The sequence below is a fragment of the Kocuria massiliensis genome (assembly GCF_900169715.1).
In the GTDB taxonomy this organism is placed as follows: domain Bacteria; phylum Actinomycetota; class Actinomycetes; order Actinomycetales; family Micrococcaceae; genus Rothia; species Rothia massiliensis.
In genome coordinates this window covers 1,392,933-1,484,501 of sequence record NZ_LT835161.1, presented here as the reverse complement: position 1 = coordinate 1,484,501, position 91,569 = coordinate 1,392,933, and the positions used below count along the sequence as shown (strand labels likewise).

78 protein-coding genes, 1 tRNA gene and 1 rRNA gene (1 of these 80 cut by a window edge) are annotated in these 91,569 nt (G+C 60.7%); 50 read left to right on the top strand and 30 right to left on the bottom strand.

The features are described from left to right. From rrf to B9Y51_RS10905, 9 genes are all read left to right on the top strand, one after another. Positions 1-118, top strand: a 5S ribosomal RNA gene (gene rrf, locus B9Y51_RS10945). 313 nt (positions 119-431) lie between these two features. Next, the gene (locus B9Y51_RS10940; protein ID WP_085529667.1) at positions 432-788 is read left to right on the top strand and encodes a hypothetical protein; all 357 of its coding nucleotides are present in this window, start codon (positions 432-434) and stop codon (positions 786-788) included. After that, positions 782-1,639, top strand: coding sequence for an Ntn hydrolase family protein (locus B9Y51_RS10935; protein WP_085529666.1), 858 nt, complete (start codon positions 782-784; stop codon positions 1,637-1,639). Before B9Y51_RS10940 ends, B9Y51_RS10935 begins: the two co-directional genes overlap by 7 nt. A 7-nt stretch (positions 1,640-1,646) precedes the next feature. Next, on the top strand, positions 1,647-2,645 hold the full coding sequence (locus tag B9Y51_RS10930; RefSeq protein WP_085529665.1) for an HAD-IIA family hydrolase: 999 nt from the start codon (positions 1,647-1,649) through the stop codon (positions 2,643-2,645). Continuing rightward, positions 2,642-2,926: a hypothetical protein gene (locus B9Y51_RS10925; protein WP_085529664.1), complete on the top strand. Its 285-nt coding sequence runs from the start codon at positions 2,642-2,644 to the stop codon at positions 2,924-2,926. The genes B9Y51_RS10930 and B9Y51_RS10925 overlap by 4 nt, the downstream gene beginning before the upstream one ends. Then, on the top strand, positions 2,923-3,678 hold the full coding sequence (locus B9Y51_RS10920; RefSeq protein WP_085529663.1) for a TlyA family RNA methyltransferase: 756 nt from the start codon (positions 2,923-2,925) through the stop codon (positions 3,676-3,678). Before B9Y51_RS10925 ends, B9Y51_RS10920 begins: the two co-directional genes overlap by 4 nt. A 119-nt stretch (positions 3,679-3,797) precedes the next feature. Further along, positions 3,798-4,754, top strand: a complete 957-nt coding sequence (locus tag B9Y51_RS10915; RefSeq protein ID WP_048678972.1) for an NAD kinase — start codon at positions 3,798-3,800, stop codon at positions 4,752-4,754. Next, positions 4,751-6,475, top strand: coding sequence for a DNA repair protein RecN (gene recN / locus B9Y51_RS10910; protein WP_085529662.1), 1,725 nt, complete (start codon positions 4,751-4,753; stop codon positions 6,473-6,475). The genes B9Y51_RS10915 and recN overlap by 4 nt, the downstream gene beginning before the upstream one ends. A gap of 54 nt (positions 6,476-6,529) precedes the next feature. Further along, positions 6,530-8,227 (top strand): CTP synthase, encoded by a 1,698-nt coding sequence (locus tag B9Y51_RS10905; RefSeq protein ID WP_048678966.1) that lies wholly within the window; start codon positions 6,530-6,532, stop codon positions 8,225-8,227. 93 nt (positions 8,228-8,320) lie between these two features. On the opposite strand, the gene B9Y51_RS10900 is transcribed toward B9Y51_RS10905, so the two are convergent. Further along, the gene (locus B9Y51_RS10900) at positions 8,321-8,980 is read right to left on the bottom strand and encodes an ABC transporter ATP-binding protein (RefSeq protein ID WP_218189213.1); all 660 of its coding nucleotides are present in this window, start codon (positions 8,978-8,980) and stop codon (positions 8,321-8,323) included. After that, entirely contained in the window at positions 8,977-11,022 is a 2,046-nt protein-coding gene (locus B9Y51_RS10895) for a hypothetical protein (RefSeq protein WP_085529661.1), read from the bottom strand. Before B9Y51_RS10895 ends, B9Y51_RS10900 begins: the two co-directional genes overlap by 4 nt. A gap of 519 nt (positions 11,023-11,541) precedes the next feature. Here B9Y51_RS10895 and B9Y51_RS10890 point away from each other — a divergent pair. Together B9Y51_RS10890 and B9Y51_RS10885 are read left to right on the top strand one after the other, a co-directional pair. Further along, the gene (locus B9Y51_RS10890) at positions 11,542-12,240 is read left to right on the top strand and encodes an NUDIX domain-containing protein (protein ID WP_085529660.1); all 699 of its coding nucleotides are present in this window, start codon (positions 11,542-11,544) and stop codon (positions 12,238-12,240) included. Further along, positions 12,233-13,219 carry a site-specific tyrosine recombinase XerD gene (locus B9Y51_RS10885; protein ID WP_085529659.1) on the top strand — a complete coding sequence of 329 codons (987 nt, stop codon included), beginning with the start codon at positions 12,233-12,235 and terminating at the stop codon, positions 13,217-13,219. The genes B9Y51_RS10890 and B9Y51_RS10885 overlap by 8 nt, the downstream gene beginning before the upstream one ends. Positions 13,220-13,232: 13 nt before the next feature. Here B9Y51_RS10885 and B9Y51_RS10880 read toward each other — a convergent pair whose 3' ends face one another. The 6 genes from B9Y51_RS10880 to B9Y51_RS10855 all read right to left on the bottom strand — a co-directional run bounded on the left by B9Y51_RS10880 (position 13,233) and on the right by B9Y51_RS10855 (position 19,591). After that, entirely contained in the window at positions 13,233-14,042 is an 810-nt protein-coding gene (locus B9Y51_RS10880) for a family 1 encapsulin nanocompartment shell protein (RefSeq protein ID WP_085529658.1), read from the bottom strand. A gap of 72 nt (positions 14,043-14,114) precedes the next feature. Continuing rightward, positions 14,115-15,152 carry a Dyp-type peroxidase gene (locus B9Y51_RS10875; protein WP_065424218.1) on the bottom strand — a complete coding sequence of 346 codons (1,038 nt, stop codon included), beginning with the start codon at positions 15,150-15,152 and terminating at the stop codon, positions 14,115-14,117. A 97-nt stretch (positions 15,153-15,249) separates the two neighbouring features. Continuing rightward, positions 15,250-16,395, bottom strand: coding sequence for a bifunctional 2-methylcitrate synthase/citrate synthase (locus B9Y51_RS10870; RefSeq protein WP_085529657.1), 1,146 nt, complete (start codon positions 16,393-16,395; stop codon positions 15,250-15,252). 40 nt (positions 16,396-16,435) lie between these two features. Continuing rightward, positions 16,436-17,359, bottom strand: coding sequence for a methylisocitrate lyase (gene prpB, locus B9Y51_RS10865; protein WP_048678954.1), 924 nt, complete (start codon positions 17,357-17,359; stop codon positions 16,436-16,438). Beyond that, positions 17,360-18,880 carry an MmgE/PrpD family protein gene (locus B9Y51_RS10860; RefSeq protein WP_085529656.1) on the bottom strand — a complete coding sequence of 507 codons (1,521 nt, stop codon included), beginning with the start codon at positions 18,878-18,880 and terminating at the stop codon, positions 17,360-17,362. 45 nt (positions 18,881-18,925) lie between these two features. Beyond that, the gene (locus tag B9Y51_RS10855) at positions 18,926-19,591 is read right to left on the bottom strand and encodes a GntR family transcriptional regulator (RefSeq protein WP_085529655.1); all 666 of its coding nucleotides are present in this window, start codon (positions 19,589-19,591) and stop codon (positions 18,926-18,928) included. A gap of 247 nt (positions 19,592-19,838) precedes the next feature. Between B9Y51_RS10855 and B9Y51_RS10850 the strand changes: the two genes are divergently transcribed. Continuing rightward, positions 19,839-21,755: an AMP-binding protein gene (locus B9Y51_RS10850; protein WP_085529654.1), complete on the top strand. Its 1,917-nt coding sequence runs from the start codon at positions 19,839-19,841 to the stop codon at positions 21,753-21,755. 13 nt (positions 21,756-21,768) lie between these two features. Here the strand turns inward: B9Y51_RS10850 and B9Y51_RS10845 are convergent, their stop codons facing one another. Further along, the gene (locus B9Y51_RS10845; RefSeq protein ID WP_085529653.1) at positions 21,769-22,458 is read right to left on the bottom strand and encodes a response regulator; all 690 of its coding nucleotides are present in this window, start codon (positions 22,456-22,458) and stop codon (positions 21,769-21,771) included. Further along, positions 22,455-23,894, bottom strand: coding sequence for a sensor histidine kinase (locus tag B9Y51_RS10840; protein WP_085529652.1), 1,440 nt, complete (start codon positions 23,892-23,894; stop codon positions 22,455-22,457). Before B9Y51_RS10840 ends, B9Y51_RS10845 begins: the two co-directional genes overlap by 4 nt. Positions 23,895-23,917: 23 nt before the next feature. Between B9Y51_RS10840 and B9Y51_RS10835 the strand changes: the two genes are divergently transcribed. The 10 genes from B9Y51_RS10835 (at position 23,918) to B9Y51_RS10790 (ending at position 34,906) form a co-directional block, all read left to right on the top strand. Beyond that, complete coding sequence (locus B9Y51_RS10835; RefSeq protein WP_085529651.1) at positions 23,918-25,288, top strand: cation:dicarboxylate symporter family transporter; 1,371 nt, start codon at positions 23,918-23,920, stop codon at positions 25,286-25,288. A 171-nt stretch (positions 25,289-25,459) separates the two neighbouring features. Next, entirely contained in the window at positions 25,460-26,323 is an 864-nt protein-coding gene (locus B9Y51_RS10830) for a ParA family protein (RefSeq protein ID WP_238651248.1), read from the top strand. Between the two features lie 131 nt (positions 26,324-26,454). Continuing rightward, positions 26,455-27,204: a segregation/condensation protein A gene (locus tag B9Y51_RS10825; protein ID WP_085529650.1), complete on the top strand. Its 750-nt coding sequence runs from the start codon at positions 26,455-26,457 to the stop codon at positions 27,202-27,204. Continuing rightward, a complete protein-coding gene (gene scpB / locus B9Y51_RS10820) occupies positions 27,201-27,911 on the top strand; it encodes an SMC-Scp complex subunit ScpB (protein ID WP_085529649.1) in 711 nt (236 codons plus the stop codon). The genes B9Y51_RS10825 and scpB overlap by 4 nt, the downstream gene beginning before the upstream one ends. A 75-nt stretch (positions 27,912-27,986) precedes the next feature. Continuing rightward, positions 27,987-29,063, top strand: coding sequence for a pseudouridine synthase (locus tag B9Y51_RS10815; RefSeq protein WP_053089945.1), 1,077 nt, complete (start codon positions 27,987-27,989; stop codon positions 29,061-29,063). 2 nt (positions 29,064-29,065) lie between these two features. Next, entirely contained in the window at positions 29,066-30,196 is a 1,131-nt protein-coding gene (locus tag B9Y51_RS10810) for a prephenate dehydrogenase (protein ID WP_085529648.1), read from the top strand. Positions 30,197-30,350: 154 nt separating this feature from the next. Then, positions 30,351-31,049: a (d)CMP kinase gene (cmk, locus tag B9Y51_RS10805; RefSeq protein ID WP_245826192.1), complete on the top strand. Its 699-nt coding sequence runs from the start codon at positions 30,351-30,353 to the stop codon at positions 31,047-31,049. Then, on the top strand, positions 31,042-32,598 hold the full coding sequence (gene der / locus B9Y51_RS10800; RefSeq protein ID WP_085529647.1) for a ribosome biogenesis GTPase Der: 1,557 nt from the start codon (positions 31,042-31,044) through the stop codon (positions 32,596-32,598). Before cmk ends, der begins: the two co-directional genes overlap by 8 nt. Before the next feature lie 145 nt (positions 32,599-32,743). Further along, a tRNA-Pro gene (locus B9Y51_RS10795) sits at positions 32,744-32,817 on the top strand. Positions 32,818-33,550: 733 nt separating this feature from the next. Beyond that, positions 33,551-34,906, top strand: coding sequence for an NtaA/DmoA family FMN-dependent monooxygenase (locus B9Y51_RS10790; protein ID WP_158088293.1), 1,356 nt, complete (start codon positions 33,551-33,553; stop codon positions 34,904-34,906). Positions 34,907-34,943: 37 nt separating this feature from the next. On the opposite strand, the gene B9Y51_RS10785 is transcribed toward B9Y51_RS10790, so the two are convergent. Beyond that, on the bottom strand, positions 34,944-35,468 hold the full coding sequence (locus B9Y51_RS10785; protein ID WP_085529645.1) for a hypothetical protein: 525 nt from the start codon (positions 35,466-35,468) through the stop codon (positions 34,944-34,946). Between the two features lie 178 nt (positions 35,469-35,646). Between B9Y51_RS10785 and recQ the strand changes: the two genes are divergently transcribed. After that, positions 35,647-37,488, top strand: coding sequence for a DNA helicase RecQ (gene recQ / locus B9Y51_RS10780; protein WP_085529644.1), 1,842 nt, complete (start codon positions 35,647-35,649; stop codon positions 37,486-37,488). On the opposite strand, the gene B9Y51_RS10775 is transcribed toward recQ, so the two are convergent. The 3 genes from B9Y51_RS10775 to B9Y51_RS10765 are packed head-to-tail and all read right to left on the bottom strand — an operon-like array spanning position 37,465 to position 39,592. Then, positions 37,465-38,415: a dihydrodipicolinate synthase family protein gene (locus B9Y51_RS10775; protein ID WP_085529643.1), complete on the bottom strand. Its 951-nt coding sequence runs from the start codon at positions 38,413-38,415 to the stop codon at positions 37,465-37,467. The genes recQ and B9Y51_RS10775 overlap by 24 nt on opposite strands. Next, positions 38,415-38,969, bottom strand: coding sequence for a methylated-DNA--[protein]-cysteine S-methyltransferase (locus tag B9Y51_RS10770; RefSeq protein ID WP_085529759.1), 555 nt, complete (start codon positions 38,967-38,969; stop codon positions 38,415-38,417). Before B9Y51_RS10770 ends, B9Y51_RS10775 begins: the two co-directional genes overlap by 1 nt. A 50-nt stretch (positions 38,970-39,019) precedes the next feature. After that, the gene (locus B9Y51_RS10765; RefSeq protein ID WP_245826161.1) at positions 39,020-39,592 is read right to left on the bottom strand and encodes an RNA polymerase sigma factor; all 573 of its coding nucleotides are present in this window, start codon (positions 39,590-39,592) and stop codon (positions 39,020-39,022) included. A gap of 156 nt (positions 39,593-39,748) precedes the next feature. On the opposite strand from B9Y51_RS10765, the gene B9Y51_RS10760 reads away from it, so the two are divergent. Then, entirely contained in the window at positions 39,749-41,158 is a 1,410-nt protein-coding gene (locus B9Y51_RS10760; protein WP_085529642.1) for an MFS transporter, read from the top strand. On the opposite strand, the gene B9Y51_RS10755 is transcribed toward B9Y51_RS10760, so the two are convergent. Further along, the gene (locus tag B9Y51_RS10755; protein ID WP_048678907.1) at positions 41,155-42,174 is read right to left on the bottom strand and encodes an arsenic resistance protein; all 1,020 of its coding nucleotides are present in this window, start codon (positions 42,172-42,174) and stop codon (positions 41,155-41,157) included. The genes B9Y51_RS10760 and B9Y51_RS10755 overlap by 4 nt on opposite strands. Next, positions 42,167-42,763, bottom strand: a complete 597-nt coding sequence (locus tag B9Y51_RS10750; RefSeq protein ID WP_085529641.1) for a helix-turn-helix domain-containing protein — start codon at positions 42,761-42,763, stop codon at positions 42,167-42,169. The genes B9Y51_RS10755 and B9Y51_RS10750 overlap by 8 nt, the downstream gene beginning before the upstream one ends. Positions 42,764-42,834: 71 nt before the next feature. On the opposite strand from B9Y51_RS10750, the gene B9Y51_RS10745 reads away from it, so the two are divergent. Beyond that, entirely contained in the window at positions 42,835-43,491 is a 657-nt protein-coding gene (locus B9Y51_RS10745; RefSeq protein WP_085529640.1) for a class I SAM-dependent methyltransferase, read from the top strand. On the opposite strand, the gene B9Y51_RS10740 is transcribed toward B9Y51_RS10745, so the two are convergent. Both B9Y51_RS10740 and B9Y51_RS10735 read right to left on the bottom strand, forming a co-directional pair. Next, positions 43,488-43,673: a PspC domain-containing protein gene (locus B9Y51_RS10740; protein ID WP_048678898.1), complete on the bottom strand. Its 186-nt coding sequence runs from the start codon at positions 43,671-43,673 to the stop codon at positions 43,488-43,490. The genes B9Y51_RS10745 and B9Y51_RS10740 overlap by 4 nt on opposite strands. Positions 43,674-43,741: 68 nt before the next feature. Then, positions 43,742-45,430: an ABC-ATPase domain-containing protein gene (locus tag B9Y51_RS10735; protein ID WP_085529639.1), complete on the bottom strand. Its 1,689-nt coding sequence runs from the start codon at positions 45,428-45,430 to the stop codon at positions 43,742-43,744. 78 nt (positions 45,431-45,508) lie between these two features. Between B9Y51_RS10735 and B9Y51_RS10730 the strand changes: the two genes are divergently transcribed. Continuing rightward, positions 45,509-46,534: an NADP-dependent oxidoreductase gene (locus B9Y51_RS10730; RefSeq protein ID WP_085529638.1), complete on the top strand. Its 1,026-nt coding sequence runs from the start codon at positions 45,509-45,511 to the stop codon at positions 46,532-46,534. Between the two features lie 126 nt (positions 46,535-46,660). On the opposite strand, the gene B9Y51_RS10725 is transcribed toward B9Y51_RS10730, so the two are convergent. Next, entirely contained in the window at positions 46,661-47,503 is an 843-nt protein-coding gene (locus B9Y51_RS10725) for a PhzF family phenazine biosynthesis protein (RefSeq protein ID WP_048678892.1), read from the bottom strand. A 139-nt stretch (positions 47,504-47,642) separates the two neighbouring features. Between B9Y51_RS10725 and B9Y51_RS10720 the strand changes: the two genes are divergently transcribed. From B9Y51_RS10720 to B9Y51_RS10710, 3 genes are all read left to right on the top strand, one after another. Further along, positions 47,643-48,548 (top strand): alpha/beta hydrolase family protein, encoded by a 906-nt coding sequence (locus tag B9Y51_RS10720; RefSeq protein ID WP_085529637.1) that lies wholly within the window; start codon positions 47,643-47,645, stop codon positions 48,546-48,548. A gap of 33 nt (positions 48,549-48,581) precedes the next feature. Further along, a complete protein-coding gene (locus B9Y51_RS10715; RefSeq protein ID WP_085529636.1) occupies positions 48,582-49,067 on the top strand; it encodes a MarR family winged helix-turn-helix transcriptional regulator in 486 nt (161 codons plus the stop codon). A 151-nt stretch (positions 49,068-49,218) separates the two neighbouring features. Further along, on the top strand, positions 49,219-50,544 hold the full coding sequence (locus B9Y51_RS10710) for an MFS transporter (RefSeq protein ID WP_085529635.1): 1,326 nt from the start codon (positions 49,219-49,221) through the stop codon (positions 50,542-50,544). Here the strand turns inward: B9Y51_RS10710 and B9Y51_RS10705 are convergent. The 5 genes from B9Y51_RS10705 to B9Y51_RS10685 all read right to left on the bottom strand — a co-directional run bounded on the left by B9Y51_RS10705 (position 50,541) and on the right by B9Y51_RS10685 (position 56,433). Further along, positions 50,541-51,254: a DNA-3-methyladenine glycosylase I gene (locus B9Y51_RS10705; RefSeq protein ID WP_085529634.1), complete on the bottom strand. Its 714-nt coding sequence runs from the start codon at positions 51,252-51,254 to the stop codon at positions 50,541-50,543. The genes B9Y51_RS10710 and B9Y51_RS10705 overlap by 4 nt on opposite strands. Beyond that, a complete protein-coding gene (locus B9Y51_RS10700) occupies positions 51,251-52,039 on the bottom strand; it encodes an alpha-ketoglutarate-dependent dioxygenase AlkB (protein ID WP_245826159.1) in 789 nt (262 codons plus the stop codon). The genes B9Y51_RS10705 and B9Y51_RS10700 overlap by 4 nt, the downstream gene beginning before the upstream one ends. Positions 52,040-52,127: 88 nt before the next feature. Beyond that, positions 52,128-53,654 carry a glycerol kinase GlpK gene (gene glpK, locus B9Y51_RS10695; protein ID WP_082156644.1) on the bottom strand — a complete coding sequence of 509 codons (1,527 nt, stop codon included), beginning with the start codon at positions 53,652-53,654 and terminating at the stop codon, positions 52,128-52,130. A 96-nt stretch (positions 53,655-53,750) separates the two neighbouring features. Next, positions 53,751-54,557 (bottom strand): MIP/aquaporin family protein, encoded by an 807-nt coding sequence (locus B9Y51_RS10690; RefSeq protein WP_065424217.1) that lies wholly within the window; start codon positions 54,555-54,557, stop codon positions 53,751-53,753. Between the two features lie 124 nt (positions 54,558-54,681). Next, on the bottom strand, positions 54,682-56,433 hold the full coding sequence (locus B9Y51_RS10685) for a glycerol-3-phosphate dehydrogenase/oxidase (protein WP_085529633.1): 1,752 nt from the start codon (positions 56,431-56,433) through the stop codon (positions 54,682-54,684). 140 nt (positions 56,434-56,573) lie between these two features. Here B9Y51_RS10685 and B9Y51_RS10680 point away from each other — a divergent pair, with 140 nt between their 5' ends. Beyond that, positions 56,574-57,539, top strand: coding sequence for a sugar-binding transcriptional regulator (locus tag B9Y51_RS10680; RefSeq protein ID WP_048679035.1), 966 nt, complete (start codon positions 56,574-56,576; stop codon positions 57,537-57,539). 4 nt (positions 57,540-57,543) lie between these two features. Here B9Y51_RS10680 and B9Y51_RS10675 read toward each other — a convergent pair whose 3' ends face one another. Continuing rightward, complete coding sequence (locus tag B9Y51_RS10675) at positions 57,544-58,437, bottom strand: LysR substrate-binding domain-containing protein (protein ID WP_048678873.1); 894 nt, start codon at positions 58,435-58,437, stop codon at positions 57,544-57,546. Between the two features lie 207 nt (positions 58,438-58,644). On the opposite strand from B9Y51_RS10675, the gene B9Y51_RS10670 reads away from it, so the two are divergent. The 5 genes from B9Y51_RS10670 to B9Y51_RS10650 all read left to right on the top strand — a co-directional run bounded on the left by B9Y51_RS10670 (position 58,645) and on the right by B9Y51_RS10650 (position 64,860). After that, positions 58,645-62,091 (top strand): bifunctional proline dehydrogenase/L-glutamate gamma-semialdehyde dehydrogenase, encoded by a 3,447-nt coding sequence (locus tag B9Y51_RS10670; RefSeq protein WP_048678870.1) that lies wholly within the window; start codon positions 58,645-58,647, stop codon positions 62,089-62,091. Positions 62,092-62,196: 105 nt separating this feature from the next. Beyond that, on the top strand, positions 62,197-62,583 hold the full coding sequence (gcvH, locus tag B9Y51_RS10665; protein WP_085529632.1) for a glycine cleavage system protein GcvH: 387 nt from the start codon (positions 62,197-62,199) through the stop codon (positions 62,581-62,583). Positions 62,584-62,818: 235 nt separating this feature from the next. Then, positions 62,819-63,271 (top strand): FHA domain-containing protein, encoded by a 453-nt coding sequence (locus B9Y51_RS10660; RefSeq protein WP_048678866.1) that lies wholly within the window; start codon positions 62,819-62,821, stop codon positions 63,269-63,271. Continuing rightward, positions 63,268-64,011 carry a transcriptional regulator FtsR gene (gene ftsR, locus B9Y51_RS10655; protein WP_053089942.1) on the top strand — a complete coding sequence of 248 codons (744 nt, stop codon included), beginning with the start codon at positions 63,268-63,270 and terminating at the stop codon, positions 64,009-64,011. The genes B9Y51_RS10660 and ftsR overlap by 4 nt, the downstream gene beginning before the upstream one ends. 249 nt (positions 64,012-64,260) lie before the next feature. Next, positions 64,261-64,860 (top strand): MerR family transcriptional regulator, encoded by a 600-nt coding sequence (locus tag B9Y51_RS10650; RefSeq protein ID WP_048679028.1) that lies wholly within the window; start codon positions 64,261-64,263, stop codon positions 64,858-64,860. A 99-nt stretch (positions 64,861-64,959) separates the two neighbouring features. Here B9Y51_RS10650 and B9Y51_RS10645 read toward each other — a convergent pair whose 3' ends face one another. Continuing rightward, positions 64,960-65,757 (bottom strand): ParA family protein, encoded by a 798-nt coding sequence (locus B9Y51_RS10645; protein WP_425432073.1) that lies wholly within the window; start codon positions 65,755-65,757, stop codon positions 64,960-64,962. Positions 65,758-66,030: 273 nt separating this feature from the next. On the opposite strand from B9Y51_RS10645, the gene B9Y51_RS10640 reads away from it, so the two are divergent. Beyond that, positions 66,031-69,477, top strand: a complete 3,447-nt coding sequence (locus tag B9Y51_RS10640) for a pyruvate carboxylase (RefSeq protein ID WP_085529631.1) — start codon at positions 66,031-66,033, stop codon at positions 69,475-69,477. Between the two features lie 148 nt (positions 69,478-69,625). Beyond that, positions 69,626-71,050, top strand: a complete 1,425-nt coding sequence (locus tag B9Y51_RS10635; protein WP_048678857.1) for a mycothione reductase — start codon at positions 69,626-69,628, stop codon at positions 71,048-71,050. 78 nt (positions 71,051-71,128) lie between these two features. Here the strand turns inward: B9Y51_RS10635 and B9Y51_RS10630 are convergent, their stop codons facing one another. Continuing rightward, positions 71,129-72,967, bottom strand: a complete 1,839-nt coding sequence (locus B9Y51_RS10630) for an AMP-dependent synthetase/ligase (RefSeq protein ID WP_085529630.1) — start codon at positions 72,965-72,967, stop codon at positions 71,129-71,131. Further along, positions 72,964-73,815 (bottom strand): alpha/beta hydrolase, encoded by an 852-nt coding sequence (locus B9Y51_RS10625; RefSeq protein ID WP_085529629.1) that lies wholly within the window; start codon positions 73,813-73,815, stop codon positions 72,964-72,966. The genes B9Y51_RS10630 and B9Y51_RS10625 overlap by 4 nt, the downstream gene beginning before the upstream one ends. 146 nt (positions 73,816-73,961) lie before the next feature. Between B9Y51_RS10625 and B9Y51_RS10620 the strand changes: the two genes are divergently transcribed. Next, positions 73,962-74,939 carry a lysophospholipid acyltransferase family protein gene (locus B9Y51_RS10620; RefSeq protein ID WP_321174086.1) on the top strand — a complete coding sequence of 326 codons (978 nt, stop codon included), beginning with the start codon at positions 73,962-73,964 and terminating at the stop codon, positions 74,937-74,939. 91 nt (positions 74,940-75,030) lie between these two features. Continuing rightward, entirely contained in the window at positions 75,031-76,422 is a 1,392-nt protein-coding gene (locus B9Y51_RS10615) for a class II 3-deoxy-7-phosphoheptulonate synthase (RefSeq protein ID WP_085529628.1), read from the top strand. 109 nt (positions 76,423-76,531) lie between these two features. Here B9Y51_RS10615 and B9Y51_RS10610 read toward each other — a convergent pair whose 3' ends face one another. Beyond that, positions 76,532-77,917 (bottom strand): protein kinase domain-containing protein, encoded by a 1,386-nt coding sequence (locus tag B9Y51_RS10610; RefSeq protein ID WP_158088292.1) that lies wholly within the window; start codon positions 77,915-77,917, stop codon positions 76,532-76,534. Positions 77,918-77,983: 66 nt separating this feature from the next. Here B9Y51_RS10610 and B9Y51_RS10605 point away from each other — a divergent pair, with 66 nt between their 5' ends. Continuing rightward, positions 77,984-78,352, top strand: a complete 369-nt coding sequence (locus tag B9Y51_RS10605) for an Rv2175c family DNA-binding protein (protein ID WP_048678845.1) — start codon at positions 77,984-77,986, stop codon at positions 78,350-78,352. 46 nt (positions 78,353-78,398) lie between these two features. Here B9Y51_RS10605 and B9Y51_RS10600 read toward each other — a convergent pair whose 3' ends face one another. Then, positions 78,399-79,508 (bottom strand): polyprenyl synthetase family protein, encoded by a 1,110-nt coding sequence (locus tag B9Y51_RS10600; protein ID WP_048678843.1) that lies wholly within the window; start codon positions 79,506-79,508, stop codon positions 78,399-78,401. Between the two features lie 113 nt (positions 79,509-79,621). On the opposite strand from B9Y51_RS10600, the gene dinB reads away from it, so the two are divergent. The 10 genes from dinB to murD form a co-directional block, all read left to right on the top strand. Continuing rightward, the gene (dinB, locus tag B9Y51_RS10595) at positions 79,622-80,911 is read left to right on the top strand and encodes a DNA polymerase IV (RefSeq protein WP_245826157.1); all 1,290 of its coding nucleotides are present in this window, start codon (positions 79,622-79,624) and stop codon (positions 80,909-80,911) included. Positions 80,912-81,004: 93 nt separating this feature from the next. Beyond that, the gene (locus B9Y51_RS10590; RefSeq protein WP_085529625.1) at positions 81,005-81,400 is read left to right on the top strand and encodes a DUF3040 domain-containing protein; all 396 of its coding nucleotides are present in this window, start codon (positions 81,005-81,007) and stop codon (positions 81,398-81,400) included. 328 nt (positions 81,401-81,728) lie between these two features. Then, complete coding sequence (gene mraZ / locus B9Y51_RS10585; RefSeq protein ID WP_048678836.1) at positions 81,729-82,160, top strand: division/cell wall cluster transcriptional repressor MraZ; 432 nt, start codon at positions 81,729-81,731, stop codon at positions 82,158-82,160. A gap of 184 nt (positions 82,161-82,344) precedes the next feature. Beyond that, on the top strand, positions 82,345-83,337 hold the full coding sequence (gene rsmH / locus B9Y51_RS10580) for a 16S rRNA (cytosine(1402)-N(4))-methyltransferase RsmH (protein WP_085529624.1): 993 nt from the start codon (positions 82,345-82,347) through the stop codon (positions 83,335-83,337). Continuing rightward, positions 83,334-84,035: a cell division protein FtsL gene (ftsL, locus tag B9Y51_RS10575; RefSeq protein WP_085529623.1), complete on the top strand. Its 702-nt coding sequence runs from the start codon at positions 83,334-83,336 to the stop codon at positions 84,033-84,035. Before rsmH ends, ftsL begins: the two co-directional genes overlap by 4 nt. A 228-nt stretch (positions 84,036-84,263) precedes the next feature. Next, positions 84,264-86,111, top strand: coding sequence for a peptidoglycan D,D-transpeptidase FtsI family protein (locus B9Y51_RS10570; protein WP_245826155.1), 1,848 nt, complete (start codon positions 84,264-84,266; stop codon positions 86,109-86,111). A gap of 107 nt (positions 86,112-86,218) precedes the next feature. Continuing rightward, the gene (locus tag B9Y51_RS10565; RefSeq protein ID WP_048678832.1) at positions 86,219-87,919 is read left to right on the top strand and encodes a UDP-N-acetylmuramoyl-L-alanyl-D-glutamate--2,6-diaminopimelate ligase; all 1,701 of its coding nucleotides are present in this window, start codon (positions 86,219-86,221) and stop codon (positions 87,917-87,919) included. Then, entirely contained in the window at positions 87,916-89,421 is a 1,506-nt protein-coding gene (locus B9Y51_RS10560) for a UDP-N-acetylmuramoyl-tripeptide--D-alanyl-D-alanine ligase (RefSeq protein ID WP_085529621.1), read from the top strand. Before B9Y51_RS10565 ends, B9Y51_RS10560 begins: the two co-directional genes overlap by 4 nt. Continuing rightward, complete coding sequence (mraY, locus tag B9Y51_RS10555; RefSeq protein ID WP_048678825.1) at positions 89,418-90,539, top strand: phospho-N-acetylmuramoyl-pentapeptide-transferase; 1,122 nt, start codon at positions 89,418-89,420, stop codon at positions 90,537-90,539. Before B9Y51_RS10560 ends, mraY begins: the two co-directional genes overlap by 4 nt. After that, positions 90,539-91,569 carry the 5' portion of a UDP-N-acetylmuramoyl-L-alanine--D-glutamate ligase gene (murD, locus tag B9Y51_RS10550; protein ID WP_085529620.1) on the top strand. The gene runs 523 nt beyond the window's last position, so 1,031 of the gene's 1,554 nt are visible here — the first part of the coding sequence; it begins with the start codon at positions 90,539-90,541; its stop codon lies beyond the right edge, outside the window. The genes mraY and murD overlap by 1 nt, the downstream gene beginning before the upstream one ends.

The following is a 91,569-nucleotide window of genomic DNA, read 5'->3' as shown; positions in this document are numbered from 1 at the left end:
TTCGGTGGTTATGGCAAGAGGGGTACACCCGGTCTCATTCCGAACCCGGTAGTTAAGGCTCTTAGCGCTGATGGTACTGCACCCGGTAGGTGTGTGGGAGAGTAGGTCGCCGCCGAAAATATTTTTGTGGAGGAGAAGTGTTTGTGCCCCGTGTTGGGGTGTGGACGCTTCTCCTCCTTTTTCATTTAACACCCGTTCCGATTAATGCCGACGAACGCCATGGTCTCGTTTGTGGACGCTCCGACCTGAGACGCATGACGAGTCGTACATCATGAGCCAACTCTGAACCGCGATATGCCGAACAGGCCCCAAGGTGCGTAAACTTTCCAGGAGAACCACGTGGGCTCTCGGGAATACCAGAGATCACGTACTACGTACATAGAGGAGAAGCAGCTTGGCTGACGACGATCGTAGGCATTCGGAGCGCGGGAATGACCGCCAGCAGTACCGCCGTTCGGGCCAGGAAGGGCGTGGTCGGGGGAGTAACTCTGACCGTAACGGTGGATACGGACGCAGCGGCGGATACGACCGGAGCGGTGGCCAACGGCGTCGGGATGACCGCGGGGCTGGGAGCAGAAGCGGGGACCGTGATCGTCGCTTCAACGATCGGCAACCTTATGACAGGTCAGACCGTGACCCGCGCCGGAAGGATCAGGATCCGGCGGGTCGCTTTGATCGTGGTCAGCGCGACCAGCGCTCGAATCGTGACGGCTATCGCCCGTCGCGCCCAAAGGCTCCGGAAATCGATGAGGAGGTTACCGGTCGGGAACTCGACCGCTCCGTGCTGAGCGAGTTGCGCGTCCTGGAGAAGGACAACGCCGACGTCGTCGCCAAGCACCTGGTCATGGCAAGCCAGTACCTTGAGGTCGATCCCGAATTTGCTCTCGAGCATGCGCAGGCAGCGGTCCGTCGAGGTGGGCGCGTTGCCGCAGTGCGTGAAGGAGCCGCCATCGCAGCGTATGTTGCGGAACGTTTTGACGTTGCGCTCCGTGAGCTGCGCACGCATCGCCGGATGACGGGTTCGCACGAGCACATCGCTTTGATCGTCGACTGCGAGCGTGCTTTGGGGCGGATCGACAAGGCCCTCGAGACCGCGAGTGACCCTGAACTCTCGGATCTTCGCGGCGCGGAAAAGGTCGAGTTGGCCATGGTCGTCGCGGGAATTCATCGTGATCGTGGCGACCTTGCCACGGCCAAGAAGGCCTTGGAAATTCCTGAATTGAACCGTCAGAAAGCATTTTCTTACAGCCCGCGACTCTTCAGCGCCTACGCGGACTTGCTCGAGGAAATGGGGGAGACGAAGGATGCGGCGTCTTGGGCCCGACTCGCCGTCGTCGCCGAAGCCGCTCTGGGGCAGGGGCAGTTTGAAGACCCGGAAATTTACGAAATCGATGTTCTGCCAGATGAGGAGTCGGTCGATACCGCAACGGGAGAGCAGGGCGTAGATCTTGACGAGGCCATGATCGAGCAGCGCCAGACTCGAGAGCCGCAACCCACGGATGACCTCTCCGAGACTGACCACGAAGAATTCACGCCTTCGGAGTCCGCCGTCGCCGACGGGGTCGCCTCGGTAGAGGACGAGACCGGGAAGGATCCCGAATCCGAGCCGGTCCAGGAACCCGAACGGAAAGACGACTAAACCCTCCATGCCTTCGCTGATTTCTGCATTTGATGCGATTCTCTCGGACCTCGACGGCGTCGTATACGCGGGCCCTCACCCGATCGACGGTGCGGTGGACTCACTAAACACAGCGTCTGAGCAGGGTATTGAAGTCGCGTACGTGACGAATAATGCCTCGAGGTCCGTGGAAACCGTTGCAGAGCATCTTCGCTCTCTCGGGTTGTCCGTCGATGCGGACCATGTCATCAGCGCGGCACAGTCGGCGGCCAGCTTGGCGGTCGGGCAGCTGGGCGAAGGGACGCCCGTCGCCATCTGCGGATCCTCTGCTCTGGCAGATTGCGCCCGAGAGGTAGGTCTTGAGGTCGTGGGGTTCGGCGACCAGCCGCGTGCTGTCCTTCAAGGATTCGAACCAACACTGGGATGGCAGGACCTTGCGGAAGCGTCGTACCTCCTGGCGAACCGTGACGTTCTCTGGATCGTGTCTAACACCGATATGACGATCCCCAAGGAACGCGGTATTGCACCCGGCAATGGAACTCTGGTTCATGCGGTCGCCGCAGCCACCGGTCGTACGCCACGTGTTGCCGGTAAGCCCGGCTCCACCATTTTCTCAACGATCACGGACCGGCTCGGCGTGAGCTCTCCCGTGGTAATAGGGGATCGTTTGGATACCGATATCCTCGGTGCACAACAGGCCGGCCTGCCCAGCATTGCCGTCATGACCGGGGTGCAGACTGGGGACGACATCGTGAATGCTCGTGTTGCCGAGCGTCCCACCTACGTGGTCGGAACGCTCCGGGAACTCTTTACCGAGTACGACGAACCACACGTGGACTATTCCGGTGACGCCATCGTGGCTCGCCTCGGTGACCAGGTCTCCGCGACCGTGCAAGATGACTCCGTGAACGTCGTAGCGCACGATTCCGTCCCCGAGGTCAAAATAGTTCGGACGGCCGCTGCCGCGTGGTGGGCTGCCCGCCCAGAGGCCGAGACCGCGACGTCGGCACGGGTGATTCGTGCATGAGCGAGACTCCGCGCGACGACGCCGGACCCGACGTCGAAGGACGCAACGAGCACTCCGACGCGCTACATGACTTTGCGCAGCTAGGTACGGAAGACAGCTTGGACCGTCTCCTCGACCGCTTGGAAGAAACACCCGTTGATGAGCACGTAGCGGTTTACGAACAACTACATGCTCAGATTCGGAAGATGCTCGACCGGGATCCGAGTTCCTTGCCCGAGGGCCTGATACCGCGCGCCAACCGACAGACTGAAAGCGCAGAGTCTCAATCGAGGGAATCGTGAGGCTGGACCAGTGGCTCGTCGCCCGCGGCCATGTAGCGTCCAGGACTTTAGCCGCTAAGGCCATAGCTGCCGGCCGTGTCGAGGTGAACGGTCGCACCGTGAGCAAGCCTTCGCGCCCTGTGGGAGAGCACGACAGCGTCGTCGTGCAGGAACCTGCCACACGAGAATATGTCAGCCGCGCCGGGCATAAGCTGGCCGGGGCCCTTCGAGCATTCCCCCAGGTGGCGGTACGGGGCTGTCGATGCCTCGATGCTGGAGCTTCAACGGGTGGCTTTACCCAGGTTCTTTTAGAGGCTGGTGCCGAGCAGGTCGCGGCGGTCGACGTCGGGCACGGGCAACTTGACCCGCGTGTCAGGGCCGATCCGCGAGTCGTCTCGATGGAAGGCCTCAACGTTCGTTCTCTGACGATCGACGACATCGGGGGAACGGTGGACCTTGTCGTGGGAGACCTCTCCTTCATCTCCCTGACGCTGGTGATCGAGCCCCTCGCCCGCGTCACCCGCCCGGGAGGCGCACTGATTCTCATGGTTAAACCCCAATTTGAGGTCGGACGGTCGAAACTGGGTAAGGGCGGCTTGGTGAAAAACGACGCCGATCGTGAAGCCGGCATCGAGTCTGTTCGACGAGCAGCGCGGAACATCGGACTCGTCATCGAAGACGAACGACCCTCCGAGTTACCTGGTCAGAACGGAAACCGCGAACACTTTCTGCTCTTACGTCAGCCGGGCGCCCTCTCGGAAGCAGAGTCATGACGACGCCATGGAAATCACCCCGGCGCGAAGGAACCTTAAAGTGTCAGTCCTCTCGCCTAGGGTAGGACTACGGAACTGACCGGGAGTTCCCATCGCCCCACATCGGAAGGCAAAAGAGCATGAGCCGCAAGATACTTCTGTTCGCGCATACGGGTCGCCCCGAGGCAACCGCTGCGGCGACTCAAGCGTGTGTGCGCCTTCATGAGGCGGGCCTCACCCCGGTCATGAGCCGCACGGACCTCCAAATCTTGCGTGGAACCGAAGCTGAAGCCGTCGGCGTCCAAGTCATCAACGACAACGTTCCGCTGGACGATATCGAACTCGGCGTCGTTCTCGGAGGCGACGGGTCCATCTTGCGCGCCGCCGAAATCATCCGGCACACCAACATTCCTCTCATCGGTGTCAACCTCGGCCACGTTGGCTTTCTCGCCGAATCGGAACGAAGCGACCTGGACGAGACCGTAGACCACATCGTCAATCGCTCATACACGGTCGAAGAGCGTATGGCGATCGACATTCTGGTCTGGAATTCCGGTCAGATTCTGAATCACACCTGGGCGCTGAACGAGGCTTCCGTGGAAAAGGGGAACCGGGAGAAAATGGTCGAGGTCGTGATTGAGGTAGACGGCCGGCCCCTCAGCACGTTCGGATGCGACGGCGTCGTCATGGCCACACCCACGGGGTCCACCGCATATGCCTTTTCCGGTGGTGGGCCAATCGTGTGGCCCGAGGTCGAGGCCATGCTCATGGTTCCCCTCAGCGCCCATGCTTTGTTCTCTCGTCCCATGGTGACGGCACCGACCTCAACCATGGCGGTGGAGATCTTGCCGACGAACGGTCACTTCGGTGTTCTTTGGTGCGACGGTCGCCGCACCACCGAATTGCCGCCAGGTTCCAGAATCGAAGTCAGAAGGTCCGATAAGCCGGTTCGGCTCGCTCGAATTCACCCCGCGCCGTTCTCAGAGCGGCTGGTGCGAAAATTCGACCTACCAACCCGAGGCTGGCGCGGACCCGTGGACCGCATGGACGTCGCCGAACGGAACCTGCCCGACACTGAGGGAACGGAGCAACCATGATCGAAGAAATCCACATTCGCGATCTCGGTGTCATCACCGACGCGACCCTTCCCCTCGGCCCGGGGCTGTCCGTGCTGACGGGGGAGACGGGTGCCGGTAAAACGATGGTCGTGACCGCACTGGGGATGCTTCTTGGCGCGCGGTCCGATGCCGCGGCCGTTCGCTCCGGCGCGCGTTCGGCACTTTCCCAGGCCGTAGTGCGCCTTCCTGAGGGGCACGCCGCCCTGGCCCTTACGGAGGAGGCCGGTGGAGAGGCCCACACCATCGAATCCGACGAGTACTCGGAACGCCTACCACAAGAACTCATCGTCTCCAGAACCGTCAACGCCACCGGACGCTCACGGGCCACCGTCGGCGGGGCCGCTGCTCCCATCGGCGTGTTATCTCGGGTGGGCGAAACCCTCGTGGCCGTCCACGGCCAATCCGACCAACTCCGGTTGCGCTCCGCGGAGGCCCAACGGTCCGCGCTCGACGCCTATGCTGGCAACAAACTCGCCAAGAAGCTCGACGAATATCAAAAGAACTATGAGGAGTACCGTGCCTCTGCACGGGAATTGCGGGAAGTTCGGGAGAACGCGCGCGCTCGCGCTTTCGAAGCCCAAAGCCTGAGCCAGGCGCTCAAAGAAATTGATGCCGTCAAGCCGCAACCGGGCGAGGAAGAAAGCCTGGATGCCGAATCCGCCCGATTGACCAACGTCGAACAGCTCCGAACCGCAGCCGGGGTGGCCCAGTCCGCTTTGGTCGGTGGGGGCGACTCGGATGTGGAAGCTACCACCGTGTCGGTGCTCTTGGACTCCGCTCATCGGGCACTCGCGCAGGAGGCCGACGACGACGCCGCGCTCGCCGCTCTAGCCCAGCGGGTCCGCGAACTCATGATTCAGGCCACCGACATCGGTGAAGAACTTTCGGGGTACCTTTCCGACCTCAATGCCGAATCATCCGGGCGGTTGACCGAAGTCGAAGCGCGGCGTGCGGCTCTGAAGAAGTTGACCCGAAAATACGGGGCGGACATCCCCGAGGTCCTCGAGTGGGCAGAAACGAACCGGGCCCGGCTCGAACAGCTCACGGACGATCCTGCCCGCTCTGAAGCGTTGGAGGAGAAGCTTCGGACGCTGCGCAAAAATATGCAGGCCCAATCTCTCGAACTGATGGAAATGCGTACCGCGGCCGCAAAGAAGCTCTCTGGCGCTGTGTCTACAGAGTTGAAGGCTCTCGCGATGCCCAACGCCTCCCTCGTCGTTGAGATTGCGGAAGCTGAAAAATTTGGACCAGATGGCAAGGACACGGTGTCTTTCAAGCTGGCTCCTCACGAAGGAGCTCAGCCCCGACCCCTCGGCAAGGGGGCGTCGGGTGGCGAATTGTCCCGAGTCATGCTGGCCCTCGAAGTTGTCTTGGCCGAAGTGGACCCGGTGCCCACCTTCATTTTCGATGAGGTTGACTCCGGTGTCGGCGGCAAGGCAGCGGTAGAAATAGGAAAACGCCTCGCTCACTTGGCTCAGCATGTTCAGGTACTCGTGGTGACTCACCTTCCGCAGGTTGCCGCCTACGCTGACCGACACGTTTTGGTGCTCAAATCGAGTGACTCGACGGTGAGTGACGTCAACGTCCTCGATGCCGAAGGCCGAATCGTCGAACTCGCGCGCATGCTAGCGGGACACGCCGATTCCGAGGCCGCCAGGGCCCACGCCAAAGAACTTCTCCAATCCGCCGGTCAGCTGTGATTGGCACTCGTCAGCCGTCTGCCCGGTCCACGACCGGTGCGATGGAAACCCCTCGTGATAGGCTTGAATTCCGTGGTGAACGATAAGCAGACATCCTCGGCAACTTCTCAACGCGACGAAAAAGTGACTCGTCAGATCTTCGTGACGGGCGGTGTCGCATCCTCTCTTGGTAAAGGCCTGACGGCGTCAAGCTTGGGCCGCCTCCTTCGCTCGCGCGGACTCTCCGTGACGATGCAAAAGCTCGATCCGTATCTCAACGTCGATCCGGGCACAATGAACCCCTTCCAACACGGCGAAGTGTTCGTCACGGACGACGGCGCAGAAACCGATCTCGACATCGGTCACTACGAACGTTTTCTCGACGAAAACCTCGACGCTTCCGCCAACGTAACGACCGGCCAGGTGTACTCGACCGTGATCGCCAAGGAGCGTCGAGGCGAGTATTTGGGCGATACGGTTCAGGTCATCCCGCACATCACCGACGAAATCAAGGCACGAATGCGCCGTCGGGCGACCGGCGACGCTGATGCCCCGGACATCATCATCACCGAAATCGGTGGAACCGTCGGAGATATCGAGTCCCAGCCATTCCTTGAAGCAGCTCGTCAGGTTCGCCGTGACGTTGGGCGCAAAAACGTCTTCTTCCTTCACGTCTCGCTGATTCCATACATCGGCCCCTCGGGTGAGCTGAAGACCAAGCCCACCCAGCACTCCGTTGCGGCGCTGCGTGGCTTGGGGATCATCCCCGATGCGCTCGTCTTGCGGTGCGTGCAAGATATCCCGGAGTCCCTCAAGGCCAAGGTCGGGGGAGCGTGCGACGTCGACACCGAGGCCGTCATCTCCTGCCCCGACGCCCCGAGCATCTACGACATCCCGAAAACCTTGTTCCACCAAGACTTGGACACCTACGTTTTGGATTACCTCGGGTTGGATTATCAGGAGGCCGACTTTGAGGAGTGGGACAAGCTCCTCAAAGTGGTCCACGAGCCGACGCACGAAGTCACGGTCGGTTTGGTGGGTAAGTACATCGACCTGCCCGACGCCTACCTCTCGGTTTCTGAGGCACTACGCGCGGGTGGTTTCGCTAACGATGCGAAGGTCAAGCTCAAGTGGATCGCCTCGGATCTGTGCGCCCAGCCAGAAGGCGCGGCACACCAACTCGCTGACGTGGACGCCATCTGCGTCCCCGGAGGCTTCGGAATCCGTGGCCTCGAGGGCAAACTTGGCGCGCTTCGCTACGCCCGGGAGAACGGGATTCCCGCTCTCGGCCTGTGCTTGGGACTTCAATGCATGGTGATTGAATACGCGCGCAACGTCGTCGGACTCGAGGACGCATCGTCCACGGAGTTTGAGCCCGAGACGTCGACCCCGTTGATCGCGACGATGGAAGAACAGAAGCAGTTCGTTGAGGGAGCGGGGGATCTTGGCGGAACCATGCGTCTTGGCCTGTACCCGGCCACGTTGGCCGAAGGTTCCGTGACTGCGGCGGCGTATGGCGCAACCGAGGTCGAGGAGCGGCACCGCCACCGCTACGAGGTCAACAACGCCTACCGGGACGACCTCGAAAAAGCGGGCTTGGTGATTTCCGGGACCAGCCCCGACGGCCGATTGGTAGAGTTCGTGGAATTGCCGGCCTCGGAGCATCCCTACTATGTGGCGACTCAGGCGCACCCCGAATTGCTTTCGCGGCCCACGCGCTCCCACCCGCTGTTCAGCGGTCTGGTGGCGGCGGCGCTCGATCGTCTCAAATAAGCCACAACCAGTAGGGTTTTCCCCCGAAGATTGAAGGACCGCTGTCTCCCCGGGAACGGGTTGACGGCGGTCCTTCATTTTAGCTTTTCAGCATCACGCCGACACCGTGAACTTTTGGAGATTTACGACCCGATCGCAGGATCGAGCGACATCGTGATCATGGGTAGCGATCACGGCACAGGCTCCCTGATCGGTGAGACGCCGCACGGATGCGATGATGACCCGTGCATTCGCGTCGTCGAGAGACCCCGTCGGTTCATCCGCCAGGATCAACGAGGGCTTCTTGACGAGAACGGCAGCAAGCGCCACCCTCTGTTGTTCGCCGCCGGAGAGCCCGCAGACCTTATCCTTTTCCCTGCCCACCAGGCCGAGACTACTCAGGGCTTGCGAGATGTCCGAGGCGCTTGGGCGGCGCCTTCGGGGCATGATCCGCAGCGGATCAACGATATTCTTCTCCACGGATTCCGACTCGACTAGAGCGAAATTCTGGAACAGATATCCGACGTGGTCGCGTCGAAATTTACGTCTCACGGCGCTCGAGGCCGGATGCACCTCGACGCCACCGACCGTGAGTGATCCGGTGGACGGACGGGTTAGTGCACCCAAGCAGTTGAGGAGCGTCGTCTTACCTGACCCCGAAGGACCCATGAGGGCTACCATCTCACCGGGTTCGGCCGATATCTCGAGGGAACTCCATAGAGTCCGACCCCCGAGTTCCATGTACTCAGAGGCGAAATGAAGGTAGGGCGTCAATGAATTCGTCCTTTCTCTAGAACGGCCCGTCGGGAGAAAACAAGGATCCCCGTTCCTGCTAGGAGGAGGACGACGGCGCCTACGCACAGCCCTGCGACGAAGAGGAACCTGATGTACCCCATGACTTCCAGTGAGGACTGAGAGATCAGGGCCATGGGATCTTGGGCTTGATGTATCAGATGCCCGATGACAGCCGGGAATGATAACCACACCGCGCCAATTCCTGCGAAAGCTGGGCCGGCAGCGAGCATCGGGTTCCAACCGAAGAGGTGCCTTCGGAATAGCTGGTCCTTACGGGCCGCCGCATAGGTAGCCGCGAAAGCTAGACACGAGAACACGACGAGTAACGCATAGACCACGATTGCGGATCCAGTGGCTTGAAGATCGGCTATGGTCAATTTGAGGGCATGTGCCTGGTACGTCGAGCCGGGCGTTGGAGGATTGAAGTAGCGTTCCGCGGTGGACTCACGGAGACGGTTCGATGCGGCCTCTGCGTCTCTCACCAAAAGGCCGCCATCTGTCACCCATGCAGAGATCGCCCTGGGGTTTTCGATGAGGACGTGATCGGGCAAGACCACCACTAGGGGGTTCTCGACGAATTCCTTCTTCTCGTGAGTCAAATCTCCATGGGTGAAGACGTCGCCCGTCGTATCCGTGTCCACGACCTTAAGAGCAGGTAGCTCCATGCCGGGGATGAGATCGTCCACAGTGAGATTTTCGGCTGGTGCACCATAGGGTTTGAAGGCCAGGGCGGTCTTTGAACGTTCCATCTCCTCGAGCGCGACGTGATCCGAGACTCCGTGGATTCTGTGGTGTCTCAGGTATTCGGGATTTACGTAGACGGCGGGGTAACTGGACTCGATGACGGCGTCGTCGTTCGGAACGTGCTGACGGACTTGCGAATGGCTGATGATCACATTCCCATGCCGAAGTTCAGAGACGAGCCAGTCCGTGATGAGCTGATCTTCCGCTTGACTCCAGGTGGGACCGTTGACCGGCAAAAATGCGGCCTCGGGTGTTTCTTTCCATTGTTCGAAGGCCCGGAGATGCGAAGTTGCCAGACCAAATTGGCCGTACCAAGCACCGAGCGAGACCAGAAGAAGCGTGACACAGGTGAGTTTCAGTAGGCAGAGCAACCCATACAACGATTTCACCGGCCTCTTGCCCGTCAACGTTGCGGGCACCGGAACGAGGCACAGCAACCCCAAAGCAAGAAACCGGGACACAATGACCGCGGCCATGAATACTGTGGCGAAAGATCCAAAGACGGCAAGATAAATGCCGAATGAGGCGAGCCCATTGTAGAAGGACAAAAATAAGGCAGTAATCCCGGTGGTCACCAGGAGTCCGGCAAGGTATGGGACAGCCCCGCTGCAGAAATCGTGACCCAGAATTCGCCCGACGGACCAACCAGCGAGCCGCAGCCGTGCGACCTTCTTGGCGCTCACCAAAGTCATGGCACAAGAGAAACAAGACGCCGCCACGAGGCTGGCTATCAAGGCAAAGGACAAGGGAGAGCCAATATTTTGCCCCAAAACTTCATCGAACGAGTAGCGATCAAACTGTCGTACCGTGTATCCCTGTGCAGCAAGCGCATCGTCCAGACCTTCCATCGCCTGGGCATCTCCGAAAAGGAGATAGAACGCACGGGGATCCTGTTGCGAAGAATCCCATGGTTTCACCACGACGTCGTATCCCGCGTTAAAGGGCGAATATCCCTTGGTCAGAAGGTGATACGAGGGATCGTCTGGTTGCGTGATCAGGACCTGCAGCTCCGCCCCGCTGACAGGCGACTCGGCGTTATCCGAGAGCCGAGCGATGTTAAGGTGCCGGTTTTTCACCTCAGTCTCTAGCGTGCGTAGGAACTCCGGACTGGAGGTCGGAGTGTCAGCTCGGGGACTCGTGATGTCGGAGGATATGGAAAGCACATTCCTCCCCACCAGTGGAGCATCGGTCTCGGAAAGCCAGAGCGAAGCAAAGGAAAAGACGGCCGCCGCCAGCGGAACGAAAAGCAAAGTGAAGAATCTTTTCGTAAATTCCATGTTCCTATTAAAGTTAATTGCGTGCTGGGGTGAGATTAGCAGTAGTCCCAGTAAGCCTTATTTCGTGTCCAAGCTCGTGGGGCAGAGTCATTGTCATAAGCCTGCGCATGTAAAGGATTCAGGGGTGGCAAGTGCGACTACTCCAAAGGGCAATATTGTTCGCTTCACAATTATTTACCTCTCGTATGTTGATCCAGCTGGGTGAAAAAAGTTTAATACAAGACGCAATGTGATCGGTATTGTTTTGTGGAGTGGATGGTTAATCTCTGCGTGTAAGTAATTAGTTAGACTGTCTATTTCTGAAGAATCCCCAAGTGGGGCAGCAGTTTTCTCGTGATGGGTCTCGAAAGCCACACTTACTCGATGGCCTGCAGATTGAGGCTCTTCGTCGCGAGACATACCGTCCAGGGGCGGCAGGCCCGGCGCGGTCACTCGCCGTCGTCGCGCGGCGGAGTTTGCCGGGTGCCGCCCCTGCCAAAGACCAACGCTCAACCGTGTACTCCTGTGTACCCTGGGGGCATGACGGATAACGACGCAGCTACCCCGGAACCTCGAGTCGACGACGGAGACGTGCTCCAAGACCATGTCAATCCGCGGGAGCTGGTCGCCAGCGAAACCCTTGTTGAGGGTGCGATATTCGACGTCGTGCGGGACAGCATTCGTCTCCGTCCGGAGAAGTCTGCAGAGATTCTCAACCGTGACTACCTGCGTCATCCCGGTGCCGTGGCCGTCGCGGCGCTCAATGACCGGAACGAAATCCTCTTGATCAACCAGTATCGGCAGCCGGTCGGCATGAACCTCTGGGAAATTCCTGCGGGCCTTCTCGATATCGAAGGGGAAGAGCCGCTGGCGGCCGCTCAACGGGAACTAGCCGAAGAAACCGATCTCACCGCGGACACGTGGCATACTCTCGCGGAATTCAATAATTCACCGGGTTGCTCGACCGAAGCCAATAGGATCTTTTTGGCTCGGGGCATCGGGGAAGTGGCTCCCGAGGACCGCACGGAACGGGAAGGCGAAGAAGCCGAAATTGTCACCCGTTGGGTACCTCTGGAGGAAGCTGTCACCGCGGTGCTAACCTCCCGGTTGCACTCGCCGTCGGCGAATATTGCGATCCTGGCCGCTTACGCGAGCCTTCAACGCGGCCATCAAGACCTTCGTGCACCCAACGAACCATGGCCTGCGCATCCGAACCTCCGCACATCCTCAGATGCCTAAGCTCGACGTACCGGCAGGGTTTGAACGTCCCGTCCAGCGATATCTCCAGCACCTCACGGTCGAACGCGGCCTCTCGGCCAATACTCTGGCCTCGTACCGGAGAGATCTCGGCCGATACCTCGACTTCCTGACCGAACAACGTTCCGTCCAGAGCCCCCAGGACATCACGACCGACGACGTGCGGGACTACGTCCTACACATGGCACGGCCCGCCTCCGAGGGCGGATGTGGCTTGTCGACCCGCAGTGTGGCCCGAGGTGTCGTTTCAGCGCGGGGGCTTCACAAATTTTGGGTTCTCGAAGGAATCACCGAGGATGATCCCGCGGCGGCGGTCAACCCGCCGAGTGCGGGGGAGCGCCTACCGAAGGCCCTGCCCGTGGATACCGTGGCGCGCATCTTGGAGGCTCCTGATCGGGAGACCCCAGCGGGGCTTCGAGATGCTGCGCTCCTCGAATTCCTTTATTCCACCGGTGCGCGAATCTCCGAGGCCGTCGGAATTGACCGAGACGATCTCTCTTCCGAATTCGCGGGTGAAGCGGGAGGAACGGAAGACCCCAACGGGCTGGGCGGCGCAGCCCGCCTCGAAGGCAAGGGTGGTAAACAGCGGCTAGTCCCGGTGGGCTCCTACGCCGTCGACGCAGTGAGCGCGTACCTGGTGCGTGCCCGTCCGCTTTTCGCAGCCAAAGGGTCGGCTACGCCCGCACTCTTCCTGAACGCCCGGGGCGGTCGTCTCACACGGCAAGGGGCGTGGCTGATTTTGAAAAAGGCGGCCGCCAGGGCGAACGTCACCGAAGAGCTTTCACCACATACATTGCGGCATTCTTTTGCAACCCACCTGATTGAAGGCGGAGCGGATATTCGCGTTGTGCAAGAACTGCTCGGACACTCCTCGCTGACGACCACACAGATCTACACGCGGGTGACTGCGGACACTCTCCGGGAGGTGTTCCTCACGAGCCACCCGCGCGCGGTCGGCTAATAAGACCGCTGACCTAGGCGGTCAGCGGAACTGAGGCCTCGTCCGAGGCGACCCGGAAGGCGAAGGACTCCTGGAGGTAAAGGTGCACGTTCTGCGCGTCATGGGAGTCGTACCCGATGGAAAGGTCAACGCCCAGGTGCAACTCGAAATCGCCGCCGCGAGTCGTGACGACCAGCGCGCCGTTGAGCGCGGGCGCCCAGATGATTTTCCCGTCCTCCTTGAGCACTCGTTGAAGGTGTTCGAGGATCGGGTAACCGTGATCCGTGGTTTCGGAGATGGCGGTGTACAGGTCCGCGGACACCACGAGGGTGTACGGCCCCTCGACTCCGGCGAGACGAAGCCGTGTCAGGGCTTGGGCGACGGATCGCGGCAAGTCGCGGACGTCCTCAGGGATTGCGATCGGTTCGTTGGAGCTGGCATCGACCATTCCCGTCATGCCGAGCTGGTCGTAGCCGTGGAATACCACGGTGTCCTCGGCGGCCGCGATGGTTGTGGCCGCGTCCTTGACCGGTTGCCAGTCGGAGTCCACGGAACCGCGCAATACGTCGTCGACGGCCTGGCGCGTCACGGTAAACGGGACCTTGACTTCGAGGACTGGAATGACATCGCGGCTACGGGTCTGTGCGCCGTGGACGATCTCTCGCCCGTCGGTCACGTGTCCCGCCGCAAGCGATGAGAAGGCGGTTCCCTGTGGCTCGGGCATGTCGACGACGCGTCGGCCGGCGATGTTTCGGCTAAAGGTTCGAATGGCTTCTTCCTCGATCTCGGCCCATGCGGCCTGAGAGACGGGGGCAAGTTCGCGGTGAAGATTGCTGCTGGTCATGTCTTCTCCTTTGCGCGCCGGTGATATCCGGCCGGAAGTCCCGCGACAGGTCGCGGGACGATGGGTTGTGGTTCAGGCTTGGAGGCGTCCGACGGTGAACCCCTCGGGGGGATGGTCGCCGGATTCGGTATCGGTTGGGAGCGGCGTCGAAGGTGCTGGTTCGTTGGTGGAGGCTGGGGAGCCTTCTGTGAGGGCATCGATATCGTCGAGGAGATCGATGCTCGGCACGAAGAATAGGGCCCCCGTCTGGGCGGTCGAGAAGTCCAGGATACGGTCGTAGTTTCCCGGTGGATCTCCGAGGAACATGTTCTCCAGCATCTGCTCGGTCACGCCTGGATCTTTGGCGTAGCCGATGAAATACGTGCCCATGTCACCGCTGCTGAAATCTCCGAAGGCCATGTTGTAGCGAAGAATATCGAGGTCGTTGCCCTCATCATCGCTCACGTCATTGAGCGCCAGATGTGAATTGGAGGGTTTTTCATCATCGGGAAATTCGAGGTCGTCAGACTTGGTCCGTCCGATCACCCGTTCTTGCTCTTCGACGGTGATGGAATCCCAAGCGGCTAAGTCATGGACGTATTTTTGGACATGCACGTAGCTCCCTCCGTCGAATTCCGGATCATCATCGATGAGCACGGCGTCGTAAGCTTCGTCATTTTCTGGATTTTCGGTTCCATCCACGAAACCGAGGAGGTCACGTTCATCAAAATATTTGAAGGCGTGGACCTCGTCTTCTACGGAAGTGTAGGGACCAAATTTCTCCATGAGAACCCGTGCGAGTTCGAAGCACATGTCTGGCGTTCGCCCACGGATGTGGAAGAGCAGGTCGCCGGGCGTGGAAGGGGCGTGATGAGGGTGACCGGTCAGCTCACGAAATGGATGGAGGTGCTGAGGACGGTGCGCATTTGGTAGCAGGCGGTCCCATGCCTCGGAACCGATTCCGACGACGTTGAGGAGTTCTGCATCGGGGTGTCGGAAGCCGACAGAGCGTGTGAGTCCGGACACCGCAGGTAAAAGCCCGAGGACCGAGGATTCGGAACCGGGGTGAATAGTTAATGTCAGAAAAATGGATGATTTGGGCGGCGTTGCGACAACCTTTTGAGTCACCATAGATTTCACATCCTTTTCGTGAACTATTGATCACTGTACGCCGCAAACGGGCCCGGCCGCGTTTTTGCGCCCAGGCCCGTCGTCAGACGCCACAGTTCTACTGGACGTGGCGTTCGTCCGGACCGTCATATTCCGAAAGCGGGCGAATCAAGGAGTTATTCGCGAGCTGTTCCATGATGTGAGCGGTCCATCCCGTCATGCGTGCCGCGACGAAGAGCGGAGTGAAGGTCTGGGTATCAAAGCCCATCAAGTGATAAGTCGGCCCGGCGGGGTAATCGAGATTTGGCTTGATCCCCTTGGCTTCGTCCATCGACCGGGCAAGTCCGTTGTACAGGCCCAGCATTTCTCCACGGTCGTAGTAACGGATCATGTCGAATAGTGCCGACTGCATCGTGGGAACGCGGGAATCACCGTTCTTATACACTCGGTGACCGAATCCCATGACCTTCTTCTTCTGAGCCAGCGCCTCGTCCATCCATTCCTTGGAGCGAGCTTCGGCGTCGTCTTCGGATTCATCCTTACGGATACCGATCTCGTCGAACGTCTCCATGACGGCCTCATTGGCACCACCGTGGAGGGGTCCCTTGAGAGCGCCGATGGCACCTGTCACGGCTGAATGCATGTCCGCCAAGGAGGACGCGATAGTCCGAGCGGTAAAGGTCGAACAATTGAAGGAGTGCTCGGCGTACAGAACCATCGACACCTGGAACGCCGTTTTGACCTCGGGAGCCGCAACGTCGCCAAAAGTCATGTACAGGAAGTTGTCGCAGTAGTCGAGATCCTCACGGGGAGCGATCAGGGGTTCGCCATGACGACGTCGTTGGTCGTATGCGACGACGGCGGGCATGGCCGCAAACAGTTTCTTGGCCTTGACCAGGTTGGTTTCCGCGGACTGCTCTTCGGAGTCAGGGTCCTGCGCACCCAAGACAGAAACCGCCGTGCGGCAGACATCCATCGGGTGACAATCGGTGGGTAAAGCGTCGATGACGGCCTTGAGCTCTGGGGTGAGCTCACGGTGCGAGCGCTCGAAGTCCTGAAAATCGCGCAGTTCTTCCTCCGACGGAAGATCGCCGTTCCAGAGCAAAAGAGCTACTTCTTCAAAGGAGCAGTTCGCGGCGAGTTCCTGAACGGGGTAGCCGCGATACAGCAACGAATTGGTTTCGGGATTGACCTTGGAAATGGCGGTCGTGTCGGCGACGACGCCGGCCAGGCCTTTTTTGATGTCGTTGTGCTGAGTCGTCATGTGATTCTCCTTCGAATCCTTGATCGGATGATGGGAAGACTTAGCGGAACCGTTCCGGAACCTCGAAATTGAAAATGCCGGTGTCGAAGGTGTTGTACGACTCGTAATCCACGAGCTCGTACAGGCGTGCCCTCGTCAGCATGTCATCAACGGCGGCCTCTTGGGTGCCGTCGGCCTCAATGCGTTCCAAAACGCGTTCCATGGCGCCGAGTGAACTGCGAAGCAATGTCACGGGGTAAATCACCATGTCCACACCGGCTCCGGAGAGCTCGGTCGTCGTATAGAGCTTGGATTTGCCGAACTCGGTCATGTTGGCCAGCACCGGGACGTCCACTGCCTGGCGCACGGCCTCGAACTCGCCGAGATCCTTCATGGCCTCGGGGAAAATGGCATCGGCTCCCGCTTTGACCAGGGCCTTCATCCGGTCGATGGCCGCTTCCAATCCTTCCGCCCCGCGAAGATCGGTCCGGGCCATGATGAGGAAATTCTCATCTCGGCGGGCTTCTGCCGCGGCGCGGATCCGCTTAATGGCGGTGTCCTCGTCCACGATGTTCTTGTTGTCCAGGTGTCCGCAGCGTTTGGGATTGAACTGATCTTCGATATGGCAACCAGCCAGCCCGGCGTCTTCCAGCTCTTGAACGGTCCGGGCGACGTTCATGGGTTCGCCAAAGCCGGTGTCGGCGTCCACAATGGCCGGTAGGTTGGTCATTCGGGCAATCTGTCCGGCGCGCTGCGCAACTTCACTGAGCGTCGTCAATCCAATGTCGGGGAAGCCCAGCTCGTTAGCCAACACCGCGCCCGAAATATAGACGCCGTCGAACCCCTTCTCTTCGATCAAGCGGGCCGAAATTGGCGTATATGCCCCTGGAAATTGTTTGATGGTTCCGCCGCGGCGAGGCCCATCGCTCAAAAGGCTCCGCAATGCTTCGCGCTTCTGAGCCGGAGAGGTCTTCGGGTACAACATTTAGAACAATCCTTTCGAGCCGGTAGCGAGGTCGATGGAGGCCGTCACGTTGAGGGCATCCAGCTCGCCCGCTCCCAAGGAGGAAAGATTTTCGGCCGCCTCAATGAAGCGGTTGAGCTCGGAATCGGCCACGGAGCCGTCCGCCAGAGCCCGCAGTTTCCGGATGTACTGTTCGCGAGCAAAGGGCCGAGCCCCAAGCGGGTGGGCGTCGGCAACGGCAATCTCTTCCGTCAGGACGGTGCCGTCACGGAGGGTGATTTCTGCCCGACCGCCAAAGGCCTTTTCTTGCGGGTCCACCGAGTGGTAGCGCCGGGTCCACTCGGGATCTTCCGACGTCGTGACCTTGTGCCACAGAGCAACGGTGTCGCGACGGCTTGCGCGCGAGGGGGCATAGGAACGATTGTGGTCCCATTCTCCGTCCTGCAACGCGACCGTGAAAATGTACGGAATCGAGTGGTCCAGCGTCTCGCGGGAGGCGGTGGGCTCGTATTTCTGCGGATCGTTGGCTCCGGAACCGATCACGAAGTGCGTATGGTGCGATGTGTGCAGCACGATCGAGTCAACCTTCTCGGGATCGGCGATCTCGGGGTGTTCACGGTGGAGCTTGCGGGCCATGTCGATCCAAGCCTGCGCCTGATATTCGGCCGAATGCTCCTTCGTGTAGGAGTCCAAGATTCCTCGTTTGGCTTCGCCAGGCTCAGGCAACGGAACGTCGTAGGAAGCGTCCGGCCCATCGAGCATCCAGGCGATGACGCCGTCTTCACCCTCGTAGATCGGCACCGGTGAGGTCTGGCCGCGCATCGCACGATCCACAGCCTCAACCGCCAGCTTCCCGGCAAGTGCCGGCGCATGGGACTTCCACGTGGAAATTTCGCCCTTGCGGGATTGGCGTGTGGCCGTGGTGGTGTGGAGAGCCTGCCCGACCGCTTGGAAGATGGTTTCGGTGTTGAGCCCCAAGAGGGTACCGATTCCCGCTGCGGCGGATGGTCCCAAGTGGGCGACATGGTCGATCTTGTGTTTGTGAAGGCAAATGGCCTTGGTCAGGTCGATCTGGATCTCGTAGCCGGTGGCGATACCACGAATGAGATCGGCACCCGTGCGGCCACTGTGCTGAGCCACGGCCAGGATCGGGGGAATGTTGTCACCCGGGTGGGAATATTCCGCCGCCAAGAACGTGTCGTGATAATCCAGTTCCCGCACGGCGACGCCGTTGGCCCACGCCGCCCATTCGGGGGAGACCTTGGCCAACGACGCATCGACTCCATACAGGGCGGAGCCGTTGCCGTTGGAGGTCGGTTTGTGCGTCAGTGCCTGGTCTCTTGCGGAAATAATGGGTCCGCGATTGAGGGAAGCGATCGCCACCGAGGCGTTATCGAGAATGCGGTTAATGACCATCTCCTCGACCTCGGGCTCGATCGCCACAGGATCGGTGGCCACGCTGGCGATTTTGTGGGCCAGCTGATCTTCACGGGCGAGGTTTTCTTCACTGCGGTAAACGCGAACGTTATGGGTAGTCGTCACGAGGCGTCCTCTCTCACTACTGGGCAACTTGATGTTTATTGGGATTTAGGCGGCGTAGGCTTGCTCGCCATCGGTCTTCGGCACCGCATTGAGGATGGCCTGCAATGCGTGGGATAGATGGATTCGCGTCGCGGCTTGTGCGAGTTCGACGTCGCCGGATGCGATGGCGCGTGCGATATCGGCGTGTTCGTGGGCGGCCCGGACCAAACGACGGTCGTCGTCCTTGGACAATTTGCGGACTCGTCCAAGGTGAACTCGTAGCTGGCGTTGAGCCACCGCGAGGTACGAATTTTGGGCGGCCTCATCGATGGACGCATCCATCTCCTCGATGAGGGCGTAGTAGCCGCTTCGGTCGGCGTCGTCCTCGCTCAGGTTAAGTACGGCGTCGTCGAGGCGATGCGCTAAATTCTCGAAGGTCTTCGGCTGACCCTTGAGCGCGGCGAGGGCTGCCGCCTGGGAATCCAGGGCAACACGGAGTTCAAACATGGCGCGTACTTTGTCCACCGAGACGGGGGAGACCACGACGCCGCGGCCTCGACCCGGTTCGACGAGCCCTTCCGCCATCAAACGGGAAAAGGCCTCGCGCACGGGCGTGCGGGAGAATCCAAGACGTTCGGCCTGTTCCACCTCACTCAGCGTTGTGCCAGGGCCCAATCGCCATTCGATGATGTCGGTGCGCAACTGCTCATATGCACGATCCGAAGCCTTCATCGTCGCCTCCTCGAATGCCGGTGAGCCCACAATGTGGTGGACGTCTCTTCCCCTCCATGTATACAGAAAAGCGTGATGAGGCGCAATGGTCTGGCATTTCGCGTGGTATTTCCTCAGTAATTGCACATTTTGTATACATAAGTCTTGTGTGCTGTGAGCCAAGACACTATGTTGGGTGCCACGCCAACCGGCTATCGGCCGTGGCGTGCCAAGAAATCCCACCCGGCCCATGTGAGGACGAGACGAGATGACATCGACGTACCGCGAAACCTTTGATCGAAGCATTCATCATCCCGAACAGTTCTGGCTAGAAGCAGCTCAGGGGATCGACTGGGTAAAACCGCCGAGCGTCGCCCTGGACGACTCCAAGGCGCCGATTTATCGGTGGTTCCCGGACGGGGAATTAAACACGTGCTTCAACGCCGTCGATCGACACGTCGAGGCAGGCCGCGGAAACCAGGTGGCTATCCGCTACGACTCCCCAGTCACGGATACTCAGGCCGATATCACCTACGGCGACTTGCTCGAGCGCGTCAGGAAATTCGCCGGTGCGCTCGCGAGCAAGGGCGTGACCCACGGCGACCGGGTTCTCCTTTATCTTCCGATGATTCCGGAGGCCATCGTGGCGATGCTGGCGTGCGCGCGGCTCGGCGCCGTGCACTCGGTGGTCTTCGGCGGATTTGCGCCGAGTGAACTTGCTGCGCGCATCGATGATTGCACGCCGAAGGTGGTCGTGACGGCCAGCGGCGGTGTCGAACCCAAACGTCGGATCGAATACCTTCCTGCGGTGGCCGAGGCACTGGGCCTCTCCGACCATCACGTGGACGCGGTCTTCGTCCGGCAACGAGACGGCTTCGAAGGAAACTGCGCGGAATCCGAAGCCAGTACCGCAGCCAGCGGGCTGAAGACCACATGGATCGACTGGGAGTCCGCAACGGCCGAAGCCAGCCCGTCCGACTGCGTGACCGTACGGGCAACGGATCCCCTCTACATTCTGTACACCTCGGGTACCACGGGAGCGCCGAAAGGCGTGGTGCGGGATAACGGCTCCCATGCGGTCGCGCTCCGCTGGTCGATGGACAATATTTACGATGTCGGGCCGGGGCAAGTGATGTTCACTGCCTCCGACGTCGGCTGGGTGGTCGGACATTCCTACATCGTCTATGCACCCTTGCTGACCGGGGCGACCACTGTGCTGTACGAGGGTAAACCGGTGGGGACTCCCGATGCGGGTGCGCTGTGGCGAGTCATCGAAGAATCCGGTGCCAAAGTCCTTTTCACCGCTCCGACCGCGCTTCGGGCGATCCGAAAATCCGATCCGGAGGGGGAGCTGAGCCGCGACTACGATCTCTCCTCCCTGGAGACGTTATTTGTTGCAGGAGAACGCCTTGATCCGGAAACCTTCCGATGGGCCGGCGACCTCCTCGGCGTACCCGTTGCAGACAATTGGTGGCAAACCGAAACGGGTTGGCCCATCGCTGCCAACCCGCGGGGGCTCGAACCCCTCGACATTAAATCTGGCTCGCCTAGTGTTCCGGTGCCTGGCTATGACGTCGTCGTGCTGGACCCCACCGGCACTCCCGTGGCATCCGGTGAGGAAGGCAATATTGCGCTGCGTCTTCCACTACCGCCCGGGACCCTCCCGACGCTCTGGGGCAACGACGAGCGGTTCATCGCCTCGTATCTTTCGGCTTTCGACGGCTATTACGCGACCGGCGACTCTGGCTATGTGGACGAGGACGGCTACGTATACGTGATGGGCCGGACGGACGACGTCATTAATGTCTCCGGTCACCGGCTGTCAACGGGTGCGATGGAGCAGGTGATCGCGGCCCATCCCGCGGTCGCCGAGAGCGCGGTGATCGGCGTCGCCGACGATCTCAAGGGCCAGCGCCCCTCAGGTTACGTGGTGCTTAAAGAAGGGGTCGAGATCACCGAGGAAGAACTCGCCCGTGAGCTGGTGGGAATGGTCCGTTCCACGATCGGAGCTGTGGCCGACTTCAAGGAGGTCCGTGTGGTCGAGGGATTACCCAAGACACGTTCCGGCAAGATCTTGCGCAAGACGATGCGTCAGATGGCCGACGGCGAAGAATACCGTGTGCCGTCGACGATCGAAGACCCGAGCGTTCTCGAGGGAATCCGCCAGATCGTGCAGAAAAGGTAATCACAGGAAGTATTTAGGAGAGCCAGGAATACTCCAGCTCGGGACGTCCCGGTGTGCCGTGGCGCGAACGGCGATCCACGCGGCCTGATTCGTGCAGGTACTCGAGATACCTTCGGGCGGTCACCCGGGATAACCCGAGTTGTTCCGAAATCTCACGTGCCGAAAGGCCATCCTTCGCCCTGCTCAAGAGGTCCGACAAATCGTCCAAAGTGTCTTCGGACAGACCTTTGGGTAAGTCGAGGGTAGAGGTGGTGCTTTGGCGCTGGAAGAGACGGTCGATGGAGGCCTGGTCCCATTCGCCGCTCGTCCCGGCTCGCTGCCGATACTGCGCATACTCCTGGAGTTTCCGACCCAGATCCTCCAGGCGAAACGGTTTGACGAGATAACCAAATGCTCCGTGGAGGGTTGCGGTGCGAAGGCTTGCGGCTCGACGGTCCGCGGTGACCATCAGGAGGTCCACGGGCAACCCTTCCGCTCGGAGAAACTTCGCGACCTCGTGCCCCGAACGATCCGGCAGATTGATATCGAGCAACACCAGGTCTACGGGCTCGTGGCGTGTGAATGAGGTTCGGATCGCTTCGATGGCACCCCGGGCATTAAAGGCGGTTCCGATCACGCTGAATCCTGACCGTGACCGGATGTATTCCGCGTGCGCCGAGGCTGTCACGCTTTCGTCGTCGACGACGATGACGCGCAGTGTCATCGGCTCATCCTCTCCTCGCTCCGGGGAATGACAACGGTAAATACGGCCCCGGCGTCGTTAAAGACATCGATGCTTGCCCCGTGCTGGGCCAGCGTGTCGCGTACGAGGGCTAGTCCGAGACCGCGCCCCTCAGGGCCCGTGGGTTTAGTCGAGTAGCCCCACGAGAAAATCCGTGCGCGGTCATGGTCGCTGACACCCGGGCCGTTATCCGCCACGACGATGTCCCACCCGGCATCGGTTTCGCTAAGCTCCACCTCCACCGTGCCAGATTCCGTGGAACCGGCGACGGCATCGACGGCGTTATCCACGAGATTGCTGACCACGGTGACCAATTCGATTTCACTCAAGGGTATGGCGTCCCAATGTCCGTCGACCCGTACCGTGAGTTCGATGCCGCGTTCCTTGGCCTCACGAGCCTTACCGGATAGCAAAGCGGCAACGGCCGGCAGCTGCTCGTAGCTTCCCCACGATGGCATGTGTCTGCCGGTCGATTCGAGGTCTTCGCGAGCGAACTGGCGTGCCTCAGTTGTCCGGCCGAGGTCGAGCAGAGACACGACGGTGTGCATTCGATTGCGATGCTCATGGTTTTGGATCCGGAGCATTTGCGCCATGGACCGGGTGGCCTCGGAATTCAGTATGTCCTGCTGGCTATAACCCAGGGTTGCACGGTGCAGATATCGGTATAGCAGCACGGTCGTCAATGTGGTGGTCACCAGCAGAATTCCAGCGAAGAGTCCGATGGCGGGAAGGCCGTCCCGGACGGTCGCGGAAATCTCCGTCACGGTTACTCCCGTCGACACGAGGCCGACGACGGTTCCATGGTCGTCGCGGATCGGCATGATCGTGCGCATGGACATCCCCAACGTGCCACGTTCCTTGACCGTCATGGTTTCCCCGCGTTGGGCTCGCGATATATCGCCGAGGTAGTGCTGACCGATATTGCTTTCGTCTGGGTGGGTGTACCGGATTCCTTCGGGGGACATGATCGTCACAAAGCTGACCGACGAACCGTTGACGACCTTCGAAACATAGGGCTGAAGCCCGACGCTTGGATCGGCGGAGGTGACCTGCTGGATGACGAACGGGTCCTGGGCCAGAGTCGCGCTTTCGGCTTTCGTGATATCCGTGGCGCGTTGTTCCGCGGCGGACTGTGCACGCCACAACATGAGAAGACCGACGGTGCAGCACACGACCACCACAATCACCATCTGCAAGAGCAAGAAGATACGGGCGATGGCCCAGGAGGAGAGCCCCCGGGCACTGGCGCCGCGACCGAACGGCGATGTACGGGTCGCGGCGGCTACTTCACTCGACCGCACGTGGCGCTCCTCACGAACTTTATGAACACAAATACCGGAAAAGTGGTCCAGACCACCATACTTCTTGAATACCCGCGACGGCGTCGGCCTCACCGGCACGCCGTCGCAATCATCCATCACACACCTGAAAGGGGAGCGTCATGGCCCAGTCCACAGCGAAGAAGCCGTGGTACAAAGACGGCACGCACATGTTGTACGTCTCCGTCATCCTTGCGGTCATCGCCGGCGTGCTCGTCGGTTTGATAGCGCCCAGCGTCGGCCAGGCTTTCAAGCCTTTGGGCGACGGATTCATCGCCCTCATCAAGATGATGATCTCACCGGTGATCTTCTGCACCATCGTCCTCGGTGTCGGCTCGGTCGCGCGTGCCGCCACCGTCGGTAAAGTCGGCGGTCTGGCGATCATCTACTTTCTCATCATGTCGACGTTCGCGCTGTTCATCGGGCTGGTCGTGGGCAATGTCCTGCACCCCGGTGACGGTCTGAATTATCACCCCACCGGCTACAAACTTCCCGATGACGCCGAAGGTAGTTCCGAAGGCGGAACCACGGGATTCCTGCTCGGAATCATTCCTAAGTCTCTGCTCTCCTCGTTGACGTCCGGCAATATCTTGCAGACGTTGCTGGTGGCATTGCTCGTTGGCTTTGCGTTGCAGCGCATGGGGGATTCCGGTAAGCCGATCCTGAAGTTCATCACATACATGCAGGCTCTCGTCTTCCGACTGCTCGGGATGATCATGTGGATCGCACCGTTGGGTGCCTTTGGTGCAATCGCCGCCGTCGTGGGAGCCACCGGCATCAAGGCCGTCGGGCAAATGGCGATCCTCATGGTCGGCTTCTACATCACCTGTATTTTGTTCATCGTGATCGTGTTGGGCGCGATGCTGAAGATTTTCACCGGCGTCAACATTCTCAAGCTCATGAAGTACTTGGCCCGTGAATACCTGTTGATCTTCTCCACGTCCTCCTCGGAGGCGGCGCTGCCCCGATTGATCGCCAAGATGGAACACGTCGGCGTCTCCAAACCGGTGGTCGGCATCGTAGTTCCCACCGGGTATTCCTTCAACCTCGACGGCACCGCTATCTATTTGACGATGGCTTCGATCTTCGTTTCGGATGCCATGGGCAAGCCCTTGGAACTGGGCGAGCAGATTTCACTGCTGATCTTCATGATTATCGCCTCGAAGGGTGCGGCGGGTGTTTCCGGTGCGGGCATCGCGACCTTGGCCGGTGGGCTCCAGTCGCACCGCCCCGACCTCGTCGACGGCGTAGGGTTGATCGTCGGCATCGACCGCTTCATGTCCGAGGCACGTGCCTTGACCAACTTCACCGGCAACGCCGTGGCGGCGCTCTTGCTGGGCAAGTGGTCACACGAGGTGGATCTGAACCGCGTGCACAAGGTCCTTGACGGCGAGATTAAGTTCGACGAAGCGACCATGGGTGGAGAAGCCGCCATTGACAACGATGACGGCGCTCAACCTGAAAAGGCCGAGCCATCCACAGCTCGCCATTAGGTGACGTTTCTGGTGACGTGACCGCTCACGCCCGCCCCTGCAATTCATGCACGGGCGGGCGCGGTGCATCCGGCGGAAAGTGCACAGATCACCGAACGCCTCTGCCCGAAAGGCATGTCGCTGTAAGGTTAAGGGCAGTCCATATCCGCCCCCAATGTGAAAAAGGTGCGCGTGAGTACACAGAACTCCGAAGCAGAACTCGGTCCCACCGGACGTCCCGTTCGCCGGTTTCCGGAACCGGAACTCCTGGACTCCCACGGTCCCGCCCGCGTGATTGCCATGGTCAATCAGAAGGGTGGCGTCGGAAAGACGACGTCGACCATCAACCTGGGTGCCGCCCTGGCCGAACTGGGCCGGCGCGTACTCATGGTGGACTTCGACCCGCAAGGTGCGCTCTCCGCCGGGTTCGGAGTGAACCCCCACGAGCTGGAGACGACGATCTATAACGTCATGATGGATCGCAAGGTCGACGTGCACAGCGCGGTGCGGCGGACCGAATTCGACAACATGGACCTGTTGCCGGCGAATATCGATCTCTCCGCGGCGGAAGTCCAACTCGTCAACGAGGTGGCGCGTGAACAGGTCCTCGCGAGCTCGCTCAAGAAGGTCAAGGATGAGTACGACGTCATCCTGATCGACTGCCAACCCTCGCTCGGCCTCCTGACCGTCAACGCTCTGACCGCGGCCGACGGCGTGATTATCCCGCTGATCTGCGAATTCTTCGCCCTGCGCGCGGTGGCCCTGCTGGTCGATTCGATCGAAAAGGTCCAGGACCGTCTGAATCCGGACCTCACCGTGGACGGCGTGCTGGCGACGATGTTCGATTCCCGGACGTTGCACTCGAAGGAAGTTCTGGCCCGAATCATTGACGCTTTTGGCGACAAGGTCTTCGACACGGTGATCAAGAGAACCGTGAAGTTCCCCGACGCAACGGTATCCGCCGAGCCGATCCTGAGCTACGCGCCGACGCATACCGGTTCGGTGGCATATCGCGAACTGGCCAAGGAGCTCATTGACCGCGGAGGCTCCCGCTGAAAACCGCTCCGTCAAGGGTTCCCACGGACCCCGAGCCCGGACCCGCCGCCGCAGAATCGGAACGGGTAGAAGGCTCGGGGTTCGCGGTATCCCTGGAGAATTTTGCGGGACCTTTCGAGGTCTTGCTCTCGATGATCTCCCAACGGGAGATGGACATCACCGAAGTTGCGCTCGCGGCCGTCACCGACGAGTTCATCGCCTACGTACGAGCCCTTCGAGACACCGGCCTAGAAAAGGCGCTGGATGAAGCCAGCGAGTTCTTGGTCATTGCCGCAACCTTGCTTGATCTCAAAGCGGCACGCTTGCTTCCGGCAGGTGAGGTCGAGGACGAAGACGACATCGCGATGCTCGAAGCTCGCGATCTTCTCTTCGCACGGTTGTTGCAGTACAAGGCCTTTAAGGACGTCGCCCAGGTCATGGACGACACCATGAAAGCCGAAGCGAGCCGGCATCCTCGGCCCGGCGGGTTACAACCCGAATTTGCCCACCTGTTGCCCGAGCTGATCATGACCACGACGCCTGAACAGCTCGCCGCGATCGCGGAGAAAGCCATGAGGCCCAAGGAGGAATCTCCCGATGAGGTGGGTCTGGACCACCTTCATGGGGCTCGAGTGACGGTTCGCGATGAAGCTGAGAACATCGCGGCGGCTCTCATGGACGGCCCACCTGCCACCTTCACGAGACTCATCGCCGATGCCGAAGACATGCTGGTCATCGTGGTGAGATTCCTCGCTCTTCTGGAGATGTATCGAGACCACGTCGTCGGCTTCGCGCAGGAAGGACCGCTCGAGGAATTGACCATTAGCTGGATCGGGGAGGACCCATCCTGGAGTGCCGAACGCCTCGCCAGCGACGACTACACCGGAGAAGATGACTCATGAGCGACCGGCCGGAATCGCCCCATGACGGCGTAGCTGCCCCGGACGCACCCCCTCCCGCCACGGTGGACCTGGTGCCCGGCGGCGTGAAGGCCGCGGTCGAGGCGATCTTGATGGTCGCGGAATCCGCGGTCAATGAGTTCGAACTCGCCGAAGCCCTCATGGTGCCCGTTGTCACCATAGAGAAAGCCGTGGACTCCCTGCGACGCGACTACGACGGGTATACTGAGGATTTCGCGACGAACGTCGACCAGGAATCTTTAGCAGATGTCCCAGAGTCAACCCCCGGCGGACAACGTGTCCCCAGGGAACCTCGCGGCATGGAATTGCGGCGGGTCGCCGGGGGCTGGCGCCTCTACGCCCGCACGGAATTCTCGCCGTGGGTCTCGCGTTTCATCCTGGAGGGTCAAACCGCCAAGCTTTCGCAGGCGGCCTTGGAAACCCTCGCAGTGATCGCATACCGCCAACCCGTTTCCCGCGCTCGGGTCTCTTCGATCCGAGGCGTCAACGTCGACGGCGTCGTGCGCACACTGAAAACCAGGGGTTTGGTCACCGAAGACGACGAACCGGGCGAATCCGGTTCCACTTTGTACGTGACGACGCCACTTTTTCTCGAGAAGATGGGGCTAGAAACCCTGGGGGATCTGCCGAAGATTTCGCCGTATCTACCCGACGTGGAAGATATCGGCGAATACGAGCAGCGGCTCTAGGGATGGAAGGAAACGGGTTGTCAGCCGACAACCGTGCCGAATCCACAACCGCATAACCACCGAAAGTACAGGAACATGGCCAATCGATCGACGGGACGTCAGAACACCGGCAACAGCAATTCTCGCGGAGGCTCGCGAGGAGCGCAGGGGAAACCCGCTGCGCGCGGTGGTGCGTCCAAAAATTTCAAGAACCCTAACGCCAAGGGCCCGTCTCGCCCAGGAGCCGACTCTCGCGGCAAGAAGCCAGTCGTCAAGTCGGGCGCGAATAAATCCGACGCCAAGAAATTCAAGCCGAAAAAGGGCCAGGCAGGAAAGATCTTCGCGCGGGAACGCGGCGAATACCGTCCCGACCACGAATACCGCGGCCCCCACCGTCCGCGCCGTCCCCGGGCAGCTCCGGTAGACCACCTGGACGTGTACGACCGCGACGGCGTGCGCCTGCAGAAGCTCATGGCCCAGGCTGGTGTCGCCTCACGTCGCGTCTGCGAAATGATGATTCGCGAAGGCCGAGTGGTCGTTGACGACGAGATCATCACCGAACTTGGCGTCCGCGTGGATCCTCGAACCTCACACATTCAGGTCGATGGCGTGACCATCCAGACCGACGATTCCAAGGTTTACTACGCGTTCAACAAGCCCGAAGGCGTTATCGCCACGATGGAGGACCCCGAAGGGCGCCCCTGCATTTCGGACTACCTCAACCCTCAGAAGAAGGAACGGATCTTTCACGTGGGGCGCCTCGACGTCGCCACGGAAGGCTTGCTTCTGCTGACCAACGACGGCGAGCTCGCCAACCGACTCACGCATCCTTCCTACGAGGTGCCCAAGAAGTACCTGGTGCAGGTTCGTGGGCCTATGGAGCACGGCGTTGGACACGAGATGAAGAAGGGCATCCGCCTGGAAGACGGTGTCGCACGCGTGGACGATTTCCGTTTGGTCGATTCCACGCCCGGTCACTTGCTCGTCGAGGTCACGATTCACTCCGGTAAGAACCGCATCGTGCGTCGTCTCTTTGACGCCGTCGGCCACCCCGTGGAGAAGCTCGTGCGCATCGAGATGGGGCCCGTGCGTATCGGATCCCAAAAGCAAGGAACCGTGCGGAACCTGTCCAAAGTCGAGATCGGATCGCTGCTCGCTTCGGTGGGGATGTAACCGTGGCCGAAACTTCCAGCGCTACCGTCTCCGGGCCGGTCTTGGTGATTGGAGCGGGTCTTTTAGGCTCCTCCATCGGTCTCGGGCTGGCCGCTCAAGGTGTGGAAACCTGGGTTTCGGATATCTCACCGACCACCGAGGCCGTATCTGCGGATATCGGAGCGGGACGTTCTCTCGCGCTCTTGACTGAGCGGATGGGGGAGCAGGCAGCCCGCGCGGACATTGACCCGCAGCTCGTGATTGTCGCCACTCCGCCGGATGTCACGGCTCGTACGGTCGTCGACGCGCTCAAGGATTATCCGGGCGCCGTCGTCGTGGACATAGCTTCGGTCAAGGAACCGATTCTCGACGCCGTTCGCGCAGGCGGTGCGGATTTGAGCCGTTATGTGGGGACCCACCCCATGTCTGGCCGGGAGAAGTCCGGGCCGGTCGCGGCGCGAGGCGAACTGTTCATGTCCCGGCCGTGGGTGATTTGCGAGCACGACGACGTCGCCGGCGAAACGGTGCGACTGGCGCGGGGGCTCGCCACGGATCTTGGCTCCAACGTTGCGTACATGAATGCTCGAGAGCACGACGAAACGGTTGCGCTGGTGTCTCACGTTCCCCAGGTGATGTCGTCCTTGCTGGCTTCTCGATTGCGGGATACGCCGCTCGAGTCGCTGAGCCTGGCGGGCCAAGGACTGAGAGATACCACCCGTATCGCCGCTTCCGACGCGGGGCTGTGGGTGCAGATTTTGTCCTCGAATGCGCGACCGGTGGTCGAAACGCTGTACGAAGTCCGGCGCGACATCAATCGACTCATAGCGACGCTCGAAAATCCGACCGCCGATGGTGCTCGCCTGGATATCGCCGAGTTGATGACTCAAGGTAACGACGGCGTCGCGCGGATTCCGGGCAAGCACGGCGGTTCCCCCAAGGCTTTCGCCACGCTCACCGTGCTCGTGGACGATACCCCGGGCCAGGTGGCCAAGCTGCTCGCCGAGATCGAAGAAATCGGCGTCAACTTGGAGGACATGCGAATGGAACACTCTCAGGGCCAACCGGTGGGTATGGTCGAGGTATCCGTGATCCCGAATGCACGCGAGGAGCTCGTCAGCGAGCTCACCGATCGTGGCTGGAAGATTGCCGAATGACGAGGGGCTCTGCCAACCGGCGTGCCGATGACAACCGATGGAGGACACCGTGAGTCAAGATAATCAGGATCGCTTGGAGCAAGCGGCAGTGCCCGCTGAGCCTGCGGCGTCGCAGTTTAAGGACGGCGACCAGACCGAGGCGTGGAAATCCGAACTGGTCGTCGCGATCGACGGTCCCTCCGGCTCGGGGAAGTCCTCCGTGTCCCGTGAGGTGGCCATACGGCTTGGCCTGGCCTACCTGGACACGGGCGCGATGTACCGGTCGCTGGCCTGGTGGTGCCTCGAGGCCGGTGTGGACCTTGAGGACGATCAGGCCGTCGCCGACGCCGCAGCAAACTTCCAGCTGCAGATTGGTACGGACCCGATTGTGGAGACCATCATGGTCGGCGGGATCGATATCAAGAATGCGATTCGGGAGTCTCGAGTGACCGAGAAGGTTTCTGCGGTCGCCAGAAACCAAAAGGCTCGCGATGCCTTGATCGCTCGTCAGCGCATGGAAATCGTGGCGAACGGGCGCAGGATCGTCGCGGAAGGGCGCGACATCACGACCGTCGTCGCCCCCGATGCCTCGGTTCGGATCCTCCTCACGGCGAGCGAGGAAGCCCGCATGGAACGCCGCGGACGGCAGATCGGTAGCGAAGCCTCGGACGACCGCCTCAAGCTTGAGGTGGCGCAACGAGACGCCGCAGATTCCAAAGTTACCAATTTCACCGAGGCCGCGGACGGGGTCACCTTGGTGGATTCGACCGACCTGGACTTTGACCAGACCGTGCGCGCCGTGATCGACGTGATTCGTCAGACCGCGGCAGCGCACCACGACGAAGAGAACGACAAGAGCTCACACGATGACTGAGATGAACGAATACGAGGAGAAGTACCTCGGTGGTGCCGAAGAGGACCATGTCGAGGAGTACCTCGCCAACCTGGACGACGAGGAGGCCGAAAAGCGCGCACAAGCGCTACGGGCCGGACTCGACGACTACGAGCTGGAGGACGAAGACCGGGCACTCCTGGTCGATTGGGGCTTCGAAGTGGGCGAAGAGCCTACCGTCGAGCCCGACCCTGTGGTCGCCATCGTCGGACGGCCGAACGTCGGCAAGTCCACGATCATTAACCGGATCCTCGGGCGGCGAGAAGCCGTCGTCGAGGATACCCCGGGTGTGACGCGCGACCGCGTGGCGTATAAGGCCGAGTGGAACGGTAAGACGTTCACCCTCGTGGATACCGGCGGTTGGGAATCCGATGCCAAGGGGATCGACGCGCAGGTGGCCGCCCAGGCGGAGATCGCCGTGGCACATGCCGACGTCGTGATCCTGGTGGTCGATGCGCTCGTGGGCATCACGAACATGGACGAGGCGATCGTTCAAATGTTGCGCCGGGTCAAGAAGCCTTTGTTGCTGGCCGCCAACAAGATCGACGATTCATACCAAGAACCGGAGGCCGCCGCGCTGTGGTCCCTGGGTATGGGGGAGCCACACCCGATTTCCGGCGTCCACGGCCGGGGCATCGCGGACATGTTGGATGCGTTGCTTGAGGTCATGCCGGAGCACTCGCAGTATGCCGAACCGGATCAGTACGAGGGGCCGCGGCGCGTGGCAATCATTGGTCGTCCGAACGTCGGCAAGTCCTCGCTGCTCAATAAGCTCGCGGGGGAGGACCGGGCGGTGGTGAACGATATTGCCGGAACGACTCGTGACCCCGTGGACGAACTGATCGAATTGAACGGACACCCGTTCCGATTTGTGGACACCGCCGGTATTCGACGTCGGCAGCATATGGCCAAGGGCGCGGAATTCTACGCTTCATTGCGTACCCAAACCGCGTTGGAGCGTTCCGAAGTCGCCCTGATCATGCTCGATGTGTCCGAGCCGCTGTCCGAGCAGGACGTGCGCATCTTGCAACTTGCGATCGATTCCGGGCGCGCCATGGTGCTGGTCTTCAACAAGTGGGACACCCTCGACGAAGACCGCCGCGACGAGCTGGAACGCGAAATTGACCGCGACTTGGCGCACGTGGCCTGGGCGCCGAGGGTCAATATTTCGGCGAAGACCGGATGGCACAAGGACAAGATGGTTCCCGCGCTGCTCCATTCCCTCGAGGCTTGGGATTCGCGGATTCCGACCGGCCGTTTGAACGCATTCCTCGGCGAGATCGTCGCGGCCCACCCGCACCCACTGCGTGGCGGAAAGCAACCGCGGATCCTCTTCGGAACGCAAGTATCCTCGCGGCCGCCGAAGTTTGTGCTCTTCACCACGGGCTTCCTCGATCCGGGGTACCGCAGGTTCATCATTCGCCGCCTTCGCGAAACCTTCGATTTCGAAGGAACACCGTTGGAAATCTCCATGCGAGTTCGCGAACGCCGCTCCCTGACACGGGATTCCAAGGGCGGACGACGCCGCTAACGCGGCTGGATCCGTTCCGGCGTCGGACCATCGGCGCTCTTTCCGAAGGCCACGTGGTCCCGGAAAGAGCGCCTTGGCCGATGTGCGTTCGTCGGGGTGATCCTGTATGATGATTCGAGTGCCCGGCGATGACCGGGCATAAATTCGGGTTGTGGCGCAGCTTGGTAGCGCACTTGACTGGGGGTCAAGGGGTCGCAGGTTCAAATCCTGTCAACCCGACGGACATCCCCGGAATATCAGCGAAGTAACGTTGGTGTTCCGGGGATTTTTTCGTTTAAGGGTCGTTGGTGTCCACTTACTGTCCACTTTCACCGTTCCCTGTCATCCGGGTCGGCGGGCAATGGCTATCAAGTGGCGGTTGCCCGGCTGGTGGGGCGTTTACCGTTGCCGGTAGGTGGCGGAATCCGGCTATCAAGGGGCGGTTGCCCGGCTTATGTGACGTATACCGGTGCCGGCCGGGTGGCGGGATCCGGCTATCTAGTGGCGGATGCCTGGCTTATGCGGCGTTTACCCGCGCCTGGCGGGTGGTCGGGCGTCGTCGTTCGGTGGCGGTTGCCCTACTTTGGAGGTACTTACCACAGTTTGGTGGTGGTTTGGGCGCCACCTAACTGCGGTGGACCCCGCCGAATTGGGTAACCGCCACTAAGGGGCATAGGGAGGGCCGACCCCAGCCCCCGCGCCGCCGTCGGCACCTGTCCGGATCCTTCCCAGCGCGTGTCCTGGCGAACTCAGCCCAGTATGGTCAGACCCTTGCTCGATGAAGGACCGTTCTACAGCCAAGATCAGTCGTCGCCACCCTGAACGATGGAGCAAGCCAGCCTCAAACCCCTCGTCGTCACGGCGTCGAGCTGGGCAACGGAGAAAAGCCACCCATTTTAGGGCGCGCCGAATGGCGTTTCCCGCCCAGAACGTTCATGCTGATGTCGTCCTGTTGAGTTTTGAAAAACGAGAAATGGCCTTGTCTGACGTGGATGCAGAAGTAACTCCGCCCCAGTCCGTCCTCCACCTGGGTATTATGCCGACAGCCTCCGGCGCGCCCGACGACGAACGCGCGTGGTTGAACCCCCAAGAGCCGGTCGACGCCTCGATCAACTCGGGCTGGTACCGGAAGGTCGCTGAACTTGCGGAAGAAGGCACCTTCGATTTTCTCTTCGTTGCCGACGCCGTCTTCGCCGACCCCAGCGGACCGCCCCACTATCTCTCTCGTTTTGAGCCGTTGACACTGCTGTCTTACCTAGCCGCGTCGACCTCCAAGGTCGGGCTGGTCGGCACGGTTTCATCGACCTATCAACACCCGTACAACGTCGCCCGGATGATGCTTTCACTGGATCACCTCAGCGGCGGGCGGGCGGGATGGAACGTCGTCACCTCGTTGAGCGACCAGGCAGCACGGAATTTTGGCTTGTCCGGCCAGATCGATCACCAGACTCGGTACTCGAGAGCACAAGAAGCAATCGAGGTAATTCGTGGACTCTGGGCCAGCCATGACCCAGGCGCATTTCTGCGGAATCGTGCGACGGGTGAATATATGGATCGCTCGAAAGTCCGCGCGTTGGAGCACCACGGTGAGTTCTTCGACGTCGCCGGCCCGCTAAACATTGAGTCCTCCCCACAGGGAGAGCCGGTTATTTTCCAGGCGGGTCAGTCGCCTCAAGGGCTTCGTCTTGCTTCTGCCACCGCCGACGCCGTCTTCGCCATGCCTACCAGTATTCAGGCGGCCACTTCATACCGGGCGCGTCTTCGCGAAGCGGGCGATCCGGAATCCTCGAAGCGAGCCGAACCGCTCCTTTTGGCACGTCTTATCGCCCTCGTCACCGACGACGACGCAACCGCCGAGGATGCCTTGGCCTCCTACTGGCAGCTCCACGGCACCTGGGACCGTATGGCAGAACGGGTTTCGGTGGCCATCGGCCGCCCTGTCTCGACCTTTCACCAGCAGATCGATGAAGACGACGTCGAGCGGGGGATGGCCCACGAAGGAACGTGGCTCGCGGAGCCGCTGCGACAGGCTGCTCAGGAAGGCCGAACCGTAGCCTCAATTCTTGGGGACCTCTTGGAGCAGACGCAATTTATCGTGGCGGGCTCTGCGGAAACTATCGCCGAGAAAATGATCGAGTGGAAATCCGCCGGCGCGGCGGATGGCTTCGTCCTACAGGTCAGTGACGTGGCGCAACTCCACCGTTTCGTGGACGAGGTCGTGCCGGTGCTCAGACGACGCGGCGTCGCACGCCCCGAATATCCCGAAGCTTCCACATTGCGAGCCCTCCTGGGACGTCCAGCACCCGCCCTGGTGAACAGGGAAGGCTAAAGGAGGCCAGGATCCCGCTTAGTGAATTCGATGGGAATCAGTGTGGTTCCGGAGCAGAGGAAATCAGCGTGTGCTGTCCTCGTCGATCGCGCTCCCACCGATTGCCGAAGGAATCCGTGAGTTCAATATTCTCGACGCACCATGTGGTGGATTTGGTGATGGGGCGAATGGTCCCAGTGAATGTCTCTCTCGCTTCTGGGAAATCCCAACCGAATTTTTCATTACTCAGCGCTATAAAATTTCCGGGTGGTAGAACTTCCAAATGCAGCGGTTTGTTGGCATTTCCATCCTTGTTGGTGCTGTGAATGTCGACCTGATACGCCGGCAATTGGGAGTTGTTGAGGATCTGGAGCGCATCCTTGCGCGGCCCTTGATGATCCGGGAGGAACGTGCACCAAGCGGAAATGTTGGATGCTTGATCCATTTTCTTTCGGCGTTCGTTTTCTTCGTCTCGTCGCTGTTCCATGGATAACATCTCGGTTGACGCTTGGTTGGACTTCCATGCAAAAAATATCGCCACCACAGCGACGAGTGCTGCGGCCCACTCTGCCAGGGTTCCCATAATATCTCCCATTCAGTAGGTGCGGACGAGAGTATTCAAACGCTTCTCTAGAGAATCGGCAAGGGTGATCAAAGTTTGGAGATGCCTGAACCGCGTCGACGGATCAAGAGAATGATTCATAGGCTATCGATCGTCCACAGGGCGGGCGCGACGTCGCCGATCGCGCTAGCGTAGGGGCGTGACTTCCACAGCCGACGCCTCCACTTCACCGTTGAATGTCCTCCAATCCACTTTCGGATACGACACCTTTCGAGGTTCGCAGGCCGAGATCATCGACCACGTAGTCGCGGGCGGGGATGCCGTCGTTCTCATGCCCACCGGCGGGGGAAAATCTCTCTGCTACCAAATTCCTGCGGTGGTTCGACCGGGCACAGGAATCGTCGTTTCTCCGCTCATCGCACTCATGCAGGACCAGGTGGATGCGCTGGCTGCGGTCGGTATTCGAGCGGGATATCTCAATTCCACGTTGACTCCTGAGGAAGTGCGTGACGTGGAATCGAGCCTCAGAGCCGGCGAATATGACCTCTTGTATATGGCGCCTGAGCGATTAGTTCAGCCCAGGACGCTACATCTCCTCGAGGAGTCTCGCGTATGCCTCTTCGCGATCGACGAGGCCCACTGTGTCTCCCAATGGGGCCATGATTTTCGGCAAGATTACCTGGGCCTCAGCGCGTTGGCGGAACGGTTTCCGGAAACCCCGCGAATCGCCCTCACGGCGACCGCAACCGAGGTCACGCACCGGGAACTCACCGAAAATCTCCGGATGGATAGTGCCCGCCATTTCGTGGCAAGTTTCGACCGGCCCAATATTCAATACCGAATCACCGAGAAAAATAGCGCGCGCCAACAACTCTTGGACCTCATCCGGACGGAGCACGAGTCCGACGCCGGAATTGTGTACTGTTTATCGCGCAAACGCGTGGAGCAAACGGCAACCTGGCTTCAGGCTCAAGGCATCGACGCCGTCGCGTATCACGCCGGCCTCAGCGAATCGGAACGCGCCGGTGCCCAACGTCGTTTCCTCCGAGAAGACGGCGTCGTGGTGGTGGCGACTATCGCCTTTGGCATGGGCATCGACAAACCCGACGTGCGATTCGTTGCGCACCTTGACATGCCCAAGTCCGTTGAGGGCTACTACCAAGAAACCGGACGCGCGGGCCGAGACGGTCTTCCCGCCACGGCATGGTTGGCCTACGGTCTCCAAGACGTCGTCCAGCTCCGGCGCATGATCGGCGACTCCGAAGGCAGCGAAGAGCATCGCCGGGTCCAACGGGGACATCTGGACGCCATGCTGGCACTGTGCGAAACCACGGCCTGCCGTCGCGTCCAGATTCTGCGGTATTTCGGCCAAGAATCCGAACCGTGCGGCAATTGCGATAACTGCCTCAATCCGCCAGCATCGTGGGATGCCACGGTTCCGGTCCAAAAACTCCTGTCGACCATCGTCCGGCTGGATCGCGAACGAGGCCAGCGATTCGGGGCCGGCCAGATTATCAACGTCCTGCGGGGTGTCTCCAATGAGCGCTCCGAACAGTCGAATCACCAAGAATTGAGTGTGTGGGGCATCGGCGATGATCTGAGCGAATCCGAGTGGAGGGCAGTGGTGCGGCAATTGCTCGCCCGGAACGTCGTCGAAACCGTGGGGGAGTACGGCACGCTGGTGCTGGCGCCCGCATCTGGCCCCCTACTGCGCGGGGAGGAAAGTATCATGCTGCGGACGATGCCCGACCGCAGAACCGGTCGGTCCTCCAACAGACGCGGACGGAAGGCAAATTCAGCGGCCGCGGCGGAGCTGGACGAGTCGCAACAGAAACTATTTGAATCGCTGCGAACGTGGCGGACTGCGGAAGCGAAGGAGCAACAGGTTCCGGCCTACGTTGTCTTCCCCGACGCCACGCTCATCGAATTGGCTCGTGAACGGCCCGTTTCCGACGCCGCCCTCGCCGGGATCAGCGGCATCGGCGCCAAGAAGCAGGAACGTTACGGTCAAGCCGTCCTAGCGGTGATCGCCGAAGGCTGAGCCATCCACGGTCCGATCGATACCCACCTCACGTAGCGCGGCGACGACGCGGCGCCGGCCCGATTCGTCCAAGCCAAGAATCGGACGAGGGAGGCACGAAGACTGGGCCAGGCCGAGAGCTTCCGCGATGGCGGCAGCGACGCGGGCGCTCCCGCCAAACTCGGTGTAAAGATCCCACAGGGGCCGCAATCGGTCGGAGGTCTCCCGCGCCAGAGCGTCATGCCCCTGACGAGCCGCCTCCACGATCGGGAGGGCAAGCTGCGGCAAGACGCCTCCGATGACGGAATACCAAACGGAGCACCCCGCCACCAGGCCCTGAGCGGCGGAGGCGTCGCCCGAAATTCCCACAACGACGTCCCGGGGGATCACGTCACGGATCTGATGAACCCGTTCCGCGGCAGCCCGAGAATCAGAAGGCAAGGGCGGGATCTTCACGGACGCAACGTGGGGCAGCGCTGCCACGCGGGCGTAGAGGTCGAGGGAAAACGAGAAGTGTGTGGTGGTTGGGTTGTCGTAGACGATGATCGGAAGATCGGTGGATTCGGACACCGCCCGGTACAGGTGAAAAACGTCCTCATCGGTCAGAGGCTGGTAGCTGACGGGTGCGAGCAATAGCGCTCGCGCACCTGCCTCGCGGGCGTTGGCGGCATGAGTCAACACATCCGAGGTGCGGAGGGCCCCAATCCCGGCGAATACCGGAGTGGATGACGCGTTCTCGACGGCGAGTTCAACGGCCCTGGCACGTTCTTCAGTGTGTAGGTAGGCATACGAACCGGTCGACCCCAAGACAGTGATCGAGTCTACGGATGCGGCGTCGAGCATGCCGATGATGTTGCCGAAAGCCGACTCGTCCATCCGGTCATCGTGCAATGGAGTGAGCGGGAAAGCGCTCAGTCCGGTAAATAACTCTGATGAATCGGGTTCCATTAACGCCCTCCGGATCCTTCGAGGCGTAAGAGTCCTCGCTTTGCCTCCAGCCCACCAAGATATCCACCCAATGATCCGTCCGCGCGGACGACCCTGTGACACGGCACGATCACAGGGATCGGGTTCGTGGCGCACGCCGATCCGACGGCTCGCACAGCTTGAGGATGACCGACTCGTTCCGCGACGTCGCGATAGCTGAGGGTCTCTCCGAAGGGGATGGTCGGAAGGTAGTGCTGGACGGTTCCCCTGAACCCGTGGGATAACCTGCGGTCCAGAGGTAGATGGAACACCTGCCGTGCGCCGTCGAAGTATTCCTCCAGTTGGCGTGCGGGCTGATCAAGACGTCGCCGGGATTTCAGAATTCGAGGGCTGACCGATTCCGAGAGTGACTCCAAAACGTGATCGAAATCTTCTCCTTCGAAAGCTACGCGAAGAACGCCCTCGCTCGTCGCTGCCAGCATGAGTGTGCCCAGCGGTGAATCTACTGTTCGATATGAAATTTCCAGATTTTCGTCCACCACTTTTTCTTCCAAAATTTCGTGTAATCGTGTCATGTGGTCTGACGGAACGGGAAAAATTTCGTCAAATTCATGCCTCGTTGTATTCACTGTTCACGCTCCATCAATTCGTTTCGTTGTCTCCTTAAGGATCGCAATCCGTCCGCGGCGGCACGACGCACCGCAGCTTCTCTGCCGCCGACGAGCGCGGCAACCTCCCGATACGGTAGTCCTCCCAGATGATGGTGGATCACCGCGAGTCGTTGCCGCTCCGGTAGCTGGTGCACCGCTGCCCACAACAGTTGGGCGTTCACGTCCCGCAGAACCGTTTCCTCGGCACTTTCCGACGTTGCCGAACAGTTCGGCCCCCCGGATCTTCCCTCGCCGGGTTCACTGGGTGTGGCGCGACGGGCGTTGCCGCGGGCCACATCGATGGCTTTGTGCCGAGCGACGGCAACGAGCCAGGCTTCCACCGTCGTCGTGCCAGGTAGGTCGGGCCAGGCCTTCAACCCCGCCGCGAACGTTTCGGCCCACGCGTCTTCGGCGTCGTGTTGTGACCGAAGCAGGCCACGGCAAACTCGCCACACGGTGGGACCGTGGTGCTGAACGACCTGCTCAAAGGGAATTTTGCTATCCATCACTAGGTAGTCGTCGCAGAGTGGGCGAATGTGAGGTTTCATTTCAGAAAATTTTTCATCAGCCTACTTCGCGCTGATGACGCGACATTCAGGTATGGAGCGGTTCGTTCCGTGTTGACTGTCACAGACCGCCAATCTACCGTTGAATGAACGTATTTGACAGCGCAATTCGGCTAAACCACAGTATCGGATCATTTCATGGCACATGAATCGCCAGCACGAATCGACGCCCACCAGACTAGCGAGAAGGATTCCGGAACGGGTCCGGCACCCATTGAGCCAGACCTCAAAACAGTCCGAAAGGCCGTGGGAGCTTCCGCCATCGGCAACGCCACCGAGTGGTTTGATTACGGTCTGTACGCGGTCTCGACGGCGTACCTTTCTCAGCACTTCTTCCCCGGCGACAACGGTCAATTATGGACGCTGTCGTTGCTGGCTTTGTCCTTCATCATGAGGCCAATTGGCGGCATGGTCTGGGGACCGATCGGCGACAAGATGGGGCGTAAGGGCGTTCTCGCCCTGACGATCGTCCTGATGGCGGCCGCGACCTTCCTCATCGGTGTCCTGCCGGACGTCAATACCATCGGAGTCTTTGCCCCGATCCTGCTCGCGGTATTGCGTGTGGTTCAAGGGTTCTCCTCGGGCGGTGAATACGGCGGGGCAGCGACCTTCATGGCCGAATACGCTCCCGATCATCGCCGAGGCTTTTATGGAAGCTTCTTGGAATTCGGCACCCTGGGTGGCTTCGCCTTCGGCTCGCTCATCGTCTTGATTGGGGAGCTGACCCTCGGGAACGCGGCGATGATGGATTGGGGTTGGCGCATCCCGTTCTTGGTGGCCGGCCCTCTCGGCTTGATCGGATGGTATCTGCGGTCCAAGCTCGCGGAATCGCCGATCTTTGAGGAGCTCGAAGGAAAACAGCATCAAAGTTCGGTCGGCGGCGGGCTCAAAGAACTCTTCGCCCATCACAAGGGCCAGATGGCCATCGTGTTCGGCCTGGTCGTGGCCGTGAACGTCGTCAACTACACGCTGTTGACGTATATGCCGACCTATCTGGAAAGTTCCGTCGGCATGGACAGTTCCACCACATTGACCGTTATGTTCATCGCGCAGTTCGCGATGATGGTCGTGATGCCATTTGGCGGCGCGCTCTCGGACAAGGTCGGACGTAAGCCCATGTGGTTCGTCTCGCTCATCGCGCTCTTCATTCTGTCGGTTCCCATGTATTTGCTCATGGCGCAGGGCTTCTGGTTTGCGCTGCTTGGGTTCGCGGTTCTTGGCTTGCTCTACATCCCTCAGCTCAGCACCATTTCCGCGACGTTCCCTGCCATGTTCCCGGCTCCGGTACGGTATGCCGGATTCGCTATCGCCTATAACGTCTCCACCATGATCTTCGGCGGTACGTCGCCCATGGTGAATGAGGCCTTGATCGGGGCTACCGGTAACGACCTGGTACCTGCGTTCTACATGATGGGTGCCTGCCTGATTGGATTCATCGCGGTCTTGTTCATGAAGGAAACGAAGGGTGCCTCGCTGCGCGGTACCCAGGTTCCGGAAACGGGGAAGGTTCCGGTCTTCGAACCGGCCGCCACCGCCGGAGCCCACTAAACAGGACGGTCCCGGAACAGGAGCTTGGGGACAATCCAGAGGTAGAGGATCATCCCGAGTAGCTCCACGAGGGATTGCAGCACCACGACGACGCCGCTCAATTCCCATCCCGCAGGGAGAGCGAGCGCGAGCGGTAGCACCACGAAGGAGTTGCGCGTTCCCAGGCTGAAGGCCAGGGTCCGGGAACCTCGGGGGCTGAGCCTGAACACCAGGCTCAGCCCCTTCGCTATCACTAGTGCGATGGCCAGGTACCCCACATAGACGGCGCCCGCGGAGGGAATGACGTCTACGGCCCCGGCGACGTCGTTGACGTGGCCGGCCATCACGAGAAAGATGACGGCGCCCAGCGCTGGAACGGGAATCCGTGACCACCACGATCGCCAGCGGGATTCTGCCGTCCCGTCGGATCGAGGATCCTCCGGATCGTTGCTGTGGGCGTCACGTGAACGAAGCCAAGCCTCCGTCAGCCAGGCGATCGTCAGGGGAACCACAATGACTCCCACTGCGGGCAGAATACCTGTTGGTCCCCACGCCGGCCCGGAGCCAGCGGGGGAGAGAAGTGCCCAATAGAGAGGGACCGCTGGAATTTGGAGGATTAGAGACAGCGGTGCCAGTGAAGCGGCACGAGACGCGTCACCTTTACCCAGGTGCGTAAAGGTGATGAACCAATCGGTGCACGGGGCAAGAAGGGTGATGATGATTCCGAGCCGAACCGCGGGGTTCTCCGGAAGCCACGGAAGAAGGGCCCCAAGAACGAGCGGTACCACCACGAAATTTCCCACCAGTGCGGCGGTGAGGAAACGCCAGTCCGACCACGCAGAACGAAGGGCCGAACTGGAAATTTGCGTGAACGTTCCGTACATAAGCAGAACAAGCGCTGCCCACACGGCGCTCGCGGAGAATGCCCCGATGAACGGCATGACCTGTCCGCATGCCAAACCCGCCAGTGCGGCTCCCAGATAAATCCATACTTGATGGCGCTCCATAGCGGCCGTGAATTGAGAGCGGTCAGGCATGTGACCGTAGAGGCTCTGCGTCGGGGTCGGGCTCCTCGCCGATCTCGTGCGTGTGGAAACGAGCGCCATCCCTGGAGAAAATGCTGAGAATAACCGCCGGTTTGGATCCAGACGCCGTCACGGCGTGGGGAGTCAAGGTATCGAATTCGGCTGCTTCGCCAGCTCCCAGGGTCATGTCTCGTTCGCCGAGCTGGAGGCGCAGCTCTCCAGAGAGAACGTACAACCACTCGAATCCAGGGTGCACCCCCGGACGTGGTACCTCTCGGGTTGGCAAGTGCGTCATCTTGAACACGTGTACGGAGGAACCCTCTGGTGCCAGCGGTTCGACCACGACGCCCGCTCGCCGGAAACTGGGACGGCGTACACGAGGGTCTGGGGTGCTCGGGTGGACCAACTCGTCCAAGCTCATCCCGAGCTGACGGGTAAGGGGTAGGAGAAGCTCGAGGCTCGCTTGACGTTTTCCGGCCTCCAAGCGAGACAGCGTGCTCGCCGAGAGGCCCGCTCGTTCCGCGAGGCCTTCAAGAGTCAAGCCTTGCCCGAAGCGCGCCGCTCGTAAGCGCGGCCCAACACGAGATAGTTGATCGTCCATGGTTTCCCTACTTGTTGCTGTTTCGGCAAATAACTTTGCCACACAAGCAATCTCGAGTCTAGGCTCAAGGCATGACGATGCACCACGCTCACAACGACGATGCCACGACTGACCCTCGAGAATTTTGGGAAAACCGCTATTCCTCAGCCGAACGGATATGGTCTGGTCGGCCCAACGCCACGCTCGTTGGAGTGGTCGAAGACCTTCCTGCGGGACGGTCGGTCGACCTCGGTTGCGGCGAGGGAGCGGATGTCCTGTGGCTCGCCAGCGCCGGGTGGGAAGCTACGGGCGTCGATATTTCTGCGACGGCCGTGGCACGTGCACGGGCGGCGGCTGAAGATCAAGGACTCTCCGAGGCAACCCACTTCGAGGCTACGGACCTGGCCGAATGGGGCCCAGTAGAGCCATTCGACCTGGTGACGGCCAGTTTCTTGCAGTCCCCGGTCGAATTGGATCGCGTGGAGATCTTGCGTCGGGCGAGTTCGCTGGTCGCTGAGGGCGGGAGGCTGTGCATCATTTCCCACGCGGCGCCCCCGCCGTGGTCGGAAAGTGCCCGCGGACATGGGCCGGGTGATTTTCCTCAGCCGGAAGAGGACCTGAATTCACTGAATCTTGGCGCCGAATGGACCACGGAAATCTGTGAAGTTCGACGCCGAGAGGCAGAGGGGCCCAATGGCGAATTGGCGACGCTTTTAGACTCCGTCGTGGTGACGAGGCGACGAGGCTAGTTGCGGTCTTCCTTGGGGATCACGATCCAGGCGACGAGGTAAAAAATCGCTTGTGGCCCCGGAATGAGGAAGGACAGGATGAAGAGTAATCGGACTCGGGTGGGAGTCCAATCCAATGCTTCGGCGATGCCTCCGCATACTCCGGCGATGATTTTCTGATGACGTGATCTCTTAAGTGACATGCTTCCAGCCTAGGGCCGGGCAAGGCCTCGGCGCGGTGGAGCTACCACTACTTTTACGCGAGAGCCAGCTATGAACGGAGCTTGAGCTTGCGGTAGCGGCTGATGGCTCCGTGAAGCTCCTGCGCCCGGGGCCAGGCAAGGTCTCCACGAGGCCCTCCTCGTCTCACAAGCGCGTCCAAGCCGTCCCGTTCCAGCCTTGCCATCACGTGGTGCACACTGGCCACGAGATCTGTGGACCCATCGAGTTCCCGGGTGACCGCCTCCAAGCACAGGGCGATGGCATTCGTTTGTGACGAATCCACGAGCTGAGCCAAGTAGGCGACGTCGATGTCTTCGCGGCCGACCAGAATTGAGTCGAGGCCACGGCCCCTCGCCGGTTTCCGCCGGTCCGAGGGGGAGAGTGCATCCGCCTGGGGCACACGCCGGGGGCGACGTGCGAAAATCGGCTCTGCGGCGTCGTCGTTCCCGGTTGCGGTGGAGTCTCGGGCAGCGATCTCGTGGGCCCGTGCCGTGACGTCGGAAGGTATGTACTCGTCCATCGCGATCACGTGGTCTGCGACGCCGAAGAACGCCCCGGTTCCGCCGGCGACCAGCACGGTAGAGGTGTTGCGTTCTTCCAGAAGAGGGCGCACCCGGTCCACAAAGGGAGTAATGGGTTCCGAACCGGCAGGGATGAGTTCGCGCATTGCTGGATCGCGAATCATGAAGTTCGTGGCCGAGGTGTCCTCGTCAATGAGCAACAAAGACGTGCCCAACTCGAGAGCTTCGGCAAGATTAGCCGCCTGAGACGTGGAGCCGGACGCGTTCGTCGTCGTGAAGCTCTCGGTCCGTGTGCCCGACGGCAGGTTCGCGATGAAGGGCGAAATATCGACCCCGGTGACCGCGCGGCCGTCCTCGGCCCGGATGGATACGGCGTCGGGGGCGGTGAGGACCCATTCCCGTCCATCTCCACCGACGTGCGGGTAGACGCCGCGTTCCATGGCCCTCAGGAGTGTTGATTTCCCGTGGTACCCGCCGCCCACAATGACGGTGATACCGCGCGGCACACCCATCCCGGTGACGGTGCGCCCAGACGGAAGGGTGAACTCTTCACGGAATGCCTGTGGGCTACGGAAAGCGACTCCGGAGCGTAGGGGAAGGTCAGAATCGCCGGAGGACCTCGGAAGGACCGATCCATCGCCCACGAAGCTCACCAGGCCGCGATCTGCCAATTGATGTTGGAGGTTCCTCTGATCGAGATAGAGGTCCACCTGTCGGCTCAGGGCTTCTTGGTCCATCCCCGACAAGAGCGCGGACCGCTCGATGAGATCGGGAAGATCATTGGTCAGCACATGGGCGGCTGCTCGCCCCTTGATGCGCCGACCGCCCGCCGGTAGTGAAACGCTGAGTCGTACCTCAACGGTGTCGTCGCTGACGACGACGTTGGTTCTTTCGAGAATTTCCTGCCCGGGCTTACTCATGCTGAGTCCGCGATAAGAGCATCCACAGAGAAGTTTGGTGAGATCGCGAGCGATGAAGTCTGCGGTGGCGACCCGGCGGTCGTGGCCCTCGCACATGGAGTGAGGTATCGAGGTGTCGGCCAGTGAAAAAATCACACGGATCGACGACGGTGGTGCGTAAGGGTCGGACTGTACGTGATCGATCACAAGGTCGAATTCCCCGTAATCGTAGCTCCCTTTCAGGCGCTTATAGGCGCCATAGCCGTTGCCGTCCAACTGGTGCAACGTGGACCTGAGACCCTGCAAAGTGTGATTCATCGAGAGCGTATTCGGGTAGGGAACATTAGTGTCTGGAAGTATAGTCGCTCAGGTCATTCCGTCGATAGGAGTCCAGTAATGTCCAACCACGTCAGCACCCAGATTCAGCTCGCGTCGAGGCCGACCGGATGGCCCACACACGAGAATTTTTCCACGACCACCGTTGAGTTGCCGGAGCTGGCCGACGGCCAGGTGCGCGTCCGAAACCTCTTCATGTCGGTTGATCCCTATATGCGTGGCCGCATGTCCGGCGCGAAAAGCTATGTGGCGCCCTTTGAGGTTGGGGAGACCATGACCGGCGGAGCCGTCGGTCGAGTGGTCGAATCGAAGAGCCAGGAATTGCCGGAAGGCGCTTACGTCCTACACCAATTCGGTTGGCGTGACCTCGCCCAGGACGACGCCGCCCAATTCCGTCAGATTTCCGAAATTCCGGGGGCGCCCCTGTCCGTGTACTTGGGCATGGTCGGCTTGACGGGAATGACCGCCTATATGGGATTGACCAAGGTTGCGGGACTGAAGGAAGGCGACGTCGTCTTCGTCTCGGGAGCCGCCGGCGCGGTGGGAACCGCTGTGGGGCAGATTGCCAAGCTCCTCGGTGCATCAACGGTGATCGGCTCCGCGGGAAGTGACGAGAAGACGGCCTTGCTGACCGAGAAGTACGGCTACGACGTCGCCCTCAACTACAAGGAGGCACCCATTCGGGAGCAGCTTGCGAAGGCTGCGCCGAACGGCATCGACGTGTACTTCGACAATGTGGGCGGAGACCATCTTGAGGCCGCGTTGGATTCCCTCAACCGCTACGGCCGGGCGGCCCTCTGCGGCGCGATCAGTCAGTACAACGTGACTGAGGCTCCGGCCGGGCCGGACAACATGGCGAATATGGTCAAGCAATCCTTGATGCTCAAGGGATTCATTGTGGGCGACTACATGGAGTACGCCGGTGAATTCCAGCAAGCCATGAGCTCCTGGTTTGGTGACGGCAAGATCCAGTACGACGAAACCGTCGTGGACGGCCTGGATCACGCACCGGAAGCCTTCATTTCCATGATGGAAGGCGCTAACACCGGCAAGATGATCGTCCGTCTTGATTCGGACGATCGGTAACCAGACGCCACGATCTCGGGACCCGGAAGGAATCCGGGGTCCCCACGCCGCCCCACGTCGGTCATCGACGTGGGGCGGCTCCGCACACAGGCCTCCCTGCTTCGGGAGGGGCGGTCGACCGCCGTCTTACCAATCGAGGTTCCCCGAAATGACGGTCCTCGTGGCGCCCGACACCCAGATCACCTCATCGTCCCGCGTGACGTGGATAAACCCTCCTCGTCCCAAGGTCGTTCCCTGTCGGGCACTATAGGAATGTCCGACGCGATGGGTGTCCGTAAACCATCGCGCAAGGCCGGCATTCAAGCTTCCTGTCACGGGATCCTCGGACGATCCGTCCCCGGCACCGAATGCCCGGACCTCAAGGTCCGCCGGAGCCGGATTTTCGCTGAAGAAACCGGCGACACCAATCTTCAGCCCAGAGGCCTTCACCAAGGACAGGTCGGGGTTGAGATCGAGGACGAACTGGGCAGAGGGGAGCAAAACTCCGACCCACCCTGGACCGTTATCGATCCACTGAGCATCACGGATATCCGACGGGTCGATTCTGAGGCATTCGGAGAGACGGCCCATTATCCGTGGCTCCACATTTTCGTATCTCGTCAGCGGGGGCGCCATAAAGGCGAGCCGATTCTCGGCGGACCGAACCCGAACCAGGCCCGCTTCGCATTCTTGAACGATGATCCCTGGGTGTCGAGGCCTTCCGCCGGCCTCCAGCCAAGCGTGCGCCGAGCCAAGGGTGGGGTGTCCCGCGAACGGAAGCTCTCTAGCGGGCGTGAAGATGCGAAGTCGGTAGTCAGCATCGGTTGAACGGGGAGCTAGTAGGAACGTTGTTTCCGAGAGATTCGTCCAGTTCGCGAAGGACAGCATTTCGTCGTCACTCATGGAATCGGCGTCGTGGACCACGGCCACCGGATTACCCGGAAGCGGTCCCGGGGAAAAGACGTCGACCTGTCGAAATGTGCGAGTCACTGGAACCTCGAACCTCACGGAAACTACACCCAAGGGGTGCCTGGAATGTTTCCGATCCTATCGGTAGGGTCACCATAGGTGTGAGACGCGTGTCTCATGTGCCGTGCCTCAGAGCGGCGTCTTTGAAGGAGCAAGCCACATGATCGAAGCCACGACGACCGATGAGGTCTTAGAGAAGATCGAGTCACGGAGGGTTGAGCTCCGAGGTGCACAACGGTTGCCCGTCGCTCTGAACGTTTGGGGCGAGCCGGCGCACGCCTCGGGAATTGTGCTGGTGGTTCCCGCGATGGCTACCCGGGCCCGTCACTACAATGCCTTTGCGCGATGGCTGGTCAGCCAAGGTTTCATGGCGGTCACCTTTGATTTTTCGGGATACGGAGATTCTCTCGAGGGGTCTTTGCGGAACTCCTCGGTGGACATTTTGGATTGGGGTCGGGACTCACGCATCGTCGTGGACTGGATACGCGAGAATTATTCGGATCTGCCGGTCACGTGGGTGGGGCATAGCCTGGGCGGCCAACTTTTGGGGCTTGCGGGGGACCAGGGCGTAACAAAGAGTATTTTTGTGGCCACGGGCGTGGGCTCCGGTTGGAAATCCCCCTGGCAAACTGCGCTCCCCGGCGCAGTGATGTTTTTCCTTGTCGGTCCCATAGCTCGACGAATTTGTGGGTACTTTCCAGGGCGAAGATTGCGGTTCTTTGGCAATCTCCCTGCGGGAGTCATGGCCCAATGGACGCGCTGGGTTGCTTTCCCCCGTTATATATTGGGCGAACGGCCGTGGTTGGCGCCGGGGTATTCAGGCATTACGGCGCCCATTACAGCCATTTCCTTCGAAGACGACGTCGTCATGTCGAAGGCCGCACTCAAAACTCTGCTCGGCTTCTACCGGAGTTCCGATCGGAGACACTTTCGGTATGCGCCGAAAGATTTAGGGGTTTCGTCGGTGGGTCACATGGGGGCCTTTCGAGGTGTGAATGCGAGGATTTGGGAGACGGTGATTCTTCCGCACCTGGCGTCCGTCGAGGATTCCCCTCAATATAATTAGCCATGCTATATAAATGGGGGTATCATCGTGAGCATGTCAGATTCGCACTCACCTCGATCGTCGTCCGGGCACGAAAAACTCACTCAGAGTGAATCGCGGAAAGCCACCGGACTGATTGTTTCGGCGAGCCGTTTTGTGCGGGCCGCGTCGCGTCACAGTGGTCGTGAGAGGTCGACCATCGTCTTGCGAGTGCTGTCGAACCTCACTTTGAGCGGCCCCATGAGAATCGGAGACCTCGCTTCTGCTGAGCACATCACCCAGCCGACCATGACGGGGGTTCTCAAGAGACTCGAGAATGAGGGGCTCGTCAACCGGCAATCGGACCCCTACGATGGGCGCGCCCAGTTGATGGAGATCACCGTCTTGGGCAAGAAGGTCCTGAACGACTTTCGGCGCAAGGCTACGCAGAAAATTCAACCGGCTATTGCGAACCTCACCGAAGAAGAGCGAGAGGTTCTGTGGAGGGCCGCAGCCATTTTTGACTCAGTCGCCAACGATCTCGACCTTTCGAAGTCTTAGTTGCTCCCTCGCGGGGCTCGCGGAAGTGGGCCCCGCGAGCGCCGCCGAGTGCGCTTCTGAGAAGTATATTTTTTTGCTCATAAATATAGCTAAGCAATATGAAACGCCGTTTCTTGAGGACGGCATTGCCGCTAAGGAGGCAATTACTCGCATGACCACTAGTACTCCAATGGACTCCCGGCCAATGGTCGATGCGCCAGGCGGGTCTGCCGCGGATCAGCGGAAGCCCGGAAAGCCATCGATGTTCAAACAGCCCATCGCAGTGTGGGCCATTGCTTTCGCATGCATGGTTTCGTTTATGGGTATCGGGCTCGTGGACCCGATCCTCCCGGCGATTAGCCGCGAACTCGACGCCACGGCGGGGCAGACCATGCTCCTCTTCACGAGCTACCTGTTCATCACGGGCATCGCGATGTTCTTTACTGGATGGGTCTCCAGCCGTATTGGCATAAAGACGACGCTACTTATTGGACTCGTGCTGATCGTCGCGTTCGCAGCCTTCGCAGGCTCGTCGGGAACCGTGGGTGAGATTATCGGGTTCCGAGCAGGATGGGGCCTCGGTAACGCCTTGTTCATCTCGACGGCGCTTTCGGCGATCGTCGGTGCCGCGGCGGGTGGAAGCAGTCAAGCGGTCATGCTCTACGAAGCCGCTCTTGGTATTGGCATGGCGGTCGGCCCACTGGTCGGCGGTGTGCTCGGATCCCTCTCGTGGAGAGGGCCGTTCTTTGGTACCGCGGCTCTCATGGCGGTCGGATTTATCGCGATCGTAGCCCTATTGCGCTCGCCGAAGAAGGGCACGGCTCAGCGCAGTGAGAAGCACGCCCTCACGGCAGGTTTTGTGGCGCTCAAAGATCCTGCCCTCCGGGCCTTGGCCTTCACCGCGTTGTTCTACAACTTTGCGTTCTTCGTGTTGCTCGCGTACTCCCCGTATCCGTTAGAGGCCGCCGCGGCCAAGTCAGGTTCTGAATTCGGTGCGCATCAGCTGGGATTCGTCTTCTTCGGCTGGGGCCTCGCCTTGGCCATTGCCTCCGTGTTCATTGCCCCCATCCTGACGCGAACCTTCGGTCTACGGCCGGTATTGTTCTCCATGCTCGGACTGTTGGCCGTGACCATGATCTTGGCCGCGACGCTTCATGGCTCCCTCGTGGGTCTCATCGTCCTGATCGTCATTGCTGGACTTTTCCAAGGCGTGATGAATACGGCGTTGACCGAAACCGTCATGGAGGCAACGAGCCTTCCTCGGTCCATCGCGTCCTCGACCTACTCGGGTGTGCGCTTTATCGGCGGCGCCATTGCGCCTGCCGTTGCCGGGCCTGTGGCCGATGCCGTGGGAGCCGGCGCGCCGTACTGGATGGCCGTGTGCACGTTGGCGATCGCGATCTTGGTCTTGGCCCTTTCCGGACACCACCTGGTGCCGAAGCGCCCCCATGAGTCCGCAGAGGATGAGGCGGAAGCGATCACCGTCGGCGCGGACTAGTTCGCCGTCGTCTCGGTGCCGTGACTGGCGTGTGACACCAGTTCGGCTCGTCGTCCTTCCGGAGAAAAAACCTGGGATACGCCGCGTTGGTGGCTTCCGACCCAGTGTGTATCTACCATTCCTACGGCTTCCATCAATGCGTAGGCGGTGGTGGGGCCCACGAAGGAGAAACCCCGGCGCTTGAGCTCCTTGCACAAGGCAACGGACTCGGAAGACTGCGTCGGAACGTCGGAAGCGGCCTCGGGGGCCGGGGTGCTGGTGGGAGCAAAGGACCAGATGAGTGAGGGGAGGCCTGGCTCGATGTCCAAGGTCTCACCATTCTGGAGAGGGAGCGTCCATCCCGCCAGCACAGGCTCCGTGTGATCTCGGAGTGCGATGGTTGCACGCGCGTTGGAAATTGCGGATCGAATTTTGGGGCCGCTGCGGATGATGGCGGCGTTGCCGACGAGACGTTCGACGTCGTCATCGGTGAAGCGTGCCACGACGTCGGGATCGAAGTCCGCAAAGGCTTCGCGAAATGCTTCCCGGCGAGCCAGGATGGTCGCCCACGAAAGACCAGCCTGGAATCCTTCGAGACATAACCGCTCGTAGAGGCCAGCCTCGGAGACGACGGGTATTCCCCACTCGTGGTCGTAGTAGTCACGCATCATCGCGCTACCGTTGGCCCATTCGCTTCGCGCCAGCGAGCTTTCAGAGGGTGCGTCATTCATGAGGTGCGTCCTGTCATTCTCAACGTCATGTTGAATCGTCCGTGTTTCACTGGGCCATCCGGCGGTGCCGTCTCAGAGAGGATCTTCGGAACTCCGTGGAACATGTACCGGCTGGGTCCTCCGAAAACTATCAAGTCGCCCGAAGCTAGCCGGACATCGCGGAACGGTTTGTTCTTTGTTTGTGGATTACCCACCCGGAAAAGCGCGGTATCCCCAACGCTGACGCTCACGACTGGCTCAGAGGACAGCTCATCTTTGTCTTGATGCATTCCCATCGAGGCGCTCGGTTCGTAGTAATTGATGAGTGCGACGTCGGGCGTATATGTAGCGGCCCAGGCGGTTAGCTCATCCTCGTTGAGCCCGGGCCAATCGGGTGCCTGGTCCCGAGGATAAGCATCGGCGAGGGCGCGACGTCCCCATCGGATCAGCCAGTCAGGAACGGGCAGGGGTGAAGCGCCGCCGAACTCCCGAGCTTGGGGCTGCAATCCGGCAGAGTCCCAGTGCCAACCCAATGAAGTCATGCGGACGGACATCGGATGCCCATGAATGAGCGGCGAATGTGGGGGAATCGGGCCCCGACCCCAATGGTCCCACTGGCCGACCAACCAGCGTTGGTGGTCCAGGGGCAACCACCCGGGCACGTGGACGACACCGGGCACAATTTGGCGGGGCTCCCGGTCGAAAGCGTCGTCTCCGAAGAGACCTGCGGCGTCGTTCATCAAGGCCCTTTCTGATTCCGGAATATCAATGGCGATGGAGTGCCGGGATACCGAAAGCTCGATCATCGCCCATCATGACAAAAGATCCGCCGGCCGCGCCCCACCAGGTGGAGTGTCGCGGCCGACGGATCTTTGAAGTCGGTACACCCAGGAACTAGCCCTTGGTGTCTTCGTCGACCCAATCGAGAGTCCTCTGTACGGCCTTCTTCCACAGGCGGTACTGACGCTCGACCTCGTCAACGTCCAACTTGGGCGTCCACCGCTTATCTTCCTGCCAGTTGTCCACGACATCCTGCTCGCCGTCCCAGAAACCGACGGCGATGCCGGCCGCATACGCCGCACCGAGGGCCGTGGTCTCGACAACCTTCGGACGAATCACCGGAACCTGCAAAAGATCAGCCTGGAACTGCATCAGGAATTCGTTGGCCGTCATGCCGCCGTCCACGCGAAGTTCGGTGAGGTCCACATCGGAATCAGCGTTCATCGCATCGATCACTTCGCGGGTCTGGAAGGCGGTAGCCTCCAATGCCGCGCGCACAATGTGTGCCTTCTTGACGTAGCGGGTCATTCCGACCAAAACGCCGCGGGCATCAGGGCGCCAGTACGGCGCGAATAAGCCCGAAAACGCCGGGACGAAGTACGTTCCACCGGAGTCCTCGACCGACGTCGCCAGAGCTTCGGTTTCGTTGGCGTCGCTGATGAGCTCGAGGTTGTCGCGCAACCACTGGATCAGGGAACCGGACACGGCAATCGAGCCTTCCAAGGCATATACCGTGTCGGCTTCGCCGATCTTGTACGCGACCGTGGTCAACAGGCCGTTATCAGAGAACACAGGCTCCTTGCCGGTGTTCATCAACATGAAGTTGCCGGTTCCGTAGGTGTTCTTCGACTGGCCGGATTCGAAACAGGCTTGTCCGAACGTTGCGGCCTGCTGGTCGCCCAGAATGCCGGCAATGGGGGTGCCCCGCAGGAATCCGCGAGCGTCGCCGTGACCGTAAATCTCTGCGGAGGACTTAATCTCCGGGAGCATCGACATCGGAATGCCGAAGTCCTTGGCGATGTCCTCTTCCCACTCCAGGGTCCGGATGTTCATGAGCATGGTGCGCGAGGCGTTGGTGACGTCGGTGACGTGCACACCGCCCTTGGTGCCACCGGTCAGGTTCCACAGCACCCAGGTATCGGTAGTGCCGAACAGGAGGTCGCCGTTGTCGGCTTTCTCCCGTGCGCCTTCGACGTTGTCCAGAATCCACTTCACCTTGGGGCCGGCGAAATAGGTGTTCAGGGAAAGACCCACGCGGTCGTGGTACTTGTCGTATCCATCATCACCGGCAAGTTCATCGCAGATGGCCTGCGTGCGGGTGTCTTGCCACACGATGGCGTTGTAAATCGGCTTGCCGGTGTTTTTATCCCAAACCACGGCGGTTTCACGCTGATTGGTGATGCCAACGGCGGCGACGTCGTGGTGGTTGACCTCGACGTCGGAGAAAGCGTCCGCAACCGATTTACGCACATTGCGCCAAATCTCCTGAGGGTCGTGCTCGACCCATCCCGCCTTCGGGAAGATCTGCCGGTGCTCGTGTTGGCCAATGGTTTTAATTTGGCCCTTTTTATCGAACAAGATGGCCCGGGAACTGGTCGTGCCCTGGTCAATGGCGAGGATGTATTTCTTATCAGTTTTCATAGTTTCGGAGAACAGTGCCCTGTTCGTTCTCTCATCCTTTGCAGCGTTCATGAGGTATGCCTTTCGAGAATGGTCGCATCATTGCGACCGTGGACATCAGAGGGACACGGCCAGCGGAACGACGAGGGCGGCGAGCAGACCGCCAACGATCGGACCGAAGACGGGAACCCAGGCGTAGGACCAGTCCGAGGATCCTTTGCCGCGGATCGGCAGGATCGCGTGGGCAATGCGGGGACCGAGGTCACGAGCCGGGTTGATCGCGTAGCCCGTGGGCCCACCGAGAGAGATGCCGATGGCCAAGACGACCAAAGCGACCGGCAACGGACCGACCTCACTGGGCGTCTTGTCAGAGAAGAGGACGAAGGCGATCAGCACAAAAGTCGCGAAAATCTCGGTCAGGAAGTTCCATCCATAAGAACGGATTTCGGGACCGGTCGAAAAGACTCCAAGCTTGTCGGCTGCGGGAGCTTCGAGGTCGAAATGCTTTTTGTGCGTCAAGTAAACGAGAACCGCGCCAATGATGGCGCCGACTAGTTGGGCCAGAATGTAGATGAAAACGTTGCCCGCGGTGGAAGGGATGCCTTCAGCCAAATCCTTGTGAGCGGCCCAGAAGGACAGCGTGACCACGGGATTCAAGTGTCCACCCGTGGCGTAGGCAGCGTAAACGCCGGCATAAACGCCGAGACCCCAGCCGAAGGCCACCATGAGCCAGCCACCGGCGTGGTTCTTGGTGCGGGGGAGAACCTGTCCGGCGACGACGCCGCAACCGAGCAGAACCAGAATGAGGGTGCCCACGAATTCGGAGGTGAACATGCCGAGTGTCGTCGGAACGCCATCTTTCATCAGGTCAGGGGCAATTCCGAGGATTCCGGGAGAATCCGCGGCGAGGACTGAAACGGCCATTGCTGCTACTTTCCGACACGTCGTCGTGTCTGTGTTTCCTAGAATTGCCGGGGCGATCCCGGCGGGTGATTGATGAAATGGAGAATCGGGCGGGACAATAAGGCCCCGCCCGATTCCCTAGGGACTAGTTCTTGCCCAGAATCTTGCGAGGCATGATTTCGGGGTCGGCGGTCACGCTCTGGGATGCACCTGCGTCATCATTCTGCTCTTCGGCGCGTGCAATATTGCTGACACGCTGACCATAGTTGTCGAATTCGCGTTTGCGGTCTTCGGCGCTCCATCCCAACTCGGGGGACATGATCGCCAAAATTTCTTCGGCGCTGGACAGGCCACGGTCCCGTTGCTCGAGGTCGAGCCGTACCCGGCGCATCAAGACGTCCTCGAGGTGAAGGGCGCCTTCGTAGCGAACCGCGAGTAGAACCTCCGCCCGAAGGAACATTGGGGCGTTGGTGAGCGGCTTCCCGAGCTCGGGGTCTTCCTGGATCAGGTCGAGGACGTCGTCGATTTCCGAACCGTAACGATCCAACAGGCTATCCACACGCGCTGCGGTCCAGCCGAACTGCTCGGCGATCTGACCCGCACGTGTACGAGCCGCCTGGTACCCCTGGGCCCCAACCAACGGAATGTCTTCCGTAATGGATGGCCGTGCACCCGCGGTCGCTCCCAGCGCAAAGTCCACGGCATCCCTGGCCATGATGCGGTACGTGGTGAGCTTGCCGCCGGCAATGGCGGACATGCCGGGTACCACCTCGGCGACGGTGTGCTCGCGGGAGACCTTGGTCGACTGCGTTGACTCGTCACCCTTGACGCCCGGTTGAAGGAGCGGACGGAGGCCTGCGTAGGTCGAGATGATGTCGTCCCGGGTCAGTGGCTTGTCCAGAATCGCGTTGGCGTGGTCCAGGATGTAGTCGATATCCTGCGCCGTCGCCACGGGGCGAGCGACGTCCTGATCGTAGGGCGTGTCCGTGGTTCCGATGACCCAATAGCGCTGCCACGGAATGATGAACAGCACCGACTTTTCGGTGCGCAAGAAGATGCCGGATTCGGCATTAATGCGTTCGCGGGGCACGACGATGTGTACGCCCTTGGATGCCAAGACCTCGAGTCCCTGCTCCTTGCCGGTCAGGGATTCGGTCTCTTCGGTCCAGACCCCGGTCGCGTTGATGACGTGCTTGGCTCGAACCTCGCGGACCTCCTGGGTTTCGAGATCGGTTACCTTAGCGCCGATCACGCGGCCGGTTTCGGACTTGAGGAGTCCCGTGACCTGGGCGCGGCTGGCTGCCAAGGCGCCGTATCCGGCGGCTGTACGGATGAGGTCGATGACCAAGCGTGCATCGTCGACGCGTGCATCGTAGAAGCGGATGGCTCCGGTGAGCGCGTCATCCTTGATGTCGGGGAAGAGCTGCTTTGCGCCCTTCTTGGAGTAATGCTTTTGGGTCGGCACGGTCTTCTTACCGCGGGCGCCCGCGATGGCCATCGCGTCGTACATGCCGATGCCGATCGCGGAGTAGCTGCGTTCGATGACCGGCATCTTCAGGGGCCACAGGAAGGGCTGGGCCTTGACCAGGTGCGGGGCCAAGCTGGTGAGGAGAAGACCGCGTTCCTTGAGGGCTTCCGCAACCAGCTTGAAGTCGAGGTTCAGCAGGTACCGCAAGCCTCCGTGAACCAGCTTTGAGGACCATGCCGAGGTTCCGGAAGCCCAGTCGCCGGCGTCCACGACGGCAGTGCGCAGACCGCGCGTCGCGGCATCGAGGGCAATTCCCGCGCCCGTGACTCCGCCGCCGATGACCAGGATGTCTACGCCTTCTGAATCGCTCATCGCATCGAGTGCTTCGGCGCGGGAGGCCGCGGTCAGGTGTGTTGCGGCAGTTTTCATGACATCTCCTTGATGTTGGCGGCTAGGGTTCTCGACGTCGATGGTGGGGTGACACTCGTGACGTCTCTCTCCTAGTTGTAGTCGACTATGAAAGAATGATCAGGACTATTGAACGAACGTGCACTTTGGGTGGGGTGGACATGAACAAACGTGATGATCTGGCTCACAAAGCGGCGACCATGTATTACCTGCAAGACCTGACGATGGACGCGGTGGCCAAAGAGTTTGACGTGTCTCGAGCCACCGTCTCACGACTCCTTAAATACGCGAGGGATACGGGCCTGGTTCGGATCACCTTGGGGGAGCCCACGGGGGAAGGGGATGAACTCGAATCTCGCTTGGAAAAGCTCTTCGATATCAACGCTCACGTCGTCCCGGTGCGGAGCAGTTCCTCGCCCATACATCAGATGGAACAGGTCTCGCGTGTGGCGGCGGTAGAGCTCGACCGGCTCATGGATCCCGGAACGATCCTTGGGGTGGCGTGGGGCTCCACGGTCACGGAGCTCTCGCGCCATCTGGTTCCCCGGAAGGTTCCGGACTCCGTCGTGGTGCAGCTCAACGGGGCGGGTAATGCTCGACGCTCCGGAATCCCGTACACGGGGGCGATCCTCAACTCCATTGCGGAGGCCTTTGGCTCGCAAATCGTCCATTTCCCGGTTCCGGCATTTTTCGACTTTGCCGACACCAAGCAGGCAATGTGGCGCGAGAGGAGTATTCGCGGGGTGCTGGGATTGCAGGCACAAGCCGACGTCGCGCTCTTCGGGGTGGGAGCCATCCACGGACCCCTCCCATCGCATGTCTACAGTTCGGGATACCTCGACGACGCTGACTTTGCTGCTCTTTCGCGAGAGCAAGTGGTAGGCGATATCTGTACCGTACTTTTGCGCGAGGACGGAACATGGCAGGACATCGAGATGAATCGTCGGGTTTCGGGGCCGACGCCGCAGGAGTTGCGGCGCATCGAACATCGGCTCTGCGTGGTCTCGGGGCCGCATCGGGCCGCTGCTCTCTTGGGCGCCTTGAGGGCTCGCGCCGTCACAGACCTGGTGGTCGATGCGCTGACCGCCAAAATCCTCCTGGATAAGACCGCGGGAGTTGTCCGCTAGTCGGTCACAACAATTTAACTTGGCGGGCTGATTCTTCGAGAGCGCATCGCACGGCCTCGATGGCAGGGCGCTTGGCCATATCGCGACGGGCCGACGTGAAAACAGTCCGGTGGGGAAGGTTGGGTAATTCGATCAACCGAACCCGAGGCGTGGTGCCTGACCAGGCAAATCCCGGGAGCAAGGCGACGGCCAGGCCCCGTTCAACCAAGTCTATGTGTGCCCGAACGTCATTGAATTCGAAGGTGACTCGGGGTTCGAAGCCGGCCGTTCGGCACACATGTTGCGCCCAGCCCCGGCTCGCGTTTTCGCGCGATTCCATGACCCAGGAGGCCTCGGCCGCATCCTTAATGGATTGAATGGTGGATTCTGGGCGGACGGCTAACATCACGGGATCTTCGTTGAGTGGACGAGAATCGAGCTCATTGAATTCACGAACCGACCGGTGCGGATATTGCTCCGCAACCACCAAGTCGATGTCGCGCATGTGGGTTTGTTCCAGCGCGGCCTCCGGCTCACGTTGAATGACTTCGACGTTGAGATGGGGGTAAGAGGCCCCCAATGCTTCCAGGGTCGGCGTCAATAGGGCCATGGCCGCCGTTTGGAAAATGGCGAGCCGGACGGTGCCGCCGGGGGTCTCCTCGGTCGCCTCCAGGGCTGTCTGGGCGAGTTCGAGTTCGTGGAGGATCTTTTCCGTGTGTTTAATTAGCGTCCGAGCTTTGAGGGTCAAGCTCACGCCGCGACCGTGTTTTTGCAGTAATTTGTGCCCGCATTCCCGCTCCAGCGCGGCAAGTTGTTGGGAGACCGCGGAAGGTGTGTAACCAAGCGTGTCGGCCGTTTCGGAGAGCGTTCCCCGGTAAGAGAGTTCCTGGAGAACGCGCAATTTTTTGACGTCGAGCATGGGCTCCAATTCGTGAGCTGATCTGTTGGATACCTGTAAGTTCCTATAACTTTTGCTTACCTAAGTCATGGTACATACTTGGGGAAGACGTGCGTGCGCGCGTCGAAGGCTGACGCAACGGTGCGCGGCCTGTGCTTGATAGCTCATGCTTTTTAAAGGAGGCACTCTTTGTCATCGAATCCTTTCGCTTCCGCTGAATACGAGACTATGGCTCACGAAGCCGGAGAAATCGTTAAAGGGTGGCTTGAGGCCTCTCGCGAGGTTCCTGAAGATCAGGCTGCGGCGCAGCTCGCCGGTGTTCTCAAAGACCCGCATGGCCTCGAATTCACGGTCGGGTTCGTGGACGAGGTTATTCGTCCCGAGGATGACGCGGCCGCCGGTCGCAACTTGGGCCGTTTGGCCCCCATCGTTCCGAAGTTCCTTCCGCCCCATTTGCGTGCCGCCGTGCGCGCGGGCGGCATCGTGGCTCCCAAGCTCTCTTGGCCCACGATCCCTCTGGCTCGCAAAGCCATGCGAGACATGGTGAGCCACCTGATCGTCGACGCTCGTGACGAAAAATTGGGGCCCGCCATCAAACACCTCACCGCGGGTGGCAACCGACTCAATATCAATCTCCTCGGCGAGGCCGTGCTCGGAAATGACGAGGCCGAGCATCGCCTCCGTGAGACCGAGCGTCTCTTGCGTCGCGACGACGTCGATTACGTCTCGATCAAGGTCTCCTCGGTTTCGGGACCGCATGCACCGTGGTCCTTCGACGCCGTCGTCGACCGTGCCGTCGAACGCCTGACGCCGCTCTACGAATACGCGGCCCAGTCAGCCACTCCGAAGTTCATCAACATGGACATGGAGGAGTACAAGGACCTCGATATGACCATCGAGGTGTTCACCAAGATTCTCGACCAGCCGCACCTGAAGAATCTGGAAGCCGGCATCGTGCTCCAGGCTTACCTCCCGGACACCATGGCCGCGATGGAGCGACTTCAGAAGTGGGCCGCCGAGCGCGTGGCCAACGGAGGGTCCCGGATCAAGGTTCGCCTGGTTAAGGGCGCCAACCTTTCCTTGGAAATGGTCGAGGCCATTGTCCATAAGTGGGAATTGACCACCTGGGATTCCAAGGAAGCCACGGACACCAATTACAAGCGCGTACTTGACTATGCGCTCCGCCCCGAACACACCAAGAACATCCGCTTGGGCGTGGCCGGGCACAACCTCTTCGATATCGCGTTCTCCTGGTTGCTCGCCAAGCACCGTGGAGTACTGGACGACGTCGAATACGAGATGCTCATCGGCATGGCGGCGCAGCAGGCCGAAGTTGTTCGGCGCGACGTCGGCCAGCTGCTGCTGTACACGCCCGTGGTTCGTCCTTCGGAGTTCGACGTCGCCATCTCCTACCTGGTTCGTCGCCTGGAGGAGAACGCATCGAGTGAAAACTTCATGTCGGCGATCTTCGACCTCAATAACAGCCAGTTCCTCTTCGACCGTGAGCGGGCCCGCTTCGAGCGTTCCCTCGAGAAGGTCACCGACGAGGTCCCGTTGCCGAATCGTCGTCAGAACCGGAACGAAGAAACGGTCGACAACGTATACACGCCGGGTGATTCCTTCGACAACACCCCGGACACAGATACCTCGCTGGCACATAACCGTGCCTGGGGTAAGGAAATCCTGCGGCGAGCTGAGGCGTCGGAACTCGGCGTCCAGCTGGTCAAGGATTCCGTGCTGACCTCGGTCTCGCAGGTTCAGGATGCAGTGGCTCGGGCCAAGAAGGCTGGGGAAGAGTGGGGCGCTCGCCCGGCTCACGAGCGTGCCGCGATCCTTCGTCAGGCCGCTCGGGTGCTTGGTGCCAAGCGCGCCGAATTGCTCGAGGTCATGGCCTCCGAAGCCGGAAAACTGCTTGACCAGGGCGACCCTGAGGTTTCCGAGGCGATCGACTTCGCCAACTACTACGCCGATTTGGCCGAAGCGCTCGAGACCGTCGACGGCGCCGACTTCCACCCCAGCAAGGTCACCGTGGTGACCCCGCCGTGGAACTTCCCGGTCGCCATCCCGACGGGCTCGACTTTGGCGGCCCTCGCTGCGGGTTCGGCTGTGCTGTTCAAGCCGGCCGGTGAGTCCAAGCGGTGTGGCGCCGTGATTGCCGATGCTTTGTGGGAGGCGGGCGTTCCCCGCGAGGTTCTGCAGCTGGTGCAGCTCTCCGAGCGCGACCTTGGCCGTGAACTTGTGGCACACCCGGATGTGGACCGCCTCATCCTGACGGGCGGCTATGAGACGGCTGAGCTGTTCCGCTCCTTCCGTAAGGATCTGCCGTTGTTCGGCGAAACCTCGGGCAAGAATTCGATCATCGTGACACCGAACGCGGACTTGGACCTCGCGGTTAAGGACGTCGTGAATTCGGCCTTCGGTCACGCGGGGCAGAAGTGCTCGGCCTGCTCGACCGTCATTTTGGTGGGTTCGGCCGCGACGTCGGAGCGTTTCCGGAATCAGCTCATCGATGCTGTCAAGTCCCTTCACATTGCCTACCCCACGGATATCCGTGCGGAAATGGGCCCCGTGATCAAGGCCCCCGAGGGCAAGCTCCTGCGTGGCCTGACCACGTTGGGTGAGGGAGAACAGTGGGTCATCGAACCCAAGCAGCTCGACGAGTCCGGCAAGCTGTGGTCGCCGGGTGTCCGTGCCGGAGTTAAGCCGGGTAGCGAATACCACCTCACCGAGTATTTCGGGCCGATCTTGGGCGTCATGACGGCCAAGACCTTGGAAGAAGCAATCGAGCTTCAAAACGCCCCCGAGTACGGACTCACTGCAGGACTTCACTCCCTGAACTCCGACGAGCTGGCCCTGTGGCTGGACCGCGTTCAGGCGGGCAACCTCTACGTCAACCGCGGCATCACCGGCGCCATCGTGCGTCGTCAGCCGTTCGGAGGCTGGAAGAAGTCCACGGTGGGGACGGGCACCAAGGCGGGCGGTCCCAACTACCTGATCGCACTCGGGGACTGGACGTCGAAGAAGGCTACGGCCATCGCGTCGCCCTCCAATGAAAAGGCTCGTGAACTGCTGAATAGGGCTCGTGAGCCTCACGCCCTGACGCAGGAGCAGATTGAGTTCCTCTCGAGGTCGGCGTCCTCGGATGCCGAGGCCTGGGCCACCGAATTTGGTGTGCACCACGACCCCTCGCAGCTGGGAATCGAGCGCAATATCCTGCGCTACGTGGCGCAGAGGGTCCACGTGCGTGCCGACGAGTCGGCAACACTTGCGGAAACCCTCCGCGTGGTTGCGGCGGGCCTTGCCGCCGAAGCCCCGATCGACCTGTCCGTGGCGACCCAGCTGCCGGTGTATGTTCGTGGTGCGTTGGAGTCCGCTGGAGTCAACATCACGATCGAGACCGACGATGCTTGGCGGACTTCCCTCCGGGGCATCCGCAACATCAAGCCGGCGGGGCTGGTAGGAACTCGTTTCGAGGGGTGCCGTATCCGTTACATCGGTGATGACCACGGCTCCGTCTTCGAGGCGCTTGGAGGCCGTCCCGACGTCGCGGTGTACCACCACGAGGTCACCGAGGCGGGACGCATCGAAATGCTGCCGTTCCTGCATGAACAGGCCGTTTCGATCACGGCACACCGCTTCGGTAACCCCAACCACTTCTCGGATGCCGTGATCTAGCATCCGGAGAACGTGTCCCATGTAATAATGGTGCCGGTGTTGCCAGGCGTGGCACCGGCACCATTGTCATAGATTTCTCACTACCTTTTCCTCGAAAGGCGCCTTATGAGCAACGTTCCCGCCGAGCTGTCGTACACCGCCGAACACGAGTGGATTTCCCGCCCAGACGGGGACGGTCTGGTGACTGTCGGAATTACCGACCACGCGCAGGATGCCCTGGGCGATGTTGTTTACGTCGACCTTCCCGAAGTGGGTTCTCAGCACGAATCGGGGGAGTCTTTTGGTGAGGTCGAGTCCACAAAGTCGGTTTCCGACCTTTACATGCCCGTCACTGGCGAGATCGTGGCAGTCAATGACTCCCTCGCCGACTCTCCGGAGATTCTGAACTCTGATCCTTACGGCGACGGATGGCTCGTCAAAATCCGCCCTTCGGACGCAGGGTCTTTGGGCGGACTGCTGGACGCCCAGGGGTACGAAAGCGAAATTGCCTGAGCTGTTGGAGAATATCCGACCAATTCACGGGTGAACCGGCAGAACTTTTCAGGTCCTCCGGCTAGACTTTAAGTCTCAGGCGCAGGTCCAGGGTTTGGACCGTCGCGCGGTCGTTTGTCGCGGATGCGCGATGACGCACCGACCACGCCCTGCGGAATCGATGAGGAAGGCCCCTCAACCTTCCTTCACCGGCCGATGCGACGCGAGTGCGCCCACATTACTTAAGGGGAAGAATATGTCCGATCATCACGATCCGAGCCCGGATACCACCGTCTTCGGTCTGGCGGCAGCCAGCCCGGGGGTGCGGCCGCAACGTAAACTGGCCGAAGAGGAAATTGCCGCAATTAAGGCCCTTCCCGCGGAATCGGCCCTGTTGATCGCCCAAGAGGGCCCTCAACACAGCGCCCGTTTCCTCCTGGATGCGAGCATGGCCCAGGGCGGCGCGAGCAACGAAGGTATCGTCGCGGGCCGGCACCCGGATGCCGATATTTTTCTCGACGATGTGACCGTCTCGCGGCATCACGCCGTCTTCCAGTTCAACGCAGGCCGTTTCGACCTGACCGACGCAGGCTCGTTGAACGGAACGTACATTAATGGGGATCGGGTGGATCACGTGACCCTGAAGAGTGGGGACGAGGTGCGCATCGGAAAGTTCGCCTTCGTGTACTACTCGAGTGACGCTCAGTGAGCGCTGCGGAGATGTCGACGAACGAACCGGACACCTCCGGGGAGCCTTCCGAAGCCGCGGAGACCAAGGATAAGACCATCGGCCAGGTGCTGAGTCACTTGGAAGAATCATTTCCCGAGCTCACGGCGTCCAAGATTCGCTTCCTGGAGGATCGCGGCCTGGTGTTCCCGCAACGGACGAATACCGGCTACCGGAAGTACTCGAGCCAGGACATCGACAGGCTACGGTACGTGCTGACTCTGCAAAGGGACCAGTATCTTCCCCTCAAAGTCATTAAGGCGAAGGTCGAAGAGCTCGAGCAAAACGGATTTCCGAACGACGTTACCGAGACCCGTATGACCGATGCGTCGGAGATTCAAAACCAGCCACGAGAACCACGAAAGTTCACCCTTCGGGAGCTGTCGCGGAAAACCTCGGTGGACCTGCCCATGCTGCGGGAGCTCATCAATTACGGCCTGATCGAAGAAGGGTCGGATGGAACATTCGACGAGTTGGCCGTTCAGGTGACGGAGCTGTGCTCGCGGCTGACGGCGCATGGGTTGCAGCCACGTCATTTGCGCCCTTTCCGCGCCGCGGCCGACCGCGAGGTCGCGTTGGTGACTCAAGCGGTTGCCCCCATGGCCAGTCGGCGCGACGAGCGGTCTCAAGAGAAGGCATCGCAGACGGCGCGCGAAATTTCTTCGCTGTGCACCAATCTTCACGCCACGCTGGTCGCGGATCAGGTGGAAAAGACTTGGTAGAGTAAGGGGCACTCGCACGGACACGTGCGAATCACTCACACCTACAGAGCTTGCCTCTGGGACACGGTCAAATGTCTTTGACCCGACCCGGGGATGGCTTTAGCGTCTACTACGACTGATGACTTCCCCGGATCATGAAGGAGGACCCTCGTGGGCCAGAATGGATCGCACGACGACCCACGACGGGATCGCCTGAATATCGCTCGGACAGAAGAGCTGCGCGTGGCCGACGCGCCGGCCTACGATGAAATGCAACTTCCTGGCATGGAAGACATCGTCCCTTCACCACCGAAGGGCCGTCAGGGCATGTTGTTCGATGAAGATCTCGTGGCGCTCGACGAAAACATCGGTTACCGCGGCCCCGTGGCGTGTAAGGCCGCGGGCATCACGTATCGGCAGCTGGACTACTGGGCACGCACTAAGCTTGTGGAACCAACGGTTCGCGGTGCCAAAGGTTCCGGTACGCAACGTTTGTACTCATTCCGCGACGTCTTGGTCCTCAAGATCGTCAAGCGACTCCTGGACACGGGTGTTTCACTGCAACAGATTCGCTCCTCCGTCGAGCACCTGCGGACTCGCGGCGTCGAGGACCTTGCAGAAATCACCTTGATGTCCGACGGTGCGAGCGTTTACGAATGCACCTCGCCGGATGAGGTCATCGACCTCGTGCAAGCTGGTCAAGGCGTCTTCGGCATCGCGGTTGGTCGCGTCTGGCGGGAACTGGAGAATAACCTCTCGACCATGCCCGGCGAAGACATGCGTGCCCCCTTGCAACAAGAGTCCGGTGAGGACTTCCCAGGAGACGAACTCTCGGCCCGACGGGCTGCCCGTCGCAACGCTGCGGGCTAGCCGCAAAAATATCCTTTCAACGCACAGGGCGACCAGTGAAAACTGGTCGCCCTGTGTCGTCGTGTCATCACCCGGGTTTCCCCGATGCGAGAGGTTTGCTTAGGCCGAAATGAGGCCGCCCAGAATCGTGTCGAAGGCCTGAGCCATGGCGACCGCCGATTCATCGCCGGACCACGAATGAACGGGGGAGGCCGACCCCTGAATCTGTTGCCACACGGCGGCGTCGTTGATGGTAGGAGAAACCACGAGTTTGCCGAACATGCCTTGCAATTCTTCGATGCGGTATTGGTGTTCGGCCGAGTCCGACTGCACCTTATTGACGACGACGCTGGCGGCCTGAACCTTGAATTCGTTCTCGGATTCGAAACGGGCGATGGCTCGCATGGTGCGTTCCGTGCCGGCCACCGAGAACAGGCTGGGCTCCGCGACGGCGAGGACCTTTTCTGAGGCCGCCCAGGCGATCATCGTGAGGGTGTTCAACGTGGGTGGGCAATCGATGAGGACGAGGTCGTAACGGGTTGTTCCCTGCAATGCGGTCCGCAAACGGCTGAGGTTTTTTCGCGTCGGCGGAAGATGATCGAAGGTCACGGATCCGGAGGAGCCGACGACGACGTCCAGACGCGGGCGTCGTCCCGAAGCGCGGGTGGTGGACCACCCTGCGGGTACACACGCGGCCTCAACGGACCGGCGTTTGGGGGTCCGGAGAACGGTGGCGGCATCGGATCCCGCGGAGGTGTGAGTGGACACCGCCAGCCCCGTGCTGGCATCACCGTGTGGGTCGAGATCCACGACGAGGGTGCTCAGCCCACGCGCGGCGGCGGCCGAAGCCAATCCCAGGGTGACTGAGGTCTTTCCAACCCCGCCCTTCAGGGAGCTGATACTGACAACCTGCGTCACACATACCTCGCGATGGCTTGGAGATGGGAAATTCACACCCATCATATCCATCGACGAAGTCTTGACATGCCGGAAAGACGCACCGGGAAGCGACGTCGCGTAGAAAATTGACGTCTACCAGGTCACAGACTTCGCCGTTGCAGATTGGTCGCCTAAGTTAGGAATCACACCAGAGTCCGTAAGATATGAAAGACGACGAGCACCGTGCTCTCATCGTCCAGACAAGCCCGGAACGCCACGAAAATCGTGAGTTGCGGGCGGAAACGGTTATCAATGTTCTCCAAGATCCTGGTCGCCAACCGTGGCGAAATTGCGATCCGCGCATACCGATCCGCGTATGAGCTAGGCGCCAAAACCGTAGGCGTCTTCCCCTTCGAAGACCGCCATTCAATTCACCGTCAGCAGGCGGATGAGGCGTATCCCATTGGCGAAGAAGGGCATCCCGTTCGTGCTTACCTGGATGTTGACGAGATAATTCGCGTCGCCCAAGAAGCGGGAGTCGACGCCATCTATCCGGGGTACGGATTCCTGTCCGAGAACCCTCGGTTGCCGGAGGCCGCAAAAGAAGCCGGAATTACTTTCATCGGTCCTCCCGCGGACGTCCTCGATCTGGCGGGAAATAAGGTTGAGGCACTCAGGGCCGCCCGACGTGCGGGAATCCCCGTGCTGGATTCCACCGAGCCGTCTGCCGACAAAGAGAAATTGTTGGCCGAGGCAGACGAGATCGGTTTTCCCATCTTCGTCAAAGCTGTGGCCGGTGGCGGCGGTCGAGGAATGCGCCGCGTCGACTCCCGGGAAGAACTTCCCGATAAGCTGTCCGCCGCCATGCGTGAAGCCGAAACTGCCTTTGGCGATCCGACCGTATTCCTGGAGCAGGCCGTGCTCCGGCCCCGGCACATTGAGGTGCAAATTCTGGCCGACGCTGAGGGGAACGTCGTCCACTTATTTGAGCGAGACTGCTCGTTGCAGCGGCGTCACCAGAAGGTCGTGGAGATTGCGCCCGCCCCGCATCTCGATGAGAACATTCGTCAGGCCCTGTACCGCGATGCCGTGAAATTCGCGAAGGAACTGGGCTACGTCAACGCGGGTACCGTCGAGTTCCTGGTCGATACCGCCGGTGAACGAGCCGGTGAACACGTCTTTATCGAAATGAACCCCCGGATTCAGGTCGAGCACACCGTGACCGAAGAGATTACGGACATCGACCTGGTCCAGGCACAGATGCGGATTGCCGCTGGCGAGACCCTCCCAGAGCTCGGCATCAGCCAAGAGACCCTGCGCGTTCGGGGTGCCGCGTTGCAATGCCGCATCACCACCGAGGACCCAGCGAACGGGTTCCGGCCCGACGTCGGGAAGATCAGCGCGTACCGTTCCGCAGGCGGCGCGGGCGTCCGATTGGACGGCGGCACCGTCTACGCGGGCGCTGAAATCTCGCCGCACTTCGACTCCATGCTGTGCAAGGTCACCTGCCGGGGTAAAGACTTCACGACGGCGGTCCAAAGGGCGCAACGCGCGCTTGCCGAGTTCCGCATCCGCGGCGTGGCGACCAATATTCCCTTTATTTTGGCGGTCTTGGAAGACCCGGTATTCCAAGCCGGGGATGTTTCTACTCCGTTCATTGATGAGCACCCCGAGTTGTTGACGAAGAAGCATTCTTCGGACCGTGGCACCAAGGCGTTGACCTACCTGGCCAACGTCACGGTGAATCAGCCGAATGGGCCGCGCATCGAGGGAATTGATCCGCGCACCAAATTGCCGCGTTTCCCCGGGGACAAGGTCGAAGAGCCGTTCCGCAGTCCCTTTGACGATCCGGGACAGGTTCCGCCTGAAGGCTGGCGTCAGAAGCTTCAGCAGCTGGGACCGGAGGGATTCGCGAAAGCCCTACGGGATTACAAGCCTCTGGCCGTGACGGATACGACCTTCCGGGACGCCCACCAGTCGTTGCTCGCTACCCGGATTCGCACCCGTGACCTGCTCGCTGCCGCGCCCGCCGTCGCCCACGTGACCCCTGAGCTGTTCTCCGTCGAGGCGTGGGGCGGGGCCACCTACGACGTCGCGCTGCGATTCTTGGGTGAAGACCCCTGGGAGCGATTGCGTCTGTTGCGTGCCGCGATGCCCAATATCCCGATCCAGATGTTGCTTCGTGGGCGAAACACGGTGGGTTACACCCCGTACCCGACCGAGGTCACCGACGCCTTCGTGCAGGAGGCGGCGGAAACCGGCGTCGACATTTTCCGCATCTTTGACGCACTCAACGATGTCTCGCAGATGGAACCGGCGATTCGTGCGGTTCGTGAGACGGGAACCGCGGTTGCCGAGGTGGCAATGTGCTACACCGGCAACCTTCTGGACCCGGAGGAGAAGGTCTACACCCTCGACTACTACCTGGGGTTGGCGCAGGAGATCGTGGACGCGGGCGCTCATATTCTCGCCATCAAGGACATGGCGGGTCTGCTGCGTCCGGAAGCCGCTCGCCGCCTGGTCTCGGCCTTGCGGGAAAAGTTTGCCGACGTGCCGGTCCACCTGCACACGCACGACACGGCCGGTGGCCAACTTGCGACGCTCTTGGCCGCCTCCGAAGCGGGGGTCGATGCCGTGGACGTCGCCGTGGCATCCATGGCGGGCACAACCAGCCAGCCGTCCGAATCTGCCCTGGTCGCGGCGTTGGCACATACGGATCGGGACACCGGCTTGGACCTCGACGCCGTGTCGTCCCTGGAACCGTACTGGGAGTCCTTGCGGGCGATTTACGCCCCATTCGAGAAGGGGCTCTCTTCTCCCACGGGCCGGGTGTATCAGCATGAGATTCCCGGCGGACAATTGACGAACTTGCGCCAACAGGCGATCGCTTTGGGCCTGGAGGAACACTTCGAAGAGATTGAAAACACCTACACGGCCGCCAACAGGATGTTGGGAAACATCGTCAAAGTGACTCCATCCTCGAAGGTCGTGGGAGACCTCGCCCTCCAATTGGTGGGCATGAAGGTGGATCCCGAGGAGTTCGAGGCCAACCCCCAGAAATTCGATATTCCGGAATCCGTGATCAGCTTCCTCAACGGCGAGTTGGGAACGCCGCCGGCCGGATGGCCGGAGCCTTTCCGGACCAAGGCGTTGGAAGGACGCCGTTCCACTCCGTCGATTACGGAGATCTCGGACGACGACAAGAAAAACCTGCAGGGCGATTCGCAGACTCGACGAGACACCTTGAACCGCTTGTTGTTCCCGGGGCCAACCAAGGACTTCCAGGCGACGGTCGACGAATTCGGCGACGTCTCTGTCTTGCATACCCGCGATTACCTCTACGGGATGATGGAAGGGCGCGAACACGTCATTTCCTTGGGCAAGGGAGTGCGTCTGCTCGCGACGATGCAGGCCATCTCGGAGCCCAACGACAAGGGCTACCGAACGGTGATGTGCACCCTCAACGGTCAGCAGCGTTCCATTGACGTCCGCGATGAGTCGGTTGAGTCCTCGGTACAGGCTGCGGAGAAGGCTGACCCCTCGACACCGGGACACGTCGCGGCTCCGTTCGCGGGCGCCGTCACCATCACCGTCTCGGAAGGGGACCAGGTCAAGGAGGGTGACCAAGTTGCGACCATCGAAGCGATGAAGATGGAGGCTTCCATCACGGCGACGACCTCAGGCACGGTTGGTCGCGTTCTCTTCAACGACGTACGGCAGGTGGCCGGCGGAGACCTCGTGATCACCATCGATTCCTAACGGTTCCGTGATGAGGGAATGACGACGTGGCGGGTCATGGCTTCGGGAATGAAGCCGTGGCCCGCCATGTTTTATGCGGTAGACGCTCGCGAGGCCGGAATAATGCATGGTGCCCCGCATATGGTGAATTCTGAAATGAGGAGACAGCATGGCAGATCATGACAATCAAGAGGTCCACGAGTATGACGTGGTCGTGGTGGGGTCTGGCTCGGGAAACAGCCTGATCAACCACGAATGGCGTGACAAGAAGGCCGCCATCATCGATGGAGGTGTCTTCGGAGGCACCTGCCTGAACCGCGGTTGCATACCGACCAAAATGTTTGCTTACCCGGCGACGACGGCCCGGCACGGTCTGGAGATCGACGCGCTGGGCGTCACGATGGAACGTCAGCAGGTTCGCTGGCGGGAAATCCGTGACAGGATTTTTGGTCGTATTGATGCCATTTCCGAGAGCGGCAAGGAATACCGAGAGGGGCTCGAGAACGTCGACCTCTATAGCGAGTACGCCACGTTCCAGGACCCGCACACGCTGGTGACTGCCTCGGGACAGCGGGTTCGAGGACGCCACGTCGTCATCGCGGCAGGGTCTCGTGCGGTGCGCCCGAATATCCCAGGGATAGACCTCCCTGGGGTTCACACCTCCGACACCATCATGCGGATCGAGGAGCTCCCCAAGCGAGTCGTCATTGTGGGCGGTGGATTCATTGCCGCAGAATTTGCGGGCATCTTCTCCGGCCTGGGATCAGAGGTGATTCAGGCTAATCGGTCAGAGCGGGTATTGCGTGAACATGACGCCGACGTCGCCACGAGGTTCGCCGAGGTTGCGGGCCAACAGTGGGATGTGCGGTTGAACACCGGCATTGACGCGATCGAGCAGGTCGACGGCGCTTTAAGCGTGACCCTTCGTGAAGGAAATTCGACGACCACGGAAACCGCCGACGTCGTGCTGGTCGCGACGGGACGTGTATCGAACGTCGACAGCCTGGGCGCGGAATCGGTTGGGCTGGACGTGGACAACGGCGTGCTATCCGTTGACGAATACCAGCGGGTGCTTTCCGGAGGACAACCGGTGCCCGGGCTCTGGGCCTTGGGTGACGTCAGCTCGGAGATCCAGTTGAAGCACCTGGCCAATGCCCAAGAGCGCACGGTGCAGCACAATATTCATCACCCGGAGGATCTGCGCTCGACGGATCAGCGATTCGTTCCTCATGCTGTTTTCACCAATCCTCAAATCGCGGCCGTCGGTCTGACGGAGTCTGAGGCTCGGGAAAAGGCTCAAACCGAGGGCTTTGAGATCAGCGTCAAAATCCAGGACTTTGGAGATGTCGCGTACGGCTGGGCCATGGAGGACCACGTTGGGTTCGTCAAGCTGGTCGCCCGAAAGGACACCGGGGAACTGCTCGGGGCTCACCTGATCGGTACCGAATCATCCATGTTGATCCAGCCACTGATCCAGGCCATGAGCTTCGGCCTGACGGCCCACGAGATGGCTCGCGGACAATTCTGGATTCACCCCGCGTTGACGGAGGTCGTGGAGAACGCGCTCCTGGGCTTGGACGTCCCTGGTAACTGACGCCGGTTCAGAGGAGTTCGTCAGTTAACCCACAGGAGGGGCGGGAATTATCCCGCCCCTCCTGTGGGTTTCGTGCCCTTAGGACGTGGGCTTCTTCTGCGCATAGATACTGTCGATGATCTCCGCGTAGTCCTTCATGATTTGGGGCCGTCGAATCTTCAGGGACGGTGTGAGGTGTCCGGACTGTTCGGTGAAGTCCTGCGGAATGATGCGGAACGCTCGCACCGACTCGGCCTTGGAGACGTTGTCATTGGCGCGGTCGATGAGCTCCTGGACGGCGTGCTGAACCTCCTCGGACTCGGCGGCGGCTTCAGGGCTCATGGTGGAGTCCAAGCCCAGCTCGCTGAGTTGCTTAGGGAGAGTCTCCTCATCCAGCGTGATCAGTGCGGCAATGAAGGGCCGCTGGTCACCGATCACGACACACTGCGACACCAGGGGAGACTTCCGAATCTCGTCTTCGACCAACCCCGGAATCACATTCTTTCCGCCCGCCGTCACCAGAATCTCTTTCTTGCGACCGGTAATTTTGAGCATGCCCCGATCGGTCAACTCCCCGAGGTCGCCCGTTCGAAACCAACCGTCCTCCGTGAAGGAATCCGCGTCTGCTTCTGAATTCTCGTGGTAATGATCGATGACTCCCACACCGCGGCAGAGCACCTCACCGTCGTCGGCAATGCGAATATCCGTGCCGGGTAGTGGGGGACCCACCGTGCCGATCTGAAAATCTTTGACCGTTCCCACGGTGAGGGGAGCCGTGGTTTCGGTGAGGCCATAGCCTTCCAAAATCTTGATGCCCACGGCATGGAAGAAGTGCCCCAAATACGTCCCGAGGGGCCCGCCACCGGAGACCGCATAGGAAACTCGTCCGCCCATCGCTTCGCGCAGCTGTGCGAAGACGAGCCGGTTGACCACGGCGTATTGACCAGCGAGCAGGGGAGAAGGCTTTCGGCCCGACATGACGGTTTCGGACCATTTCACTCCGATGCGTTCGGCCGCATCGAAGATTCGTCCCTTGAGTCGGCTTGCGTCGTGCGCCGTTGCTCTGGCCCCGTTATAAATCTTCTCGAAGACCCGAGGCACCACCAGGAGGAAGGTGGGGCTGAAGGACTTGATATCGCCGGTCAGATGCTTCAGGTCCGGGCAGTGACCGACCACGACGCCGGCGTCGATCGACAACACATGGATATAGCGAGCAAACACGTGGGCGAGAGGAAGGAACAACAAGGTCGAATTCTGAGAGCTCGCCACTTCGGGAATGGCTTGGCGCGCCGAGGCGCACAGTTTCACGAAATTCGCGTGGCTCAGGAGGCAACCCTTGGGTTTGCCGGTGGTGCCGGAGGTGTAGATGATCGTCGCGGCATCGTCGAGTCGCCGGGAGGTGCGGGAGGCTTCCAGCTGAGAGTCATCGACCGAAGCGCCGAGTTTCTTCAAAGCGCTCAGTGAGGCTTGGTCCGACTCCGCGGCGTCGATCTGCCATACATTTTCCACAGCAAGGTCAGCGTGTTGGGTGGCACGCCGGACGGCCGCACTGTGCTGACGGGACTCGACAATGACGGCGCGAGCACCCGAGTCTCCCAGAATCCACGCAATCTGCGACGGCGACGACGTCTCGTACACCGGCACCGAAACACCACCGGCGTAGGCGATACCGAAATCGATGACGGCCCATTCGTAGCGGGTCCGCGACATGATCCCCACTCGGTCACCGGGGCTAATACCCGCGGCGATGAGCCCTTTGGCCACCGCCACGACCTGTTCGTGGAACTGGCGGGCGGTAATGTCTTGCCATTCCCCTTCGGCGCGCTGGACCTTGAAGAGCAGCTCGTCCGCCTTGTGCGGGAACTTGGACTCCAAGAGATCCGAGATATTGGTCTTTTCATCGAAGCGTTCATGGAGCTCGACCGACGTCGATTTCATGGGGTCCTCTCTAGTGCGTGCTCTTCGTCCAATAGATGGCTCCCCGGGCGTGCGAGGCGGAAACCGTGACTCGCGAGAAAATCGAGGGAGCCGCTAAAAATGGTGGGTGCGTCGTAGTCCAGTGTGGCGACGTGATAGCTGGAACTCAGCCGAATCAATTCCGGTTCCGGCCGGAGATGAGCGACGAGGTATTCGTGACTCGCGTCGGTCACCACATGATCGGTGAGGGAGCGATAGATCCGAACGGGTGCCGTGACGGCGGGGAGAACTTTGCGCGCTTCCTTCATCAACTGGTGAAGTTGCGCGGCGCCTTTCAATGGCGCCTCCGGGTAGGAGCCTTCCGTCACGCCTGGCCGGGCGATATCGTCTCCCACACCCTTGACCGTGGGGATGAGGGGCGCGAGCCATCGGGCGACGGGCATGAGCTTCATGGGATCCATGACCCCCGGATTGACGAGGACCACCGCGTCTACCGTGCGTCGAGCCGCCACGTGAAGAGCCAACGCACCGCCCATGGACAGCCCAGCAACCGCGATGCGTTCCGTGCGCGACTTGAGCCGCCAGTACGCGTCGTCAACGGCTTGGGCCCATTCGTGCCACGTCCTCGTGGACATGTCATCCACCGTGGTTCCATGACCGGGGAGGAGCGGCATTTCCACCGCCAGCCCGGCCGCGGCAAAGGATTCCGCCCATGGCCTGACGCTATGAGGGGAGCCCGTAAATCCGTGAAGTACGAGGACGCCGTCGGGTCCGCCCTCCCACGAACCGGCAGAAGTATCGACGGACCTCTCACGGTCAGCCGGCGCCGCATGACGGCGTCGACTCCAATGATCTGTGATGTAGCCCATAATTCCATTCTGTCATGACTCTGAGTCCGAGTCCTGCATCGGTGCACGTGGGAATCCGGGATGTGACCGGATAGTCTTTTAACAATCACGCGGCGGGGTCACCAACCGCGGCAATCGGTCTGAAGGGAAAACTGATCGTGCTTTACATGCTCCTCAAGCGTTTCGTCGTGGGTCCGGTGATGAACCAGACGTTCAAGCCCGACGTCGAAGGCCTGGAGAACATCCCCGCCAAGGGAGGAGCGATCCTCGCCTCTAACCATTTGTCCTTCGCCGACTCCGTGTTTCTGCCCGTCGCCGTGGACCGCCAGGTCTACTTCTTGGCAAAATCCGAGTACTTCACCGGCCAAGGGATCGTCGGCCGGGCCACCGCCGCCTTCTTCAAAGGCATTAACCAAATCCCGATGGACCGTTCGGGCGGCAAAAAATCGGCAAAGTCGCTGTCGCAAGCGGCTCAAACACTCGCGGATGGCAAGCTCCTGGGGATCTACCCGGAAGGCACGCGGTCTCCAGATGGCCGGTTGTACAAAGCTAAGGTTGGGGTAGCGAGGCTGGCCTTGGAATCTGGTGTACCGGTTATTCCGGTCGCGATGATCAATACCGAGAAGGTTCAACCCAAGGGTCACAAGCTCCCGCGACGAACCACTGAAGACGGCCGCCGCATCGATACCGTTCGCACGATCATCGGTGAGCCGTTGGATTTTTCCCAGTACGCGGGGCGAGCATCGGAACACGCCGTGCAACGCACCGTGGCCGATGAGATCATCCAGGCCATACAGCGGCTCTCGGGCCAAGAGTACGTGGATGTCTACGCCGCCACGGTCAAGGCCGCCATGGAGAAGCAACGGGTGCAGGACGCGAAGGCAGCAGTTTCTGAGGTGCTCGACAAGGCGAAGCAACGTACCCAGGCATCGGTCGAGTCCGCGAGAGCCAGCGTCGAGAATGCCAAAGAACGCATTCAACCGGGTCTCGATCGTGTCGAAGAGAAGCTCCACGAGGCACGTGCTCGCGTGGACGAATCCGTCAAGAACGCGCAGCAACGGCGTTCCTCAGGGGAAAAGTCGTCGACGGGAGACTCGGAGGAAGACTCCTCGAACGCTGTCGCGCATGAGGCGGACCGGGGATAGCTTTAGGGCTGTGACCTAAAGCAATCTCGAATATCGACATAATTTCGGCCGGATCACGGCGCAATCGCTCGCGTTCCGTACACTGGTTCGCATGACAGATCAGTTGAATTCTCACCAGGCACTTTTCCGGACCTCGACCGCGCCGTCGGCCAAGGACTATCCCGGCCTGGACGAGTGGCGGGGCCTCTCAGCTGATCAGCAACCGACCTGGGCGGAGCACCCCGCATTTGATCGCGTGGTCTCGGAATTAGAGTCTGTTCCGCCGCTCGTCTTCGCGGGTGAAGTCGATCAAATGCGACAGCGATTGGCAGAGGTCGCCGAAGGCCGTTCGTTCTTCTTGACGGGTGGCGACTGCGCCGAAACGTTCGCGGACGCCACCGCTGACAAGATCAGCGGTCGAGTTCGGACGTTGCTCCAGATGGCCGTGGTGCTGACTTACGGCGCGTCGATGCCTGTGGTCAAGATGGGGCGCATGGCGGGACAATTCTCCAAGCCCCGTTCCTCGAACCTCGAAACGAGGGGCGATGTGACTCTCCCGACCTTCCGGGGAGAGATGGTTAATGGATTCGATTTCACCGAGGAAGCCCGGCAACACGATCCTGAGCGTATGTTGCGCGGTTACCACACGTCGGCCTCGACGCTGAACCTGATTCGGGCCTTCACGACGGGCGGTTTTGCCGACCTGCGTTTGGTGCACGAGTGGAATAACGGATTCGTTTCTAACCCAGCCAACGCCAGGTATGAGTCCCTGGCCCGGGAAATCGACCGAGCCATTCGGTTCATGGATGCCTGCGGCTCGGACTTCGACGCGATTCGCGGGACCGAGTTTTACGCGGGGCATGAGGCCTTGCTCCTGGATTACGAACGGGCGCTGACTCGTATCGACTCGCGCACCCACCTGCCGTACGACACCAGCGGGCACTTCCTCTGGGTGGGGGAACGCACCCGGGGTCTCGACGACGCCCACGTGAACTTCTTGTCCAAGGTTCATAATCCGATCGGCGTCAAGCTCGGCCCGACGACCAGCGTCGACGACACCCTCCGGCTCATCGACAAGCTCGACCCCGAACGTAGCCCGGGGCGCCTGACATTCATCACCAGGATGGGCGCCTCGAAGATCCGTGAAAACCTTCCGGCCCTGGTCGAAGGCGTCCGCGATGCGGGTGCGAAGGTCGTGTGGGTCACCGACCCGATGCACGGAAATACCATCTCCGTACCGTCCGGCTACAAGACCCGCCGTTTCAACGACGTCGTCGACGAGGTACGAGGTTTCTTCGAGGTCCACGACGAGTTGGGGACCATTCCCGGAGGAATCCACGTGGAAATGACGGGTGACGACGTCGCCGAATGCTTGGGCGGCTCGGACGCCGTCGATGAGGCGGCATTTGCGGACAGGTACGAGACCCTGTGTGATCCGCGTCTGAACCACATGCAGTCCCTCGAGATCGCCTTCCTGGTCGCGGAGTACCTCGCCAAGCGGTAACTCTCAGCCTCCAGAAACGAACAAGGCGCGGCGTCGTCGTCCAGATGGGCGATGATGCCGCGCCTTGAATGCGTACGGGCTCATGTTGAGTTGATCAGACGGGGGCTTGTCACGCGCTCGACGGGGTTGCGGCTACTCCCGTGGGCATGCCGTACGAGACAACCGATGGGTCATCTGACAGAATGCTGACGCCCACGAGCCACCCCAGGTAAGCAACCATGCAGGCGGCCAACACAAAAATGAGGATCCATACCCACGCACGGTAGGGCTCTGTGGAGCCGAGGACATGAGTAGGCACCGCGGGATGACTGCTGTGTGCCTCGGCTTCGCGCCGCGGTGGAGCGCCGGTGCTATCGGGCGTGGGTCCGGTGGGCATCACCCGCGTTGCGGCGTCGAGAGGTCTCTGCGCGGCGACGCTTTCGGTCATGGGCTCCGCGGCCACGTTCTCCCGGGGACGGTCCGCCATGGCGTGCTCTTCCGGAAGATCGGTATCGACTGCAATTCGCGATGCCTTGGACCCTGTGGTCGGAGCGCGCAATTCCTGGAGTTGCACGGGTCGGGTGTGGCTCGCGGTCTCCAAGCCACTAAACAGATCTGCCGAATCTTCTCGGTACCCCGGGGGCCTGCGGTCCAACGCGTCGTCGGTGAGGCGACGAGAAATGTGGACGAGCTCGCCATGGAGGTCTTCGGCATCCTGAGGGCGGTTTTCCGGATCCTTGGCGCAGCACCACGAGATGATTTCGACGATTTCGGGGTCCACGTCAGGGAAACGACGGCGGATGTCCGGCATCACTTCATCAACGTGGGCCATCGACACGGCGTAGGGTGTCTCGCCGCGAAATGGAGGAACCCCGGTGAGGAGCTCGTACATCATGATCCCCACCGAATAGTTGTCCGCGGGCTTGCCAGCAGGCCGACGTTGTACGAGTTCCGGGGCGATGTAGTTGGCCGAACCGACCAGGCTCAAGGTAGCCGACTCCGCCTGTACTCGTCGCGTCAGGCCGAAATCGGTGACTTTGACGGAGCCGTTCGGTGACGTCAGTACATTTTCCGGCTTGACGTCACGGTGTACGAGGCCGATGTGATGCGCGGCGGCCAGGCCCTCGGCGAGAGGTATGGCGACCCGCAGGGCCTCTCGCACGGTCATGGGGGAGCGCCTTTTAATGAGGTCCCTCAAGGTGGCCCCGTCCACCAGCTCCATCACCAGGTAAACGACCGGGTCTGGACCGCTCTCGTCCATGCCTTGATCCCACACCGTGACGACGTGAGGGTCTGAGATGGCCGCTGCCGCTCGGGCCTCATGAACGAATCGCTCCATGGCCTCGGGAGTCGAGCCGACCGAGTCCTTCAAGACTTTGACGGCCACCGGACGATCCAGGCGGGTATCCCGTCCGCGGTAGACAACTCCCATGCCTCCTCGGGCGATCATGTCTCCGAGGAGGTAGCGACCCTCGAGGGTCCGGCCGGTCAGTGGTCCCGGTGCAGTCCTCTTCATTGAACCGATTGTAGGCGATCGGCACATTGGGCGTGCTCGTTCCGTCCGGTGGTTTAGCCTAGAGACGTGAGTTCTAACGAAAAAACACGCGAGTTATTTGACCTGGTCGGCGACTGGATCACCATTCCCGACATCGCTGAGAGCCTGGACGTTAAAGTGACCCGGGTTCACACTTTGATCTCCGATCGTCACCTGTTGTCCGTACGAGACGACGATGGAGTGCGGAGAGTCCCGGCGCTCTTCATGCGCGACGGCGAGGTTCTCGATTCGCTTCGAGGGACGCTGACGGTCCTCGCGGATTCGGGATTCGACGACGAGGCCGCGATTCACTGGCTCTTTACCGCAGATGATTCGCTACCCGGCCGGCCCATCGACGCGTTGCATGAAGGCCGAAAAACCGAAATCCGACGCCGCGCCCAAGCACTGGCCTGGTAAGGAACCCGAGTGGTGCCGTCGTGTGAGAGGCGGCATCACGTGGGTTTTAGGAACTCCGGTGCAAGGCGCGAGAAGCCATGGATCGAAGCGCCTCGGTGATCCGGTCATCCGCGTTCAGGCGTCGTAGCGCCGCACTGACTTGGCGCTCGGTCGTGGAGATGATGGACTCTGCCTCGTCCAGCGCGCCGCTCGCGCGGATGATGTCTCGCAAACGATTGACGGTGGATTCATCCATCGTCGGGTCCCCGAGATGGGTCTCGAGGAATGCGACGTCCTCCGGTTCGGCGCCGCGTTCTGCCAGCGCAATCAGAATGGTCCGCTTGCCTTCCCTCAGATCATCTCCGGCGGGTTTCCCCGTGACTTCGGGTTCGCCATAGACGCCGAGGACGTCGTCACGCAGCTGGAAGGCTTCACCCAAGGGAAGTCCAAATTCCCGGAGACGCTGCAGTAATTCTTGATCGGCACCCGCCAACGCCGCACCGATGGTCAACGGATGCTCACACGAATATTTGGCCGATTTGAAGCGAATGACCGTCGACGCGCGGTGCAGAGCGTCGTCGGGGTCTTCGATGCCCACGACCTCAGAGAGGCCGTCGAGGTATTGTCCGGCCATCACCTCGGTGCGCATGAGATCGAAAATGCGCCGCGCATGCCGGGCGGCGTCGGGCTGGACCTCCACCGTCGCGAATTTCGCCTCGGAGAAGGACAGGCACATATCACCGGCGATAATTCCACTCATCGTTCCGAACTGGGCGGGATCCAGCTCCCAATGTTCGTCTCGATGCATCGATTCGAAGGCCTTATGTAGAGCGGGACGGCCCCGGCGCGTGTCAGAGTGATCGATGATGTCGTCGTGAATCAAGGCCGCCGACTGAAAGAGCTCGATGGCGGCACCGGCCTTGACGATTTCGGGGGAGTCTGCCGAACCGCCAGCGGCCTGCCAACCCCAGAACGCCAAGAGCGCCCGCATGCGTTTTCCACCGAGGCACAGCGCTTCGATTGCGTCCACCAATGGGAGTGCTTCGTAGGAAACGTCGAGAATGGTCAAGCGTTGACGGTTGAGGAAATCTCGAATCGATTCCTCGACCGCCTGCACGAACTCCCGCTCCGCGGCGGTTCGGCGGGATGCGGCGTCGTCCGGGGCGGCGTGATTCACGGCAACGATTCCTGACTTCCCGGGGACAAAATATTCCTGGGAATAGTGGCGTGTAATGAGTGTTTTCTATTTTACGGGGTCTGGAGAGAATTGGAGGAGCCATGTCGGGGAGCGTGCGTGGATTTGACGACCGCGTGATCATGCACGTGGATATGGACGCCTTTTTCGTGGGGGTTGAGCTGCTGACGCGGCCAGAACTCGTGGGCCAGCAAGTCGTTGTGGCTGGTTCGGGTACGCGTTCCGTGGTCCTGTCGGCCTCTTACGAAGCCCGTGACCTGGGAGTGCGGTCCGCGATGCCCGTGGCTCGCGCCCGACAATTAGCGCCCCACGCCGTCTACATCGATCCGACTCATGGAGCCTACCGCCGTTACTCCCGGCAGGTGATGGAAATTCTGCGTCAGGTCACAGACCTGGTGGAGCAAGTCAGCGTGGACGAGGCCTTCCTCGACGTCACGGGAGCCATCCGGAGAATGGGGAGTCCCGTGGCGATTGCCCGGCGGCTCCGGGCGGACATCCAGTCAGCCACGGGATTAGTCGCATCCGTTGGTATCGCGGGAAATAAATTCCTGGCCAAAATGGCCTCAACCGGTTCAAAACCCAATGGATTATGGATTGTTCCCGATGCCAAAGTTCACGACTTTTTGGATCCCCTGCCCGTTCGGTCGTTGTGGGGAGTCGGGGAAAAGACGGCTCAAAATCTCCACGAGGCCGGATTCGACACGGTGGGTGCCGTCCGTCAAGCTCCCCTCGACTATTTGGTGAGGCGGCTCGGCAAGGCCTCGGGTGCTCACCTATACAACCTGGCCCGGGGAATCGACGACCGTCCCGTCGTGACGGAACGGGTGGAAAAGTCCATGGGAGCGGAGCACACCTTCAGCTACGACACCGACGACGTGCGTGAGATCAAGACGGTGTTGCTTCAGCTGAGCCACGACGTCGCGCGCAGGCTTCGGGCAAGTGGCCGACGGGCATACGGCGTCGCGATCAAGGTTCGCGATGAGAGCTTCCGTACCGTAAGCCGTGCACGTTCCCTGGACCAGGGAGCGAAAACGGGACGTGAAGTGTACGACGCCGCCGAGCGCCTATTCGACGATTTAGGCCCGGTAGCTTCGCGGATTCGGTTAGTGGGTGTGCGGGCGGAACGACTAGACCTGCACGATTCGGGCCGGCAGCTTTCGCTCTGGGACGCGGCGTCCTCCGATCAGTTGGTCGCGGAAGGGGAGTGGGACCATGCGGAGTCGGCGATGGACCAGATTCGGGAAAAATTCGGGCCGACGGGGCTGCTACCGGCGCGCCTCCTGAAGGGCGCGGTGGCGCCTCGATACGAGAAGGAGGGGAAAGCTAGGACAGAGGATAGCGAAACTCCTCGCCTCCGGGACGACCTACGAGGTTCCTCCCAGTGAAATTGATCCCAGGAAGCACTATTCTTAACGGACGGATGACGGACGGTTTCCCTGGCCGTCACAGCATCCCGGCCCTGGGAAGAGGAGACGACCATGCCACTGTCTGAACACGAGCAGAAGTTGTTGGACCAGCTCGAACAGCAGCTGAATGCCGAGGATCCGCATTTCGCGCAGTCCATGCACTCCGAGACGACCTCGTCTACTCGAGATCGAGGCGGAATATCCGTGCGGTATCTGGTGCTGGGCATCGTCATCGCGGTCGTGGGGTTGGTGGGTGTACTCGCTGGCGTTGCGTCCAAGCTGGTCGTCGTGGGAGTCGTAGGATTCGTCGTGATGGGGCTCGGCGTCTACGTGGCAACACTTCGCGGCTCCAGCACGAAAGGTCACAAGCGCGGTTCTGCACATGGTGCTCCGAAATCCGCCGGTTCGTCGTCGTCCTTCATGCGACGTTTAGAAGAGAAATGGGAGGAACGGAACAACAGAGGCTAGGCCTCCACTTTCCTCCCCACTGTCCTCCACCAGGAGGCTGGGCCGACACCTTGTCACGGTGTCGGCCCTTTTTTGTGCCCAAAAACGTCGATGTGCACCACCACGAGGGCGAAGCGTTTGCACGTCCTCCACCACGTATCCGCCCCGGAATAGCAGCGTTCTGCGGCCGTGGACGGGGGTGTTCCTCCAAGATATGGAGGAAAAGTGTTGCATGTGGAGGGAAGTGGAGTAAAGTGGTGGGCGCAGGAGCAATAAGGGTGGTTCCTTATGTTTCTGTGGCATTCGACCAAGAGAGTGCACGCAATGTATTCAGGGGAGGCGGTGGCGAATGTTCCTCGGAACGTACTCGCCTCGCCTCGATGACAAAGGGCGACTCATCCTGCCGGCCAAGTTCCGAGACGAACTCTCGGAGGGCTTGGTGTTGACCAGGGGACAGGAGCGTTGCCTCTACGTCTTCAGCGAGTCGGAATTCGGGCGGGTGCATGAGCAAATGCGCCAAGCCCCTATTTCGTCGAAGCAGGCCCGCGACTACATTCGCGTGTTTCTCTCGGGTGCGTCGGATGAGGTGCCCGACAAACAGGGTCGTGTCACGATTCCCTCCTCGTTGAGGGAATATGCAGGTCTTGAGAAAGAGCTGGCCGTGATCGGCGCTGGGACCCGGGCCGAGATTTGGGACGCGGATGCTTGGAACGAGTACCTGCGAGAAAAGGAATCGGAATTTTCGGAAACCGATGAAGAGGTGATCCCGGGGCTGATGTGACCTCTGGTGCGTGATCTCCAGCCGACGATTCGGAATCGTCCTGGCTCAACTTCCCCTGAGCCAGGCCATATTGAGGGCCGAATTCGTTTGGATGGGGACCAGGCAGCAGTGTTCTTGCCGTAGGGGTGCGGAAAAGCGCAATTTCGCGCAACTGAGTAGCCACGAGGAGAAACGGAGGCCTTTGATGGATGCAAAGACCTCTCACGAGGAGCGGTCGGCACGTGATCGTCACGTTCCCGTACTTTTGGAGCGGTGCGTGAACTTGCTTGAGCCCGCTCTCTCGGGCCAACGCCCCGTGGTCATCGATGCCACCTTGGGAATGGGTGGACATACCGAACATCTCTTGCAGCGGTTTCCGGCGTTAACGGTGATCGGTATCGACCGTGATGCTCAGGCCCACCGATTGGCCGGAGAGCGGTTGAAGCGCTTTGGTGACCGTTTCCAGCCCGAGCACGCAGTTTACGACCAGATTCCAGAGATCGTTCGGCGCCGTGGCCTACAGGGCGTCGACGGCGTTCTCTTCGATCTCGGAGTTTCGTCCTTTCAACTCGATGAAAGGGAGCGAGGCTTCGCCTATTCCTTCGATGCGCCGTTGGATATGCGCATGAATGTCGACGATGATCTCACCGCCGAGGTTGTTGTGAATGAATATGACGCAAATCACCTCCGGCGCATACTCCGCAACTGGGGCGAAGAAAAACTTGCCGGTCGAATTGTTCAATCTCTAGTTGAAGTTCGTCAGGATCACCGAATTGTCAGTACGGGTGAACTCGTGGAGATCATCAAGAAGGCTGTTCCAGCCGCGGCTCAGCGACATTCGGGTCATCCCGCCAAGCGAACCTTCCAGGCCCTTCGGATTGAAGTTAACCATGAGCTTGAGGCTCTCGAGGCCGCAATTCCCGCCGCACTGAATTCTCTTACCCTTGGGGGCCGTGTCGTAGCCATGAGCTATCACTCACTTGAGGACAAAATTGTGAAGCGTGGGATGACGGCTTTGGCGGTCTCCACGGCCCCCAAAGGTTTTCCAGTCGAATTGGAAGAACACCGACCCGAAGTCAAGATCTTGACTCGCGGCGTCGAGAATCCAACCGACGAAGAAATTGACAATAATCCGCGCGCGGCCTCCGCAAGGTTGCGGGCCGCGGAACGAATCCGCGAATCTAGGACGGCTTCATGAGTGCAGAACCGCAGTACACAGACTCGGAAACCGAGAATGGTGTACCCGCCGCCCTCAACCTGAGTGCGGTCAAGGAGCGACGCAACCTTCGCGTCGTCGGGGATGCCGAAGTCGAAGAACTCGAGCATGAGCTGGCCGTGGCCCCGGAGCCGCGTCGTCGTCGCCCGCTCGCCACCGCCACGGTCGCACGTCGTCGCCGACGGCTATCGCTCGTGATTGCCACTGTACTGGGTGTCTTCATGACCCTGGGCGTGGTCCTTCTGCTGAATATCTCCTTGTCTTCAAATCAATACAAACTCGTGGACCTTCGCACTCAGGAGCGTTCCCTCACTGAGGACAATCAGAAAATGAGTCAGGAGATCGAATATCACCAGGCTCCTCAGAACTTGGCGATTCGCGCTTCACAGCTGGGAATGGTCTCCGCCAGCGATCAGGCGCAGCTCGATCTTAAAAACTCGAAGATCAGCGGCACACCCGCTGCGGCACAAGCGGCCCCGTCGGACGACGCCGAGGCGAAGAAGAACGGTCAGACCAACTTGATCGATCCGCCGCTGGAGAGCGACACCGACGCCGCCAAGCAAGCCGAAGATCAGAAAAAGCAAGCCGACCAAAAGAAGCAAGCCGACCAAAAGAAGGACGACAATAAAAAGTCGGACCAGCCGTCTGCACAACCCTCTCAGAGTGCTCATTCGAACTAACAGGTAGGGGCTGAAACTTTAGCGAGGTCACAGCGTCCTTGACAGGTCGTGAGTGGTGAGGTCGATTGTGGTGGTTTCCACTCTCGGACCGCCAGGATCGTTCAGTTCGAGGCTCTAGACTAAGAAATTCGGTCCAGATCCCGGTCGGCGCTTGATCGCCGACGCAGGGAGATGAAGAAGGTTCGGGGTGCGTCCCCGCCACGATACGGAGGGGTAGGAAAGAAGCCAGTGGATTCAACCGAGGATCGCCCCGGGCGGACCCAACCGGATGATCCCCGCGACGGCAGAAACGCCGAGGGGGCGGCGGGCGCCGAAGGCCAGGAAGCCCAAGGCATACTTCGGCGCAGCTTTATTGGCATTTCCGCGTTTCTTGCCATGTTGGCCCTCCTGGTGGGGCGACTCTTTTGGGTGCAAGCCATCGACCCCACCGGGCGAGCCAAAGCGGCCCTGGATGCACGGCGTCGTACCCAGAAAATTGCCGCACTGCGCGGAGAAATTCATGACATCAACGGCAACGTCTTGGCTCGTTCAATTCAGCGATACAAGATCACCGTGGACCAAACGGCTGTGGCCCCCGTTGACCGCTTGAACGAGAAAGAGATGAGCGTTCAGGATGTGGTGTACAAACTGGCCGACATCCTCAAGAAGCCGGACAACGACATCAAAAAGAGCCTCGATGGAGACAGCAAATACGCCGTCATCGCCGAAGAGGTCACGCCTGATGTCAACAACGCGGTCATGGACATCAAGGCTCCATTTATCTATTCGGAGTCCATTTCCAAGCGCAGCTACCCGGACGGTTCCATTGGTGGTTCCGTCGTCGGGTTCCTGAACTCTGAGGGCGCCGCCGGCGGCATTGAGCTCCAGTTCGACACTGACCTCACGGGTAAAGATGGCGAACGAGTCTACGAAATCAGTGCCAATGGCATCCGCATCCCGGTGGGCGAAGATATGAATCAACCCGCCGAGGACGGTAAGACCGTTCGTCTGACCATTAATCGCGATATTCAGTACTTCGCTCAGCAGCAGGTCAAAGCCCGCTCGGATGAGTTGGATGCCGAGTGGGGGACCGCGATGGTCATGAACATTAAAGACGGCTCGATACTGGCGTTGGCCGATTCGTCGATGATTGACCCGAACAACTACGAAAAGGCGGCTCCGGGTGACTTCGCGGCGAGGACCGTCAGCGCGGCCACCGAGCCCGGGTCGACGGAAAAGATTCTGACCGCCTCGGCCGTGATCGAAGAGGGCAAGTCCACGCCCACGAGTGGATTCGACGTTCCGGCCGAGCTCCACATCGACGGGCAGACCATTACCGACGCCTTCGACCACGGGGCACAAAAGCGAACCCTTGCCGGAATTATCGCGGATTCCATGAACACGGGAACCGTCTTGGCCGGAAAACAGCTCTCGAAAGACCAGCGGCACGACTGGCTCGAAAAATTCGGCATCGGAAAGAAAACCGGTATCGAACTGCCAGGCGAGAACCGAGGGATTTTGGCGCCAGCCAAAGACTGGGATGTCCGCCAGCAGTACACGGTGCTGTTCGGTCAGGGTGTCTCTCAGACGCCGCTTCAAACGATGATGGCCTATCAAGCCGTGGCGAATAAGGGAATACAACTTACGCCGCGAATCGTGGAGTCCATCGTCGGGCCGGATGGTACCGAGGACAAGCGGCCCAAACCCGAGGGGAAGCGCATCGTGTCCGAGCGCACCGCGCAACTGGTGCGGGACATGATGGAAGTGGTCGTTACCGAAGGCGGCGCCAAGGAGGCTGCCGTCAAGGGCTGGCGCGTCGGTGGTAAAACCGGAACCGCGGAAGCCCCGGCGGACAAGGGCGGCGGCTACGACGGCTATACGACCTCGTTCATTGGCATCGGGCCCATGGAAGATCCGACCTACCTGGTCGGCGTCGTCTTGCAGCGGCCCAAGGGCGATGTCACCGCGATTGGTTGTACCCCCGTCTTTTCGAAGATCATGGAAAAAGTTTTGCAGTACTATCAAGTGCCGCGATCGACGACAAAGCCGGTCTCGATCCCCAAATTTACCGACGACGAGACGGGCGAAGGCAGGTAATCGCACCGTGATACGTAGTGTCTTCCCTTGTGAAGACCACTTAGCAGCAATAATCGGGTACACCCGCAAGAGCACGCATGCAGGACGCAGGAAGAAGGACCACCCACATGACTTCTGAGGAACGGTCGGCGGAGCACACGCCCCCTCCGGGTCCGGACTCTCTGAAGGGGACCGCCCAAAACCTGCGCCCGTCGAATGTGCCAACCAGGTCCCTGGACGAGCTCTCCTCGGCGCTAGAGGAGTGGGGGTACGCCGCACGGGCAGAAGGTGCCACCACCGTAGTTGTGGCCGGCATCAGCATGGACTCCAGAGAAGTTCAGTCCGGTGATCTCTACGTGGCGCTTCCCGGGGCGAACGTCCACGGGGCCGATTTTTCCGAGGCAGCCGTACGCCTTGGAGCGGCAGCAATTCTTACCGACGAACCCGGCCTCGCAAGGATGCGGGCCCTTGGCGTTCAGCTGCCGGTGCTCATCGTGGATCGGGTGCGCGACGTCGTGGGACCGTTGGCCGCTCACATCTATTCGAGCCAGCCCGCATCCGCCGAAGACCAGCGACTCTTCGCGGTCACCGGGACGAATGGCAAAACGACCACCACCTACATGGTCAATTCGGTGCTGTCGGAACTGGGCCACCTCACCGGTCTCATTGGCACGATCGAGATCCTTGCCGGTGGCACCGCCATCCCGAGCAAACTGACGACGCCGGAATCCACCCACGTTCATTCGTTGGTCACGGTGATGCGGGAGCAGGGGATTACCGCGGCATCCATGGAAGTTTCGTCGCACGCCCTGGACTACAAGCGTGTGGACGGTCTGGTTTACGACGTCGCTGGATTCACCAACCTCACACAGGACCACTTGGATTTGCACGGCACGATGGAGGCCTACGCTTCCTCAAAGGCACAACTCTTTACCCCGGAACATTCACGACGGTCCGTGGTCACTATCGACGACGCGTGGGGCCTCTGGATGGCGGACTCCGCACGTCAGGCCCAGGGAGACGGCTCAGTCGTCACCCTGTCCACCGGATTTGGCCGTGGGAATACTGCCGGATCGGAAGGGCCCGACGCCGATTGGACGGTCGAGTCGGTGGAGCCTGCGGGCATCGGGCATCGTTTTACCCTCCGCCACAGGGACGGCCGGGAGATTCGCACGGCCACGGGCTTACCCGCCGACTTCAACGTCTCCAATGCGGCTCTTGCTGCCGTGATGGTCGCCGAATCTGGCGTGGATTTCGACCGTCTGCGAGACGTCTTGGCCACCGAGGATGCCTTGACGCCTCTGGTGCCGGGCCGCATGCAAGTGTTGAGTCAAGAACCGGTAGCGATCGTCGATTTTGCGCACAACCCGGATGCCCTCGAGCGTGCCTTGGACGCGATCCGTCCGAACGACGAGGCTCACGGTCAGGTCATTGTGGTCTTTGGTGCCACCGGCCAGCGAGACCAGACCAAACGTCCGATCATGGGAGCCATCGCCGCTCGGCACGCCGACGTCGTGCTGGTCACCGACGATGATCCTCACCATGAGGCGCCGGGGCCTATCCGCGAGGCCGTCGAAGCCGGTGCTCGGGATGCCATGAAGGACGGCGCACGGGCTTCGAGTGTGGAGAATATCGCTCCGCGCTCCGCCGCTATTGCACGGGCCGTCGAGATTGCCGGGCCACAGGATTCGATCTTGGTGGCCGGCAGAGGACATGAGACCAGCCAGGATGTCGCCGGGGTGGACCATGCCCTCGACGATCGTGAAGAGCTGCGTCAAGCTCTGGCAACTCGGCGCGCACGAGAAGAAGCCACGGGAGGACAATCATGATTGAACTGTCAGTTCAACAAATCTCCGAGGCGGTCGGGGGACGGATCGTCGGCATGGACGAGACTCTCGCGGCGTCCACGACCTGTGACTCGGCGACCACGGATTCTCGCGAGGTGTCGGCAGGAACCCTTTTCATCGCCAAACCCGGAGAAGTTACGGATGGGCATCGATTCATTGGTGTATCTCGTGACGCTGGTTCCCCGGTAGCCCTGGCAGAGAGGGAAACCTCCGATCCCGAGGGTGCCGTATATCCCGCCATCGTGGTGGACGACGTCGTCGAGGCTATGGGTGCTTTGGCACATGACATCGTCGGCAGGCTTCGTCGGCATGGCGATGTCACGGTCGTAGGAATTACGGGCTCCGCGGGGAAGACCACTACCAAGGATCTTCTGGCAGGAATCTTCGCCGAGGAGGGGCCCACGGTTGCCCCCATCGGCTCATACAACGGTGAAGTCGGCGTTCCGCTGACGGTTTTCCGCGCGGACTACACCACACGCTTCCTCGTCATCGAGATGGGCGCTAATCATCTGGGCAATATTCGTTACCTCTGCGACATGGTGGTGCCGGACTACGGCGCGATTCTCAAGGTGGGCACCGCTCACGCCGGGGAATTTGGCGGAGTAGAAAACATCGCCATCACCAAGTCGGAACTTGCCGACGGCGTCGCATCGACCGGTGGCGTGGCGCTGAACCTGGACGACACCCGGGTGGCGCCGATGCAGTCCAAGGCCTCGGCCCCCGTGACGTACTTCGGGGTCGAAGGCCGCCACGTGGGAACGACCGACCACGACCTGCTCGAGGCGAGGGACCTCCGAACAGACGAGGGAGGCTGCCCGCACTTCCGTCTGTCCTTCCCGAACGGTGACGAATTTTCCGTCGCCTCGAAACTCATGGGCGAGCACCACGTGTACAACCTCTTGGCGGCCGCCTCGTTGGCATTTATGGCAGGTCTTCGGCCCGAAGCCATCGTTCAAGGCCTCAACACACTAGGCGCGGGGAGCCGGTACCGCATGGAACGGACGGATCGTCCGGACGGTGTGACCGTTATCAACGACGCCTACAACGCTAACCCTGAATCCATGGCCGCAGCCTTGCGCACGCTCGCGCAGATGGGCAGGGACGCACAACCGCCACGGCGGACCTGGGCTGTCCTGGGCCCGATGCTTGAGCTGGGCGAGGCCTCGGTTGAGGAACACGACAAAGTCGGCCGCGACGTCGTGCGGTTGAATATTCCCAAGCTCGTTGTCATCGGCGAGGAAGCCGCGCCACTATTCAACGCGGCCCATCTAGAGGGCTCCTGGGGCGACGAAGCCGTATGGGTCAAGGACGCGGATGAAGCTTTCGAGATCCTGCGACGTGAACTTGAACCGGGAGACATTGCTCTCTTCAAATCGTCGAACGGCGCGGGTCTACGCTTCCTGGGCGATAGAGTGGCACACGATCAAACCGGCGGCCCTCAGGCCGGACACGCACTAGGAAGAAAGGCGCAAGGAAACGCATGATTTCCATCTTGCTTGCCGCGGCCTTCGGTCTCATCCTCTCGCTGGCCGGGACGCCGCTGTTCACCAAGGTTCTGGTGCGGCAGCAGTACGGCCAGTTCATTCGTGAGGACGGACCCACGAGCCACCAGACTAAACGAGGCACTCCCACGATGGGCGGCGTCGTTATTATGGGCGCCACGGTCGTCGCGTTTTTCCTCTCTCTTCTCTTGAACGGCCTGATTTTTGGCGGCACGCTGACGCCGTCGGCATCGGCACTGCTGTTGATGTTCCTCATGATCGGCATGGCCGGTGTGGGATTCATCGATGACTTCAAGAAGATTGCCCGGAAGCAGTCGCTGGGGCTCACGCCGAAAGGCAAAATTGTTCTGCAGGGAACCGTCGGCGTGATCTTCGGTGTGCTGGCCCTGTTGCTTCCCGATGACCGGGGCTGGACTCCGGCTTCGACGCACATCTCATTGACTCGGGACATCCAATGGCTGGACCTTTCCTTTGGCATCCCTGTAGTCGGAGTGATCCTCTTCGTGATCTGGTCTAACCTGATCGGCACGGCCACGACCAACGCCGTCAATCTGACGGACGGGCTGGACGGCCTGGCAACAGGTGCCTCGATTCTGGTGTTTTCCGGGTACCTCATGATCACCATGTGGCAGACCAACCACCTCTGTGGCCCGGGCTCTGTAGAAAACGTCTGTTACGAGGTGAGGGATCCCGGCCAGCTGTCGGTCGTGGCCGCCGCCTTGGTCGGGTCGTTGATCGGTTTCTTGTGGTGGAACACGTCACCGGCCACCATCTTCATGGGCGACACCGGCTCCTTGGGGCTCGGTGGTGCCTTGGCGGCCTTCGCGATCTTGAGCCACACTCAAATTCTCCTGGTGCTCATGGCCGGCCTCTTCGTGATGATCTCCGCATCCGTGATCATCCAGGTGGGGTACTTCAAACTTTCAGGTGGGAAACGCGTCTTCAAGATGGCGCCCTTGCAGCATCACTTTGAACTCAAGGGATGGAAAGAAGTCACGGTGGTCGTGCGCTTCTGGATCATTGCCGGTCTCTTCGTCGCCTTGGCCCTTGGCGTTTTCTATGGTGACTGGCTCATCAGCCACGGAGGAGTGAGCAATTAATGCGAGCAACCAATGAGAATCCCGTCGTGGAGAACTCACGGTTGGCCGAACTGACCAGCTGGGACGCCTCATGGTCGGGGTTGCGTGTGGTCGTCGCGGGCCTGGGCGTCTCCGGATTTGCCGCAGCCGACACCCTGATCGAGCTGGGAGCCCGCGTCGTCGTCGTGGACGGCCAGGACACCGAAGACACCCGGTACAAAGAGCAGACGCTCGGGATCGTGGGGGCGGCGGGAGCAGTCCTCGGCGATGGAGCGATGAATTCCCTGCCCGACGTCGACGGCGCACGGCCTGATCTCGTCGTGACTTCACCGGGTCTGCGTCCCACCCTGGGCATTCTGGATCAGGCCGTCCGTGAGGGTGTTCAGATCTGGGGAGAGGTTGAACTCGCGTGGAGACTGCGTGAGCGCGCCGGGCGCAAGACCACAGAGTGGTTGTGCGTGACGGGAACCAACGGCAAGACCACGACCGTCGGTATGACCGAGTCCATCCTTCAGGCCGCCGGCTTAAAAGCGATCGCCGTGGGCAATGTGGGAACACCGATTCTTGACGCTTTGCGCGATCCCGTCGACTACGACGTCTTTGTGGTGGAGCTGTCCAGCTATCAGTTGCACTGGAGCCATTCGCTGAGGCCCCTTGCTGCGACAGTGCTGAATATTGCCGAAGACCATATCGACTGGCATGGTTCCTTCGAGAACTACCAGGCAGACAAGGCCAAGATCTACGAAAACACCAGCGTGGCCTGCATTTATAACGCTGCGTCTCCTCTGACCGAACGCATGGTCGAAGAAGCCGACGTGCAGGAAGGCTGCCGGGCGATTTCCTTCACCACCGATTCGCCGTATCTGTCCCAACTCGGGGTCGTGGATGGATTGCTGGTGGACCGTGCGTTCGTGGAAGAGCGTAGGACGTCGGCTGCGGAGCTCGCCAACGTCAAAGACACGGGGGAGTTGCCCACGCGTCATACGGTCGAGAATGCTCTGGCAGCTGCGGCCCTGGCACGAGCGGCTGGTGTCGACCCGGTGGCCGTACG

Excerpts from the sequence above, each read along its gene's own strand:
- B9Y51_RS10745 (WP_085529640.1), top strand. The coding sequence starts at position 42,835 with ATGACGATGCACCACGCTCACAACGACGATGCCACGACTGACCCTCGA.
- B9Y51_RS10740 (WP_048678898.1), bottom strand. The coding sequence starts at position 43,673 with ATGTCACTTAAGAGATCACGTCATCAGAAAATCATCGCCGGAGTATGC.
- B9Y51_RS10775 (WP_085529643.1), bottom strand. The coding sequence starts at position 38,415 with ATGGAACCCGATTCATCAGAGTTATTTACCGGACTGAGCGCTTTCCCG.
- B9Y51_RS10730 (WP_085529638.1), top strand. The coding sequence starts at position 45,509 with ATGTCCAACCACGTCAGCACCCAGATTCAGCTCGCGTCGAGGCCGACC.
- B9Y51_RS10825 (WP_085529650.1), top strand. The coding sequence starts at position 26,455 with ATGATCTCCCAACGGGAGATGGACATCACCGAAGTTGCGCTCGCGGCC.
- B9Y51_RS10855 (WP_085529655.1), bottom strand. The coding sequence starts at position 19,591 with ATGAAGGCTTCGGATCGTGCATATGAGCAGTTGCGCACCGACATCATC.
- B9Y51_RS10635 (WP_048678857.1), top strand. The coding sequence starts at position 69,626 with ATGGCAGATCATGACAATCAAGAGGTCCACGAGTATGACGTGGTCGTG.
- B9Y51_RS10710 (WP_085529635.1), top strand. The coding sequence starts at position 49,219 with ATGACCACTAGTACTCCAATGGACTCCCGGCCAATGGTCGATGCGCCA.
- B9Y51_RS10870 (WP_085529657.1), bottom strand. The coding sequence starts at position 16,395 with ATGACGACTCAGCACAACGACATCAAAAAAGGCCTGGCCGGCGTCGTC.
- B9Y51_RS10895 (WP_085529661.1), bottom strand. The coding sequence starts at position 11,022 with ATGGAATTTACGAAAAGATTCTTCACTTTGCTTTTCGTTCCGCTGGCG.
- B9Y51_RS10705 (WP_085529634.1), bottom strand. The coding sequence starts at position 51,254 with ATGAATGACGCACCCTCTGAAAGCTCGCTGGCGCGAAGCGAATGGGCC.
- B9Y51_RS10560 (WP_085529621.1), top strand. The coding sequence starts at position 87,916 with ATGATTGAACTGTCAGTTCAACAAATCTCCGAGGCGGTCGGGGGACGG.
- mraY (WP_048678825.1), top strand. The coding sequence starts at position 89,418 with ATGATTTCCATCTTGCTTGCCGCGGCCTTCGGTCTCATCCTCTCGCTG.
- B9Y51_RS10880 (WP_085529658.1), bottom strand. The coding sequence starts at position 14,042 with ATGACCAGCAGCAATCTTCACCGCGAACTTGCCCCCGTCTCTCAGGCC.
- B9Y51_RS10750 (WP_085529641.1), bottom strand. The coding sequence starts at position 42,763 with ATGGACGATCAACTATCTCGTGTTGGGCCGCGCTTACGAGCGGCGCGC.
- rsmH (WP_085529624.1), top strand. The coding sequence starts at position 82,345 with ATGGATGCAAAGACCTCTCACGAGGAGCGGTCGGCACGTGATCGTCAC.
- der (WP_085529647.1), top strand. The coding sequence starts at position 31,042 with ATGACTGAGATGAACGAATACGAGGAGAAGTACCTCGGTGGTGCCGAA.
- B9Y51_RS10845 (WP_085529653.1), bottom strand. The coding sequence starts at position 22,458 with ATGACACTGCGCGTCATCGTCGTCGACGACGAAAGCGTGACAGCCTCG.
- B9Y51_RS10675 (WP_048678873.1), bottom strand. The coding sequence starts at position 58,437 with ATGCTCGACGTCAAAAAATTGCGCGTTCTCCAGGAACTCTCTTACCGG.
- B9Y51_RS10840 (WP_085529652.1), bottom strand. The coding sequence starts at position 23,894 with ATGGATGATTGCGACGGCGTGCCGGTGAGGCCGACGCCGTCGCGGGTA.
- B9Y51_RS10835 (WP_085529651.1), top strand. The coding sequence starts at position 23,918 with ATGGCCCAGTCCACAGCGAAGAAGCCGTGGTACAAAGACGGCACGCAC.
- recN (WP_085529662.1), top strand. The coding sequence starts at position 4,751 with ATGATCGAAGAAATCCACATTCGCGATCTCGGTGTCATCACCGACGCG.
- B9Y51_RS10680 (WP_048679035.1), top strand. The coding sequence starts at position 56,574 with ATGAACAAACGTGATGATCTGGCTCACAAAGCGGCGACCATGTATTAC.
- B9Y51_RS10565 (WP_048678832.1), top strand. The coding sequence starts at position 86,219 with ATGACTTCTGAGGAACGGTCGGCGGAGCACACGCCCCCTCCGGGTCCG.
- B9Y51_RS10790 (WP_158088293.1), top strand. The coding sequence starts at position 33,551 with ATGGCCTTGTCTGACGTGGATGCAGAAGTAACTCCGCCCCAGTCCGTC.
- B9Y51_RS10875 (WP_065424218.1), bottom strand. The coding sequence starts at position 15,152 with ATGGTGACTCAAAAGGTTGTCGCAACGCCGCCCAAATCATCCATTTTT.
- mraZ (WP_048678836.1), top strand. The coding sequence starts at position 81,729 with ATGTTCCTCGGAACGTACTCGCCTCGCCTCGATGACAAAGGGCGACTC.
- prpB (WP_048678954.1), bottom strand. The coding sequence starts at position 17,359 with ATGTTGTACCCGAAGACCTCTCCGGCTCAGAAGCGCGAAGCATTGCGG.
- B9Y51_RS10660 (WP_048678866.1), top strand. The coding sequence starts at position 62,819 with ATGTCCGATCATCACGATCCGAGCCCGGATACCACCGTCTTCGGTCTG.
- B9Y51_RS10735 (WP_085529639.1), bottom strand. The coding sequence starts at position 45,430 with ATGAATCACACTTTGCAGGGTCTCAGGTCCACGTTGCACCAGTTGGAC.
- scpB (WP_085529649.1), top strand. The coding sequence starts at position 27,201 with ATGAGCGACCGGCCGGAATCGCCCCATGACGGCGTAGCTGCCCCGGAC.
- B9Y51_RS10590 (WP_085529625.1), top strand. The coding sequence starts at position 81,005 with ATGCCACTGTCTGAACACGAGCAGAAGTTGTTGGACCAGCTCGAACAG.
- B9Y51_RS10925 (WP_085529664.1), top strand. The coding sequence starts at position 2,642 with ATGAGCGAGACTCCGCGCGACGACGCCGGACCCGACGTCGAAGGACGC.
- B9Y51_RS10915 (WP_048678972.1), top strand. The coding sequence starts at position 3,798 with ATGAGCCGCAAGATACTTCTGTTCGCGCATACGGGTCGCCCCGAGGCA.
- B9Y51_RS10940 (WP_085529667.1), top strand. The coding sequence starts at position 432 with ATGACCGCCAGCAGTACCGCCGTTCGGGCCAGGAAGGGCGTGGTCGGG.
- B9Y51_RS10885 (WP_085529659.1), top strand. The coding sequence starts at position 12,233 with ATGCCTAAGCTCGACGTACCGGCAGGGTTTGAACGTCCCGTCCAGCGA.
- B9Y51_RS10650 (WP_048679028.1), top strand. The coding sequence starts at position 64,261 with ATGCAACTTCCTGGCATGGAAGACATCGTCCCTTCACCACCGAAGGGC.
- glpK (WP_082156644.1), bottom strand. The coding sequence starts at position 53,654 with ATGAAAACTGATAAGAAATACATCCTCGCCATTGACCAGGGCACGACC.
- B9Y51_RS10850 (WP_085529654.1), top strand. The coding sequence starts at position 19,839 with ATGACATCGACGTACCGCGAAACCTTTGATCGAAGCATTCATCATCCC.
- B9Y51_RS10755 (WP_048678907.1), bottom strand. The coding sequence starts at position 42,174 with ATGCCTGACCGCTCTCAATTCACGGCCGCTATGGAGCGCCATCAAGTA.
- gcvH (WP_085529632.1), top strand. The coding sequence starts at position 62,197 with ATGAGCAACGTTCCCGCCGAGCTGTCGTACACCGCCGAACACGAGTGG.
- B9Y51_RS10765 (WP_245826161.1), bottom strand. The coding sequence starts at position 39,592 with ATGAAACCTCACATTCGCCCACTCTGCGACGACTACCTAGTGATGGAT.
- B9Y51_RS10890 (WP_085529660.1), top strand. The coding sequence starts at position 11,542 with ATGACGGATAACGACGCAGCTACCCCGGAACCTCGAGTCGACGACGGA.
- B9Y51_RS10785 (WP_085529645.1), bottom strand. The coding sequence starts at position 35,468 with ATGGGAACCCTGGCAGAGTGGGCCGCAGCACTCGTCGCTGTGGTGGCG.
- B9Y51_RS10700 (WP_245826159.1), bottom strand. The coding sequence starts at position 52,039 with ATGATCGAGCTTTCGGTATCCCGGCACTCCATCGCCATTGATATTCCG.
- B9Y51_RS10930 (WP_085529665.1), top strand. The coding sequence starts at position 1,647 with ATGCCTTCGCTGATTTCTGCATTTGATGCGATTCTCTCGGACCTCGAC.
- B9Y51_RS10815 (WP_053089945.1), top strand. The coding sequence starts at position 27,987 with ATGGCCAATCGATCGACGGGACGTCAGAACACCGGCAACAGCAATTCT.
- B9Y51_RS10760 (WP_085529642.1), top strand. The coding sequence starts at position 39,749 with ATGGCACATGAATCGCCAGCACGAATCGACGCCCACCAGACTAGCGAG.
- B9Y51_RS10715 (WP_085529636.1), top strand. The coding sequence starts at position 48,582 with ATGTCAGATTCGCACTCACCTCGATCGTCGTCCGGGCACGAAAAACTC.
- B9Y51_RS10670 (WP_048678870.1), top strand. The coding sequence starts at position 58,645 with ATGGCTCACGAAGCCGGAGAAATCGTTAAAGGGTGGCTTGAGGCCTCT.
- B9Y51_RS10720 (WP_085529637.1), top strand. The coding sequence starts at position 47,643 with ATGATCGAAGCCACGACGACCGATGAGGTCTTAGAGAAGATCGAGTCA.
- ftsL (WP_085529623.1), top strand. The coding sequence starts at position 83,334 with ATGAGTGCAGAACCGCAGTACACAGACTCGGAAACCGAGAATGGTGTA.
- B9Y51_RS10615 (WP_085529628.1), top strand. The coding sequence starts at position 75,031 with ATGACAGATCAGTTGAATTCTCACCAGGCACTTTTCCGGACCTCGACC.
- B9Y51_RS10610 (WP_158088292.1), bottom strand. The coding sequence starts at position 77,917 with ATGAAGAGGACTGCACCGGGACCACTGACCGGCCGGACCCTCGAGGGT.
- B9Y51_RS10625 (WP_085529629.1), bottom strand. The coding sequence starts at position 73,815 with ATGGGCTACATCACAGATCATTGGAGTCGACGCCGTCATGCGGCGCCG.
- B9Y51_RS10770 (WP_085529759.1), bottom strand. The coding sequence starts at position 38,969 with ATGACACGATTACACGAAATTTTGGAAGAAAAAGTGGTGGACGAAAAT.
- B9Y51_RS10685 (WP_085529633.1), bottom strand. The coding sequence starts at position 56,433 with ATGAAAACTGCCGCAACACACCTGACCGCGGCCTCCCGCGCCGAAGCA.
- B9Y51_RS10690 (WP_065424217.1), bottom strand. The coding sequence starts at position 54,557 with ATGGCCGTTTCAGTCCTCGCCGCGGATTCTCCCGGAATCCTCGGAATT.
- B9Y51_RS10640 (WP_085529631.1), top strand. The coding sequence starts at position 66,031 with ATGTTCTCCAAGATCCTGGTCGCCAACCGTGGCGAAATTGCGATCCGC.
- B9Y51_RS10630 (WP_085529630.1), bottom strand. The coding sequence starts at position 72,967 with ATGAAATCGACGTCGGTCGAGCTCCATGAACGCTTCGATGAAAAGACC.
- B9Y51_RS10620 (WP_321174086.1), top strand. The coding sequence starts at position 73,962 with ATGCTCCTCAAGCGTTTCGTCGTGGGTCCGGTGATGAACCAGACGTTC.